The sequence below is a fragment of the Streptomyces sp. 5-10 genome, from assembly GCF_014712245.1.
Lineage (GTDB): Bacteria > Actinomycetota > Actinomycetes > Streptomycetales > Streptomycetaceae > Streptomyces > Streptomyces violaceusniger.
The window spans coordinates 1-111,958 of sequence record NZ_JACVYG010000026.1 but is presented as its reverse complement, the minus strand read 5'-3'; the positions used below and the strand labels follow the sequence as shown (position 1 = coordinate 111,958).

The 111,958-nt window shown below is 71.6% G+C and carries 105 protein-coding genes, 2 tRNA genes, 2 pseudogenes and 1 riboswitch (1 of these 110 cut by a window edge); of the genes and pseudogenes, 60 read left to right on the top strand and 49 right to left on the bottom strand.

The annotated features are described in order from the left end of the window. The 4 genes from IEJ02_RS26580 to nudC form a co-directional block, all read left to right on the top strand. Positions 1–226, top strand: partial view of an ATP-dependent helicase gene (locus IEJ02_RS26580; RefSeq protein WP_370467140.1) — the final stretch only. It extends 2,957 nt beyond the left edge of the window; 226 of the gene's 3,183 nt are visible here — the last part of the coding sequence; its start codon lies beyond the left edge, outside the window; the stop codon is at positions 224–226. Positions 227–354: 128 nt separating this feature from the next. Then, complete coding sequence (locus IEJ02_RS26575) at positions 355–4,053, top strand: ATP-dependent helicase (RefSeq protein WP_317985926.1); 3,699 nt, start codon at positions 355–357, stop codon at positions 4,051–4,053. A gap of 54 nt (positions 4,054–4,107) precedes the next feature. Next, positions 4,108–5,511, top strand: a complete 1,404-nt coding sequence (locus IEJ02_RS26570) for a dipeptidase (RefSeq protein ID WP_191067167.1) — start codon at positions 4,108–4,110, stop codon at positions 5,509–5,511. A gap of 51 nt (positions 5,512–5,562) precedes the next feature. Next, complete coding sequence (nudC, locus tag IEJ02_RS26565; protein ID WP_137979438.1) at positions 5,563–6,498, top strand: NAD(+) diphosphatase; 936 nt, start codon at positions 5,563–5,565, stop codon at positions 6,496–6,498. A 118-nt stretch (positions 6,499–6,616) separates the two neighbouring features. Here the strand turns inward: nudC and IEJ02_RS26560 are convergent, their stop codons facing one another. Beyond that, complete coding sequence (locus IEJ02_RS26560; protein WP_191067166.1) at positions 6,617–6,859, bottom strand: mycoredoxin; 243 nt, start codon at positions 6,857–6,859, stop codon at positions 6,617–6,619. Between the two features lie 147 nt (positions 6,860–7,006). Between IEJ02_RS26560 and IEJ02_RS26555 the strand changes: the two genes are divergently transcribed. The 4 genes from IEJ02_RS26555 to IEJ02_RS26540 all read left to right on the top strand — a co-directional run bounded on the left by IEJ02_RS26555 (position 7,007) and on the right by IEJ02_RS26540 (position 10,496). Further along, positions 7,007–9,301: an ATP-dependent DNA helicase UvrD2 gene (locus IEJ02_RS26555; protein ID WP_370467139.1), complete on the top strand. Its 2,295-nt coding sequence runs from the start codon at positions 7,007–7,009 to the stop codon at positions 9,299–9,301. Between the two features lie 142 nt (positions 9,302–9,443). Beyond that, a complete protein-coding gene (locus tag IEJ02_RS26550; RefSeq protein ID WP_137979440.1) occupies positions 9,444–9,710 on the top strand; it encodes a hypothetical protein in 267 nt (88 codons plus the stop codon). 115 nt (positions 9,711–9,825) lie between these two features. After that, positions 9,826–10,188, top strand: a complete 363-nt coding sequence (locus IEJ02_RS26545) for a WhiB family transcriptional regulator (protein WP_069864252.1) — start codon at positions 9,826–9,828, stop codon at positions 10,186–10,188. Then, positions 10,185–10,496, top strand: a complete 312-nt coding sequence (locus IEJ02_RS26540; RefSeq protein ID WP_137979441.1) for a putative WhiB-interacting protein — start codon at positions 10,185–10,187, stop codon at positions 10,494–10,496. The genes IEJ02_RS26545 and IEJ02_RS26540 overlap by 4 nt, the downstream gene beginning before the upstream one ends. A gap of 285 nt (positions 10,497–10,781) precedes the next feature. Here the strand turns inward: IEJ02_RS26540 and IEJ02_RS26535 are convergent, their stop codons facing one another. Together IEJ02_RS26535 and IEJ02_RS26530 are read right to left on the bottom strand one after the other, a co-directional pair. Beyond that, positions 10,782–12,236 carry an ABC1 kinase family protein gene (locus tag IEJ02_RS26535; RefSeq protein ID WP_191067165.1) on the bottom strand — a complete coding sequence of 485 codons (1,455 nt, stop codon included), beginning with the start codon at positions 12,234–12,236 and terminating at the stop codon, positions 10,782–10,784. A gap of 74 nt (positions 12,237–12,310) precedes the next feature. Then, positions 12,311–13,504 (bottom strand): ThiF family adenylyltransferase, encoded by a 1,194-nt coding sequence (locus IEJ02_RS26530; RefSeq protein ID WP_191067164.1) that lies wholly within the window; start codon positions 13,502–13,504, stop codon positions 12,311–12,313. 203 nt (positions 13,505–13,707) lie between these two features. Between IEJ02_RS26530 and IEJ02_RS26525 the strand changes: the two genes are divergently transcribed. From IEJ02_RS26525 to IEJ02_RS26510, 4 genes are all read left to right on the top strand, one after another. Next, positions 13,708–14,337: a M48 metallopeptidase family protein gene (locus IEJ02_RS26525; RefSeq protein ID WP_137979442.1), complete on the top strand. Its 630-nt coding sequence runs from the start codon at positions 13,708–13,710 to the stop codon at positions 14,335–14,337. 148 nt (positions 14,338–14,485) lie between these two features. Next, positions 14,486–16,219, top strand: coding sequence for a TerD family protein (locus tag IEJ02_RS26520; RefSeq protein WP_191067163.1), 1,734 nt, complete (start codon positions 14,486–14,488; stop codon positions 16,217–16,219). A gap of 11 nt (positions 16,220–16,230) precedes the next feature. Continuing rightward, complete coding sequence (locus tag IEJ02_RS26515) at positions 16,231–16,914, top strand: AIM24 family protein (RefSeq protein WP_137979443.1); 684 nt, start codon at positions 16,231–16,233, stop codon at positions 16,912–16,914. A 16-nt stretch (positions 16,915–16,930) separates the two neighbouring features. Then, positions 16,931–17,689 carry an AIM24 family protein gene (locus IEJ02_RS26510; protein WP_191067162.1) on the top strand — a complete coding sequence of 253 codons (759 nt, stop codon included), beginning with the start codon at positions 16,931–16,933 and terminating at the stop codon, positions 17,687–17,689. A 146-nt stretch (positions 17,690–17,835) separates the two neighbouring features. On the opposite strand, the gene IEJ02_RS26505 is transcribed toward IEJ02_RS26510, so the two are convergent. Beyond that, the gene (locus IEJ02_RS26505) at positions 17,836–18,363 is read right to left on the bottom strand and encodes an NUDIX hydrolase (RefSeq protein ID WP_191067161.1); all 528 of its coding nucleotides are present in this window, start codon (positions 18,361–18,363) and stop codon (positions 17,836–17,838) included. Then, positions 18,360–19,829, bottom strand: coding sequence for a zinc-dependent metalloprotease (locus tag IEJ02_RS26500; protein ID WP_191067160.1), 1,470 nt, complete (start codon positions 19,827–19,829; stop codon positions 18,360–18,362). Before IEJ02_RS26500 ends, IEJ02_RS26505 begins: the two co-directional genes overlap by 4 nt. A 191-nt stretch (positions 19,830–20,020) precedes the next feature. On the opposite strand from IEJ02_RS26500, the gene IEJ02_RS26495 reads away from it, so the two are divergent. From IEJ02_RS26495 to IEJ02_RS26480, 4 genes are all read left to right on the top strand, one after another. Next, entirely contained in the window at positions 20,021–21,130 is a 1,110-nt protein-coding gene (locus IEJ02_RS26495; RefSeq protein WP_191067159.1) for an NAD-dependent epimerase/dehydratase family protein, read from the top strand. A gap of 84 nt (positions 21,131–21,214) precedes the next feature. Further along, entirely contained in the window at positions 21,215–21,682 is a 468-nt protein-coding gene (locus IEJ02_RS26490) for a molybdenum cofactor biosynthesis protein MoaE (protein ID WP_137979447.1), read from the top strand. 152 nt (positions 21,683–21,834) lie between these two features. Further along, positions 21,835–22,017, top strand: a complete 183-nt coding sequence (locus IEJ02_RS26485) for a hypothetical protein (RefSeq protein WP_191067158.1) — start codon at positions 21,835–21,837, stop codon at positions 22,015–22,017. 80 nt (positions 22,018–22,097) lie between these two features. Further along, complete coding sequence (locus IEJ02_RS26480) at positions 22,098–23,192, top strand: YlbL family protein (protein ID WP_191067157.1); 1,095 nt, start codon at positions 22,098–22,100, stop codon at positions 23,190–23,192. Between the two features lie 47 nt (positions 23,193–23,239). Here IEJ02_RS26480 and IEJ02_RS26475 read toward each other — a convergent pair whose 3' ends face one another. Next, positions 23,240–23,803 (bottom strand): PPA1309 family protein, encoded by a 564-nt coding sequence (locus tag IEJ02_RS26475; RefSeq protein ID WP_191067156.1) that lies wholly within the window; start codon positions 23,801–23,803, stop codon positions 23,240–23,242. Between the two features lie 134 nt (positions 23,804–23,937). Here IEJ02_RS26475 and IEJ02_RS26470 point away from each other — a divergent pair, with 134 nt between their 5' ends. From IEJ02_RS26470 to IEJ02_RS26455, 4 genes are all read left to right on the top strand, one after another. Further along, on the top strand, positions 23,938–26,889 hold the full coding sequence (locus IEJ02_RS26470; RefSeq protein ID WP_191067189.1) for a UPF0182 family membrane protein: 2,952 nt from the start codon (positions 23,938–23,940) through the stop codon (positions 26,887–26,889). 69 nt (positions 26,890–26,958) lie between these two features. Then, positions 26,959–27,032: transfer RNA gene (locus tag IEJ02_RS26465), tRNA-Met, on the top strand. Positions 27,033–27,213: 181 nt separating this feature from the next. After that, positions 27,214–29,061: a tetratricopeptide repeat protein gene (locus IEJ02_RS26460; protein WP_191067155.1), complete on the top strand. Its 1,848-nt coding sequence runs from the start codon at positions 27,214–27,216 to the stop codon at positions 29,059–29,061. Positions 29,062–29,638: 577 nt separating this feature from the next. Further along, positions 29,639–29,715: transfer RNA gene (locus IEJ02_RS26455), tRNA-Met, on the top strand. A gap of 111 nt (positions 29,716–29,826) precedes the next feature. On the opposite strand, the gene IEJ02_RS26450 is transcribed toward IEJ02_RS26455, so the two are convergent. After that, complete coding sequence (locus IEJ02_RS26450; protein ID WP_191067154.1) at positions 29,827–30,240, bottom strand: Fur family transcriptional regulator; 414 nt, start codon at positions 30,238–30,240, stop codon at positions 29,827–29,829. 162 nt (positions 30,241–30,402) lie between these two features. Between IEJ02_RS26450 and IEJ02_RS26445 the strand changes: the two genes are divergently transcribed. Beyond that, a complete protein-coding gene (locus IEJ02_RS26445) occupies positions 30,403–31,869 on the top strand; it encodes a catalase (protein ID WP_191067188.1) in 1,467 nt (488 codons plus the stop codon). A 133-nt stretch (positions 31,870–32,002) separates the two neighbouring features. On the opposite strand, the gene IEJ02_RS26440 is transcribed toward IEJ02_RS26445, so the two are convergent. Together IEJ02_RS26440 and hisN are read right to left on the bottom strand one after the other, a co-directional pair. After that, on the bottom strand, positions 32,003–32,395 hold the full coding sequence (locus IEJ02_RS26440; RefSeq protein WP_137980926.1) for a CBS domain-containing protein: 393 nt from the start codon (positions 32,393–32,395) through the stop codon (positions 32,003–32,005). A gap of 187 nt (positions 32,396–32,582) precedes the next feature. Beyond that, positions 32,583–33,377, bottom strand: coding sequence for a histidinol-phosphatase (gene hisN, locus IEJ02_RS26435; protein ID WP_137979452.1), 795 nt, complete (start codon positions 33,375–33,377; stop codon positions 32,583–32,585). Between the two features lie 232 nt (positions 33,378–33,609). On the opposite strand from hisN, the gene IEJ02_RS26430 reads away from it, so the two are divergent. Continuing rightward, a complete protein-coding gene (locus IEJ02_RS26430) occupies positions 33,610–34,215 on the top strand; it encodes a TetR/AcrR family transcriptional regulator (protein ID WP_191067153.1) in 606 nt (201 codons plus the stop codon). Between the two features lie 26 nt (positions 34,216–34,241). Here the strand turns inward: IEJ02_RS26430 and IEJ02_RS26425 are convergent, their stop codons facing one another. The 4 genes from IEJ02_RS26425 to IEJ02_RS26410 all read right to left on the bottom strand — a co-directional run bounded on the left by IEJ02_RS26425 (position 34,242) and on the right by IEJ02_RS26410 (position 38,078). Next, positions 34,242–34,565, bottom strand: a complete 324-nt coding sequence (locus IEJ02_RS26425) for a DMT family transporter (protein WP_137979454.1) — start codon at positions 34,563–34,565, stop codon at positions 34,242–34,244. Between the two features lie 219 nt (positions 34,566–34,784). Continuing rightward, a complete protein-coding gene (gene rsgA, locus IEJ02_RS26420; protein ID WP_191067152.1) occupies positions 34,785–35,795 on the bottom strand; it encodes a ribosome small subunit-dependent GTPase A in 1,011 nt (336 codons plus the stop codon). Positions 35,796–35,807: 12 nt separating this feature from the next. Then, a complete protein-coding gene (gene aroA / locus IEJ02_RS26415) occupies positions 35,808–37,184 on the bottom strand; it encodes a 3-phosphoshikimate 1-carboxyvinyltransferase (protein WP_191067151.1) in 1,377 nt (458 codons plus the stop codon). A gap of 180 nt (positions 37,185–37,364) precedes the next feature. Then, positions 37,365–38,078, bottom strand: coding sequence for a M50 family metallopeptidase (locus IEJ02_RS26410; RefSeq protein WP_020868553.1), 714 nt, complete (start codon positions 38,076–38,078; stop codon positions 37,365–37,367). Positions 38,079–38,126: 48 nt separating this feature from the next. On the opposite strand from IEJ02_RS26410, the gene IEJ02_RS26405 reads away from it, so the two are divergent. From IEJ02_RS26405 to def, 8 genes are all read left to right on the top strand, one after another. Continuing rightward, positions 38,127–38,945, top strand: a complete 819-nt coding sequence (locus IEJ02_RS26405; protein ID WP_191067150.1) for an SOS response-associated peptidase — start codon at positions 38,127–38,129, stop codon at positions 38,943–38,945. A gap of 83 nt (positions 38,946–39,028) precedes the next feature. Continuing rightward, positions 39,029–39,655 (top strand): alpha/beta hydrolase family protein, encoded by a 627-nt coding sequence (locus IEJ02_RS26400; protein ID WP_191067187.1) that lies wholly within the window; start codon positions 39,029–39,031, stop codon positions 39,653–39,655. A 396-nt stretch (positions 39,656–40,051) separates the two neighbouring features. After that, a complete protein-coding gene (locus tag IEJ02_RS26395; protein WP_191067149.1) occupies positions 40,052–40,741 on the top strand; it encodes a sigma-70 family RNA polymerase sigma factor in 690 nt (229 codons plus the stop codon). Continuing rightward, positions 40,738–41,055: a mycothiol system anti-sigma-R factor gene (rsrA, locus tag IEJ02_RS26390; protein ID WP_137979458.1), complete on the top strand. Its 318-nt coding sequence runs from the start codon at positions 40,738–40,740 to the stop codon at positions 41,053–41,055. Before IEJ02_RS26395 ends, rsrA begins: the two co-directional genes overlap by 4 nt. A 271-nt stretch (positions 41,056–41,326) precedes the next feature. Further along, positions 41,327–42,838: an HD-GYP domain-containing protein gene (locus tag IEJ02_RS26385; RefSeq protein WP_191067148.1), complete on the top strand. Its 1,512-nt coding sequence runs from the start codon at positions 41,327–41,329 to the stop codon at positions 42,836–42,838. Positions 42,839–43,266: 428 nt separating this feature from the next. Further along, positions 43,267–44,532, top strand: a complete 1,266-nt coding sequence (locus IEJ02_RS26380; protein WP_191067147.1) for an HD-GYP domain-containing protein — start codon at positions 43,267–43,269, stop codon at positions 44,530–44,532. A gap of 291 nt (positions 44,533–44,823) precedes the next feature. Further along, the gene (locus IEJ02_RS26375; protein ID WP_137979460.1) at positions 44,824–45,810 is read left to right on the top strand and encodes a tetratricopeptide repeat protein; all 987 of its coding nucleotides are present in this window, start codon (positions 44,824–44,826) and stop codon (positions 45,808–45,810) included. A 940-nt stretch (positions 45,811–46,750) separates the two neighbouring features. Then, positions 46,751–47,380 (top strand): peptide deformylase, encoded by a 630-nt coding sequence (gene def, locus IEJ02_RS26370; protein ID WP_191067146.1) that lies wholly within the window; start codon positions 46,751–46,753, stop codon positions 47,378–47,380. A 59-nt stretch (positions 47,381–47,439) separates the two neighbouring features. Here the strand turns inward: def and IEJ02_RS26365 are convergent, their stop codons facing one another. From IEJ02_RS26365 to IEJ02_RS26345, 5 genes are all read right to left on the bottom strand, one after another. Beyond that, the gene (locus IEJ02_RS26365) at positions 47,440–48,471 is read right to left on the bottom strand and encodes a ribonucleotide-diphosphate reductase subunit beta (protein WP_223864439.1); all 1,032 of its coding nucleotides are present in this window, start codon (positions 48,469–48,471) and stop codon (positions 47,440–47,442) included. 17 nt (positions 48,472–48,488) lie between these two features. Beyond that, positions 48,489–50,891, bottom strand: coding sequence for a ribonucleoside-diphosphate reductase subunit alpha (locus IEJ02_RS26360; protein ID WP_191067144.1), 2,403 nt, complete (start codon positions 50,889–50,891; stop codon positions 48,489–48,491). Between the two features lie 136 nt (positions 50,892–51,027). Then, positions 51,028–51,181: riboswitch (cobalamin riboswitch) on the bottom strand. A 116-nt stretch (positions 51,182–51,297) separates the two neighbouring features. Beyond that, positions 51,298–51,804 carry a GNAT family N-acetyltransferase gene (locus IEJ02_RS26355; protein WP_191067143.1) on the bottom strand — a complete coding sequence of 169 codons (507 nt, stop codon included), beginning with the start codon at positions 51,802–51,804 and terminating at the stop codon, positions 51,298–51,300. A gap of 75 nt (positions 51,805–51,879) precedes the next feature. After that, on the bottom strand, positions 51,880–52,050 hold the full coding sequence (locus tag IEJ02_RS26350) for a DUF7196 family protein (protein ID WP_191067142.1): 171 nt from the start codon (positions 52,048–52,050) through the stop codon (positions 51,880–51,882). Between the two features lie 72 nt (positions 52,051–52,122). After that, the gene (locus tag IEJ02_RS26345; RefSeq protein WP_191067141.1) at positions 52,123–52,410 is read right to left on the bottom strand and encodes a hypothetical protein; all 288 of its coding nucleotides are present in this window, start codon (positions 52,408–52,410) and stop codon (positions 52,123–52,125) included. Positions 52,411–52,914: 504 nt separating this feature from the next. Here IEJ02_RS26345 and IEJ02_RS26340 point away from each other — a divergent pair. The 4 genes from IEJ02_RS26340 (at position 52,915) to IEJ02_RS26325 (ending at position 56,861) form a co-directional block, all read left to right on the top strand. Further along, positions 52,915–53,898: an IPT/TIG domain-containing protein gene (locus tag IEJ02_RS26340; RefSeq protein ID WP_191067140.1), complete on the top strand. Its 984-nt coding sequence runs from the start codon at positions 52,915–52,917 to the stop codon at positions 53,896–53,898. 169 nt (positions 53,899–54,067) lie between these two features. Next, positions 54,068–54,733 carry a nitroreductase gene (locus IEJ02_RS26335; RefSeq protein ID WP_191067139.1) on the top strand — a complete coding sequence of 222 codons (666 nt, stop codon included), beginning with the start codon at positions 54,068–54,070 and terminating at the stop codon, positions 54,731–54,733. Positions 54,734–54,818: 85 nt separating this feature from the next. Further along, positions 54,819–56,363: an FAD-dependent oxidoreductase gene (locus tag IEJ02_RS26330; RefSeq protein WP_223864438.1), complete on the top strand. Its 1,545-nt coding sequence runs from the start codon at positions 54,819–54,821 to the stop codon at positions 56,361–56,363. 9 nt (positions 56,364–56,372) lie between these two features. After that, on the top strand, positions 56,373–56,861 hold the full coding sequence (locus IEJ02_RS26325) for a MarR family winged helix-turn-helix transcriptional regulator (RefSeq protein WP_191067138.1): 489 nt from the start codon (positions 56,373–56,375) through the stop codon (positions 56,859–56,861). A gap of 2 nt (positions 56,862–56,863) precedes the next feature. Here IEJ02_RS26325 and IEJ02_RS26320 read toward each other — a convergent pair whose 3' ends face one another. Together IEJ02_RS26320 and IEJ02_RS26315 are read right to left on the bottom strand one after the other, a co-directional pair. Continuing rightward, complete coding sequence (locus IEJ02_RS26320) at positions 56,864–57,079, bottom strand: DUF397 domain-containing protein (RefSeq protein ID WP_191067137.1); 216 nt, start codon at positions 57,077–57,079, stop codon at positions 56,864–56,866. 1 nt (position 57,080) lies between these two features. Continuing rightward, positions 57,081–57,941: a helix-turn-helix domain-containing protein gene (locus IEJ02_RS26315; RefSeq protein ID WP_370467131.1), complete on the bottom strand. Its 861-nt coding sequence runs from the start codon at positions 57,939–57,941 to the stop codon at positions 57,081–57,083. 152 nt (positions 57,942–58,093) lie between these two features. Between IEJ02_RS26315 and IEJ02_RS26310 the strand changes: the two genes are divergently transcribed. Beyond that, entirely contained in the window at positions 58,094–58,597 is a 504-nt protein-coding gene (locus IEJ02_RS26310; RefSeq protein WP_191067136.1) for an ATP-binding protein, read from the top strand. Here IEJ02_RS26310 and IEJ02_RS26305 read toward each other — a convergent pair. The 5 genes from IEJ02_RS26305 to IEJ02_RS26285 form a co-directional block, all read right to left on the bottom strand. Then, on the bottom strand, positions 58,594–59,247 hold the full coding sequence (locus IEJ02_RS26305) for a hypothetical protein (RefSeq protein ID WP_191067135.1): 654 nt from the start codon (positions 59,245–59,247) through the stop codon (positions 58,594–58,596). The two genes, IEJ02_RS26310 and IEJ02_RS26305, sit on opposite strands and share 4 nt — an antisense overlap. A 101-nt stretch (positions 59,248–59,348) precedes the next feature. Further along, positions 59,349–59,603 carry a hypothetical protein gene (locus IEJ02_RS26300; protein ID WP_263407983.1) on the bottom strand — a complete coding sequence of 85 codons (255 nt, stop codon included), beginning with the start codon at positions 59,601–59,603 and terminating at the stop codon, positions 59,349–59,351. A 177-nt stretch (positions 59,604–59,780) separates the two neighbouring features. Further along, positions 59,781–61,394 carry a monocarboxylate uptake permease MctP gene (gene mctP, locus IEJ02_RS26295; RefSeq protein ID WP_191067134.1) on the bottom strand — a complete coding sequence of 538 codons (1,614 nt, stop codon included), beginning with the start codon at positions 61,392–61,394 and terminating at the stop codon, positions 59,781–59,783. After that, the gene (locus IEJ02_RS26290; RefSeq protein WP_191067133.1) at positions 61,391–61,651 is read right to left on the bottom strand and encodes a DUF3311 domain-containing protein; all 261 of its coding nucleotides are present in this window, start codon (positions 61,649–61,651) and stop codon (positions 61,391–61,393) included. The genes mctP and IEJ02_RS26290 overlap by 4 nt, the downstream gene beginning before the upstream one ends. Positions 61,652–61,936: 285 nt before the next feature. After that, the gene (locus IEJ02_RS26285) at positions 61,937–62,731 is read right to left on the bottom strand and encodes a GntR family transcriptional regulator (RefSeq protein WP_044570136.1); all 795 of its coding nucleotides are present in this window, start codon (positions 62,729–62,731) and stop codon (positions 61,937–61,939) included. Between the two features lie 274 nt (positions 62,732–63,005). Here IEJ02_RS26285 and IEJ02_RS26280 point away from each other — a divergent pair, with 274 nt between their 5' ends. From IEJ02_RS26280 to IEJ02_RS26255, 6 genes are all read left to right on the top strand, one after another. Further along, complete coding sequence (locus IEJ02_RS26280; RefSeq protein WP_191067132.1) at positions 63,006–64,277, top strand: extracellular solute-binding protein; 1,272 nt, start codon at positions 63,006–63,008, stop codon at positions 64,275–64,277. A gap of 5 nt (positions 64,278–64,282) precedes the next feature. After that, complete coding sequence (locus IEJ02_RS26275) at positions 64,283–65,284, top strand: carbohydrate ABC transporter permease (RefSeq protein WP_191067131.1); 1,002 nt, start codon at positions 64,283–64,285, stop codon at positions 65,282–65,284. Beyond that, on the top strand, positions 65,281–66,111 hold the full coding sequence (locus IEJ02_RS26270) for a carbohydrate ABC transporter permease (protein WP_191067130.1): 831 nt from the start codon (positions 65,281–65,283) through the stop codon (positions 66,109–66,111). The genes IEJ02_RS26275 and IEJ02_RS26270 overlap by 4 nt, the downstream gene beginning before the upstream one ends. A gap of 9 nt (positions 66,112–66,120) precedes the next feature. Then, on the top strand, positions 66,121–67,680 hold the full coding sequence (locus IEJ02_RS26265) for a glycoside hydrolase family 3 protein (RefSeq protein ID WP_191067129.1): 1,560 nt from the start codon (positions 66,121–66,123) through the stop codon (positions 67,678–67,680). Positions 67,681–67,733: 53 nt separating this feature from the next. Beyond that, positions 67,734–68,804, top strand: coding sequence for an SIS domain-containing protein (locus IEJ02_RS26260; protein ID WP_037962906.1), 1,071 nt, complete (start codon positions 67,734–67,736; stop codon positions 68,802–68,804). Positions 68,805–69,154: 350 nt separating this feature from the next. Then, positions 69,155–70,624 (top strand): sensor histidine kinase, encoded by a 1,470-nt coding sequence (locus tag IEJ02_RS26255; RefSeq protein ID WP_191067128.1) that lies wholly within the window; start codon positions 69,155–69,157, stop codon positions 70,622–70,624. Between the two features lie 181 nt (positions 70,625–70,805). Here IEJ02_RS26255 and IEJ02_RS26250 read toward each other — a convergent pair whose 3' ends face one another. Then, positions 70,806–71,063, bottom strand: coding sequence for a WhiB family transcriptional regulator (locus IEJ02_RS26250; RefSeq protein WP_014054815.1), 258 nt, complete (start codon positions 71,061–71,063; stop codon positions 70,806–70,808). A 319-nt stretch (positions 71,064–71,382) separates the two neighbouring features. Next, a complete protein-coding gene (locus IEJ02_RS26245; RefSeq protein ID WP_191067127.1) occupies positions 71,383–72,351 on the bottom strand; it encodes a diacylglycerol/lipid kinase family protein in 969 nt (322 codons plus the stop codon). Positions 72,352–72,674: 323 nt separating this feature from the next. On the opposite strand from IEJ02_RS26245, the gene IEJ02_RS48850 reads away from it, so the two are divergent. After that, positions 72,675–73,049 (top strand): hypothetical protein, encoded by a 375-nt coding sequence (locus tag IEJ02_RS48850; protein ID WP_223864448.1) that lies wholly within the window; start codon positions 72,675–72,677, stop codon positions 73,047–73,049. Positions 73,050–73,685: 636 nt separating this feature from the next. On the opposite strand, the gene IEJ02_RS26235 is transcribed toward IEJ02_RS48850, so the two are convergent. The 4 genes from IEJ02_RS26235 to IEJ02_RS26220 all read right to left on the bottom strand — a co-directional run bounded on the left by IEJ02_RS26235 (position 73,686) and on the right by IEJ02_RS26220 (position 76,229). Continuing rightward, positions 73,686–74,591, bottom strand: a complete 906-nt coding sequence (locus IEJ02_RS26235) for an RNA polymerase sigma factor SigF (protein ID WP_086886059.1) — start codon at positions 74,589–74,591, stop codon at positions 73,686–73,688. Positions 74,592–74,608: 17 nt separating this feature from the next. Next, positions 74,609–75,022 carry an ATP-binding protein gene (locus IEJ02_RS26230; RefSeq protein WP_014054819.1) on the bottom strand — a complete coding sequence of 138 codons (414 nt, stop codon included), beginning with the start codon at positions 75,020–75,022 and terminating at the stop codon, positions 74,609–74,611. A gap of 247 nt (positions 75,023–75,269) precedes the next feature. After that, the gene (locus tag IEJ02_RS26225) at positions 75,270–75,851 is read right to left on the bottom strand and encodes a GNAT family N-acetyltransferase (protein WP_191067125.1); all 582 of its coding nucleotides are present in this window, start codon (positions 75,849–75,851) and stop codon (positions 75,270–75,272) included. A 114-nt stretch (positions 75,852–75,965) separates the two neighbouring features. Then, positions 75,966–76,229 carry a UBP-type zinc finger domain-containing protein gene (locus IEJ02_RS26220; RefSeq protein WP_191067124.1) on the bottom strand — a complete coding sequence of 88 codons (264 nt, stop codon included), beginning with the start codon at positions 76,227–76,229 and terminating at the stop codon, positions 75,966–75,968. A gap of 75 nt (positions 76,230–76,304) precedes the next feature. Between IEJ02_RS26220 and IEJ02_RS26215 the strand changes: the two genes are divergently transcribed. Further along, positions 76,305–77,915 carry a Na+/H+ antiporter gene (locus IEJ02_RS26215; protein WP_191067123.1) on the top strand — a complete coding sequence of 537 codons (1,611 nt, stop codon included), beginning with the start codon at positions 76,305–76,307 and terminating at the stop codon, positions 77,913–77,915. Between the two features lie 293 nt (positions 77,916–78,208). Here the strand turns inward: IEJ02_RS26215 and IEJ02_RS26210 are convergent, their stop codons facing one another. After that, positions 78,209–78,799, bottom strand: a complete 591-nt coding sequence (locus tag IEJ02_RS26210; RefSeq protein WP_191067122.1) for an N-acetylmuramoyl-L-alanine amidase — start codon at positions 78,797–78,799, stop codon at positions 78,209–78,211. A gap of 171 nt (positions 78,800–78,970) precedes the next feature. Between IEJ02_RS26210 and IEJ02_RS26205 the strand changes: the two are divergent. From IEJ02_RS26205 to IEJ02_RS26195, 3 genes and pseudogenes are all read left to right on the top strand, one after another. Next, positions 78,971–79,906: pseudogene (locus IEJ02_RS26205) on the top strand (glutaminase); the annotation flags it as partial. Between the two features lie 218 nt (positions 79,907–80,124). Next, on the top strand, positions 80,125–80,349 hold the full coding sequence (locus tag IEJ02_RS26200) for a hypothetical protein (protein WP_020868512.1): 225 nt from the start codon (positions 80,125–80,127) through the stop codon (positions 80,347–80,349). Next, positions 80,346–81,077, top strand: a complete 732-nt coding sequence (locus IEJ02_RS26195) for a helix-turn-helix transcriptional regulator (RefSeq protein WP_191067121.1) — start codon at positions 80,346–80,348, stop codon at positions 81,075–81,077. The genes IEJ02_RS26200 and IEJ02_RS26195 overlap by 4 nt, the downstream gene beginning before the upstream one ends. On the opposite strand, the gene IEJ02_RS26190 is transcribed toward IEJ02_RS26195, so the two are convergent. The 3 genes from IEJ02_RS26190 to IEJ02_RS26180 all read right to left on the bottom strand — a co-directional run bounded on the left by IEJ02_RS26190 (position 81,066) and on the right by IEJ02_RS26180 (position 83,505). After that, positions 81,066–81,461, bottom strand: coding sequence for a VOC family protein (locus tag IEJ02_RS26190; protein WP_191067120.1), 396 nt, complete (start codon positions 81,459–81,461; stop codon positions 81,066–81,068). The genes IEJ02_RS26195 and IEJ02_RS26190 overlap by 12 nt on opposite strands. An 85-nt stretch (positions 81,462–81,546) precedes the next feature. Further along, entirely contained in the window at positions 81,547–82,485 is a 939-nt protein-coding gene (locus IEJ02_RS26185) for a beta-ketoacyl-ACP synthase III (RefSeq protein ID WP_191067119.1), read from the bottom strand. Between the two features lie 309 nt (positions 82,486–82,794). After that, a complete protein-coding gene (locus tag IEJ02_RS26180) occupies positions 82,795–83,505 on the bottom strand; it encodes an HAD family acid phosphatase (RefSeq protein WP_191067118.1) in 711 nt (236 codons plus the stop codon). A 205-nt stretch (positions 83,506–83,710) separates the two neighbouring features. Here IEJ02_RS26180 and IEJ02_RS26175 point away from each other — a divergent pair, with 205 nt between their 5' ends. Together IEJ02_RS26175 and IEJ02_RS26170 are read left to right on the top strand one after the other, a co-directional pair. Beyond that, positions 83,711–84,163: an STAS domain-containing protein gene (locus tag IEJ02_RS26175; protein ID WP_223864436.1), complete on the top strand. Its 453-nt coding sequence runs from the start codon at positions 83,711–83,713 to the stop codon at positions 84,161–84,163. Between the two features lie 228 nt (positions 84,164–84,391). Then, positions 84,392–85,042, top strand: coding sequence for an STAS domain-containing protein (locus tag IEJ02_RS26170; protein ID WP_191067117.1), 651 nt, complete (start codon positions 84,392–84,394; stop codon positions 85,040–85,042). 385 nt (positions 85,043–85,427) lie between these two features. Here the strand turns inward: IEJ02_RS26170 and IEJ02_RS26165 are convergent, their stop codons facing one another. Further along, positions 85,428–85,646, bottom strand: coding sequence for a hypothetical protein (locus IEJ02_RS26165; RefSeq protein ID WP_191067116.1), 219 nt, complete (start codon positions 85,644–85,646; stop codon positions 85,428–85,430). A 242-nt stretch (positions 85,647–85,888) separates the two neighbouring features. After that, positions 85,889–86,554, bottom strand: coding sequence for a snapalysin (gene snpA / locus IEJ02_RS26160; RefSeq protein WP_191067115.1), 666 nt, complete (start codon positions 86,552–86,554; stop codon positions 85,889–85,891). Positions 86,555–86,860: 306 nt separating this feature from the next. Between snpA and IEJ02_RS26155 the strand changes: the two genes are divergently transcribed. Both IEJ02_RS26155 and IEJ02_RS26150 read left to right on the top strand, forming a co-directional pair. Beyond that, positions 86,861–88,006, top strand: a complete 1,146-nt coding sequence (locus IEJ02_RS26155; protein ID WP_191067182.1) for a LysR family transcriptional regulator — start codon at positions 86,861–86,863, stop codon at positions 88,004–88,006. 94 nt (positions 88,007–88,100) lie between these two features. Further along, a complete protein-coding gene (locus tag IEJ02_RS26150; protein ID WP_191067114.1) occupies positions 88,101–88,610 on the top strand; it encodes a pyridoxamine 5'-phosphate oxidase family protein in 510 nt (169 codons plus the stop codon). Positions 88,611–88,746: 136 nt separating this feature from the next. Here IEJ02_RS26150 and IEJ02_RS26145 read toward each other — a convergent pair whose 3' ends face one another. The 3 genes from IEJ02_RS26145 to sodN all read right to left on the bottom strand — a co-directional run bounded on the left by IEJ02_RS26145 (position 88,747) and on the right by sodN (position 92,034). Further along, positions 88,747–91,203: a SpoIIE family protein phosphatase gene (locus IEJ02_RS26145; protein WP_191067113.1), complete on the bottom strand. Its 2,457-nt coding sequence runs from the start codon at positions 91,201–91,203 to the stop codon at positions 88,747–88,749. 125 nt (positions 91,204–91,328) lie between these two features. Next, positions 91,329–91,472 carry a hypothetical protein gene (locus IEJ02_RS26140; protein ID WP_191067112.1) on the bottom strand — a complete coding sequence of 48 codons (144 nt, stop codon included), beginning with the start codon at positions 91,470–91,472 and terminating at the stop codon, positions 91,329–91,331. Between the two features lie 166 nt (positions 91,473–91,638). Beyond that, positions 91,639–92,034, bottom strand: a complete 396-nt coding sequence (gene sodN / locus IEJ02_RS26135; protein WP_037965025.1) for a superoxide dismutase, Ni — start codon at positions 92,032–92,034, stop codon at positions 91,639–91,641. 160 nt (positions 92,035–92,194) lie between these two features. On the opposite strand from sodN, the pseudogene sodX reads away from it, so the two are divergent. Continuing rightward, positions 92,195–92,503: pseudogene (gene sodX / locus IEJ02_RS26130) on the top strand (nickel-type superoxide dismutase maturation protease); the annotation flags it as partial. 56 nt (positions 92,504–92,559) lie between these two features. Here sodX and IEJ02_RS26125 read toward each other — a convergent pair. Continuing rightward, the gene (locus tag IEJ02_RS26125; RefSeq protein ID WP_275557560.1) at positions 92,560–93,222 is read right to left on the bottom strand and encodes a CGNR zinc finger domain-containing protein; all 663 of its coding nucleotides are present in this window, start codon (positions 93,220–93,222) and stop codon (positions 92,560–92,562) included. Between the two features lie 117 nt (positions 93,223–93,339). Between IEJ02_RS26125 and IEJ02_RS26120 the strand changes: the two genes are divergently transcribed. After that, positions 93,340–94,128, top strand: a complete 789-nt coding sequence (locus tag IEJ02_RS26120; RefSeq protein ID WP_191067110.1) for a class I SAM-dependent methyltransferase — start codon at positions 93,340–93,342, stop codon at positions 94,126–94,128. Between the two features lie 204 nt (positions 94,129–94,332). On the opposite strand, the gene IEJ02_RS26115 is transcribed toward IEJ02_RS26120, so the two are convergent. Genes IEJ02_RS26115 through IEJ02_RS26105 form a run of 3 tightly spaced genes read right to left on the bottom strand, consistent with a single transcriptional unit; the run spans position 94,333 to position 97,026 of the window. Continuing rightward, complete coding sequence (locus IEJ02_RS26115) at positions 94,333–95,085, bottom strand: amino acid ABC transporter ATP-binding protein (protein WP_191067181.1); 753 nt, start codon at positions 95,083–95,085, stop codon at positions 94,333–94,335. Between the two features lie 5 nt (positions 95,086–95,090). Then, a complete protein-coding gene (locus IEJ02_RS26110) occupies positions 95,091–96,029 on the bottom strand; it encodes an amino acid ABC transporter permease (RefSeq protein WP_191067109.1) in 939 nt (312 codons plus the stop codon). Between the two features lie 43 nt (positions 96,030–96,072). Continuing rightward, positions 96,073–97,026, bottom strand: a complete 954-nt coding sequence (locus IEJ02_RS26105; RefSeq protein WP_191067108.1) for an ABC transporter substrate-binding protein — start codon at positions 97,024–97,026, stop codon at positions 96,073–96,075. A gap of 512 nt (positions 97,027–97,538) precedes the next feature. Here IEJ02_RS26105 and IEJ02_RS26100 point away from each other — a divergent pair. Together IEJ02_RS26100 and IEJ02_RS26095 are read left to right on the top strand one after the other, a co-directional pair. Continuing rightward, on the top strand, positions 97,539–98,771 hold the full coding sequence (locus IEJ02_RS26100; protein ID WP_191067107.1) for an NAD(P)-dependent malic enzyme: 1,233 nt from the start codon (positions 97,539–97,541) through the stop codon (positions 98,769–98,771). A 146-nt stretch (positions 98,772–98,917) separates the two neighbouring features. Continuing rightward, positions 98,918–99,880: a zinc-binding dehydrogenase gene (locus tag IEJ02_RS26095; protein ID WP_191067106.1), complete on the top strand. Its 963-nt coding sequence runs from the start codon at positions 98,918–98,920 to the stop codon at positions 99,878–99,880. A gap of 123 nt (positions 99,881–100,003) precedes the next feature. Here IEJ02_RS26095 and IEJ02_RS26090 read toward each other — a convergent pair whose 3' ends face one another. The 3 genes from IEJ02_RS26090 to IEJ02_RS26080 form a co-directional block, all read right to left on the bottom strand. After that, the gene (locus tag IEJ02_RS26090) at positions 100,004–100,759 is read right to left on the bottom strand and encodes an antibiotic biosynthesis monooxygenase (RefSeq protein ID WP_191067105.1); all 756 of its coding nucleotides are present in this window, start codon (positions 100,757–100,759) and stop codon (positions 100,004–100,006) included. A gap of 586 nt (positions 100,760–101,345) precedes the next feature. After that, on the bottom strand, positions 101,346–102,440 hold the full coding sequence (locus IEJ02_RS26085) for a PadR family transcriptional regulator (protein ID WP_191067104.1): 1,095 nt from the start codon (positions 102,438–102,440) through the stop codon (positions 101,346–101,348). After that, positions 102,440–103,297, bottom strand: coding sequence for a DUF4097 family beta strand repeat-containing protein (locus IEJ02_RS26080; protein ID WP_191067103.1), 858 nt, complete (start codon positions 103,295–103,297; stop codon positions 102,440–102,442). Before IEJ02_RS26080 ends, IEJ02_RS26085 begins: the two co-directional genes overlap by 1 nt. Before the next feature lie 470 nt (positions 103,298–103,767). On the opposite strand from IEJ02_RS26080, the gene IEJ02_RS26075 reads away from it, so the two are divergent. The 3 genes from IEJ02_RS26075 (at position 103,768) to IEJ02_RS26065 (ending at position 108,095) form a co-directional block, all read left to right on the top strand. After that, positions 103,768–106,617: a non-ribosomal peptide synthetase gene (locus tag IEJ02_RS26075; RefSeq protein WP_191067102.1), complete on the top strand. Its 2,850-nt coding sequence runs from the start codon at positions 103,768–103,770 to the stop codon at positions 106,615–106,617. A 118-nt stretch (positions 106,618–106,735) separates the two neighbouring features. Beyond that, positions 106,736–107,659, top strand: a complete 924-nt coding sequence (locus IEJ02_RS26070) for an NAD-dependent epimerase/dehydratase family protein (RefSeq protein WP_191067101.1) — start codon at positions 106,736–106,738, stop codon at positions 107,657–107,659. Between the two features lie 37 nt (positions 107,660–107,696). Continuing rightward, complete coding sequence (locus tag IEJ02_RS26065) at positions 107,697–108,095, top strand: nuclear transport factor 2 family protein (RefSeq protein WP_191067100.1); 399 nt, start codon at positions 107,697–107,699, stop codon at positions 108,093–108,095. A 76-nt stretch (positions 108,096–108,171) separates the two neighbouring features. Here IEJ02_RS26065 and IEJ02_RS26060 read toward each other — a convergent pair whose 3' ends face one another. After that, positions 108,172–108,792 carry a malonic semialdehyde reductase gene (locus tag IEJ02_RS26060; RefSeq protein ID WP_137979503.1) on the bottom strand — a complete coding sequence of 207 codons (621 nt, stop codon included), beginning with the start codon at positions 108,790–108,792 and terminating at the stop codon, positions 108,172–108,174. 147 nt (positions 108,793–108,939) lie between these two features. Between IEJ02_RS26060 and IEJ02_RS26055 the strand changes: the two genes are divergently transcribed. Both IEJ02_RS26055 and IEJ02_RS26050 read left to right on the top strand, forming a co-directional pair. Continuing rightward, entirely contained in the window at positions 108,940–109,623 is a 684-nt protein-coding gene (locus IEJ02_RS26055) for a TetR/AcrR family transcriptional regulator (RefSeq protein ID WP_191067099.1), read from the top strand. A gap of 22 nt (positions 109,624–109,645) precedes the next feature. Beyond that, positions 109,646–110,461 (top strand): AfsR/SARP family transcriptional regulator, encoded by an 816-nt coding sequence (locus IEJ02_RS26050; RefSeq protein WP_191067098.1) that lies wholly within the window; start codon positions 109,646–109,648, stop codon positions 110,459–110,461. Between the two features lie 215 nt (positions 110,462–110,676). Here IEJ02_RS26050 and IEJ02_RS26045 read toward each other — a convergent pair whose 3' ends face one another. Continuing rightward, positions 110,677–110,859 (bottom strand): DUF6104 family protein, encoded by a 183-nt coding sequence (locus tag IEJ02_RS26045; RefSeq protein WP_137979506.1) that lies wholly within the window; start codon positions 110,857–110,859, stop codon positions 110,677–110,679. 125 nt (positions 110,860–110,984) lie between these two features. On the opposite strand from IEJ02_RS26045, the gene IEJ02_RS26040 reads away from it, so the two are divergent. Then, positions 110,985–111,755: an SDR family NAD(P)-dependent oxidoreductase gene (locus IEJ02_RS26040; protein WP_191067097.1), complete on the top strand. Its 771-nt coding sequence runs from the start codon at positions 110,985–110,987 to the stop codon at positions 111,753–111,755. The last annotated feature ends 203 nt before the right edge of the window (positions 111,756–111,958 follow it).

The following is a 111,958-nucleotide window of genomic DNA, read 5'->3' as shown; positions in this document are numbered from 1 at the left end:
CGTCCAGCTGCGGCAGGGCGCTGCCAAGAAGGACGGCGGCGACGACGTCCCCAAGGTCCAGGCCCAGGAGCCGCCGGACGGGGAGTGGGTCGGACAGCTGCTCGCCACCGCGGCCGGGCGCGTCCTGGACGAGCGGTTCACCCCGAGCACGGGCGACCACTGCGAGCGCTGCGCCTTCCGGGGCGCGTGCAGCGCGCGGGCGGAGGGGCGCCATGTGGTCGAGTGACGCTGCCGCGTACGGGGCTGGGGCGGCGCGGCACCGGGCTGACGCCGTCGCCCGTCAAGCCGTGACCCCGGGGCGGCCGTCGACCGGCGCGGCGGGGCCTGTCGGTGGGCACCGATAGCCTCACTGGAGTGTCAGCCCGCATCACCGATCCCGAGGAGCTCAAGGAACTCCTCGGGATCCCGTTCACCCCGGAGCAGGTGGCGTGCATCACCGCACCGCCCGCCCCGCAGGTGATCGTCGCCGGGGCGGGCTCCGGAAAGACCACGGTGATGGCCGCCCGCGTCGTCTGGCTGGTCGGCACCGGCCGGGTCGCGCCCGACCGGGTGCTCGGCCTCACCTTCACCAACAAGGCCGCCGGGGAGCTGGCGGAGCGCGTCCGTAAGGCCCTCGTCACGGCGGGCATCGTGGACCCGGACCCGGATCCGGGCGCCACCGAGGAGGCCCCGGGCGAGCCCGTCATCTCCACGTACCACGCCTTCGCCGGACAGCTGCTGAAGGACCACGGACTGCGCGTCGGCCTCGAGCCGAGCGCCCGGCTGCTCGCCGACGCCACCCGCTTCCAGCTCGCCGCCCGCGTCCTGCGCTCCGCCCCCGGCCCGTACCCGGCGCTCACCCGCCCCTTCTCCGACCTGGTCACCGATCTGCTCGCGCTCGACGCCGAACTCGCCGAACACCTCGTCCCCACCGGGCGGCTGCGCGCGTACGACACCGAGCTGCTGCGGACCCTGGAGGGCACCCGGCTCACCAACGAGGCGCTGCGCAAGGTGCCCGAGGCCGCCCGCGCCCGCCAGGAGCTGCTGGGCCTGGTCGAGGCGTACCGCGAGGAGAAGCGCCGCCGCGATCTGCTCGACTTCGGCGACCAGATCGCCCATTCGGCCACCCTGGCCCTGGACCACCCGGAGGTCGGCCGGATCCTGCGCGAGCAGTTCGCGGTCGTGCTGCTCGACGAGTACCAGGACACCTCCGTCGCCCAGCGGCTGCTGCTGTCCGGACTCTTCGGCGGCGGCACCGGACACCCCGTCACCGCCGTCGGCGACCCCTGTCAGGCCATCTACGGCTGGCGCGGCGCCTCCGTGGCCAACCTGGACGACTTCCCCGAGCACTTCCCGCACGCCGACGGCCGCCCGGCGGAGCGCTTCGCGCTCAGCGAGAACCGGCGCAGCGGCGGCCGCCTCCTGGACCTCGCCAACGGGCTGGCCGCCCCGCTGCGCGCGATGCACGAGGGCGTCGAGGCGCTGCGCCCCGCGCCCGGCGCCGAGCGGGACGGAGCGGTGCGCTGCGCGCTGCTGCCCACCCACGCCGAGGAGCTGGCCTGGCTCGCCGACTCCATCGCCCACCTGGTGCGCACCGGCACCCCGCCCGGCGAGATCGCGGTGCTGTGCCGTACGGCGGGTGACTTCGCGCAGATCCAGGGCGCGTTGGTGGAGCGGGACATTCCGGTGGAGGTGGTGGGCCTGTCGGGGCTGCTGCATCTGCCGGAGGTCGCCGATCTGGTGGCCGTCTGTGAGGTCCTCCAGGACCCGGGGGCCAACGCCGCGCTGGTCCGTCTGCTCACCGGCCCGCGCTGGCGGATCGGCCCCCGCGACCTGGCGCTGCTCGGCCGCCGCGCCCGCGCGCTGGTCTCTTACGGCGGGCCGGACGGGGCGGCGGACGATCCCGACCGACGGCTCGCCGAGGCCGTCGAGGGCACCGATCCCTCCGAGGTGATCTCCCTGGCCGACGCCCTCGACACCTTCCTGGAGGCGGGCGGCGGCCCGGACGACGGGCTGCCCTTCTCGGCCGAGGCACGGGTCCGGTTCGCCCGACTCGCCGCCGAACTCCGCGAGCTGCGCCGCTCGCTCGCCGATCCGCTGATGGACGTCCTCCACCGGGTCCTGGCCACCACGGGCCTCGAGGTCGAGCTGTCCGCCTCACCGCACGCCCTGGCCGCGCGCCGCCGCGAGACGCTCGGCAACTTCCTGGACGTCGCGGCCGCCTTCGCGGGCCGGGAGGGCGGCGCGGCCGTGGACGGCGAGGCCACCCTCCAGGGCTTCCTCGGCTTCCTGCGCACCGCCGCGCAGTACGAGAAGGGTCTCGACAACGCCCTGCCCGGCGGCGAGAACACGGTCAAGGTGCTCACCGCCCACAAGGCCAAGGGGCTGGAGTGGGACGTGGTGGCGGTGCCGGGGCTGGTCGCCAAGCAGTTCCCGAGCGAACAGTCCCGCGAGTCCTGGACGGCGAACGCCAAGGTCCTGCCGCACGAGCTGCGTGGGGACGCGCGGACCCTCCCGGACGTCACCGCCTGGGACAGCAAGGGGATCGCCGCCTTCAAGGACGCCATGAAGGGGCACCAGCGGACCGAGGAGCTGCGGCTGGGCTATGTGACCTTCACCCGGCCGCGCTCGCTGCTGCTCGGCTCCGGGCACTGGTGGGGCCCCACCCAGAAGCGCCCGCGCGGCCCGTCGGCCTTCCTGGACGCGCTGCGCGAGCACTGCGAGGCCGGGTACGGCGAGATCGAGGCATGGGCCGAGCCGCCGGAGGAGGGCGCGGAGAACCCGGCCCTGCGGGAGTCGGCGGCCGACCGGGCCTGGCCGCTTCCGCTGGACCCGGCCGCGCTGCGCCACCGGCGCCGCGCCGCCGATGTGGTGCTCGCCCATCTGGCGCGCATCGAGACGGCGGGGGAGGAGCCGACCGCGCGGGACGAGGGGCACTCCCCGGCAGACGGGGACCTCTTTCCGGAGCGCCTGGAGGAGCTTGAGCCCCCGGAGGAGCTTGAGCCCCCGGAGGACCCGGAGTGGCCCGAGCCTCCGGAGGATCCTTACGGTTCGTACGAGGACAAGCCCTACGACGACGGGCCGCACGACGACGCGCCGCACGGCGAAGGGCAGCAGCCAGATCCTTACGGCGCGCCGGAACCTGGCGTACCGGAACCCGATGTGCCCGAAATCACGCCAGAACCGGCCGAGGGCGAGCTGGCGCCCGAGGAGGCCCGGCTGGTCGGCTCCTGGGACCGCGATCTGGACGCGCTCGCCGGGGAGCTGCGCCGGGCCCGCGAGACCGTCCACGAGGTGCCCCTGCCGGGCACGCTCACCGCGTCCCAGCTGCTGCGCCTCGCCGCCGACCCGGACGGCTTCGCACGGGAGCTGGCCCGCCCCATGCCCCGGCCGCCGCGCCCCGCCGCGCGGCGCGGCACCCGCTTCCACGCCTGGGTCGAATCGCGGTTCGAGGCGTTGCCGCTGCCCTTCCTCGGCCCGGACGAGCTGCCGGGCGGCGAGGACGACGAGGCGGAGATCGCCGATGAGCGGGATCTGGCCGCGCTCAAGGAGGCGTTCGCCCGCACGCCGTACGCCCGTCGCACCCCTTACCGCGTGGAGGTGCCGGTCCAGCTGACCCTGGCGGGTCGCACCGTTCGCGGCCGGATCGACGCGGTGTACCGCGAGTCGGGTACGGGCCCCGGCGACGGCCCGCGCTACGAGATCGTCGACTGGAAGACCGGCCGCACCCAGGACGCCGACCCGCTCCAGCTGGCCATCTACCGCGTCGCCTGGGCCGAACAGCACGGGCTGCCCCTGTCGGCGGTCACGGCGGCCTTCGTGTACGTACGCAGCGGTGAGGTGGTCCGCCCCGCCGGGCTGCCCGGCCGGGCCGGGCTCGAGCGCGTCCTGCTCGGAGAGCCGGGGGACGTGGAGGTCGGCGCGGACGGGGACGCGGACGTCGGCCGGTACGGGGACGCGGACGCGGACGTCGGCCGAGACGGGGACACGGGCATCGGCGGGGACGGAGGCAGGGACGCGACCGGAAACGACCGTATCGATGCCGGAACGGTCACCGAGAGCGAGCGCGCCTGAGCGGCCCGGAGGCCCCCGCCCTCGCCCGGCCGCGGGCCGGATAGGCTCACATGCATGAGCAACACCCCGGACACGGACAACGCCGTCCGCGCCTTTGTGGACGGCCATCGCGCCGCCTTCCTCGCCGAGCTCTCCGAGTGGCTGCGCATCCCGTCCGTATCCGCCGACCCCGCCCACGCCGACGACGTCCGGCGTGGCGCCCAGTGGCTCAGGGACCACCTGGCCGCCACGGGCTTCCCGGTGACTGAGATATGGGACACACCGGGCGCCCCGGCCGTGTTCGCCGAATGGCCGTCCGGTGATCCCGACGCCCTTACGGTGCTCGTCTACGGCCACCACGACGTCCAGCCCGCCGCCCGCGCGGACGGCTGGCGCACCGACCCCTTCGAGCCCGTCATCGAGGACGGCAGGCTCTACGCCCGCGGCGCCGCCGACGACAAGGGGCAGGTCCTCTTCCACACCCTGGGGATACGGGCGCACCTGGCCGCGACCGGCCGTGCCGCGCCCGCGGTGAACCTCAAGCTGCTGATCGAGGGCGAGGAGGAGTCCGGCTCCCCGCACTTCCCCGAGCTGGTCCGCGCGCACGCCGACCGGCTGACCTGCGACACCGTGATCGTCTCCGACACCGGGATGTGGGCCGAGGACACCCCGACCGTCTGCACCGGTATGCGGGGCCTCGTCGAGTGCCAGATCGACCTCCACGGCCCCGGCCAGGACATCCACTCCGGCTCCTTCGGCGGCGCGGTCCCCAACCCGGCCACCGAGGCCGCCCGGCTGGCCGCCGCGCTGCACGACGACGACCGTAAGGTGGCGATCCCCGGCTTCTACGACGGCGTCGTGGAGCTGACCGACCGTGAGCGCGAGCTCTTCGCCGAGCTGCCCTTCGACGAGGCGGGCTGGCTGCGGACCGCGCATTCACGGGCCGCGCTCGGCGAGGCCGGGTACTCCACCCTGGAGCGGATCTGGGCCCGTCCGACCGCCGAGGTCAATGGCATCGGCGGGGGCTACCAGGGGCCGGGGGGAAAGACCATCGTGCCCTCGGCCGCCCAGCTGAAGCTGTCCTTCCGGCTGGTGGCCGGCCAGGACGTGGAGAAGATCCAGTCGGCCGTGCGGGACTGGGTCGCCGCCCTGCTCCCGGCCGGGATCCGCCATGAGATCACCTATTGGGGCGCCACCCGCCCCTGTCTGACCCCGCTGGACCACCCCGCGCTCCAGTCGGTCGTCCGCGCCATGGGGCGCGTCTTCGGCCAGAAGGTCCGCTTCACCCGCGAGGGCGGCTCGGGCCCCGCCGCCGATCTCCAGGACATCCTCGGCGCTCCGGTGCTCTTCCTGGGCATCTCGGTGCCGTCCGACGGCTGGCACGCGCCCAACGAGAAGGTCGAGCTCGGCCTGCTCATGAAGGGCGCCGAGACGGCCGCCCACCTCTGGGCCGATCTCGCCGAGAATGGACGGGAATAGCTTGCTCATGTACGAGAACCACCCATTTCACTGGGGGAGTTGGAAGCAGCCGTGACCACCTCGACCGACCACGCCACCGACCGGCCGATCACGCTCAGCGCCCCGAGCGGCATCGACCGCTCCGCGCACCACCGCTTGGACGAGGCGTGGCTGGCCGCGGCGTGGAGCCACCCGACGACGCGCGTCTTCGTGGTCTCCGGCGGCCAGGCCCTGGTCGACGACGCCCAGGACGGCCGTACCGAACTCGTCATGACCCCGTCCTTCGAGGCCCCGCCCACCGAGAACCACCGCTACTTCCTGGGCACCGACCAGGAGGGCGTGCGCTACTTCGCGCTCCAGAAGGACTCCCTGCCGGGACGGATGGACCAGTCGGCGCGCCCGGCCGGGCTGCGCGAGGCGGGCGCGCTGCTGTCCGAGCGCGACGCGGGGCTGCTGGTGCACGCGGTCGCGCTGGAGAACTGGCAGCGGCTGCACCGCTTCTGCTCACGCTGCGGTCAGCGCACGGTGATCGCGGCGGCGGGCCACATCCGCCGCTGCCCGGCGTGCGGGGCCGAGCACTACCCGCGCACCGATCCCGCCGTGATCATGCTGGTGAAGGACGATCAGGACCGGGCGCTGCTGGGGCGCCAGGTGCACTGGCCGGAGGGGCGCTTCTCGACCCTGGCGGGCTTCGTGGAGCCGGGCGAGTCGATCGAGCAGGCCGTGGTGCGTGAGGTGGCGGAGGAGGCGGGTGTCACGGTCGGCGAGGTCGAGTACGTGGCCAGCCAGCCGTGGCCGTTCCCGTCCAGCCTGATGCTCGGCTTCATGGCCCGGGCCACGTCCTCCCGGATCCAGGTGGACGGGGAGGAGATCCACGAGGCGCGCTGGTTCTCCCGGGACGACCTGCGGGCCGCGATCGAGTCCGGGGAGGTCCTGCCTCCCTCCGGTATCTCCATCGCGGCCCGGCTGATCGAGCTCTGGTACGGCGAGCCGCTGCCGCGGGGCTGACTCAGAGACCGCGGGGTCCGATCAGAGGCCGCGGGACCGACTCAGAAACCGCGGGGTCGGATCAGAGGCCGCGGGGGCCGGGTCAGAGCCCGCGGGGCCCGGCGCGACGGCCGCCGGCTCAGAGCCCGACCTTGGCCTTGACCTGCGCCAGGGACGGGTTGGTCAGGGTCGACCCATCGGAGAAGAGAACGGTCGGCACGGTCTGGTTTCCACCGTTCGCCTTCTCGACGAAGGCCGCGGATTCCGGGTCCTGCTCGATGTTGATCTCGGTGTAGGCGATGCCCTCGCGGTCCATCTGCCCCTTCAGGCGTCGGCAGTAGCCGCACCAGGTGGTGCTGTACATCGTCACAGTGCCGGACATCGGTCTTCGCTCTCCTCGGGGTCGTGGTGGGTGGGCAGAAGGTGAACGCTCACCTTCCGTCGGTCATTCCCGGATTCATATGACTGGAAGGCCACGGCTGTGGACAACCGGCATCGGGCGTCTCAGGGGACCTGGCAGCATGGCGGGGTGACTGCAGCAACGTCCTCCACTCTGTTCCCGCAGGGCTCCACGCCGGGTGCCTACGCGGCCACGCCGCGTGACGCCGACGCGGTGCTCGACGGGCTCGACCCCGAGCAGCGCGAGGTGGCGACGTCCCTGCACGGCGCGGTGTGCGTGCTGGCCGGGGCCGGCACCGGCAAGACCCGCGCCATCACCCACCGGATCGCCTATGGAGTGCGCGCGGGGATCCTCCAGCCGGCCAGTGTGCTGGCCGTCACCTTCACCAATCGCGCGGCGGGGGAGATGCGCGGCCGGCTGCGGCAGCTCGGCGCGGGCGGGGTGCAGGCGCGCACCTTCCACTCGGCGGCCCTGCGCCAGCTGCAGTACTTCTGGCCCAAGGCGGTCGGCGGTGAGGTGCCGCGGCTGGTCGAGCGCAAGGTGCAGCTCGTGGCCGAGGCCGCCGCCCGGTGCCGGGTCCGGCTGGACCGCAATGAGCTGCGGGACGTGATCGGCGAGATCGAATGGTCGAAGGTCACCCAGACCGTGCCCGAGGACTATCCGGCCGTGGCCGCCAAGTCCGGCCGTGAGGCCCCTCGGGACGCCGCCGAGATCGGCCGGATCTACGCCACCTATGAGCAGTTGAAGCGCGACCGCGGCGTCATCGACTTCGAGGATGTGCTGCTCCTCACGGTCGGTGTGCTCCAGGAGCGGCCGGACATCGCCGACCAGGTGCGCCGCCAGTACCAGCACTTCGTGGTCGACGAGTACCAGGACGTCAGCCCGCTCCAGCAGCGGCTGCTGGATCTGTGGCTGGGCGAGCGGGACAGCCTGTGCGTGGTCGGCGACGCCAGCCAGACCATCTACTCCTTCACCGGCGCCACCCCCGACCATCTGCTGAACTTCCGCGCCCGCCACCCCCGGGCCACCGTGGTCAAGCTGATCCGGGACTACCGCTCGACCCCCCAGGTGGTCCACCTGGCCAACGGGCTGCTGTCCCAGGCCCGTGGCCGGGCCGCCGAGCACCGGTTGGAGCTGGTCTCCCAGCGGGAGGCGGGCCCCGACCCGGTCTACGCGGCCTATGCGGACGAGCCGGCCGAGGCCGAGGGCACCGCCCGCCGGATCCGGGAGCTGATCACCCCGGTCGAGCAGGGGGGCGGCGGGATCCCGGCGAGCCAGATCGCGGTCCTGTACCGGGTCAACGCCCAGTCGGAGCTCTATGAGCAGGCGCTGGCCGATGCCCAGGTGCCCTATCAGCTGCGCGGCGCCGAGCGGTTCTTCGAGCGGCCCGAGGTGCGGGAGGCGGGGCTGCTGCTGCGCGGCGCCGCCCGTGGCGGAAGCGCCGACCCGGCGCTGGCGGACGCCGACATCCCGTCCCAGGTGCGGGCCGTGCTGACCACCCGCGGCTGGACGCCCGAGCCCCCGGCGGGCTCTGGCGCGGTGCGTGACCGCTGGGAGTCCCTGGCCGCCCTGGTGCGGCTCGCCGAGGACTTCGCGGCGAGCCGTCCCGGGGCCACGCTCTCCGATCTGGTGGCGGAGCTCGATGAGCGCGCGGCGGCGCAGCACGCCCCGACGGTCGAGGGTGTGACCCTCGCCTCACTCCACGCGGCCAAGGGTCTCGAATGGGACGCCGTCTTCCTGGTCGGTCTCACCGAGGGAATGATGCCGATCACCTACGCCAAGACGGAGCAGCAGATCGAGGAGGAGCGTCGGCTGCTCTATGTGGGGGTCACCCGTGCCCGCCGCCATCTGACGCTGTCCTGGGCGCTCTCGCGGGCTCCGGGCGGCCGGGCCTCCCGCCGCCCCACCCGCTTTCTCAACGGGCTGCGGCCCGGCTCCCAGGCCATCGGCGCCCGCACCCCGGGCGGGGGCGGCGGGATCGAGCGCGGGGCGGCGGCCCCGGGCGGGGGCGGCGGGGTGCGCAGGCGGCGCGGCCCGGTCCACTGCCGGGTGTGCGGCCGGGCGCTGACCGACGCGGGCGAGATGAAGCTGATGCGCTGCGAGGGCTGTCCGTCGGAGCTGGACGAGGCGCTCTACGAGCGGCTGCGCGACTGGCGGGCGGAGCAGGCGGGGCTGCTGGGGCAGCCGGCGTACTGCGTGTTCACCGACAAGACACTGCTCGCGATCGCCGAGGCCGTTCCGGGAACCGAACCGGAGCTCGCGCGCATCTCCGGTGTCGGAAGGCGCAAGCTGGACCGGTTCGGGGCCGATGTTCTCGCGCTGTGCGCGGGCCGGGAACTGCCCTCCGCACTCGACGACGAGGGCGACGGCGATGCCGGGGGAAGCCATTCGGGTGACCCTTGGCAAAACTCGACGGAAAAATAGTTTGCGCGCGTGGAGGGCATACCCATAGCCTTCCGAGCACGGAAGACAACGGCCCTTCCAGGAGCCGAGGATTCCGTGTTGTACTGAACACCCGGACTGGTTTCGGACCGGTCCCTGAGACGCCGAGAGGAGGCGAAGACCAGTGATCAGCTTCATCAACACCATCAAAAAGGCCGATCGGTCGGTCGTCGCCACATGCCTGCTCGGCTCCGCGCTCCCTGGCACCGGTATGCCCGGCGCCAATGAGGCGCGTCTCAGCGAGCGACCGATCCAGGCACCTGCGGTAGCAGCAGCGGCACGGGCAATGGCCTATGCCTTTGCGGCCAATGGTGCCGAATCCCGGACGACGCAGCAGCACCACAAGACGTGGGCCTTCCGCAGGCTCGAACCCTGGAGTTATCCAGCCTGATCCAGGATCAGGTCGGCACCTTCCAGGGCCGCGGAACCCACACCGGGATCCGCGGCCCTTTTGATTTGCCAGAGCCCGGCCACCAGCCGGACCGAAGAGACGAGGAACACACACCGTGCAACTCAACGCACCCGCCCCGTCCGCATCGACCGACCTGAACCGCCCGCCTGACTCCTCGGAGGACTCCTTGACCCCGCTCACCGCCCTCACCGAACTCGATGAGGCCATCGAGAACCTGGGTGTAGCCGTTCCGTGCCGCTCGTACGACCCGGAGGTCTTCTTCGCCGAGTCCCCGGCCGACGTCGAGTACGCGAAGTCGCTGTGTCAGACCTGCCCGCTGCGGGAGGCATGCCTCGCCGGCGCCAAGGACCGCCGGGAGCCCTGGGGCGTCTGGGGCGGCGAGCTCTTCGTCCAGGGCGTGGTGGTGGCCCGCAAGCGGCCGCGTGGTCGTCCGCGTAAGAACCCGGTCGCGGCATGAGCACCATCGGCACCATCGATCGCCCAGCGACGCACGACCCCATGAAGCAGGTCCCGACGATGACCCCACCGGTCTCCGAAACCCCCGCACCCGATACCTCCGGTGCGCCCGAGGCGCGCCAGAACAGGAACCGAGAAATGCAACTCATGCAAGAAGCCCTGGCCCGTGCGCATATGCACGACCGGCTGCAGGAGGCCGAGTCCGAACGGCAGGCCGTTCGGCTCGCGGCCGCCCGCCGGATGCAGCGGCGTGCGGAGCGTGCCTCGCTCCGCGCCCGCCGCGCCCTGGCCATGGCGGTCATGCAGTGACCACCCTGTGCGGCACCGGCCAGAGGCGGGGCTGACACACAACACACGCCAACGGGTCCTACGCCGACCCACCGCGTGACCACGAAGGGCCGGTCCGATCGGACCGGCCCTTCGGCTACCCCGAGGCGTCCGCAGCTCCCCGAGCTCAGACCGAGGTCTCTGAGCTCAGACCGAGGTCTCTGAGCTCAGACCGAGGTCTCTGAGCTCAGACCGAGGTCTCTGAGCTCAGACCGAGGTCTCTGAGCTCAGACCGAGGTCTCTGAGCTCAGACCGAGGTCTCCGGGCTCAGGCCGAGGTCTCCGCGGCCTCGGGCTCCTCCTCGGCACCTTCCGCGGCCTCTGCTCCGGCGTCTGCTGCGAGGCCTTCTTCGGCGTCTTCTTCGGCGCGGTCCTCGGACTCCGGGTCCACGGCGAAGCCGGGGACCCATGCCTCGAGCTCATCCCGCATCCGCACCGTGGCACCCAGCTGGCACAGCACCCCTATGGTGCTCAGCGTCACCCGGTGAATCAGCAGATAGGCGGGCGGCAGATTCAGCTGATTGCCCAGCTCATAGACGGGGGAGTGCCGGTCGGCCATCCGCGCCGCCTGGCCGCGCAGCCACTGCCGGTCGAAGAGGAACGCGTCGACCTGGGCCGGTTCGAGCATCGGCAGCAGGAAGTCCAGCAGATCATCCGGGTCGAGCTCGATCGTCGGCTTGACGAACCCCTCCCCGCGCATCAGCTCATAGACCCCCGCGGCGTCGCCCTCGAGCGCCATGTGCAGCGCGATGCCGATGGGTTCCGGAAGCCCTCCCGGGAGCCGGTTCACCGAACCGAAGTCCAGGACCCCCAGCTTCCACCGCTCCGGCGGCCCGTCCGGGGCGTCACCGGTCAGCAGCCGGAAGTTCCCCGGATGGGGATCGGCGTGCAGCAGCCCGGTGCGGGACGCCCCCGAGAAGAGAAAACGGGCCAGCAGCTGCCCGGCGCGGTCCCGCTCCTCCTGTGTGCCGTCGGCGATCACCTCGGAGAGCGGCACCCCCTCCAGCCACTCGGTGATCAGTATCTGATCGCTCTGGTGCACCACCTCGGGCACCACGATCTCCGTGTCCTGTGCGTACTCCTCCGCATGGATCCGCTGGGACGCCGCCTCCAGTTCGTAGTCCAGCTCCTCGGCGACCCGCTCGCGCAACTCCGCGATCAGCGGCTTGACGTCCAGCCCCGGCACCAGCGGCCCCAGCACCCGGGCGAACCGGCTCAGTTGGTTGAGGTCGGACAGCAGCGCCTCGCCCGCCCCGGGGTACTGCACCTTGACCGCCACCGTGCGCCCGTCGTGCCAGACGGCCCGGTGCACCTGCCCGATGGAGGCGGCCGCCGCCGGCTTGTCCTCGAACTCCTGGAACAGCTCCGGCCAGTCCGGGCCCAGCCGCGCCTCCAGCGCCGCGTGGACCGTGCGGCTCGGCATGGGAGGGGCCGCTTCCTGGAGCTTGGTCAGGGCCGCCCGATAGGGCCTGGCTATCTCCTCGGGCAGCGCCGACTCGAAGACCGACATGGCCTGTCCGAGCTTCATGGCCCCGCCCTTGAGCTCGCCCAGGACCTTGAACATCTGCTCCGCGGTGCGCTGCTGCACCTCGCGTGCGACGATCTCCGCCGGCCGCCCCCCTATCCGCTTCCCGAGCCCCCATGTGGCGCGCCCCGCGAATCCCAAGGGCAGCGCCGCCAGTTTGGCGGTACGGGTGATCGCCTTGCGCGGCAGATCGGTCATGCGCCCCTCCAACTACAGCTGTGCCATCCCGGAAGGTGGCCCCCGGGCCCCCGTGCCCACTCCGCGGACGTGGGTCACCGGGACATTGTCGCGTGCGGTGCCTCTGCGGCCGAGGCATATACGGCATCCTCCTCCCCGGCCGCTCCGCAGCCGCATCCGGGATGTGCTTCGATCGGGCGCGCCTCCCAGACGAGGGAGGGGAGCGCCAGCTCCCACCGGACACCCGCGCCCCCGGAGGGGCGGCCGTCGAGGAAGGCCAGCGCCTGCACCGCGGTGAGCCCCGCCACCACCATCGCCAGCGCCGTGTCACAGGCCGGGGCGGTGCGCCGACGCCCGGACCGCCACTGTGCGAGCATCCTCGGCCAGACCGGCTCCCGCTCGGCACGGCCCGCCGCGGCGCAGCCCGCGCAGGGCGTGATCCCCGGCACCACGAGAGGGCCCACCACCCCCGTGGCCTCGATGACTCCCGCGTAGAGATGGGGTGTGCCGGAGGAGAGCAGCGGCCGGGTCTGCTCCGGATCCGGTGCGTACGCCGCGAGGCCATCACGCGGGGTGATCACCACCAGCGCCAGCCCGGGATCGGCCGAGGCGGTCCGCTCTCCCGAGGGAGTCCGTTCTCCTGAAGGGACCTTCTCTCGTGAAGGGGCCCGCACCGCCGCGGAGGTCCGCAGCCGCGCCGACCGGCGGGGGAGCGGGGCGGGCGCGGCCTGGCGCACCACGCGGCGCGCGGCCAGATCGCGGCGCTCCCCGATCTGCTCGGCCGACAGCCCGCCGGGAGCCACATCCCAGGGCTCGACACAGCCGCCGTCCACCACATCGACCCGGCCGACCCCCGAACCGGACAGCGCGGCCGCGACCGCCGCCCCGACCCGGCCCGCGCCCCGCACCTGAACCCGCATCGCCCGCCGTGCGGCGAGCAGCCGCGCCGCCGCTCCGGGCTCGGGATGCAGCACCGACAGCGCCCCCGCGTCGGGCCGCAGCCGGTCCAGGGCCGCGGCGGGCTCGCCGCCGTCCCTCGGTTCGTCCAGCAGACCGGCCGCCGCCAGCCGGTCCACCAGTGCGTCGGCCCGCCCCTCCGGCAGCCCGATGGCCCGGGCCTCCTGCCGCAGCAGCGGCAGACCGCGGGTGCCGTCCAGCAGCTCCAGAAAGCTGCCCGTGGCCGTGTCCACCGGCCCCATCACCACCGCATGCGCCCGGGCCACCCCGAACTGCACCGTGTCCCGGCTCCGCCAGCCGCGCCGCAGCGCGGGCTTGAGCATCGGATGCATCGCCGCCCCCCGTCTGATGTGCTGTCCGTTGAACCGCCTTCAGCATGCGACTCGGGTCCCGGACCCCGCTGCGCGTTATCCACAGGCAGTGGAAAAAGTCGTACGAACGCCGGTCGTACAAGCCGTGCACACCGTGGAGTGGTTCGGTCCGCAACCATCGGCGGGGCGGGACTTCCCGGGCTGCCAGCGGGTAACGTCGGGGCGTGTCCGCCGACCCGCCCCCTCGCACCGCGGGACAGAACGTCTCCCGCAGCGCCGCGAACGCACCGAGCACCGTCCCGAGCCCGCAGAGCCGAGGCTCCGACGCGAGCGCGGTCGAGGTCCGCCGCAGCACCCGGCGGCGCAGGACGGTCTCCGCCTATCGCGAGGGCGACCGCACCGTCGTCCTCATCCCCGCCCGGATGTCCGAGGCGGAGGAGCGGCGCTGGGTGAGCGTCATGCTGGACAAACTGGCGGCCCAGGAGAGCAAGCGGATGCTGGGCGACGCGGAGCTGGCCGCCCGCGCCGAGTGGCTCTCCGGCCAGTACCTGGGTGGGCGAGCCCGGCCCGTCTCCGTCCGCTGGGTCACCAACCAGAACACCCGCTGGGGGTCGTGCACCCCGGCCGAGGGCAGCATCCGGCTCTCGCACCGGCTCCAGGGCATGCCGGAGTACGTCGTGGACTATGTGCTCCTCCACGAGTTGGCCCATCTGCTGGTGCCGGGCCACGGCCGCCGCTTCTGGCAGCTCCTGGAGGCGTATCCGCGGACCGAGCGGGCGCGGGGCTATCTCGAAGGGGTGGTCGCCGCCGGACGGTTGCCGCACCTCTCCGGACCCCCGGACGACCAGCCGTAAAGACGACCGCGCCCGGGCGGTGAGGGATCAACCGCCGGGCCGTTCGGGAACCGCATCCTGGTTCCCGGCGTCGCTCATAGTCGGCGGCAGCGGCTAGCCTGGCGCGCAACGCACACACCGGTACGGCGATGGGGGACGGTCCTAACGTATGGCCAGGGAATTCCAGCGCGGCCACAAGGCCAGGATCAGTGATCTGACGGCCGGGAGGGATCTGTACGTCGGGGTGCAGATCGCCGGACCCGGCCTGACCTTCGACATCAGCTGCTTCGGTCTCGACGCCAACGAGCGGCTGTCGGACGACCGTTACTTCATCTTCTTCAACCAGCCGAAGTCCCCTGAAGAAGCGATACAGCAGCTCGGGCCGCAGGCCGGTGACACGGATTCGTTCCGCGTCACGCTCGACAGCATCCCGCCCGCCATCCAGAAGCTCTCCTTCACCGCGACCATCGACGGCGCCGGACAGATGTCGCAGGTCGGCCCCGGCTACCTCCGGATCGTCGCGGGCGGCGAGGAGGTGGCCCGGTACTCCTTCACCGGCTCGGAGTTCAGCACCGAACGCGCGGTGATGCTGGGCGACTTCTACCTCAAGGACGTCTGGCGGTTCGCCGCCGTCGGGCAGGGCTTCGACGGGGGACTGGAGGCGCTGCTCAAGAACTTCGGCGGTGAGGTGGCCGAGGAGGAGCCCGCCCCCGCGCCCGCCCAGGGCGCCACGCCCGGCTTCGCGCCGCCGGGCCAGGCCGCCCCCGCACCGGGCTTCGCACCCCCGGCCGGGGCCCCTGCCCCGGCGGCCCCTCCGGCCCCCGCCCCGCCCGCACCGCAGCCCGCCCCCGCCTTCGGCGCCCCCCAGGTCACGCCGCCCCAGGGCACGCAGCCCCACGGCACGCCGCCTCCGGGTACGCCCCAAGGCACACCGCCCCAGGGCACGCCCCCGCAGGGTGTTCAGCCGCCTGCCCCCGGCACCCCGCAGATGCACGGCGCCCCCACCATCGCCGCGCCCATCGCGCCTCCCGGCCAGGTACCGCCGCCCCCACCGCCGGGCCAGTTCCCGGGCCAGCAGCCCCCGTTCGGCCAGCAGCCGGGCCAGGCCCCGCCCGCCCCCGCGCCGTACGGCCAGCCGCCCGCCCAGCCCTACCCCGGCCAGCCCGGCCAGCCCGCCCCTTACGGTCAGCCGCAGCCCATGGGCGGCGTCCCCCAGGGCGGCGTCCCCCAGGGCGGTGGCGCGCCCGGGCTCCAGGCCGCGCTCTCCAAGTACCGCGAAGCGCCCACCGGCCAGCGCTGGACGCCGCAGAACCCCCGGCTGATGCGGGTCGACCTCGGCGTCGGCGGCCAGCCCGTGCTCGCCCGCCAGGGCACGATGGTGCTCTACCAGGGCAAGGTCGACTTCAGCTACAAGGGCGCCGGTTTCCGCGGCCGGATCGTCGGCAACGCCACCGGCCAGGAGATGCAGCTGATGCGCTGCACCGGCCAGGGCCAGGTCTTCCTCGCCGAGAACGCCGCCGAGCTCCACCCGATCGAGCTCCAGGGCGACGCCATCTGCGTCTCCGCCGAGAACGTGCTCGCCTTCGACGAGTCGCTGCACCACGAGGTGCGCCGGATCGAGGGCCACGGCATCCCCGGCGGCGCGCTGTTCACCATGCAGTTCCAGGGCACCGGCACCGTCGTGGTGAAGACCGAGGGCACGCCGGTCGTCCTCCCGGTCACCCCGACCACCTTCGCCGACAGCAACGCCATCGTGGCGTGGTCCGCCGGAGCCCAGGTGATCATCTCCAGCCAGGTGCGGCTGCGCCGCAGCGCCTACCCCGGCCACAGCGGGGAGACCGTGAACCTCCAGTTCCGTGGCGCGCCCGGCAACTTCATCGTCGTCCAGCCCTACGAGGTCTGAGGGAGCCCGATATGGACCAGCACATGATCTCGGGCTTCGCACCCGCCCCGGTCGCCGCCCGGATGGAGAACCACGGCGCCAGCATGCTCAAGGTCGCCATGCAGAGCGGCCAGGACCTCTTCGCCCGCACCGGCTCGATGGTGGCCTACGAGGGCTTCGTCCAGTACGAGCCCAACCCGCCCGCGGTACGGCAGATGGCCTCCCAGTGGCTGACCGGCGAGGGCGCCCCGCTGATGCGGTGCAGCGGCGACGGGCTGCTCTACCTCGCCGACTACGGAGCCAACGTCGTCTGCATCAACCTCAACGGCGACGCGCTGTCGGTCAACGGCACCAACCTCCTCGCCTTCGACGCGCACCTCCAGTGGGGCGTCGAACGGGTCAAGGGCATCGCCAAGTTCGCCGGGCAGGGCCTGTTCAACGTGGGCGTCTCCGGCACCGGCTGGGTCGCCCTGACCTCCCGCGGCACCCCCATCGTGGTCGACTGCGGCCGCGGTGAGGACGAGACCTATGTGGACCCGGACGCGCTCGTGGCCTGGTCCTCCGGGCTCAAGGTGAAGGGCAAGCGCAGCTTCAAGGCGTCATCCCTGATCGGCCGGGGCAGCGGCGAGGCGTATCAGCTCGGCTTCTCCGGGCAGGGCTTCGTCGTCGTACAGCCCAGTGAGGACAGCACCGACCGGCTCCGGGCCCGGGGCTGAGGGGGAGGGACACCAGATGCAGAGCCCGCTTTTCGCCTTCACCGAGGCCCAGACGCAGGACCGCTACGCGCTCCAGAACCCGCAGCTGCTGCGGGTCGCCCTGAGCGGCCATGAGGATGTGCTCGCCCGTAAGGGCAGCATGGTCGCCTATCAGGGGCTCATCGAGTTCGACGGCGAGTACCAGACGCCCGGGCAGCACAGGGCCCGGGCCCGCACCGGTGAGGGCCTGGACCTGATGCGCTGCTCCGGGCAGGGCACGGTCTACCTCGCCAACCTCGCCCAGCACATCCATGTGATGGACGTGGACCACGACGGGCTGACCGTCGACAGCTCCTATGTGCTCGCGCTGGACTCCACGCTGCACTGGGAGTCGATCGCGGTGGACAGCCAGTTCGGGATCTCCGGGTCCGGCAAGTACAACCTCAACATCTCCGGCCAGGGCAAGGTGGCGCTGATGACTTCGGGGCAGCCGCTGATGCTCCAGGTCACCCCGGACAAGTACGTCAACGCCGACGCGGACGCCATCGTCGCCTGGTCCAGCTCGCTGCGGGTCCAGATGCAGGCACAGACACACTCCTCGGGCGTCTGGCGGCGGCGCGGCAACACCGGCGAGGGCTGGGAGCTCAGCTTCCTCGGCCAGGGCTACGCCCTGGTGCAGCCCAGCGAGCTGCTCCCGCCGCAGAACGCGGTGGTCGGGGGCGGCGTGGCCGCGCAGTTCGGCATGGGCCAGCAGGGCGCCCGCGGTCAGAACCAGGGCAACATCTTCAGCAACTGACCGAGGTCACCGCTGTTGGAACGCGGAGCGGCCGCGGACTCCTCGGGGTCCGCAGCCGCCCCGCGTTCCCAAAGGCTCCTCAGCGCGGCCCGACGCGTTCCTCAGGGCAGCCCCGACGTGCTCCTCAGGGCGGCCCGACGCCCTCCTCAGAGCAGCGCGCGGGTGCGCGTCACCAGGTGGCGCACCGACTCGTCGGTCACGTCCGCCACCTCGTCGTAGCCGAACCAGCGCAGATCCAGCGACTCGTCGCTGATCGCCGCCACCGCGCCCCGGGGCGCCACCGCCGCGTACTGGACGTCCAGGTGCCAGGCGCAGGGCGTCTGGTGCCGGTCGAGCCGCACCGGGCCGCCCGGCAGCAGCGTCAGCCCCTCGATCCCGGACTCCTCGGTGGCCTCGCGCAGCGCCGCGCCCGCGAGCGTGGTGTCGTGCGGCTCGCAGTGGCCGCCCATCTGGAGCCACATCCGCAGCTTCCGGTGCAGGGTGAGCAGCACCTGCTTCCGGTCCGGGTCGATCACCAGCGCGCTCGCCGTGATGTGCCCGTCCCCGCACGCCTTCCACATGCCGTCCGGATACGCGGCCAGATGATCGCCGTACAGCCGTCGCAGCCGCTCCTGGGCGGCATCGGGCGCGGGCCACTCGGTGAGCACCCGCGCCGCGTCCTGGTGCAGACTCACTTCTCGCCGTCGCCCCGGTCGCCGCCCTCGCGGTCGTCCTCGCCGCCCTCGCGGCCCTTACGGAGGTCGGGACCGTCGGAGCCGCCCTTACGGTCCTCATCACCGCCCGCCGCCTCGCCGAGCATCTTGTCCAGCTCGGAGAAGTCCAGCTGCTCGCGGTGGACGAAACCGTCCGGGTCGTCGAGGTCCTGTGCTGTCGGCAGCATGTCCGGGTGCGCCCAAAGACCGTCGCGCCCCTCCAGGCCGCGGGCGTCGGTGAGGGAGGCCCACAGCCGGGAGGCGTCCCGCAGCCGGCGCGGCCGCAGCTCCAGGCCGATCAGCGTGGCGAAGGTCTGCTCGGCGGGGCCGCCGCTCGCCCGGCGCCGCCGCAGCGTCTCGCGCAGGGCGTCGGCGGACGGCAGATGCGGCTTGGCGGCGGCGTGGACCACCGCGTCCACCCAGCCCTCCACCAGTGCCAGAGCGGTCTCCAGACGCGCCAGCGCGGCCTTCTGCTCGGGGGTGTCCTCGGGCTGGAACATGCCCTGCTGGAGCGCTTCCTGCAGCTGCTCGGGGTGGGTCGGGTCGAGCTGGCCGACCGCGTCCTCCAGCTTGGCGGTGTCGACCTTGATGCCGCGGGCGTACCCCTCGACCGCGCCGAACAGGTGCGAGCGCAGCCACGGCACATGGGCGAACAGCCGCTGGTGGGCCGCCTCGCGCAGCGCCAGATACAGCCGGACCTCTTCCTTGGGCACGCCGAGGCCGGAGCCCAGCGCCGCGATGTTGACCGGCAGCAGGGCCGCCTTGCCCGCCGGGCCCAGCGGCAGCCCGATGTCGGTCGAGCCGACCACCTCGCCGGCCAGCACGCCCAGCGCCTGCCCGATCTGGGTGCCGAACATGGCGCCGCCCATCGAGCGCATCATCCCGAGCAGCGGGCCGGCCATGGCCTGCATCTCCTCGGGCAGCACATCGCCCATGGCGGCGCCGACGCGCTCGGCGACCGGGTCCACCAGGTCCTTCCACACCGGCAGGGTCGCCTCGACCCATTCGGCGCGGCTCCAGGCCACCGCGGTCCCCGAGCCCGAGGGCAGCGAGGTGACGCCGTCCAGCCACAGGTCCGCGAGCCGCACGGCCTCCTGGACCGCGGCGCGGTCGCCGGGGCCGACGCTCTCGTCCTTGCTGCCGTCGGCGGTGCCGCGCGCGACGGTCTGGCGGGCGATGTCCTTGGCCATGTCCCAGTTCACCGGGCCGCCCTCGTACGAGAGCATCTGCCCGAGCTGCTGGAAGGCGGCCCCCAGGTCGCCCGGATTCAGCGAACCGAACATCGCGGCGAACGGATTCTCCGCGCCGCCCGCTCCGCCGGTTCCGCCGCCGAACCCGAAGGGATTCGCGGGGCCCTGCTCGCCGCCCTGGCCGCCCTTCTTCTTGCCGTCGTCGCCGTCCTCCGGCTCCTCCGGCGGAAGGCCGAATCCGAATGGGGTGTCACTCACGGGTTTCCTCGGCTCGTTGGGCCACCGGCCCCGGGCCGGTGGCGGATGCCCGACATCACCACCCAGCCTAGACACCTCGCCGGTTTCCGGGCTCGGTGCTTCGCTGATCGCCGCCCTGCGGCAGGATGGACGTTACCTGGTACGTATGCGTGCATGCGCTCCGTACTGAAGACAACCGCTGGAGACGCCCGGTGAGTTCCCCAGACCGAGAAGTTCGCGCTGCGCGAAACGATACGGCCAGTGCCGCACGACGACCCGTCGTGGCGGTGACCGGTGCCGCCTCGGGCCCAGGTGCCCTGCTCACGCAGCGGCTCGCGGAGTCCGAAGAGGTCAAGCAGGTCCTGGCCATCGACGAGCGCCGAGGTGAGGTGACCGAGGCACAGTGGCATGTGCTGGACGTCCGCGATCCGGCCATCGCCGAGAAGCTGCGCGGCGCCGACGTGGTGGTCCACCTCGCCGTCGACCTGGATCTGGGCACCGATCCCGCCGCCCGCACCGCCTACAACGTGCGCGGCACCCAGACCGTCCTGACGGCCGCCGCCGCGGCCGGGGTGCGGCGGGTGGTGCTGTGCACCTCGGCGATGGTCTACGGGGCGCTCCCCGACAACGCCGTGCCGCTCGCCGAGGACGCGGAGCTGCGGGCGACCGCCGAGGCCACCGGCGTCGGCGACCTCCTGGAGATCGAGCGGCTCGGGGAGCGCGCGCCGCGGGCGCATCCGGGGCTGAATGTGACCGTGGTGCGCCCGGCGCTCCTGGTCGGCGGCACGGACACCGCGCTCACCCGCTACTTCGAGTCACCGCGGCTGCTGGTCGTCGCCGGATCCCGTCCCACCTGGCAGTTCTGCCATGTGGAGGACCTGGTCGGCGCGCTGGAGTACGCCGCCCTGGAGAAGGTCGAGGGCGAGCTGGCGGTGGGGTGCGAGGGCTGGCTGGAGCAGGAGGAGGTCGAGGAGCTGTCCGGGATCCGGCGCATGGAGCTGCCCTCGGCGGTCGCCCTGGGCGCCGCCTCCCGGCTGCACCGGCTCGGTCTGACGCCGTCCCCGGCGGGCGATCTCGCGTACACGATGCACCCCTGGGCGGTCAGCGGCAGCAGGCTGCACGCGGCGGGCTGGCGGCCGCGCTGGACCAACGAGGAGGTCCTGGCGGAGCTGCTGGAGGAGGTCGCCGGCCGCCATACGGTCGCGGGGCGGCGTCTCGGCCGTAAGGACGCCACGACGCTCGGCGCCGCGGGCGCGACCGTGGCCCTGGTGGGCACCGCGGCGATCGTGCGCCGCGCCCGTAAGGCACGCCGCCGGGCCTGAGACACAAGGCGCCGGAAGGTGTTTTCCGGGATCCGGTAGTCCGGTGGCTCCATTGATTCCCTGAGGGCGGGACGATACGGCACGATGGACGACATGGCACATTCGTACGATCACCCTGGCGAACTCGCGGCCGCCCACCCCATCCGGCTGCTCGCCGTCCGTGACACGCCCCTGTCCGTGGACGAGGTGTTCGGGGCGGTGGGCGACGCCGCGGCGGGCGGCACGGCACTGTTCGTGGGCACCGTGCGCAACCACGACGGAGGCGCGGAGGTCGGCGCCCTCGGCTACTCCGCGCACCCGACCGCCGAGGCCGAGCTGCGCCGGGTGGCCGAGAAGGTCGTGGCCGACTTCCCGGTGCGCGCGCTGGCCGCCGTGCACCGGGTGGGCGATCTGGCGATCGGCGATCTGGCCGTGGTGGTGGCCGTCTCCTGCCCGCACCGCGCGGAGGCGTTCGCGGCCTGCCGCAGGCTGATCGACGACCTCAAGAGCGAGGTCCCGATCTGGAAGCACCAGACCTTCGCGGACGGCACCGAAGAATGGGTGGGTGCATAGGGGGAATGCGCATGCGCATGGGGGCACGGAAGGGTGTACTCCGCTTGCGTAACCCCCACCCTGCCGTAAGCGTTGACCTGGCAGAGGATTAATCTGCTCATCTGTCAGTCGCGGTCCTGAACCGCGATTTTTCAAGGGGTCGGGAGGCTGCTGTGGCTGCGCTTCTCTGGTTGCTGATTCCGTTGTTCGCGGCGATAGGCGCGGCGATATACGCCGGCATAGCCGCCCGAGCCGGCAAACGGAAGACCGGGGGGGATGTGGCTGAGCTGGCCGGATACGCCCGCTTCCGCGAAGCGATGGAGCGCCGGCCCTCCGATTCGGACGCCGCGGCCTGAGGCCGCCGCCCCGTCCGCGCCGCCCCTCGTACGGACGGCCCCGACGGTGGACTGACGGACGCGTCCCGTACTGTCGTTCCATGCCACGCCGCACTGCGACGATGCTCGCCTCCCTTCTGATGCTGATCGCGCTGCTGTGCGCCGGAGTGCTGATCCCGGTGCCGTACGCGGAGATGTCGCCCGGGCCGACGTACAACACCCTGGGTGAGCACAACGGCGAGTGCGTGCTCCAGATCTCCGGCCGCAAGAACTGTGAGACCACCGGCGGGCATCTGAACATGACCACGGTCCGGGTCACCGGCTCCGAGTACCGGATGAACCTCGTGGAGGCCGTCTACGGCTGGCTGGCGCACGATGACGTGGTCGTGCCGCACAGCACCCTCTACCCGGACGACAAGACCCCGGACCAGGTGGACCAGCAGAACGCCGAGGAGTTCACCCAGTCCCAGGAGTCCGCCAAGGTCGCGGCGTTGCGGGCGCTGAAGAAGCCGGTCACCGCGCATGTCATCGTCGGCGCCGTCCAGAAGGGCGCCCCGGCCCAGGGCACGCTGCACGCGGGCGATGTGATCAAGTCGGTGGACGGCACGGCGGTGCGCGAGCCCGACGACGTGGCCAAGCTGGTCACCAAGCACAAGCCGGGCCAGAAGGTGGTCTTCTCGGTCATCCCGGCCAAGAACGTGGCGGCGGCGGAGAAGAGCGGCAAGCAGCCCACCGGCGAGGAGCGCGTCGCGATCACCACCACGAAGGCGGACAAGGGCCCGGCCCGCGCCATCGTGGGCATCCAGGCCGGGGTCGACTACACCTTCCCGTTCCGGATCGACATCAAGCTGGCGGACGTGGGCGGGCCCAGCGCGGGTCTGATGTTCGCGCTGGGGATCGTGGACCGGCTCTCGCCCGGCGATCTCACCGGCGGGAAGTTCATCGCGGGCACCGGCACGATCGACGACAAGGGCACGGTCGGCCCGATCGGCGGCATCGAGATGAAGACGATCGGCGCGCGCGAGGCGGGCGCCCGCTACTTCCTCACGCCCAAGGAGAACTGCGCGGCCGCCGCCAAGGACGTGCCGAGCGGGCTGCGGCTGGTCAAGGTGCACACGATCGACGACGCCCTTACGGCGCTCGAGAAGATCCGTAAGGGGGACACCGCCGGTCTGCCGAAGTGCACGACGGGCTGAGCGGCGCCCCCGTGGCGGGTCAGGTCGCGGGGGTCAGCTCGCGGCGGTCAGTCGGTGGCGAAGGTGGCGGCGAGCGCCTCGGCCAGGCCCGGCACCAGACCGGCCCCGGTGAGCACCTCGGTCGGGGAGTCCTTCTCCCGCAGCCGCAGGGCCGACTCGCGCGCGCCGTCCCGCAGCACGGCCACGGTCATCCGGACCTCCTGGCGGTCCGGGTGATCGGCGACCCACTTCGCCAGCGCGGCCTCGTCCAGGCCCTCGGGCACGGAGCTCTCGGCGGACGGCGGCAGCATCTGCCGCTCCACGGTCAGGGCGCAGCCGGTCACCGCGTCCGGCCAGGCGATGGTGGCGAGGAACTCGTCCAGCGGGGCGCCGGAGGGCAGCTCGTCCTGCTCGATGGGGGTCAGGGAGGCGATCTCCTCGCTGCCCTCGTCAAGGCCGAGCTGAGCGGCGAGGCCGGGCTCCTCGGTGCGCAGCCGGGCGGTGTCGACAAGGGCGAAGAGCCGGGCGGGCTGGTCCCAGCCGAGCCCCGAGGCGTACTCGTCGATTTCGAGTACGGCGCGGGTCAGGGGATTCGAGGCCAGCGGGCCGGTGCCGGGGGTTGCGTTGGACATGGTTCATATCGTGCCCTGTTCGGACCCGGAAACGGGAACTGAGTAAAGCCTGAGTAAGTTGCATCAGGTGGGCCCTGGAGTTCAGGGTTCCTCAATCGACAGCGAACTTCGAGGTGCGCACCTTGGCTTTCCAGATGCCGGACCGCGGCGGAGGCCCGACAGGGCCGCGGGTGAGAGTCGGCCGTCCGTCCCGGCGTGCCAGGACCCTGCTCATGACTCTGGGCGTGCTGGCCGTGTTGGCCATGCTCTTTGTCATGTTTGCCGGATTTTGGACGGATTGGCTCTGGTATCGCTCGCTTCATTACTCTTCCGTCTTCAGTACCACCCTGAAGACGAAGATCGGGCTGTTCTTCGTCTTCGGCGTGCTGATGGCCACGGCCGTCGGGATCAACATCTGGCTGGCCCACCGGCTGCGGCCGCCGCTCAGCGCGATGTCCATGGAGCAGCAGAGCCTGGACCGCTACCGGATGGGCATCGCCCCGTTCAAGAAGTGGGTGCTGCTCGCGGTCACCGCCCTGGTGGGGCTGATCGCGGGAGCCTCGGCGGCCGGCCAGTGGCGCATCTGGCTGCTGTGGGTCAACGGGGTGCCGTTCGGCCAGAAGGACCCGCAGTTCCACAAGGACGTGGCCTTCTACGCCTTCGATCTGCCCTGGTACCGCTTCCTGCTGAGCTTCGGCTTCGCGGCCACGGTGCTCTCGCTGATCGCCGCCGCCCTGGTGCACTACCTCTACGGGGGTCTGCGGGTCACCAGCCCCGGCGCCCGCGCGACCGCCGCGGCCACCGGCCATCTGTCGGTGCTGCTGGGCGTCTTCGTGGCGCTCAAGGCGGTGGCGTACTGGCTGGACCGCTACGGCCTCGCGGTGAAGTCCAGCGACTTCAAGGCGACGGGCAACTGGACGGGTCTGCGCTATGTGGACGCCAACGCGTATCTGCCCGCCAAGACGATCCTGTTCTGCATCGCGGCCATCTGCGCGGTGCTCTTCTTCGCCACGCTGTGGCGCCGCACCTGGCAGCTGCCGGTCATCGGCTTCGGGCTGATGGTGCTGTCGGCGATCCTGATCGGCGGGCTCTACCCGGCGATCGTGCAGAAGTTCCAGGTCCAGCCGAACGAGCAGGCCAAGGAGGCGCCGTACATCCAGAAGAACATCGAGGCCACGCGCAAGGCGTACGGCATCGATGACTCCAAGGTGGCGGACTACTCCGGCAAGAACGACAGCGACGGCGGCGGCGAGAAGCTCCGTAAGGACGCCAATACGACGGCCAGTTACCGGCTGATCGACCCCAGCGTCATCTCGCCGACCTTCCAGCAGCTCCAGCAGGAGCGCAAGTACTACCAGTTCCCCTCGACGCTCGACGTCGACCGCTACAAGGATGCCGACGGCAAGGACCAGGACACCGTCGTCGGTGTGCGCGAGCTGAACCTCAACGGCATCCCCAAGCGGAACTGGATCAACGACCACTTCACCTACACCCACGGCTACGGCATGGTGGCGGCGAAGGGCACCACGACCGACCCCAACGCGGACCCGGCGGGCTCGCCGGACTTCACCGAGTCCGGGCTGCCCACCAAGGGCTCCAGCGGCGGCGGTGTCGGCACCTACAAGCAACAGGTCTACTACGGCGAGAAGACCGACCAGTACTCGATAGTCGGCGGCCCCCAGAAGGAGCTCGACTACGAGAAGAACGGCGAGCGGACCACCAGCTACAAGGGCAAGAGCGGGGTCAGCCTCTCCAACCCGATCAACCGCGCCGCCTACGCGGTGGCGTTCGGCGAGCCCCAGATCCTCTACTCGGGCGCGATCGGGGACGGTTCGCGGATCCTGTACAACCGCACCCCCAAGGAGCGCGTCGAGAAGGTCGCCCCCTGGCTGACCATCGACGGTGACGCCTATCCGGCCGTGGTCCATGGCCGGATCAAGTGGATCGTGGACGCCTACACCACGACCAACGGCTATCCGTACGCCTCGCGGACGACCCTGGGCGACAGCACGGCCGACTCGCTGAGCAACGGGGACCGCTCGGTGGTCGCGCAGCAGAACAAGGTCAACTACATCCGCAACTCGGTCAAGGCGACCGTGGACGCCTATGACGGCACCGTCAAGCTCTACGAGTGGGACTCCAAGGACCCGGTCCTGAAGACCTGGGAGAAGGCGTTCCCGGGCACGGTCGAGCCCAAGGAGAAGATCAGCGGCGAGCTGATGGAGCATCTGCGGTATCCGCAGGACCTGTTCAAGGTCCAGCGCGAGCTGCTGACCCGCTACCACGTCACCGACCCCACGCAGTTCTACAGCGGCAGTGACGCCTGGCAGGTGCCCGAGGACCCGACCCACAAGGAGGGGAACGCGGTGCCGCCGTACTACCTGAGCATGAAGATGCCCGACCAGAAGGGGCAGACGTTCTCGCTGACGACGACCTTCACCCCCAACGGGCGTCCCAACCTGGGGGCGTTCATGTCGATCGACGCGGATGCCAACAGCAAGGACTACGGCACGATAAGACTGCTGAAGGTCACCTCCAACGTGCCCGGTCCACAACAGGTGCAGAGTGAGCTCAACGGTGATCCGGAGGTCGCCGAGTTCGTCCGTAACCTGAGGGGCACCGACTCCGACATCGAGTACGGCAATCTGCTCACCGTGCCACTGGACAACGGCTTCCTCTATATCGAGCCCGTCTACGCCCGCGGTGGCAGCGCCAACTACCCGCTGCTGAAGAAGGTCGGCGTCTCCTACGGCAAGGAGACCGTCTTCAAGGACACCCTGGGCGAGGCCCTGGACGCCGTCTTCGGCAAGTCGTCCGAACAACGGCCACCGGGAGACGGCGGGCAGGAAGAGCCGCCGTCGAACGCGAACCCGACGGTGAAGGAGGCCCTCAAGGACGCCTCGGACGCCTATCAGGACGCCCAGGACGCCCTCCAGAAGCAGCCACAGGACTGGGAGGCCTACGGCAAGGCCCAGGAGGACCTGAAGGACGCGCTGGACCGCGCCGCCAAGGCGGAGGAGAAGGCGGCCGGCGACAAGCAGGGGCAGCAGCAGAACCAGCCACGGAGCCAGAGCGCCGCCGGCGGTTCCGACAAGAAGGGCGGCTGACCCTTGACGACCTGCGAGAACGGCCGGGCGGCCGACCCCTCGCGCCGTGGTACGGTGGTTGCACCACGGCGCGGGGTGGAGCAGTTCGGTAGCTCGCTGGGCTCATAACCCAGAGGTCGCAGGTTCAAATCCTGTCCCCGCTACTGACAGACGAGGCCCGGATCCGCAAGGATCCGGGCCTCGTTGTGTGTTGTATGAGCGTCCACTCGGGGAATGCGGATACAAGCGTTTGGGTTGTCTCTCTGTGGGCATGTCGACAAAACGCTGAAGTGACCTCCTCGGCTGCGGTATACCAGGTGTACGCCGGATGCGGGTGATGCCACGATGGGATTTATGGGGGACAGGGTCAGTCTGTTGGAGACAGGGCGTTTTGCGCACGCGCACGACGATGCCGAGGAGGAGACCCGGCACCGTAGTGCCGCCGAGGCCGGTGACACCGCCGCGATGAGCGCACTCGGCGCGCTGCTGCTGCGCCGCGGCGACCTCGACGGCGCCGAACCGCATCTGCGGGGAGCCACCGCGGCGGGCGACCGCGCCGCCGCCAACAACCTCGGCGTTCTGCTGCACCAGCGCGGCTACGCCGACGAGGCGGCCGGCTGGTGGCGCATAGCCGCCGTCGCCGGATCCCCCGCGGCGGCCCACGCCCTGGGGCGCCATCACCGCGAGCGGGGCGACGAGCCCGCCGCCGAGTACTGGCTGCGCCAGTCCGCCGAGTCCGGCCACACCCTGGGCGCGTACGCGCTGGGCGACCTGCTGGAGCACCGCAGCGACATCGGGGCCGAGCGCTGGTTCCGTACGGCCGCCGAGCGCGGCCACCGCGAGGCCTCCTACCGCCTCGCCCGCATCCTCGACGACCGCGGGGACGAGGGGGACGAGCCGGCGGCCGAGCGCCGCCGCGGCGCCGACGGGAGCGTCCGGGAGGAGGCCGAGCAGTGGTACCGGCAGGCCGCCGCGCGCGGCCACCGGCGCGCCGCCCTCCACCTCGGCACGCTGCTGGAGAAGCGCGGTGAGGCCAAGGAGGCCGGGCGCTGGTACCTGATGTCCGCCAAGGACGGCGAGGCCCGGGCCGCCTGCGCGCTGGGCTTCCTGCTGCGTGACGCGGGTGACACCGACAGCGCCGCCGTCTGGTGGCACCGGGCCGCCCAGGACGGCGACGGCAACGCCGCCAACGCGCTGGGCGCGCTCCACGCCGACCGGGGCGAGACCCAGACCGCCGAGCGCTGGTACCGCGCCGCGCTCGACGCCGGGGACATCAACGGCGCCTACAACCTCGGGCTGCTCTGTGCCGAGCAGGGCCGCACCGCCCAGGCCGAGCAGTGGTACCGCCGCGCCGCCTACGCGGGCCACCGCGAGGCCGCCAACGCGGTCGCCGTGATGCTGCTGCAGCGCGGCGACGCGGCGGGCGCCGAGCCGTGGTTCTCCAAGGCGGCCGAGGCGGGCAGCGTCGACGCCGCGTTCAACCTGGGGATCCTGTACGCGGGCCGGGGCGAGGACCGGGCGGCCCGGCAGTGGTACGAGCGGGCCGCGGCCGCCGGGCACACCGAGGCCGCGCTGCAGGTCGGCCTCGCCCTCCAGCGGGAGGGCGACCTCCAGGGCGCCGAGCGCCATCTGCGCTGCGCCGCGGGCGGCGGCAGCGCCGAGGGCGCCTTCCGGCTGGCCGCGCTGCTGGACCGCTCCGCGGTCGGCGGCGACCCGGCGACCGGCACCGGCTTCGGCAGCTCGTCCGGGACGCGCTTCCCGACCCCGCCGCCGGACGACGGCTCCGGACCGCACGTCCCCGAGTACGAGGAGTGGTACGAGCGCGCCGCGCGCCAGGGCCACCGGCGGGCCCAGGTGCGGGTGGGCATGTTCGCGGCCGCGCGCGGCGACGTGGTCGAGGCCGCACGCTGGTACCGCACGGCCGCCGAGGCGGGCAGCAGCAACGGCGCGTTCAACCTGGGGCTGCTGCTGGCCCGGGAGGGCAGCGAGCCGGAGGCCGCCCTGTGGTGGACGCGTGCCGCCGAGGCGGGGCACGGGCGGGCAGCGCTGCGGCTGGCGCTGCTCGCGGCCCGGCGCGGGGCGCTCGCCGAGGGGCAGCGGTGGTGTGCGCGGGCGGTCGAGCTGGGGCCCGCGGAGGTCGCCGAGCGCGCGGCCCGACTGCGAGAGGCGCTCCAGCAGGAGCTCACGGCGTAGGCGGCGGCGCCGGGCTGGGCCCCCGGCCCCGGCGGCCCTCGGCCCTGACGGCCACCCGGCCCCGACTGCCCCCAGCCCTGACGAGGCGTTGATGCGAGGACGCCACGTCTTGACGCGACGCCAGCGCTGCCGGTGCCCCTCCCTGCCCCTCCCCGCAGCATCGATATGCGGCTCCGCCGCGTGGCAGGGGCTCCGCCCCTGGACCCCGGTCCTCAATCCCCCAGCTACCGCTGGGAGGTGCCCCCTGGACGGGCTGAGATCAGCCCGTCCGGCGTTTGAGGACACGCCCGAAGGGCGTCCGGGGTCCAGGGGGCGGAGCCTCATGGTTCGGGAAGGGGCGGGGAGGGGAAAGACGAGCCCACGGCGGAGCGCACCGAGCCGGATCCCCGGCCCGGACCCGGCCGACCCGCGGCTCGGGCGGCCTCCGCTGCGACGCGGGGCGCAGCGGGCCCTCCGGCCCTGCCCGGACCAGGCGCAGCCCCGTCCGAATCCGCACGCGGCGAGCCACCGGCGGGCAGCCCATCGGTAATCGGTTTGCTCCTGCTGTCCACCCCGGGTTAAGGTTGCTACACAACGACGCGGGGTGGAGCAGCTCGGTAGCTCGCTGGGCTCATAACCCAGAGGTCGCAGGTTCAAATCCTGTCCCCGCTACCACAGCGAAGGCCCGGATCCTCCAGGATCCGGGCCTTTCGCCTATCGCGGCCTTACGGTCGCCGTCGCGGCCTTACGGTCGCGATCCGCGCCGCTCGCACCGCCCCTCAGGCCTCAGCCCGCGCAGTCGGGGCACAGCCCCCGGTACGTCACCTCGACCGCGGAGATCGCGAAGCCGTAGCGCTCCTGCGTGGGCAGGTCGGCGAGCAGGTCGCCGGAGGGGTGGACATCGCGGATCGTGCCGCAGCGCGCGCACACCAGGTGCTGATGCGCGTGATGCGCGTTCGGGTCGTAGCGCTTGGCTCTGCCGTCCGTGCTGACCTCGATCACCTCGCCGAGCGTGACGAGCTCGCCGAGGGTGTTGTACACGGTCGCGCGGGAGATCTCGGGCAGTCGCTCGGCCGCCAGTGCGTGCACTTCGTCGGCGGTGTAGTGCACGTGGTCCCCGTCGAGGACCTCGGCGACGACACGCCGCTGCGCGGTCAGCCTCCAGCCGCGTCCCCTGAGCCGTTCCAGCAGGTCACTCATGCCATTCACCTATCAGTCAGATAAGGACAAGGGTAGCAGCGGACGAGTCCTTGACCAGATCGGGTACGAGTTTCAAAGGCTTCTTGACTTAGACAATGTCCAATGTAGGATCGATCCCAGCCCCAGACCGAGGGACAGAATGTGAGTACGCAGGAGGCGCACGTGACGGTCCAGGACGACATCACTGGTCCGCTGACCACGGAGTCCGGGGCTCCGGTGGCGGACAACCAGAACAGCGAAACGGCGGGCGCCGGCGGCCCGGTCCTCATCCAGGACCAGCACCTGATCGAGAAGCTCGCCCACTTCAACCGCGAGCGGATCCCGGAGCGGATCGTGCACGCGCGGGGCGCCGGTGCGTACGGCACCTTCACCGTGACCGCGGATGTGACGAAGTACACCCGCGCGGCGTTCCTCTCCGAGGTCGGCAAGCAGACCGAGACGTTCCTGCGCTTCTCGACGGTCGCCGGCAGCCTCGGCTCGGCGGACGCCGTGCGCGACCCGCGCGGTTTCGCGCTGAAGTTCTACACCGAGGACGGCAACTACGACCTGGTCGGGAACAACACCCCGGTGTTCTTCATCAAGGACGCCATCAAGTTCCCCGACTTCATCCACACCCAGAAGCGCGACCCGTACACCGGCTCCCAGGAGGCGGACAACGTCTGGGACTTCTGGGGGCTCTCGCCCGAGTCCACCCACCAGGTGACCTGGCTGTTCGGCGACCGCGGCATCCCGGCCTCGTACCGCCACATGAACGGCTACGGTTCGCACACCTACCAGTGGAACAACGCCGCGGGCGAGGTCTTCTGGGTGAAGTACCACTTCAAGACCGACCAGGGGATCAAGAACCTCACCGCCGCCGAGGCGGCCGAGACCGCCGGTCTGGACCCGGACAGCCACCAGCGCGATCTGCGCGAGGCCATCGAGCGCGGTGACTTCCCGACCTGGACCGTGCAGGTGCAGATCATGCCGGCGGCCGACGCGGCGAACTACCGCTTCAACCCGTTCGACCTGACCAAGGTCTGGCCGCACGAGGACTACCCGCCGATCGAGATCGGCAAGCTGGAGCTCAACCGCAACCCGCGGAACATCTTCGCCGAGGTCGAGCAGTCGATCTTCTCGCCCGCCCACTTCGTGCCGGGCATCGGCCCGTCCCCGGACAAGATGCTCCAGGGCCGCCTCTTCGCGTACGGCGACGCCCACCGCTACCGCGTCGGCATCAACGCCGACCACCTGCCGGTGAACCGTCCGCACGCGGCCGAGGCGCGCACGTACGGCCGGGACGGCTTCCTCTACGACGGCCGTCACGCGGGCGCCAAGAACTACGAGCCCAACAGCTTCGGCGGCCCGGCCGAGACCGGCCGGGCGCTGTGGCAGCCGTCCCCGGTGTCCGGCCGGACCGGGGACCACGAGGCTCCCTCGCACGCCGAGGACGACGACTTCGTCCAGGCGGGCAACCTCTACCGGCTGATGTCGGAGGACGAGAAGGAGCGCCTGATCGAGAATCTGGCGCAGTCCATCGCCGAGGTCTCCCGCGATGACATCGCACAGCGGGCGATCGAGAACTTCCGCAAGGCGGACGCCGACTACGGCAAGCGGCTGGAGGCCGCGGTCCAGGCCCTGCGCGGCTGACGGACGCTTGCCGTACCAACCGAAGAGGCCGGACGCCGTTGGGCTCCGGCCTCTTCGTGTGCCGGTTCGTGTGCCGGTTCGTGTGCCGGTTTCGTGTGCCGGTTTCGTGTGCCGGGCGCGGTGGGCCAGGTCCTTACGCCGGTACGGGCTGGGGCGCCGGGGCCCAGCAGCGGATGATGTCGCGTACGGACACCACCCCCACCGGGTCGCCCGCGTCGAGGACGACCAGATGGCGGAAGCCGCCCTGGGACATCGCGCGGGCCGCCTCGTCCAGCGTCCACCCGGGGGCGGCGAAGACGACATCGGCGGTGGTGTGGTCGTGTGCGGCCTCCTGGTCGGGGTCCTGGCCCGCCCCCAGCGAGTTGAGGATGTCGCGCTCGGTGAGGATCCCCAGTCCGCTGGTGTCGGGATCGAGCACGATGGCCGATCCCACCCGGCGCGCCGACATCAGCCGGGCGGCCTGGCGGAGCGTATGCGCGGGGCCGATGGTGAGGACCACCGAGCTCATGGCGTCACGGACGTGCATGGGCATGGATGGAGCCACCTCCTTGGTGAATCCGCATCCCATTAGAGAAAGGATTCACAAGTTCACAAGGTCTGGAATTCTCATGTTCACATGCCTCGGTGGGTCCAACAAGGGCGCGCGGAAGCCGATCTGCCGCTGAGTGCGCCCCGCGCTCCGGTTCATGCTCCGGCCGGCCCCGGAAGGCCCCTCAGGACCGCAGGTAGTCCAGCATCACCCCGTGCAGCAGCCCATTGGACGCCGCCGCGTCGCCGCTGTTCGGGCCCGGTACGCCGTCGAGTCCGGTGAAGCGGCCGCCCGCCTCCTGGACGATCACCGCGTTGGCCGCCATGTCCCACAGCGACAATTCCGGTTCGGCGCAGAGGTCCACCGAGCCCTCGGCCACCATCATGTACGGCCAGAAGTCGCCGTAACCCCGGGTGCGCCAGCAGGCGCGGGTCAGATCGAGGAAGCCGTCCAACTTGCCGCGCTCCTCCCAGCCGCTGAGCGAGGAGTACGCGAACGAGGCGTCGGAGAGGTTGCTCACCTTCGAGACCGCGAGCCGGCTCGCCGAGGACAGGCTGCGCCCGGTGTACGCCCCGAGCCCCTCGGCGGCCCACCAGCGCCGTCCCAGCGCCGGCGCGGAGACCACCCCGACCACCGGCCGGTCGCCGCCCTCGCCGCGTTCCATGAGGGCGATCAGGGTGGCCCAGACCGGGACCCCGCGGACGTAGTTCTTGGTGCCGTCGATCGGGTCGACCACCCAGCGCCGCGGACCGCTGCCCTCGCTGCCGAACTCCTCGCCGAGCACCGCGTCGCGCGGCCGGGCGCGCTGGAGCGAGGTGCGGATCAGCTCCTCGGCCGCCTTGTCCGCCTCGCTCACCGGCGTCATATCGGGTTTTGTCTCGACCTTGAGGTCGAGCGCCTTGAACCGCTCCATGGTGGTCGCGTCGGCGGTGTCGGCGAGAACGTGGGCGAGACGCAGGTCATCGTGGTAGTCGGGCATGGCCGAACAGTATCGACAGGGAAAGACGCGGAGCCACACGACTCCACAACGGCTGGGGGACTGCGGCTGGACGGACCACTCGCCGGGCCCCCGCCGGGCCACCCGCTAGGCCACCCGCCGGGCCACCTGCCAGGCCACTCGCGCGGGGCTCTTGACTTCATCTGGCGGCCCGTCAATTCTGTCGGGCACATGCCGGGCCGGGAGGCGACGATGCCCGCTCTGGGAGGCGACGATGCCCGCAGCGCGTGAATCCTTACTCGACGCGGCATTCGCCGCGCTCGCGCGCCGTCCGTGGCCGAGGGTGAAGATGTCCGAGGTCGCGGCGGCGGCCGGGGTCTCCCGGCAGACCCTCTACAACGAGTTCGGCAGCAAGGAGGGGCTCGCCCGCGCTCTGGTGCGGCGCGAGGCCGACGCGTATCTGTGCGGGGTCGAGCGGGCGCTGTCCGGGGCGTCCGGCGCGGCGGCCCCCCGGGAGCGGCTGGCCGCCGCGGCGGTGTGGACGGTCCGCTCGGCGGCCGAGAACCCGCTGGTGCGGGCGGTGCTCACGGGCTGCTGGAACGAGCGGTTGCCGACGTCCGTAAGGGCGGCACCACTGAGGTCGCCGGGGTCGCCGGGGTCGCCGGGGTTGCCGGAGTCGCCGGGGCCGTTGCCCGCGCCGGGCGAGCTGCTCGGCGAGGCGCGGGACCGGGCGGTGCGGCTGCTGGAGGGCGACTGGCCGTCCGGCGCGGTCGAGCTGCCGCTGGCCTGTGAGGCGGTCGCCAGGCTGGCCCTGTCGTACGTGGTGGCGCCCGCCCCGGCGGCGGACGTGGCCCGTATGGTGCGCACCGTGCTGGCCTGAGCCGGGGCTCGGTGTGCCGATGGGTCTCAGTGGGCCGAGCCGGAGAGCTGGAGCCCTATCACGCCGACGATCACCAGTGAGATGGAGACGATCTTGAGCGTGGAGACGAGGTCGCCGAGGAAGACCATGCCGTAGATCGCGGTCCCGGCGGCCCCGATCCCCGTCCACACCGCGTACGCGGGCCCCACGTCGAGCTTCTTCAGGGACAGCGTCAGCAGCCCGAAGCTGCCGAGTGCGAACGCGCAGAAGGCGATGGTCGGCCAGAGGCGGGTGAAGCCGTGCGAGAGCTTGAGACAGACGGCGAAGCCGGTTTCGAGTAGCCCGGCGACCACGACCAGCAGCCACGCCATAGAGATGCCCTCCCGCGCCGCCGTCGGCTGCCGTCGCCCGGGGCGTGCCCGGGTGCCTGGATTGCTTGATGCGATTATCCATTTACCGCCCGGATGGAGCGGCAAACACGCTTCCTGGGGGTGTCCGGCGGATCGTGACGCCTGCGGCGGGCTGTTCCCCTCCCCGCCCCTTCCCGAACCGGGGCTCCGCCCCAGGCCCCGAACCTGGGCGGACCGTCCCTAGTCGCCTTCCCGCCGCTCGCGGGTGGCCAGTAGTCGTCGCAGGGAGTAGAGCCGGGCCGGTTCGGCGTGGCCGTCGGTCACCCATTGGTCCAGCGCGCAGTCCGGCTCGTCGTGGCTGCAGGCGCGTGGGCAGCCCTCGGTGCCCGGCTCCAGGTCAGGGAAGGCGTGGATGACCCGCGCCGGGTCCACGTGGTGCAGTCCGAAGGACCGCACGCCCGGGGTGTCGATCACCCACCCCTTGGCGTCCGGCAGGGGCAGTGCGAGCGCGGAGGTGGTGGTGTGGCGGCCGCGGCCGGTGACCGCGTTCACCCGGCCGGTGGCCCGCTGGCGGTCCGGGACCAGCGCGTTCACCAGCGTCGTCTTGCCCACCCCGGAGTGGCCGACGAAGACGGTGATCCGGTCCGTCAGCCGCTCCCGCACCCGGTCGGCGGCGGCGTCGCCGTCGGCCAGTTCGTCGCGGCTGGTGACGACATAAGGGACGCCGAGCGGCTCATAGGTCTTCAGCATGTCGTCGGGGGGCGCCAGATCGGACTTGGTGAGGACGAGCAGCGGCTCCAGGCCCGCGTCGAACGCGGCCACCAGACACCGGTCGATCAGCCGCGGGCGCGGCTCCGGATCGGCCAGGGCGGTCACGATCGCGAGCTGGTCGGCGTTGGCGACCACCACACGCTCGTACGGATCGTCGTCGTCGGCGGTCCGGCGCAGGACGGAGGAGCGCTCCTCGACCCGGACGACCCGGGCGAGCGTGTCCTTGTCGCCGGAGAGATCCCCGACGACCGCGACCCGGTCGCCGACCACGACGCCCTTACGGCCGAGCTCGCGCGCCTTCATGGCGGTGATGGTGCGGTCCTCGACCAGGACCGTGAGCCGGCCGCGGTCGACCGTCAACACGAATCCCTCGGCGGCGTCCTCGTGTTTGGGGCGGATGTTGGTGCGCGGCCGGTTGCCCTTGCGGTTGGGGCGGATCCGAACGTCGTCCTCGTCGGTGTGCTTGCCGTAGCGGCGCATGAGTCCAGGCTCTCAGGATCTCCGCGCCGAGGTCGTCGTCGCGTCGAGCATCCCGGTCCACAGGCCGGGGAAGTCGGGGAGGGTCTTCGCGGTGGTCGCCACGTTCTCGACCAGCACGCCGTCGACGGTCAGGCCGAGGACGGCGGCGGCGGTGGCCAGCCGGTGGTCCTCGTAGGTGTGGAAGATCCCGCCGTGCAGCGGGCGCGGGCGGATCCGCAGGCCGTCCTCGGTCTCGGCGACGTCGCCGCCCAGCTCGTTGATCTCCTTGGCGAGGGCGGCGAGCCGGTCGGTCTCGTGGAGCCGCAGATGCGCGATGCCGCGCAGCACCGACTCGGAGTCGGCCAGTGCCGCGACCGCCGCGATCACCGGGGTGAGCTCGCCGACCTCGTGCAGATCGGCGTCGATCCCGGTGATCCGGCCCGTTCCGGTGAAGGTCAGGCCGGTGTCGGTGAGCTCACAGGAACCGCCCATCTCGGTGAAGATCCGGCGCAGTTCGTCCCCGGGCTGGGTGGTGCGCTCCGGCCAGTCCGGGATGGTCACCCGGCCGCCGGTGACCAGTGCGGCGGCCAGGAACGGCGCCGCGTTGGACAGATCGGGCTCGACGACCAGGTCGCGGCCGAGCAGCGCGCTCGGCGCCACCCGCCAGACGCCCCGCTCGCCGCCCGCCTCCGGGGTGTCCACCCGCGCGCCCGCCGCGCGGAGCATGTCCACGGTCATCCGGATGTGCGGCAGGGAGGGCAGGGCGGCGCCGATGTGACGCACCTCGACGCCCTGGTTGAAGCGCGGCGCTGACAGCAGCAGCGCGCTCACGAACTGGGAGGACGACGAGGCGTCGACGCGGACCGGACCGCCGTCCAGCGCCCCGCCGCCGTGCACGGTCATCGGCAGCGCGCCGCGGCCGTCGTCGTCGATGCGGGCGCCGAGGGCGCGCAGCGCGTCGATCACGCCGTGCAGCGGGCGCTCGTGGGAGCGGGGGTCGCCGTCGAAGTGGACGGGACCGTCGGCCAGGGCGGCGACCGGCGGCAGGAAGCGCATCACGGTGCCGGCGTTGCCGACGTCGATGGTGGCCGGGCCGTGCAGCCCCGCCGGGATGACCCGCCAGGCCTCTCCGCCGCCGGAGGGGCCGCTGGAGCCGAGGGTGCCGTCGGACACCGTCTCCTCGATGCCGACGCCCATGGCGCGCAGGGCGGCGGCCATCAGGAGGGTGTCGCGGGAGCGGAGCGGGCGGCGCAGCCAGCCGGGTTCGGCGGCGAGCGCGGCCAGGATCAGACCGCGGTTGGTAACCGACTTGGATCCGGGCACGGTGACGGTCGCGTCAACCGCTCCGTCGGCGATCGGAGCGGGCCAGAGGGCGGTGTGGTCGCCCGGGGAGGTCTCAATGCCGGTCATGGGTCTCACTTTAGTGGTTCGCCCGAAGTGCCAATCTTGATCGAAAGTGGCGAAACCCAGTCGAAACACGGCGCTGCTACGGGCACCGATGGAGGCGCGCCGGGCGCTCGTACGGGGTCACGGTCCCGGCGGCCAGGGTCACGGTCCCAACGGCCAGGGTCACAGCCCGAGCAGCCCGGGTCACAGCCCGAGCAGCCAGCGCCCTCCGGCGAGCAGCGAACACAGCGAAACCACGTGGAAGAGCAGCAGCCAGGCGCCGGCCGGAATGCCCGTCAGCCGGGCGAGCTGGTCGGGGTCGGAGTCGTACGCGCCGCCGTGACGGCGCTTGCGCTGGAGCTCGAAGGCCGGACGCACGCCCCCCAGGAGGAGGAACCACACCACGGCGTACGCGAACCCCGCCTGGACGTCCGGCCCGGTCAGCCAGGAGACGAGGAAGAAGGCGGCCCCGCTGATGACGACCGTAAGGACGCCATAGGCGTTGCGGATCATCACCAGCATCGCGACCAGCAGCGCCGTCGTCCCCCACAGCAGCAAGGTGATGTGGTTCGCCGCCAGCAGCCAGGCGCCGCCGAGGCCCAGCAGGGACGGGGCGGTGTAGCCGGACGCCGCGGTGAGGATCATGCCCAGGCCCGTGGGCTTGCCGCGGGAGACGGTCAGCCCCGAGGTGTCCGAGTGCAGCCGTATGCCGTCCAGCCGCCGCCCGCTGAGCAGGGCGACCACGGCGTGGCCGCCCTCGTGGGCGATGGTGATGGCGTTACGGGCTATCCGCCACGCGGTGCGGAAGACCACGACCGCGAACGCGATCACGCCGGTGGAGACGACCAGCCAGGTGGTGGGGTCGGGCTGGGCGCCGGTCACCCGGTCCCACAGATCGGCGGCGTTCGTTGCGTCCATGTGCGGGCGGCTCCTCACGTCGGTAGGGGTCGTGGCAGTGTGGCACCTATGTGCGGTCGATACGCAGCGAGCCGGAGGCCGGAGGATCTCGTCGGGCTCTTCGGAGTGGAGAAGTGGGAGCCGGAGGAGACTCTGGCGCCGGACTGGAACGTCGCGCCCACCAAGGACGTGTACGCGGTGCTCGAACGTCCCCTTAAGGACGCCGCCGAACCGCGCCCGGTTCGCCAGCTGAGGGCGCTGAAGTGGGGGCTGGTGCCGTCCTGGGCGAAGTCCCCCGAGGGCGGCGCCAAGATGATCAACGCACGGGCCGAGACCGTGCACGAGAAGCCGTCCTACCGGCGCCCGTTCGCCTCGCGGCGCTGCATCCTGCCCGCCGACGGCTACTACGAGTGGGTCACCGCGGCGGGGGAGCGGCAGCTGGAGGAGAAGGGCAAGCGCAAGCGGCCCCGCAAGCAGCCGTACTTCGTGACCCCGGTGGACGGCTCGGTGATGGCCATGGCCGGGCTGTACGAGTTCTGGCGGGACCGGACGCTGCCCGACGAGCACCCCCGGGCGTGGTGGGTCACCTGCACGGTGATCACCACCGAGGCGGACAAGGAGCCCTTCGGGGGCGCGGCCCGGGACGAGGGGCCGCGCTCGCTCGCCGAGATCCACCCGCGGATGCCGCTGGTCCTCACCGAGGACCGCTGGGCCTCCTGGCTGGACCCGGGCCGCACCGACCCCGACGACCTGCTGCCGCTGCTGGCGCCGCCGCCCTCCGGGCTGCTGCGGGCCTACCCGGTGACGACCGGGGTGAGTGATGTCCGTAACAACGGCCCCGAGCTGCTCGATGAACTCGAGGCCCCGGAGGAGGGCACGCTGTTCTGATGGCCGCGAAGAAGACGGACGAACCTCGGAAGAGGACGGACGAGCCTCAGAAGAGGACGGACGAGCCTCAGGTGACCACCGAGATGGTGGCGACCCCGGCCGGGGACGCGCGGATCACCTGGCACCACGCCCCCGGCGCCCATGCCCTGCTCGCCGCGAGCCATGGCGCCGGCGGGGGCATCGAGGCGCGGGACCTGCGTGCGCTGGCCGGGGCGCTCCCCGGGCTCGGGGTGAGCGTCGCGCTGGTCGAGCAGCCCTGGCGGGTGGCGGGCAAGAAGGTCGCGCCCGCACCCTCGACCCTGGACACCGGATGGCGTGCCGTATGGCCCGCGCTGGAGAAGGCCGGGCTGCCGATCGTGGCGGGCGGCCGCAGCGCCGGGGCGCGGGTGGCCTGCCGGACCGCGACGGAGCTGGGCGCGAAGGCCGTGCTGGCCCTGTCGTTCCCGCTGCACACGCCGGGCAAGCCGGAGCGGTCCCGGGCCGAGGAGCTGCTGGGCACGGGCGTGCCGACGCTGATCGTCCAGGGCGGCCGGGACCCGTTCGGGCGCCCGGAGGAGTTCCCGGAGCTGCCCGCGGCCATGGAGCTCGTGGAGGTGCCGTACGGCGATCATGTCTTCGGCCTGCCGAAGTCGGCGGACCTCGACGAGCCCGCGGCGCTCGCCCTGATCACCGGGGCCGTCGCCGATTGGCTGCCGCGTGCCCTGGGCTGATCGCTGACAATGGCCGCTGGCCGCTGGCCGCTGGCCGCCGTCGCTGATCGTCGACTTCTGACCGCTGGCCCGCCGGCCGCTGACCCGCCCTGGTCAAGGGCGCCGGGCGCCGGGCCGGGGGCAGGGGCGGGGGCGGGAATGCGACGCGGGGGATCCGTGTTGAACGGGCTGTCGGTACTCACCGTGTAAGAGGCACTGATACGCGGAATACGAGGAAGAGGAGTCCCCCGCATGGGTTCGCTTGCTTGCCCGGCCCGTCCACGCGCCGCTGACCTGGACTGGTCCCAGCTGCAGGCGGCGCAGGCCGTGAAGATCGGAGCGGCGGGCGCACCGGATCGTCGTCTATTCTCCGATTCGAGCGGGTCCGCATCCGGACCCGACACGAAGCTGGAGGAGGTGGGTCAGGTCACTGGGACCGACGCAGGGACCGACGGCGTTACCGAGGGAGAGCCGATCGAGCGGTCGCAGGAGTCGTCCTCGGAGCGCAATGCGCGCTTCGAGCGGGACGCCCTTGCCTTCCTGGACCAGATGTACTCGGCCGCGCTGCGGATGACGCGTAACCCGGCCGACGCGGAGGACCTCGTGCAGGAGACCTACGCGAAGGCGTACGGGTCCTTCCACCAGTTCCGCGAGGGCACCAACCTCAAGGCGTGGCTGTACCGCATCCTGACCAATACCTTCATCAACTCGTACCGCAAGAAGCAGCGGGAGCCGCAGCGCAGCGCGGCCGAGGAGATCGAGGACTGGCAGCTCGCGCGCGCCGAGTCGCACATGTCGACCGGTCTGCGCTCCGCCGAGTCGCAGGCCCTCGACCACCTGCCCGACTCCGATGTCAAGGAGGCCCTTCAGGCCATCCCCGAGGAGTTTCGCATCGCGGTCTATCTCGCGGATGTCGAGGGCTTTGCCTACAAGGAGATCGCGGACATCATGGGTACACCCATCGGTACGGTGATGTCCCGGCTGCACCGTGGGCGCCGCCAGCTGCGCGGTCTGCTGGAGGACTACGCCCGTGGGCGCGGGCTGGTCCCGGCGGGCGCGGGCGCCGCGGCGGACGAGTCGCACGATCGGAAAGGCGCGGACTCATGAGCTGCGGAGAGCCGCATGAGACGGACTGCTCCGAGGTTCTCGACCACCTCTACGAGTTCCTCGACCACGAGATGCCGGACGGCGACTGCGCCAAGTTCGAGGTGCACTTCGACGAGTGCTCCCCGTGCCTGGAGAAGTACGGCCTCGAGAAGGCCGTGAAGAAGCTCGTCAAGCGGTGCTGCGGCCATGACGACGTGCCCACCGACCTCCGGTCGAAGGTCATGGGGCGGATCGAGCTGATCCGCTCCGGGCAGGCGGTGCCGGAGCGCGAGATCACGACGGAGACGAAGGCGCCGAGCAGCGCCCAGGAGTGATCCCGGCGGGGCGCAGGGCCCAGGAGTGACCTCGGGGCGCAGCGCCCAGGAGTGACCCCGCGGCTCGGTCCCCAGTGGTACGCCGGTCGAACGTGAGTGGACTTGGCGCGTTCTCGCTCCCACCCTCGGTGATCAGATCATCACTCGAAGGGGTGTAATCGGACAGTCCCTCCGGTCCCATACGCCCCGTCTCGTCCTAAGCTCCCCAACCACCTGACCCGCCCCGCCCGAGAGGGGCGGCGCAATGGACATGGATGGGGAGGAGGACACCGTGCGGGCACTTCCCCACGGCGCGCGCGCCTATGTCCTGTGCGCCGTGCTCGCCGGGGCGTACTGCGCCGCCCCGGCCGTACGACCCGGAGCGGCCGTCCCCTGGGCCACGACCGCCCTGCTCGCCGCGGTCCACGCGGTCGGCTCCAGGGTCCGCGCCCGCTGGCCGGAATGGTGCAGCCCCGTCCTTCTGGCCGGGGCTTTTCTGCTGCCGCCCGCCGCCGCGGCGCTGGTCGCCGTGCCCGGTGCGCTGCTCGCCCGCGTCGAGCGGCCCCCGGCCGGGGCGCGGCGGGCCTGGCGCGCCGCACGGCTCTCGCTGGCCGTCTGGGCCGCCTCGTGCGCCTTCGCGGCCCTGGACGGCCCCGGGACCCTCAGCGCCCTCTGGGCCCTCGGCGACGGCGCCCAGGCCTCTGTTGGGCAGGCGTCCGCTGGGCAGGTCCCCGCTGGGGCCTCCGCTGGGCAGGCGTCCGCCGCGCTGGCGTCCGCTACGCAGGCGTCCGCTACGCCCGGCTTTCCGTACGCCCTGGCGGCCGCGGTGGCCGCCGCGCTCGTCCTGGGCCTGACCGCCACCGCACTGGAGGGCGGGGTGCTGGTCACCGCCGAGCGGCAGTCCCCGCGCGCCGCCTGGTGGGGGCGGCTGCCCGGCGCCCTCGCCCCGTACCTGGTGCACGGGCCCGCCGGGCTGGCCATGGCCGTGCTGTGGCGCAGCCCTTACGGACCGGCGGCGGCCCTGCTGGTGCTGCTGCCGATGTACGTCTGCGCCTGCGGCTTCGTGCTCTACCGCCGCGAGAGCGCCGCTCACCAGGCCACCATCCGGGCCCTGGTCCAGGCGGTCGACATCAAGGACCGCTACACCCGGGGCCACAGCGAGCGCGTCGGCCGCGCCTCCGCGATGATCGCCCGTGAGCTGGGCATGAGCGGCGACCGGCTGGAGGCGGTGCGGATCGCGGGCATCCTGCACGACGTCGGCAAGCTCGGCGTGCCCACCCGGCTGCTGCGCAAAAACGGTCCGCTGACGCCTGATGAGCGCCGGGTGATCGAGCTGCACCCCGAGTACGGCGACGAGATGGTGCGCGGCATCGGCTTCCTGGGCGAGGCGCGGGCCGCGATCCTCCACCACCATGAGCGGCTGGACGGCAGCGGCTATCCGTACGGGCTCGCCGGGGCGCAGATCCCGGAGTTCGCCCGGGTGGTCGCGGTGGCGGACGCCTTCGACGCGATGACCTCGACGCGTACGTACCGCAGGGCGCGGTCGGTGCCCACGGCCGTGGAGGAGCTGAAGCGGTGCGCGGGCTCGCAGTTCGACCCCCGCATGGTGCGGGCCCTCACCCGCGCCCTGGACCGCCACGGCTGGCACGCGACGGTCACGGCGGACGCCCCTGAGGAGCGCGGAAACGTCCCAGCAGACGCCCTCCCCGAGCCCGCCCCGCCCCTGGTGCGCGCGGCGGCCCCCGGCACGGCCACCCCCGGCGGACCCCGCCCCGGCACGGGCGGCCCCGGCGGTGGCCCATGAGCCCCGCCGAGAACCCCACCACACCCAGCACGAACGATTCCGCCCGGGCCCCCGGGCCCGCCCCCGGTCCGGCCGACGAGGGCCCCGGGGAAGCCCCGGACCGCCCTGACCCTGAGCGGGCCCCCGGACCAGCCAACGCTGGACCAGGGGGAACCCCGGGCGCTTCGGGCAAAGGCGAGCCCGGCGTCACGGGCCGCTGTGGTCCGCGGGGGCGGGATGAAAGCGCGGCTCAGTGGCCTGCCAGGGGGGCTCGTCCCGCCTCGGTAGTGGCCACTTCCCGGACCCCTAACGCCCTTGCGCGGATCGCCGAGCGGCACGCCCGGGCCTTTCATCGCGCCCGACGCCAACGAGCCGAGACCGTCGCCGCGCGCGAGGAGGGGCGGGAGCGGATATCCCGGGGGCGTTGTGGCGGCCTTACGGTCGTCGCCGTGTATGGCGCGGCGGGGGCGCTTGCCGTGGTGGCGCTGGTGTGGACCGAGTGGCATGGGGCGCGGCAGGCGGAGGCGGCGCTGGCCTTCGGGGCGCTCATCGCCGTGGGGGAGGCGATCCGGTGCGTCGAGGCGCCGCCCGCGCTGCCGGGCGGCGGCGGGGGAGTGCCCGATCCGCGCGGTGAGCCCGCGCCGCTCGCCGCCGCAGGCGCCCTCGGATACGCCCTGCTCGGGCGGCTCGGCGGGGAGCCCGCCACCCACGGCGTCCTCCAGGTGGTCACCGTCGTCGTGGCCGCGTCCCTCGCCGGGCTGGTGGCGCCGCTCGCGCTCGGCTGCCCGGTCGACCCCGGCCACACCGCCCGCCGGGTGCTGACCGCCGCGTTCGCTGCCGTCTGCTTCCAACCGCTGCACCGGACCGGCCGTTTGGCCGATTGGCTCGGCCACGGCCCGTCCATCGTCGGCTATTTGCTCGCCCTGCTGACCCTGACCGCCCTCTGCGACGCCGTCCTGGCCGCCGCGCTCGCCCGCGCCCGTACCGGCTGGCCTTACGGGCCGCTGCTCCGCGACGAGCTGCGGTCGCTGCCCGGCGTGGGGGCTGCGGTGTGCGCGACCGCGGCCGTGATGGCGCTCACCGTGGCCGTCGCCGGGCTGTGGCCGGTGCCGGTGCTGGCGGTGCCGCTGCTGCTGATCCAGTACTCCTACCGCCGCTACGCCGGGATACGGGCCACCTACCGCCAGACCATCGCCTCCCTGGCCCGGTCGACCGAGATAGCCGGGTACACCCCGACGGGCCACGCCCGCGAGGTGGCCGGGCTCAGCCGGGCCGTGGGGCGTGAGCTGGGCCTCTCCGAGCCCCGGCTGACCGTGCTGGAGTACGCGGCGCTGATGCACGACATCGGCCAGCTGTCGCTGGTGGACCCGGTGCCCGCCGGGGCCACCGAACCGCTGCCCGCCGCCGAGCAGCGCAAAATCGCGCTGCTCGGCGGCGCTGTGGTACGCCAGACCGGGGTACCCGCCGAGGTAGCGCTGGTCGTGGAGCGCCAGGCGGACCCGTACCGCGAGCAGCCGCTCGCCGCGCGTATCGTGCGCGCGGTGAACGCGTACACCGAGTTGGTGAGCGGGCCCGCGGCCGAGGGAGCGGCCGGGGCGGCCGCGCTGCGCGCCCTGGAGCGGCTGCGGCTGGCCACGGCGCGCGACTTCGACCCGGTCGTGGTCGAGGCGCTCGCCACGGTGCTGTCGCGCGGGGTGCACGGCCGGTCCCGGTGACCGGCCCGGTGACCGGCCCCGGTGACCGGCCCCGGCGACCGGCCCCGGTGAGAACTGAGAACTCGCCGGTAATGAGCGGGCCTCCCGAGGGGCATGGTTGGATGCGAGGAGAGGGGTGCCAGGCCAGATGGCCGGTGGCAAGGAGGTGTGGTGGGCGTCGCATCCCGGCCGCAGGGTGAGGGGTCGGGCTGAGATGTCCGCGAATGTGTGGCAGGTTGTCTTCAAGGGAGGGCGACGCCGTCCGCGAAGGCATCTGGTACGGGACGACTTCGATACCGGCAGGCGGGAATCGTGAAGATCTTCGGCAAGGTACGGCACCGGCCGTCCGCCTCATGGCGGCAGGCCACGGACCGTGCGTTCACGCTCATCGGCGACGGCCGGTACGAGGACGCGGGCGCGCTGCTGACCCGCGCCGCCGACCTGGAGCCGTGGCTGTCGGAGTCCTGGTTCAACCTGGCGCTGCTGCACAAGTTCCGGCACGACTGGGAGCAGGCGCGCGCCGCGGGGCTGCGGGCGGTCGCGCTGCTGGACCGCGAGACGGGCGCTCCGGACTGGTGGAACGTGGGCATCGCGGCCACCGCGCTCCAGGACTGGCCGCTGGCCCGCCGCGCCTGGCAGGCGTACGGGCTGAAGGTGCCCGGAGAGGCGTCCGCGTCCGGTGAGCCGCTCGGCATGGAGCTGGGCAGCGCGGCGGTGCGGCTGTCCCCTGAGGGCGAGGCCGAGGTCGTCTGGGGCCGCCGGCTGGACCCGGCCCGGATCGAGGTGCTGTCCATCCCGCTGCCGTCGTCAGGGCGGCGCTGGGGCGAGGTGGTGCTGCACGACGGTGTGCCGCACGGTGAGCGGGCGACCTCCGCGGGCCCCGTGTACCCGGTCTTCGACGAGATCGAGCTGTGGGCGCCGTCCCCGGTGCCGACCTGGGTGGTGCTGCTGGAGGCGGCCACCGAGGCCGACCGGGACGCCCTGGAGCGGCTCGCGGCGGACGCGGGCTTCGCGGCCGAGGACTGGTCGTCGTCGGTGCGGCTGCTGTGTCGTTCCTGCTCGGAGAGCCGGATGCCCAGCGACGAGGGCGAGGGCGAGCATCTGGACCCCCACGACCACAGCGAACCGGGCCACCCCGGGCCGCTGGGCCACCGTATGGCGGGCTCGGGCTCGCTGTGGGTTCCCGAGCGCGAATGCGGGATCGCGGCGCCTGGGGGGCTGGTGCGGGGGTTGCTGGACGGGTGGGTCGCGGACAGCCCGGATACGCGTGAGTGGCGGGACTTGGAAGAGGTCTGCTGAGCGGCTGGCGGCTGGCGGCTGCACTGGGTCTTAGGGGTGTCGGGCGGATCGCGGCGCCTGCGGCGGGCTTGTCCCCTCCCCGCCCCTTCCCGAATCTGGGGCTTCGCCCCAGGCCCCGGCGGGGCTCTGCCCCTGGCCCCGATCCGGGGCTTCGCCCCTGGCCCCGGGTGGGGCTTTGCCGCTGGTCCTGATCTGGGGCTTTGCCTCTGGCCCCGGTGGGGCTTTGCCTATGGTCCTGAACCGGGGCTTTGCCTCTGGCCCCGGTGGGGCTTTGCCTATGGTCCTGAACCGGGGCTTTGCCTCTGGCCCCGGTGGGGCTTTGCCGCTGGTCCTGATCTGGGGCTTTGCCTCTGGTCCTGAACCGGGGCTTTGCCTCTGGCCCCGGTGGGGCTTTGCCCCTGGCCCTGAACCGGGGCGTCGCCTCAGGCCCCGGACCGGGGCTCTGCCCCTGGCCCCGAACCGGGGCTTCGCCCCAGCTGGCGGTGGGGCTCTGCCCAGGTCCTGGGGCGGGGCTCTGCCCCAGACCCCGGCCGGGAGCCCCGGACGTGCGCGGGTCTCCGCTGCGCTGGTGTGCCGACCGCGATCAGGCCGCCGGTGCAGGCACTCGCGCCCTCACCGTCGGGCCCGCGGACGCCTTGGCCCCCTGGCCTCCTGGCCTCCTGGTCACCGGTCGGCTGCTCGATCACCGCGTCGCGGGTGGCGCGGTCGGTGTCCTGGTCGGTGAGCTGATCGCGGCTGCGGTCGGTTCGTCGGCCACGGGGGCCGGGGGCGGAGCCCCGGTAGCGGGGAGGGGCGGGGAGGGGAAAGCACCGATATGCGGCTCCGCTGCGTGGTCCGCCAGCAGCCCGGTCACAGTGCGTAAGCGCACCGCGCCCCGCCGCGCCGTGCCCGTACCCTGTAGGGCGACGCATCACGGTTGAAGGAAGGCATACGGCGGACGATGTCGCAGCAAGGGACGAAGCAGCGGGTGGACGACGAGTTCATCGTGGACACGGAGGACTGCGAGGAGCGCGAGCGGGCCTTCCGCGAGCGCGGCACCGCCCGCCCGATCACCGTGTACGGCAACCCGGTCCTGCACAAGGAGTGCCGGGACGTGACCGTGTTCGACGAGGAGCTCGCGCGGCTCGTCGACGACATGTTCGCCAGCCAGCGGGCGGCGGAGGGCGTGGGCCTGGCCGCCAACCAGATCGGTGTCGACCTTAAGGTCTTCGTCTACGACTGCATGGACGACGAGGGCGTTCGCCATGTGGGCGTGGTGTGCAACCCGGTGCTGGAGGAGCTGCCGGCCGACCGCCGGGTGCTGGACGACTCCAACGAGGGCTGCCTGTCGGTCCCCACGGCCTACGCGGAGCTGGCCCGCCCCGACTACGCGGTGGTGCGCGGCCAGGACCTCAACGGCGAGCCGATCGCGGTGCGCGGCACCGGCTACTTCGCGCGCTGTCTCCAGCACGAGACCGACCACCTTTACGGCTACCTCTACATCGACCGGCTCTCCAAGCGCGACCGTAAGGATGTGCTGAAGCAGATGGCCGAGGGCACCGCCCGCTATGAGACGGTGCCCAACGACTGAGTGTGTCCCACCGCACAGGGCGGGCCGGACCTCTCCGGGTCCGGCCCGCCCTGTAGACATCAGAAGTCGTCGTCGAAGGCGACCGACCCCTCGACCGCGACCTGGTACGCCGAAGCGCGCCGCTCGAAGAAGTTGGTCAGCTCCTGGACGTTCTGCAGCTCCATGAAGGAGAACGGGTTCTCCGAGCCGAAGACCGGCGCGAAGCCGAGCCGCCGCAGGCGCTGGTCGGCCACGCACTGCAGATACTCCTGCATCGACGCCGTGTTCATGCCCGGCAGCCCCTCGCCGCACAGATCGCGGGCGAACTGGAGCTCCGCCTCGACGGCCTCCTTCAGCATGTCGGTGACCTGCCGCTGAAGTTCGTCGTCGAAGAGTTCCGGCTCCTCCTCGCGGACGGTGTCCACGACCGAGAAGGCGAACTCCATGTGCATCGACTCGTCGCGGAACACCCAGTTGGTGCCCGTCGCCAGGCCGTGCAGCAGCCCGCGCGAGCGGAACCAGTACACGTACGCGAAGGCGCCGTAGAAGAACAGCCCCTCGATGCAGGCCGCGAAGCAGATCAGGTTGAGCAGGAAGCGGCGGCGGTCCTCCTTGGTCTCCAGCCGCTCGATCTTCTCCACCGAGTCCATCCAGCGGAAGCAGAACTCCGCCTTCTCCCGGATGGAGGGGATGTTCTCGACGGCGGCGAAGGCCGCGGCGCGGTCGTCCGGGTCGGGGAGGTAGGTGTCCAGCAGCGTCAGATAGAACTGGACGTGCACCGCCTCCTCGAAGAGCTGCCGCGACAGATACAGCCGCGCCTCGGGGGAGTTGATGTGCTTGTAGAGCGTCAGCACCAGGTTGTTGGCCACGATCGAGTCGCCGGTCGCGAAGAAGGCGACCAGACGGCCGATCAGGTGCTGCTCACCGGGGGAGAGCTTGGCGAGGTCGGCGACGTCGGAGTGGAGGTCGACCTCCTCCACGGTCCAGGTGTTCTTGATCGCGTCGCGGTAGCGGTCGTAGAACTGCGGGTACCGCATCGGCCGCAGGGTCAGCTCGAACCCGGGATCCAGCAGGTTCTTGGTGTGGCCCGGCGCGGTGTTCACGGTGGTCATCTCGGATGCGGTGGGCATTACTGGCAGGCCTCGCAGGACTCGGGGTTTTCCAGGGAGCAGGCGATCGCGTCGGCCTCGGCCGGGGCCTCCTGCACGGGGAGGGGCGCGGGGGTGGCGGCGGCGCCACCCCGGGCGCTCTGGGCGATCCGGGTGGCCGGACGCGAGCGCAGGTAGTACGTGGTCTTGATGCCGCGCTTCCAGGCGTACGCGTACATCGAGCTGAGCTTGCCGATGGTCGGCGAGGCCATGAAGAGGTTCAGCGACTGGCTCTGGTCGAGGTACGGGGTGCGGGCCGCCGCCATGTCGATCAGGGCGCGCTGCGGGATCTCCCACGCGGTGCGGTACAGCTCCCGTACGTCCGCGGGCACCCAGGAGAAGTCCTGGACCGAGCCGTTGGACTCGCGCAGCGCCTCGCGGGTCTGGGCGTCCCAGACGCCCAGCTTCTTGAGGTCGTCCACCAGATAGGAGTTGACCTGGAGGAACTCCCCGCTGAGCGTTTCGCGCTTGAAGAGGTTGGAGACCTGCGGCTCGATGCACTCGTAGACCCCCGCGATGGAGGCGATGGTCGCGGTCGGCGCGATCGCCAGCAGCAGTGAGTTCCGCATCCCGGACTTCGCCATCCGCGCGCGCAGCGCCTGCCAGCGCTCCGGCCAGGTGGCCACCGCGTCCGGGTAGTGGTCCGGGTGCAGCACACCGCGCGCGGTGCGGGTCTCGGCCCAGGCGGGGTGCGGGCCGTGGCGCTCGGCGAGCTCGCAGGACGCCTCGTACGCGGCGAGCATGATGCGCTCGGAGATCCGCGTGGACAGCGCCGTGGCCTCGGGCGAGTCGAACGGCAGCCGCAGCCGGAAGAAGACGTCCTGGAGGCCCATGAGGCCCAGACCCACCGGGCGCCAGCGGGAGTTGGAGGCCCCGGCCTCCTCCGTGGGGTAGAAGTTGATGTCCACCACGCGGTCGAGGAAGGTCACGGCGGTGTGGACGGTGGCGTCCAGGCGCTCCCAGTCCAGCTGCCCGTCCTCGCCCAGGTGCGCGGCGAGGTTGACCGATCCGAGGTTGCACACGGCGGTCTCGCCGTCGTTCGTGACCTCCAGGATCTCGGTGCAGAGGTTGGAGGAGTGGACGACCCTGCCGGGCTCGGCGGTCTGGTTGGCGGTGCGGTTGGCGGCGTCCTTGAACGTCATCCAGCCGTTGCCGGTCTGCGCGAGGGTGCGCATCATCCGGGCGTACAGCTGGCGGGCCGGGACCTGCTTGACGGCCTTCCCCTCGGCCTCGGCCCTGCGGTACGCGGCGTCGAACTCCTCGCCCCACAGGTCCACCAGATCGGGCGCGTCCACCGGGGAGAACAGCGACCAGTCGGCGTCCGCCTCGACCCGGCGCATGAACTCGTCCGGGATCCAGTGGGCGATGTTGAGGTTGTGGGTGCGGCGGGCGTCCTCGCCGGTGTTGTCCCGCAGCTCCAGGAACTCCTCGAGGTCCGCGTGCCAGGTCTCCAGGTAGACACAGGCCGCGCCCTTGCGCCGGCCGCCCTGGTTGACGGCGGCCACCGAGGCGTCGAGCGTGCGCAGGAACGGCACGATGCCGTTGGAGTGCCCGTTGGTGCCCCGGATCAGCGAACCGCGCGCCCGGATGCGGGAGTAGGACAGGCCGATGCCGCCCGCGTGCTTCGACAGCCGCGCCACCTGGTGGTAGCGGTTGTAGATCGAGTCCAGCTCGTCCAGCGGCGAGTCCAGCAGATAGCAGGACGACATCTGCGGATGCCGGGTGCCGGAGTTGAACAGCGTGGGGGAGCTGGGCAGGTACGACAGCGTGCTGGTCAGCCGGTAGAGCTCGGCCACGTCCTCCAGCGCCCGCTCCGAGTGGTCCTCGGCGAGCCCGCAGGCCACGCGCAGCAGGAAGTGCTGCGGGGTCTCGATCACCTGACGGGTGAGGGGGTGGCGCAGCAGATAGCGGCTGTAGAGGGTGCGCAGCCCGAAGTAGCCGAAGCGGTTGTCGGCGCCGTCGGCCAGGGCCCGCTCCACCAGCGCGTCCAGCCGCTCGGCGTGGGCGGCGGCGAACTCCGCGGTGGAGTCGGCGAGCAGGCCCTCGCGGTGGCCCACCCGGACGGAGGCCGAGAAGGAGACCGCGCCCTGCCCGGCCGCCTCCTGCGTGATGGTGAGCGCCAGCAGCCGCGCCGCGAGCCGCGAGTACTCCGGCTCCTCGGCGATCAGCCCGGCCGCCGCCTCGGTCGCGAGGGCCCGCAACTCCGCCTCGTCCGAGCCGGGATGACGGCCGCGCAGGGCGGCGGCCGCGACCTTGCCGGGATCGGTGGCGGGCAGGTCGGCGGTGAGTCCGGTAAGGGTCCGTAGCAGGGCGGTCCCGGGCGCGTCGTCCGCTGCCTGAGAAGCCGCCTGCGCTGAAACCGGATCGGCGGGCGCGATGGTCACTGAGGTGCTCTCCCTCGCTGGGCTGGGGCCACGAGGGGTGGTGCGATGGGCGCGTACGGGCATGCCGATGCCGCACTCCTCGTACGCCGGGCACACCACGCAGCGTCCATCGGCCCAACCCTCGAGGCCGGGGGACGTGTTCACAGGGCCGTCGGCAGGTGCTCGGACTCACGGGCACGCCGAATTGAGCGCACACGTACACCGTTGCGGGACAGTTCCGGATTCCCACCGGATTCCCCTGCGGCGACAGCGAGCACGAGCATACATCTTGTGTCGGCCGACGCACGCGCCCCCATATCTTGTGTCGGAGCTGCGGAGTTTCGCATGAATGTGCTCATGCGTTCCGGAGGTGGCCCGTGACCTGGGGCGCGCGTCAGGCCATCACTTGGGCGTGTGGCGGCGGGCGTCACAGCTCCACGGTGAAGGCCCAGAGGGTGATGTCCGTCCCCGGCAGGGGCGCCCAGTCGCGCTCCGGGGCACGGACGAAACCCAGCCGCTCGTACAGGCGGTGGGCGGCGGTCATCGACCGCTGGCTGCTGATCACTATGCGCCGCAGGCCCAGTGCGCGGGCCCGGTCCAGGCAGGCTCGTACGAGTGCTTCGGCGGCGCCGCGTCGGCGCGACTCGGGGCGGACGGCCAGCATCCGGAACTCGCCCTCGCCGGGGCGGGCCAGCTCCGCGTACGCCCCGCCGTGCACGGCGAACGCCACGGCGCCCAGGACCTCGTCGCTGGCCGCGTCCGCCGCGACCAGCAGCTCGGCCTCGGCGGCCCGGCGGCGGGCGTCGCGCAGGGTGGCGAGATAAGGATCACTGTCCTCGAAGTCCAGGAGCCCGTCCCCCAGGTACACCTGCGCGGTGAGCTCCCCGATTCCGTCCAGTTCCTCGTCCCGCGCGTGCCTGATCGTGATATCCATGCCCGCAGTCTGCCGCAGGCCACTGACAGCCGGGTCGCCGTGCGCCGGGGGTGGGCGCCGGGGTGGTCCCCGGCGTCACTGGGTGACGGCGGTGATCACTCCGGTGGAGCCCGCGCGCTGGTTGGCGGCGTCGGCCTCCTGGTAGGTGACGTAGCGCCGGACCGTGCCGTCCGGCAGCGTCAGCTCATAGACGACAACGGGTTGGGGCGGCCATTGGGGTGCGTTTCCGCCGCAGTTGCAGGCCATTGTTCCCTGCCTTTCCCTCGGGACGTTGTGGGGCGTTGTGGAGGGTGTGGGGGGGTGTGGGGGGTGTGGGTGTCAGTCCAGCCACCGCGAGGCGACACCGGCCAAGTAGGAGAGCGTCAGGGCGGTGGCCGGGAGGTCGAACCACGCGGTGGTGTGCAGCAAGGAGGCGTAGGCGGCGATGGCGGCGGCCACCCATGTGCTGGTGCACCAGCCGCAGTTGACCAGGTAGGAGGCGCGGGAGTCGTCGCCGAAACGGTCGGCGACCCAGATCCGGAACCCCGCCGCCAGGGTGTCCTTGGTGATGAAGCGGGTGATCCGGCAGGTGGTGCCGAGGGCGAGAAGGAACGCGGCGAGGCTCATCGGATCGTTTCCTCCCCGGGTGGTCATACGGGGGTCGGCACGGCCGATGTCACGGATGGGTCGGCACTGCCGATGTCACTCATTAGAGGCATGACGAGCGACGGCAAGCCATACCCCTCGGCATGCATTCGCCCGAATAGCCGAGCGCTTGTCATACAAGCTCGGCGCCACACGCGCCCTGATGCGCCAAACGAGTGATGGCCGCCGTGAGGGCCTTGAGCGACGCCGAGGGGCGTGGATAACTGGAAACGTGGCCGGCCGCCGAGGCTGCCCCATACCTCGTCGGCCGTCCCAGGAGCCGGGCGTCCGCCCCGTGGCTTCACCCTCATCCGCGCATCGCCCCGCGCGCCCTTGACCGGCTGCCCGGCAGCTCCCCGTTCCTCCGGTGGCGGCCTGTCCCAGAACCGCGCGGCGACGACGAGGCGTTGACCGGCGGTGTGTGCTCACGTCCGTCGGCACGCCGTCGGCGCACCTCACCCGAACCCTTCCCCGGGAGGACCGACCATGACTTCGACCGCACTCGCGACCGCCGCCGCCAACGCCGCCGCCGCCGCCAACGCCGCCAACACCGCCACCGCCGCCAACGCGGGCTACTGGCCGCCGGTGGGGCCGCCGACGCTGCTCGCCGTGGTGCCCGACTCGGGCCCCGCCGCCGGTGGCAACTACGTCCGGCTGTTCGGCCAGAACCTGCGCGGCGTCACCGGTGTGTCCTTCGGCGGCACGCCCGCCACCATCGTCTACCAGGACAACCCCGGAGGTGGCGGCGGTGGTGGCTGGGGTGGCGGCGGAGGCTGGGGCGGCGGTGGCTGGGGCGGTGGCGGAGGCGGCTGGCCCGGAGGCGGCGGCAACCCCGGCTACGACGGCATCGTGGTGATAGCCCCGCCGCACGCGCCCGGGACCGTCCAGGTCACCGTCACCACCGGCGCCGGGACCAGCAACGGCCTGCCGTACACCTACGTGGCACCGGCCCCGCCCATCGCCATCGCCATCACCCCGACCGTGGGCCCGACCAACGGCGGCACCCTGTACCTGATCACGGGCACCAATCTGACCGGCGTCACCAGCGTCACCTTCGGCGGTAACGCCTCGACCATCCTGGCCATCAACCCCGCCGGGACCACCCTGATCGGCATCACTCCGGCAGGCCCGCCCGCGGGCGGCAACGTCACCGTGACCCTCACCGGCCCCGGCGGCAGCACCAACGTGCCCGGTGGTTTCACCTACTTCGTCCCGCCGCCCGCACCGGTGCCCGTCGCCATCACGCCCGCCACCGGACCCGCCATCGGCGGCACCCCGTTCACCATCACCGGCACCAACCTCGGTGGTGTGCTGGGCGTGCTGTTCAACGGCGCTCCCGCCACCAGCGTGACCGCCACTCCCACGACGGTGGCCGGCGTCACCCCGCCCGGGGTGGTCGGCACCGCGACGGTCACCCTGGTGACGGCCTTCGGCACCGTCACCGTCCCCGGCGGCTTCACCTACGTCTGACNGGTGACGGCCTTCGGCACCGTCACCGTCCCCGGCGGCTTCACCTACGTCTGACCCGCACATCCGGCCGGACCGCGCCGGTCACCGGGCCCCCTTCCGCCGGGGGCCCGGTGACCGGCGATGATGTCTGACCGGTCACCTTTGCTCGGCCCCGGCCGTCAAGGACGACATGGATGTCTACGAAGCGGTCATGAGCCGACGGGCGGTGCGCGGGTTCACGGACGAGCCGGTTCCGAGGGAGGTGCTGGAGCGGGTGCTCTCCGCCGCCGCCCGCTCACCCTCCGGCGGGAACCTCCAGCCGTGGCGGACCTATGTGCTCTCCGGTCCGCCGCTGGCCGAGCTCAAGAAGCGCACCGCCGAGCGGGTGGCCGCGGGGGATCGCGGGGACGAGCGGGAGTACCCGATGTACCCGCCCGAGCTGAGCGGCCCGTACCGCGAGCGCCGCGCCGAGGCCGCCGAGCGGCGGTACGCCGCGCTCGGCATCCCACGGGGCGATCAGCGGGCCCGTCACAGGGCCGTCGCCGCCAACTGGGACTGTTTCGGCGCGCCCGCCGCCCTGTTCTGCTACCTCGACCGCCGTATGGGACCGCCCCAGTGGGTCGACGCCGGGATGTATCTCCAGACCGTCATGGTGCTGCTCCGCGCCGAGGGGCTGCACAGCTGCACCCAGATGGCGTGGTCGGTGTACCGCCGGACCGTCGCGGAGGTCGTGTCGCCCCCGGAGGGGCTGATTCTCTTCTGCGGCATGTCGATCGGCTACGAGGACGTCAGCGTGCCGTACGCCCGCTCGGATCGGGCGCCGCTGGCCGAGACGGTCACCTTTCTCGACGACTAGATCGCGTGTGTAACACACAGATTTACGTCGACTAGCTCGCGCGAGCGCTTGACTGTGCCTCTTCGTCGTGTGCATTCTGCACACGATGAACTTACTCCTGGAAGGCGGAGCCATGCCCCGTACCTCGGAACCCGACGTCCTCATCTGCGGTGCCGGTGCCGCCGGACTGACGCTCGCCATCGACCTCGCCCGCAGAAATGTCGGCTTCCTGCTGATCGACAAGGCGGCCGGGCCCTTCATGGGATCCCGTGGCAAGGGCATCCAGCCCCGCAGCCAGGAGGTGTTCGAGGACCTGGGCGTCATCGACCGCGTCGTGGCCTCCGGCGGGGAGTACCCCGTGCAGCGCTTCTACGCGGACGAGGGGCCGGTCGACCGGCCCGCCATCCGGATGTCCGACCCGACGCCGGAGGAGCCGTACCAGATCCCGCTGCTGGTCCCGCAGTTCCTCACCGAGCGCTGTCTGCGCGAGCGGCTGGCCGAGCTCGGGCACGCCCCGCTCTACGGCCACGAGCTCACCGGCATCGACCAGGACGACGACGGCGTGTCCGCGCGGATCGCCACCCCGACCGGGGAGCGGACCGTGCGCGCCGCCTACCTCGTGGGCGCCGACGGCGGATCGAGCTTCGTCCGCAAGTCCCTGGACATCGGCTTCCCGGGCCGGACGCTCGGCGTGCGGGCCGTCGTCGCCGACGTCCGCGCCGACGGCGTCTCGGCGGACGCCTGGCACCGCTGGGGCCAGGGCACGGACGCGCAGGTGTCGCTGTGCCCGCTGTGCGGCACGGACATGTTCCAGTACCAGGGGCCCGTCCCCTTCGACGTGGACATCGACCTGTCGGCGGCGGGCCTGACCGCCCTCCTCCACGAGCGCACGGGCCGCACCGACATCGTGATCCGCGAGGTGTCCTGGGCCTCCGTCTTCTCGATGAACGCCCGCCTGGCCGACACGTACCGGATCGGCCGGGTGTTCCTGACCGGTGACGCCGCCCACGTCCACCCGCCGACCGGCGGGCAGGGCCTCAACACCAGCGTGCAGGACGCGTACAACCTCGGGTGGAAGCTCGCCGCCGTCCTGGGCGGCGCCCCGGCCTCCCTCCTGGACAGCTACGAGCGGGAGCGCCGCCCGATCGCCGAGGCCGTCCTCGGCCTCTCCGAGCGGCTGCTGGAGGCCGCGAAGAGCCGCTTCGCCAGCCGGGGCCGCGAGGTGAGCCAGCTCGACCTCGGCTATGTGGACTCGCCCCTCACGGTCGCCACGCCGCATCGGGACAAGGGTCCGCTGGCCGGGGAACGCGCCCCCGACGCCCCCGTCACCGGCGCCGGAGGGCTCGACACCCGGCTGTTCGGCCTCTTCCAGGGCCCCCACTGGACCCTGCTGGGCTACGAGGCCGACCGCGCCGCCGCCCCGGCCGTGCGCGAGGGGCTGCGCATCCACACCACCGGCCCGCGTGGCGATCTGCACGACTCCGGGGGCCACGTGCGTGATGCGTACGGCCTGGCGGCCGGGCAGTGGGTGCTCATCCGCCCCGACGGATACATAGCGGCTATCGCCGACACCACGAATCTCCCCACCATCGAGGGCTACCTCGACACCGTCGGGTTGCGCACCGGGGGCGCCTCACCCGGGTGGCGGTAGTCTCTGGCCATGGCCACACGACGCCAGCGGCAGGTCACGCAGCGACGGCTGCATGAATCGATCATCGACCTCATCGCGATCATGAACCAGCCGCACCGGGACGAGATTCTGATCGCCGAAGCGGGCATCCAGCTCGACCGGGCGCTCTTCCCGCTGATCGTGGGCATCCACCGGTTCGCCCCGATCGGCGTGGTCGAGCTCGCCGACCGAGCGGGCCGCGACCACACCACGGTCAGCCGCCAGGTCGCGAAGCTCGCGGAGCTGGGTTTGGTGGAGCGTCGCCCCAGCGCGGAAGATCGCCGCGTGAAGGAAGCCCTCCTCACCGAGGAGGGGCGCCGCGTCATCGACGCGATCGACGCGGCGCGCGGGCGACTCAACCAGCCGGTGTTCGAGCAGTGGAGCGACCGGGACCTGGTGGAGCTGGAACGGCTCATGCGGCGCTACGTGGACGACCTGGTCGGCTGGTCCGCGGCCGAGAAGGCCGCGGACGACCGCTGACCTTACGCCGCTGTGCCGAACGCCGTGCCGAGGTGGTCGAGCTGCCCTGCTTTGGCGCTGCGTATGAGGGCGCCCAGGGCGTTGGGGGTGGTGGTGAGGATGGTGTCGGGTTCGTCGCTTTCGCGGAGCCGGATGGTGGCGTTGTCGGTTGCGGAGACGTACAGGCAGGCGTTGCCTTCCCCGCTGAACGAGGACTTTTGCCAATCGCGAGCGGACAACTCATTCACCTTTCAGGGTGCGGATGATGCTCTTGATGAGATCGCGTGATCGGCTCTCCGGGAGCGCGACCGTTTCCATACGGTCCAGCACGACGCGGTACTTCTCCAACTGGGCCGCTGCGTCAAGAAGTTCGGAGCCATGCTCCGTATCGAGCTGCACGGTGTCCAGTTGTGGGACCTGCCCGGCAGCGTAGAGGATCGACTGCCCCGAGCCAGGAAACGCTCCGGCCTCAAAGGGGATCACGACCACCTTGATGTGGCTGTGCTGGCTCATGTCCAGGATGTGCTGCAACTGCGCCCGTGCCATGTCCGGTCCTCCGAAGCGCATACGCAAAGCGGCCTCATGGACGATGGCCGTAAGCGGCGTGGGCTTGTCCCGGTACAGAATGCCTTGGCGTTTGATGCGATGCGAGACGCGGTGCTCCACCTCTGGTGGAGGCAGCGTCGGTACGACCTGCCGGAAGATCTCGCGGGCGTGCTCGGCCGTCTGAAGCAGGCCGGGGATGTGGGCGATGTACGCCGTACGCAGCGCCACAGCATGGTGTTCGAGCTCGGCCAGATCGAGTAACCCGGTGGGCAGGATTTCCCGGTACTCCTCCCACCAGCCGCGCTTGCGCTGCGCCGCCATGTCGATGAGCGCCGCGATCAAAGCTTCGTCCGCGCAGGAGTAGTTCCGTGCGAGCGCTCGTAACCGGTCCGCGCTCACGCCCAACCGGCTCGCCTCGATATTGCTGATCGTCGTCTGGTTGGTACCGAGCAAGCGCCCGGCCTCGGTCGACGACATCCCAGCGCGTTCACGGAGCCTACGAAGCTCGGTGCCGAGGCGGAGTTGGCGTGCAGTCGGGACGCTTCTCATGGGCATCTGCCGATTCTCTCTGCTCATGCGCAACAGGCGTGTCACTCACACGAGTGGTATATGCACCCCTTTTTCGCTCCGGGGTAAATACCTTAAGGCATGCCGACTACGGTGTGTGCCGGGACACAGCCCAACTCCTCGCACCATACGGAGACTTCATGCCCACCCCTGCGCCGGAAACGCCGGAAAACCCCTGGTCGTACTCGCTCCGCCTGCCCCACGACCCCCGCGCCGCGGCCATCGCCCGCATTACCCTCCGTGCGGTCCTCGCCCGGCACGGGCTGGGCGAACTCACCGACCCCGCGACCCTCGTGGCGAGCGAGATGGTCACCAACGCCTACCGCCACACCACCGGCCCGGCCGAAATGCGCGTCCGCGCCGTGGAGGAGGGGCGTCTGCGGATCAGCGTGTGGGACACCAACCCGGACATCCCGCCGCCCTTCGACAAGCCACCGGCCCTCTTCGACCGCTCGTCCGCCCTCGCGGAGGCCGCCGCGAACACCGAGGCCACCTACGGCCGTGGACTCCTCATCGTCCGGATCTGCGCCGACAACTGGGGCGGTTACGCCCTCGCCGACGAGCTCTTCGGGCGGAGCGGCAAGCTGCTCTGGTTCGAACTCGCGCCGCAGCACTCATGCGACGCCTTCGAGATCGCGGCCTAACGCCCGCCGGGCGTCATGGCCGGTGGGAAGGAGTTCAGCTCCGGCTCTCCGTAGGACTCGTAGGGTTCGTCCTTCTCCTGGCTCGTGTCCGGGTCCATCGCGCAGGGCCCGCCGCTGCCCCCGCTGAGCCGCCGGAACTCCGCCTCCCACGTGATCCCGGTGCTGAAGCCGCCGTCGCGCTCGGCCTTAACGCTCCACTCCTCGAGCTGCTGGTCCTTCCCGAACCGCGTGATGCGCCACCCCTCCGCCTTGAGGTGATCCCGCACCCTGCGCAGCGCGGGCAGCGCCTCCGCCCGGTCCACCTTGCCGATCGACCACCCGTGGATCAGCTGGTACGCGCCCTCCACGGGCGGGTCGGCGAAGCTGAACAGGCCATCTGGGTAGCAGAAGTTGGAGTCGTAGGTGTTGTGGTTGTCGACATCGACGTAGCCGCCTTCCACGGTGCGATCGATGCCGAGCGCGGCGTAGGCGTCCCGGGAGTACCCGGAGAGCTGGCGCGCCCGCTTCTCGGGGTCGACGTCGGGATAGGTGGAGTCGACGCTCGCGTACGCGAGCCCGGCGATTCCGGCCACGGCCAGGGCCAGCACGCTGGTGCACCCGACGCGCCACCCATCGCCGCCCTTTCTGGCGGGTGCCTCACTTTCGGTCATATACCGGACGGTAGGTCTCGGTCCCGGCGGTCCGGATCCGCGCGGCCGCTCAGGGCGGCCTAGGTACCGGTACTCAGGTCAGGGCGTCAGGGCGTCAGGACTCAGGACGTCAGGACGGCCGCGGAGAGGTCGCGCAGATCGTCGAAGGCTTGGAGGAGGTGCGCGTCCAGGCTCCGCGAGGGGTCGTCGAGCCAGGCCCCGGCGGCGTGGTGGAAGGTGGCCCAGCCGGTCTGGGCGGCCAGGTCGGCCAGCCGGTCGGCGACACCGCGCTGCCGCAGGGCCTCCGCCACCGCTTCGGTGAGAGACGCGGCCTTGGCCAGTTCGCGTTCGCGGAGCGTGGGCGTCGCCGGGAACACGGCGACTACCTGGCCGCACCGGCCTCGTGACGCCTGGCCCCGGGCCTCCGGACCCCTTTTTTCCCCCGGGCACCCCCTGGCGTCGGAGCCGTACGCACGGCGAACGGGCCGTCGGCTCCCCGAAGGAGCCGACGGCCCGTTCAGCCGTCATCGTTCGGTGCGGCCCGCCGCCAGGCGTCAGTGGGCGCCCGGGGCGCCCGCCGTGGCGGGCGGGAGGTCGACCTGGACGCCCGGGTCGCCCGCGTCCGCCTTGTAGTCGGCGGAAGACGTCTCGTCCACGCCGTCCGGGGCCTTGACCGCCCGCAGGATCAGTGTCAGGACGACCGTCACCACCACATTGAGCACGAAGGCGGTGAGACCGATGTAGCCGATCTCGCCGATACCGGGCACATCGGCGGTGTTGCCGAAGTGCTTCTGGGTGCCGCTCGGGGTGTCGTACGCCTTCCACGTTCCGTAGACCATGCCGACCGCCCAGCCCGCCAGCAGCGCCCAGCGGTGGAACCAGCGGGTGAACAGGCCGCCCACCAGGGCCGGGAAGGTCTGGAGGATCCAGATCCCGCCCAGCAGCTGGAAGTTGATCGCGACGGTCTTGTCCATGCCCAGCACGAAGATCAGCGCGCCGACCTTCACCAGCAGCGAGACCAGTTTGGAGACCTTGGTCTCCTCCTCGGCCGTGGCGTTCGGCCGCAGGAAGTCCTTGTAGATGTTGCGGGTGAAGAGGTTGGCCGCGGCGATCGACATGATGGCCGCCGGGACCAGCGCGCCGATGCCGATCGCGGCGAAGGCGACGCCCGTGAACCAGTCGGGGAACATGTTCTCGAAGAGCTGCGGGATGGCCAGCTGGCCGTTCTCGACCTTCACCCCGGCGGCGATGGCCATGAAGCCCAGCAGCGCCAGCAGCCCCAGCATCAGCGAGTACAGCGGCAGGATCGTGGTGTTGCGGCGGATCACCTCACGGCTGCGGCTGGAGAGCGTCGCCGTGATCGAGTGCGGATACATGAACAGCGCGAGCGCCGAGCCCAGGGCCAGGGTGCCGTACGCCCATTGCCCCTCCGCCGCGGGTGCGAGCCCGCCCGCGCCGGCCTTGGTGAACTTGTCGTTCGCCGCGCTGAAGATGTCGTCGAAGCCACCCAGTTTGATCGGGATGTAGATGATCGCCACCGCGATGACGATGTAGATCAGGGTGTCCTTGACGAACGCGATCAGCGCGGGGGCGCGCAGACCCGAGGAGTAGGTGTACGCCGCGAGCACGCCGAAGGCGATCAGCAGCGGCAGGTCCTTGATGAACCAGTTGGTGTTCTCCCCGCCGCCGACGCCCATCACGTCCAGCACCGCCTGGATGCCCACCAGCTGGAGGGCGATGTACGGCATGGTGGCGAGGATGCCGGTGATCGCGACGGCCAGCGAAAGACCCTTGGAGCCGAAGCGGCCGCGGACGAAGTCCGAGGTGGTGACGTACCCGTGCTTGTGGGACACCGACCAGAGCCGGGGCAGGAAGGTGAAGATCAGCGGGTAGACCAGGATGGTGTACGGCACCGCGAAGAACCCGGCCGCGCCGGTCGCGTAGATCGCGGCCGGGACGGCGACGAAGGTGTACGCGGTGTACAGGTCGCCGCCGAGCAGGAACCAGGTGATCCAGGTGCCGAAGCTGCGGCCGCCCAGTCCCCACTCGTCGAGGTTGTTGGCGTTCTCGGCGGCGCGCCAGCGCGCGGCCAGGAAGCCCATGACCGTGACGGCCACGAAGAAGAAGATGAAGACGGCGAGCGCGACGCCGTTCACTCCGTCGTTCATGCGGAGTCACCCCCCTTGCGCTCCCGCCGCTCCCGGCGGACCAGGACGTAGGCGACCGAGGTCAGCGCGGCCGAGACCGGCACCCAGAGCATCTGGTACCAGTAGAAGAACGGGATCCCGATGAAGGTCGGCTCGACCTTGCCGTACGAACCGACCCAGAGCATCCCGACGAACGGGGCGATCAGGCACAGAGCGGCCACGACGCGCGCGGGCGTCACGACCGGTCTCCTGCCGGGTGCAGCGGACGTGTCTGACATGTGGCGGGCTCCAGTCCCCTCGGCTCATCTCCTGCGGCACGGTCGATCACCTGGATCACAGCTGATCATTTGTGTAATGCGCAGGAAATCTAAGCCCGGGGCCCGGCGGTCGTCACTACCCGTCCGTATATCGGTATGAGAAAGATAGCCGGTCAGCCGTAGCACGGCCCGGCCGGTGGCGCGGTCCCGCCGTGGCGAGGCTCAGTCGCGGCGCGGCACCTGCCGTAGCGCGGATCGGCCGGTGGCCCGGCTCAGCCGGTAGCGCTTCTCAGCCGGTAGCGCTTCTCAGTCGTTCGGCCGCTGGAGCCGCGCCACGAACTTGTAGCGGTCCCCGCGGTAGACCGACCGCACCCACTCCACCGGCTCCCCGGACGCGTCCCGCGAGTGCCGCGAGAGCATCAGCATCGGCAGCCCCACGTCCGTGCCCAGCAGCCCCGCCTCGCGCGGGGTGGCCAGCGAGGTCTCGATGGTCTCCTCGGCCTCGGCCAGCCGGACGTCGTACACCTCGGCCAGTGCCGTGTACAGCGAGGTGTACTTCACCAGGCTGCGGCGCAGCGCGGGGAAGCGCTTGGCGGACAGGTGGGTGGTCTCGATGGCCATCGGCTCCCCGCTGGCCAGCCGCAGCCGCTCGATGCGCAGCACCCGCCCGCCGGCGGCGATGTCCAGCAGTCCGGAGAGCCGGTCGTCGGCGGTGACATAGCCGATGTCCAGCAGCTGGGAGGTGGGCTCCAGGCCCTGGGCCTTCATGTCCTCGGTGTACGAGGTGAGTTGCAGCGCCTGGGAGACCTTGGGCTTGGCCACGAACGTGCCCTTGCCCTGGATCCGCTCCAGGCGCCCCTCGACGACCAGTTCCTGGAGCGCCTGGCGCACGGTGGTGCGCGAGGTGTCGAACTCCGCGGCCAGGGTGCGCTCCGGTGGGACCGGGGTGCCCGGTGGCAGGGTCTCGGTCATCTCCAGCAAGTGGCGCTTGAGGCGGTAGTACTTCGGGACGCGCGCGGTGCGTGCCCCATTGGAGCCGTTGCCGTCGCTCTCGGCCGTCGTGGTGGCCGCCGCTGCCGCCGTTGCCCCCTCGGTGTCCATCGCGCGCCCTTCCGACTCCTGGTCCGCTGCCGTCACCGGCGTCCACCGCCGTCACCGGTCTCTTGAATTCCGGTCTCTTGAAATCCAGCGCCTCACATCGTGGCACGGTCCCGGCTCCGGGCGGCCGCTCGGTCCGGATGTCGGGAAGTGTCGGTCCGGTAACGGAGCCGCCGGTGACTCTTATACACCCTTGACACCCCAAAAGGTCTAGGCCAAGCTGCGGGCACTGGTCTGGACCATTAAACCCCTGATCCGGCCTTCTGAGGAGAGTGCTGTGAAGCGTGGGCTCATAGCGGCGACGGGTGTCGCGGCAATGCTGGTATCCGTCGCGGCCTGTGGGTCCGACGGCGATGACGACAAGGCCGGAGCGGACGGTTTCAAGGGGCAGACGCTCACCGTCTGGGCGATGGACGGCTCCACGCCGGACGGCTGGACGAAGGATGTCAAGGCCGCTTTCGAGAAGAAAACCGGCGCCAAGCTGAAGCTGGAGATCCAGCAGTGGAACGGCATTCAGCAGAAGGTGACCACCGCGCTCTCGGAGTCCGACCCGCCGGATGTGCTGGAGATCGGCAACACCCAGACCCCGTCCTACGCGCAGACCGGCGGACTGGCCGAACTCGGTGACCTGAAGAAGTCGATCGGCGCCGACTGGTCGGAGTCGATCAACAAGTCCGCGGTCTACGACGGCAAGCAGTACGCGGCGCCGTGGTACGCGGCCAACCGGGTCGTCCTCTACAACAAGAAGATCTGGGCCGAGGCGGGGATCAAGGACACCCCCAAGACCCGTACCGAGTTCTTCCGCGACCTCGACACCATCGAGAAGAAGACCGACGCCGAGCCGATCTACCTCCCGGGCCAGAACTGGTACTTCTTCGACGGGCTGACCATCGGCACCGGCGCCGACCTCGTAAGGAAGGACGGCGACAAGTGGGTCTCCAACCTCGCCGACCCCAAGGTCGGCAAGGCCATGGACATCTACAAGCAGTACCAGTCCTTCAGCAAGGCCCCCAAGGACAAGGACGAGGCCACCCCGCAGCAGGGCGAGATCTTCGCCAAGGGCAAGACCGGCGCCTTCATCGGCATGGGCTGGGAAGCCGGGATCGCCATCAAGGCCAACCCGAAGATCGAGAAGGACATCGGCTACTTCACCATCCCGGGCGAGACCGCGGGCAAGCCCGAGGGCGTCTTCCTCGGCGGCTCCAACCTCGCGATCGCCGCGGGCAGCGAAAAGCAGGAACTGGCCAAGGAGTTCCTGAAGATCGCGCTGAATGACACCTACGAGGGACAGCTCGCCGAGGAAGCCGGTGTCATCCCCAACAAGGAATCGCTCCAGGCGCGGCTCAAGGGCAACCCCGCCGCGCAGGCGGCCGCCCCGGCCGCCGCGACCGGCGGCACCACCCCGCTGATCCCCGAATGGGCCGCGGTGGAGAACGCCCCGAACCCCGTCAAGACCTACATGACCGCCGTGCTCACCGGTAAGTCGCCCGCCGAGGCGGCCAAGTCGGTCGAGGGCGAGCTGAACAAGCGCCTCAGCCAGGAGCGTTGAACCCGATGGCGGTAGCGACCGAACGCCAGGACCCCGGCCCGGCGGCGGCCGGGGCCCGCCGGGGCGGGGCACCGCCGGGCCCCCGCCGCCCGGCCCCGGGCCCCGCCGGGCGCGCACGGCTGACCGGCGCCGCCCCGTACCTCCTGCTGCTGCCCGCGCTGGCGGCGACCGCGCTGCTGCTGGGCTGGCCGCTGGTCAAGGACGGCCTGCTGTCGTTCCAGAACCTCAATATGCGGCAGCTGATCCAGCACCTCACCGAGTGGAACGGGGTCGACAACTACCGCGAGACGCTGACCAGCGAGGACTTCTGGCGGGTCACCCTGCGGTCGGTGATCTTCACCGCGGTCAACGTCGTGCTGATCATGCTGCTGGGCACCCTGGTCGGACTGCTGCTGGCCCGCCTCGGCAGCACGATGCGGCTGCTGCTCTCGGTCGGTCTGGTGCTGGCCTGGGCCATGCCGACCATCGCCGCCACCACCGTCTTCCAGTGGCTCTTCGCCACCCGCTTCGGGGTGGTCAACTGGGTGCTGGACGCCCTCGGCTGGCACTCCATGGCGCACTACAACTGGACCGGCGGCCAGTTCTCCACGTTCTTCGTCATCACCGTGCTGATCGTCTGGCAGTCGATCCCCTTCGTGGCGATCAACCTCTACGCCGCGACCACCACCATCCCCGGCGAGCTCTACGAGGCGGCCGCGCTCGACGGCGCCGGCGGCTGGAAGAGCTTCACCTCGGTGACCTTCCCCTTCCTCAAGCCGTTCCTGCTGGCCACGACGTTCCTCGAAGTCATCTGGGTCTTCAAGGCGTTCGCCCAGGTCTTCGCGATCAACGAGGGCGGCCCCGACCGGCTCACCGAAACCCTCCCCGTCTACGCCTTCATCGAGGGCGTCGGCAACCAGCACTACGGCATGGGCGCCGCGATCTCGCTGCTGACCATCGCGGTCCTGCTGGCGCTGACCTCCTATTACCTCCGGATCGTGCTCAGGCAAGAGGAGGACGAGCTGTGAAGCGCTCGCCGCTCGCCCGGCTGTGGCCCAACGCGACCGCCGTCGTGCTCTTTCTCGGCTTCGTGTTCCCCGTCTACTGGATGTTCACCACGGCCCTCAAGCCGACCTCGGACATCATCTCCGAGGACCCGGTGTGGTTCCCGACCGGAGCCACCCTCGAACACTTCCAGAAGGCCGTGGAGGCCGAGAACTTCTGGACCCTGGTCGGCAACTCGCTCACCGTCACCCTCTCGGCGGTCGGCCTCTCCCTGCTGATCGCGCTGCTCGCGTCGTTCGCCCTGGCCCGGATGCGGTTCAAGGGGCGCCGCGGCTTCCTGGTGACCTTCATGATCGCGCAGATGGCGCCCTGGGAGGTCCTGGTCATCGCCATCTACATGCTGGTGCGCGACGGCGACATGCTGAACAGCCTGCTCCCGCTCACCCTCTTCTACATGGTCATGGTGCTGCCCTTCACCATCCTCACGCTCCGCTCCTACGTGGCCGCGATCCCCAAGGAGCTGGAGGAGTCGGCGATGGTGGACGGCTGCACCCGTCCGCAGGCGTTCCTCCGGGTGATCTTCCCGCTGCTGGCCCCCGGCCTGATGGCCACCTCGCTCTTCGGCTTCATCACGGCCTGGAACGAATTCCCGCTCGTGCTCATCCTGAACAAGGACCCGGGCGCCCAGACGCTTCCGCTGTGGCTGTCCAGCTTCCAGACCGCCTTCGGCGACGACTGGGGTGCCACCATGGCGGCGGCGTCGCTGTTCGCCATCCCGATCCTGCTCCTGTTCCTGTTTCTGCAACGCAAGGCGGTCGGTGGGCTCACTTCCGGCGCTGTGAAGGGATGATCCCGGTTTATGACGACCCTCGCACACGACTCGGCCACCCTCACCCGCGACGCTCTCACCGTTCTCCAGCCCGGCTTCACCGGAACCACCGCCCCCGACTGGGTGCTGCGGCGGCTCGGCGAGGGGCTCGCCTCCGTCGGCCTGTTCGGCCGGAACATCGCCACGCCCGAGCAGCTGGGCGCCCTCACCGCCCAGCTGCGCGCCGAGCGTGACGACGTCCTGGTGGCGATCGACGAGGAGGGCGGCGACGTCACCCGGCTGGAGGTGCGCACCGGCTCCTCCTTCCCCGGCAACCTCGCGCTCGGCGCCGTCGACGACCCGGAGCTGACCCGCGCCGTCGCCCGCGAGTTGGGCCGCCGCCTCGCCGAATGCGGCGTCAACCTCAACTGGGCGCCCTCCGCCGACGTCAACTCCAACCCCGGCAACCCCGTCATCGGCGTGCGCTCCTTCGGCGCCGAGCCGGGGCTCGTGGCCCGGCACACCGCCGCGTACATCGAGGGCCTTCAGGGCGCCGGGGTGGCCGCCTGCACCAAGCACTTCCCCGGCCACGGCGACACCGCCGTCGACTCCCACCACTCCCTGCCGCGCATCGACGCCGGTCTGGACACCCTGACCGCCCGCGAACTGGTGCCCTTCCGCGCCGCCGTCGCCGCCGGGACCAAGGCCGTGATGAGCGCGCACATCCTGCTGCCCGCGCTCGACCCCGACCTGCCCGCCACCCTCAGCCCCGCCGCGCTGCACGGCCTGCTGCGCCGGCCCGTGGCCGACGGCGGACTCGGCTTCGACGGGATGATCGTCACCGACGGCATGGAGATGCGGGCCATCGCCGACGCGTACGGCATCGAGCGCGGCAGCGTCCTGGCGATCGCCGCGGGCGCCGACGCCATCTGCGTGGGCGGCGGACTCGCCGACGAGGGCACCGTGCTGCGGCTGCGCGACGCGCTGGTCAGCGCCGTCATCGAGGGGCGGCTGGCGGAGGAGCGGCTGGCCGAGGCGGCGGCGCGGGTGCGCGCCCTGGGGGAGTGGACGCGGCGCTCCGGAGGACCGCGCGCGGCGCACGGCATCGAGCCCGCCGCGGGGGTGGGGCTCGCCGCCGCGCGCCGCGCGCTCAGAGTCACCCCGGCCGGGACCTCGTACGAGCCCGTGACCGGACCCGCCTACGTGGCCACCTTCACCCCGGTGGCCAACATCGCCGTCGGCGAGGAGACCCCCTGGGGCGTCGGCGCCGAACTGGCCCGGCTGCGCCCCGGCACCGGGGCAGCCACCTACGGGCGGCAGGACGCCGAGGCCCGGGGCGTCCACGGCCTGATCGAAAATATGCTCGACACCGCGGGGGACCGTAGGATCGTCGCTGTGGTCCGCGATGTCCACCGCCACCCCTGGATGGCCGACGCGCTGGACGCCCTGCTCACCGCCCGGCCGGAGACGGTCGTCGTGGAGATGGGGGTGCCCCAGGCGCCGCCCGCCGGGGCGCCGCACATCGCGACCCACGGCGCCGCCCGGGTGTGTGGACGGGCGGCCGCGGAAGTGATCGTCGGCAACGGCGCCGGTGACCACCCCGGGGACTGACCCCTCAGCCCCCTCGGCCCAGCCCGGCAAAGAGCCACCTGGAGGCACCCAGCATGTCCGCCACGACGACGGCCCAGCGCAGCGACCAGCCGGGCCGGATCATGTCCGGCGAGATGGCCGAGCAGCCCGCCGTGCTGCGCCGCATCCTCGACCAGGGCGCCCCGAGGATCCGCGAGGTCGCGGAGCGGATCGCCGCCCGCAACCCGCGCTTCGTCCTGCTCACCGCCCGGGGCACCTCGGACAACGCGGCGCTGTACGCGAAGTACCTGCTCGAGGTGTTGCTCGGCAAGCCGTGCGGACTGACCTCCATGTCCACCACCACCGCGTACGGCGCCCAGCCGGACCTCACCGACGTCCTGGTGATCACCGTCAGCCAGTCCGGCGGCTCCCCCGACCTGGTGGCCTCCACCGAGGCCGCCCGCGCGGCCGGTGCGATCACCCTCGCGGTGACCAACAACGCCGACTCGCCGCTCGCGGCCGTCTCCGAATTCCACATCGACGTCCTGGCCGGGCCGGAGAAGGCGCTGCCCGCGACCAAGACCTACACCGCCGAACTGCTCGCCCTCTACCTCTTCGTGGAGGGGCTGCGCGGCGGCGACGGCGCGGCCGCCAAGGTGCTGCCCGACCTCGCCCAGCAGATCCTCGACCGCCAGGATGAGGTCCGGCAGCTCGCGGCGCGCTATCGCTTCGCCGAGCGGATGGTCCTCACCTCCCGGGGCTACGGCTACCCGACCGCCAAGGAAGCCGCCCTGAAGCTGATGGAGACCAGCTACATCCCGGCGCTCTCCTACTCGGGCGCCGATCTGCTGCACGGCCCGCTGGCCATGGTCGACAACATCTCGCCGGTGATCGCGATCGTCACCGAGGGCAAGGGCGGCCAGGCGCTGCAGCCGGTCCTGGAGCGGCTGCGCGGCCGGGGCGCGGACCTGGTGGTCATCGGCAGCGCGTCGGAGGTGGAGCGGGCCTCGGCGGGGTTCGCCCTGCCGACGGACGGGGTCGCCGAGGAGGTCCAGCCGATCCTGGAGATCCTGCCGCTGCAGATGCTGGCGTACGAGGTGACGATCGCGCGCGGGCAGGACCCGGACGCGCCGCGGGCGCTGGCGAAGGTGACGGAGACGCGCTGAGTCACGGAGAACCGCTGAGTCACGGCGATCCGCTGAGGCACACGGAAAAGGCTCCCGCGGCCTTCGGCGAGGCGCGGGAGCCCTTGTGTGACACCCGCGGGCCGCGGCGCCAGGGCGGGACCCTCAACCCGCCCGGCACCGCAGCCCGGAGTTGCGTCGGCCGAGCGGCCGACCTGAGGACTCCCGGGCGGTCAGGGCAGAGCGCTCCGGGTCCCTCGATCCGCCCTCCTGTGCGGGGAGAGCGGAAGATCGCAGTGCTCGATATTCTGGACTAGACCACTGCTGTCTGTCCATGCTTATGCGCGAATAGGCTAATCCACAGGTGAGGGTAGGCTCACAACGTGCCCTCCATGAACGACCTCGTCCGCCAGCACACCGCACTCGACGATTCCGACCTCGAGTGGCTCCACCTGCTGGTCTCGGAGTGGCAGCTGCTCTCCGACCTCTCGTTCGCCGATCTGGTGCTGTGGGTCCCCACCAGCGACGGCACCCGGTACGTCTCCGTGGCCCAGATGCGGCCGAACACCGGGCCCACCTCCTACCAGGACGACATGGTCGGCCATCTCGTCCCCCGCGGCCGCCGCCCCATGCTGGACGCCGCCCTGGACGAGGGCCGGATCGTCCGGGAGGGCGACCCCGAGTGGCGCGAGGAGGTGCCGGTCCGGGTGGAGTCCATCCCGGTCCGGCGGGAGAGCCGGGTCCTCGGCGTGATCGCGCGGAACACCAATCTGCTGACCGTACGGACCCCCAGCCGGCTGGAGCTCACCTACCTCCAGAGCGCGTCCGACCTCGCCCAGATGATCGCCGCGGGATCGTTTCCGTTCCCCAACCAGCAGGTCGACATGGACGCCTCACCGCGCGCGGGCGACGGGCTGATCCGGCTCGACGCGGACGGGGTGGTCCAGTACGCGAGTCCCAACGCGCTCTCCGCCTACCACCGGCTGGGCCTCGCCGCCGATCTCGTCGGCCACCACCTGGGCAAGACCACCGCCGAACTCGCGCCGGTGCGCGGCCCGGTGGACGAGGCGCTGGTCAAACTGGCCAGCGGCTGGGCGCCCCGGGAGTTCGAGGTCGAGGGCGGCGACGGGGTCATCCAGCTGCGGGCCATTCCGCTCAAGCCCAAGGGGCTGCACATCGGCTCGCTGGTGCTGCTGCGGGACGTCACCGAACTGCGACGCCGCGAGCGCGAGTTGATCACCAAGGACGCCACCATCCGGGAGATCCACCACCGGGTGAAGAACAACCTCCAGACGGTGGCGGCCCTGTTGCGGCTCCAGGCCCGCCGCATGGACTCGGCGCAGGGGCGGGAGGCGCTCAACGAGGCGGTGCGCAGGGTCGGCTCGATCGCCATCGTCCATGAGACCCTCTCGCAGAACCTCGACGAGCGGGTCGAGTTCGACGACATAGCCGACCGGGTGCTGGCGATGGTGGCCGAGATATCGCCCGGCAAGGTGACCGGCCGCCGTACCGGGCGGTTCGGCATCCTCGACGCCGAGGTGGCCACCCCGCTGTCCATGGTCCTCACCGAGGTGCTGCAGAACGCGCTGGAGCACGGCTTCGGTCCTGGGGAGCAGGGCACGGTCGAGGTCTCGGCGGTGCGCGGGGGCGGCGGTGAGGAGAGCCGGCTGGTGGTGGTCGTCCAGGACGACGGGCGCGGGCTGCCGGAGGGGTTCGCCCCTCAGCGGGACGGAAACCTGGGGCTTCAGATCGTCCGCACCCTGGTGGAGGGGGAGCTGGGCGGGACGTTCGACATGGTGCCCGCGCCGGAGCGCGGCACCCGGGTGATGCTGGACTTCCCGGTGGGTGCCGAGAAGCACTGATGTGCTGAACACATCCTTGTCGGGATTGTTATCGGGATTGTTATCGGGACCGTTGTCGGGATCGTTATGAGCCCGGAAAGCACTGAGCCCCGGACCCATCTGGTCCGGGGCTCAAAGCTCATGATGCTGTGCGCATGGGGGTTACTACGCGCTGCGGCTCGGGGGCCACGGGGTGCGGGCTTCAGGCGCTGGCGTTGCGTGCCCGGTTGCGAGCGGCACGGCGCTTCATGGCGCGGCGCTCGTCCTCGCTCATTCCACCCCAGACGCCGGAGTCCTGGCCGGACTCAAGCGCCCACTGCAGGCACTGCTCCATGACGGGGCAGCGGCGGCAGACGGCCTTGGCTTCCTCGATCTGCAGCAGCGCAGGACCGGTGTTGCCGATGGGGAAGAACAGCTCGGGGTCTTCCTCGCGGCAAACGGCGTTGTGACGCCAGTCCATGGCTGCTCCATCTCCTCGTATTGCGGGCTCGTTGCTTGTGAATGTGAACGCTTTCACGAATCCCCCCGCAAGGGTAGGGCCGCCGAACCAGTTGGGGCTGGTGCGGTCCTGTGGAATGAGGAGGGGGTTCGGGCTCTCAAGGGGGCCTTTCAGAAGGCCGTCCCGATCGCCAAGAAGAGACTCGCAAACCTCGGCGGCGGATACAACCCCTTCCGGAAAGTTTTTTTTGATTCCTTGGTGTCGGCTCGATCACAGCCGTACTTCCGGTGGGTGGAGTCCAGGCTAAACGTTCGACTGGAAGGACTTTTTGCGGTCTCACTCACACAATCACACGCAGTGCACGGCGTACGCCTGTGAACGTCACGCTCGTACGCAGTCCCAGGTGGTCACCGTCCATCTGGAACGGCAGTGGCGCCTGGGATTGCAAGGTGAAGTCCTCCAGATCGTGGAGGGCTACCACATGCTTGCCGCGGGGGCCGCGCTCGGGCGTCGACATCAGCAGCTGGGTCGCGTAGCGGGTCATCGCAGGGGCCGACAGCTTGGCGAGTCCCAGCACGTCGAGGGCGGTGTCGAAGGACGCCTGGGGCGCCGCGTAGACCGGGCGGTTGCCCAGAAAGGTCCACGGGGAGGTGTTGCAGACTATGGACAGCGCCAGCTCCTCGATCGGGTCCTCGCCCGGCCGCCCGATGGTGATGGTGCCCTGCCGCCGGTGCGGCTCCCCCATGAACTGCCGCACCATCTGCCGTATGTAGAGGGCGTGGGTGGACCGCTTGCCGCGCTCGCGCTGCTGCTCGACCCGGCCGATGACGCTCGCGTCGAAGCCGAGCCCGGCGCAGAAGGTGAACCAGCGGGCCGGGACCGACTCGTCCCGGGTGCCCGGGGTGCCGCCCGCGAGCCCGAGGCCCACGGTGCGCTCGGTGCCGTCTCTCAATGCGTCCAGCAGGGCGCCGGTCGCCTCGACGGCGTCATTGGGCAGCCCGAGCGCGCGGGCGAAGACATTGGTGGAGCCGCCGGGCACGACCGCGAGCCGGGGCAACTCCTGCGGGGCGGGGCCATGGTGCAGCAGTCCGTTGACGACCTCGTTGACGGTGCCGTCGCCGCCGAACGCCACGACCAGTTCATGAGTGCCGCCGTCGACCGCGCGCCGGGCCAGGTCGCGGGCGTGCCCCCGGTACTCCGTGGTCGCCACGTCCAGCTTCAGATCGCTGGCGAGCGCGTGGAACAGAACATCCCGGGTGCGGGCACTGGTGGTGGTTGCTGCCGGGTTGACCACGAGGAGTGCGCGCATGCGCGCCAGCCTACCCATCCGGGACAACCGGCCCCAGGGGGGTAGGGTACGGGCGCCTCGGGGGCGGCTAGGCTGCTGGGGTGAGCAGTAAGAAGTCCGCTACCGCGAAGTCCGCTACCGCGAAGAAGGCGCAGAGGGCCACGGCGCGGAAGGCTGCGGGTCGGCCGGACGCTGGGGCCGCCAAGGCGGCCGACGCTGCCGGTACCGCGAAGGCGACCGGTACCGCGAAGGCGACCGGTGCCGCCAAGGCGACCGGTGCCGCCAAGGCGACCGGTGCCGCTGGTGCCGCCGACGCCGCGCCCACCGGGCCCCGCCCCGCCCGGCTGACCGTCGCCGCGGTGCTGGCCGCCGCGGAGGGCGTGGTGCTGCTGGGCTTCGGCGTCTACGTACTGATCATGGGACTGACCGGGAATCCGGAGAGCCCGCAGCAGGCGGAGATGCTCGGGGTCACCGTGCTCGCGCTGGCCCTGCTGCCGCTGCTGGCGGCCCGTGGGCTGTGGCTGCGGCGCCGCTGGAGCCGCGGCCCCGCGATGATCACCCAGCTGATGGCGCTTCCGGTGGCCTGGACGCTGCTGCAGAACGGCGGCGCGCTGATCGCCGCCGGCGCGGCCACCGCCGTCGCGGCCCTGGCCGTCCTGGCGCTGCTGATCAACCCGACGGCGACCGAGGCTCTGGGCATCGGCCCCCGCGACGCATAGCCGGTCTCCGCCTGCGGCGGGCTGTTCCCCTCCCCGCCCCTTCCCACAACTGGGGCTCCGCCCCAGACCCCGGACGAGGCTGCCCCTGGCCCCGGGCGAGGGTCCTTGCGCCTGCCCCGGACCGGGGCATCCGCCCCTACCTGCAGCGTCGGTATGCGGCTCCGCCGCGTGGTGGGGCTCCGGCCCAGGCTCCGGACGGATTGCCCTTGGCCTCGGGCGGGGGTTCTGTGCCCGACCGGGACCGGGGCTCGCCCCCGTCCCCGGATCGAGGCATCCGCCCCTTCCTGCAGCGTTGGTATGCGGCTTCGCCGCGTGGTGGGGCTTCGCCCCAGACTTCGGACGGGGTTGCCCCTGGCGCCGGACGGGGTATCCGCCCGGTCCCGCGGTGTCGGTATGCGGCTCTGCCGCGTGGTGGGGCTTCGCCCCAGGTCCTGGACGGGGCTGCCCCTGGCCCCGGGTGGGGGCTTCGCCCCAGGCCCCGGACCGGGGCATCCGCCTCTTCCCCGCAGTGTCGGTATGCGGCTTCGCCGCGTGGTGGGGCTCCGCCCCGATCCCGGGGTCCAGGGGCGGAGCCCCTGGTATCGGGAAGGGGCGGGGAGGGGAACAGCCCGACGGGCGAGCAGTGGTGCTCGCTCGCTACTCCTCGACCAGCAACTTGTCGCGCAGCTGCGCGAGCGTGCGGGCCAGCAGGCGGGAGACATGCATCTGGGAGATGCCGACCTCCTGCGCGATCTGCGACTGCGTCATATTGCCGAAGAAGCGCAGCAGCAGGATCTTCTTCTCGCGCGGCGGCAGATCCTCCAGCAGCGGCTTCAGCGACTCGCGGTACTCGACGCCCTCGAGCGCCTCGTCCTCCGCGCCGAGGGTGTCGGCGACCGCCGGGGACTCGTCGTCCGTGTCCGGGACGTCCAGGGACAGGGTGCTGTAGGCATTGGCGGACTCCAGCCCCTCCAGCACCTCCTCCTCGGAGATGGACAGATGCTGGGCCAGCTCATGGACGGTCGGGGCGCGGCCATGGCGCTGGGAGAGCTCCGCGGTGGCCGTGGTCAGCGACAGCCGCAGCTCCTGAAGCCGGCGCGGCACCCGCACCGCCCAGCCCTTGTCGCGGAAGTGGCGCTTGATCTCGCCCACGACCGTGGGTGTCGCATAGGTGGAGAACTCCACACCGCGGTCCGGATCGAACCGGTCCACGGACTTGATCAGCCCGATGGTGGCGACCTGGGTGAGGTCGTCCAGCGGCTCACCGCGGTTGCGGAAGCGCCGGGCCAGGTGCTCCACCAGCGGCAGATGCATACGCACGAGGTTGTTGCGCAGCTCGGCCCGCTCGGCGGAGCCCTCCGGCAGCCGTCGCAGCTCGGCGAACATCGCCCGCGCGCCGCTCCGGTCCTGCGGATCGTGCTGCTGATGCACCTGCTCGTGCTGATCCATGTGGTCCGCCCGCTCTGGTCGGTCTCCTGCCGCCTCCGAGTCCGCGGGATGCGGCCGGGCCGGCGGGTGCGGGATGGCCGGGGTACCCACTCCCCGCGATGATGCAGTGCTCACGGAGCCCCCTTGTTCCGTCACGGCTGTCCGGGGCCGGCGCCGCGCTCCTTGTACAGACTGATGCTGACCGTTCGGTCCTCGGCCACCGTCGAGTCCACCTTGCCCGCCAGTGCGGAGAGCACCGTCCAGGCGAAGGTGTCGCGCTCGGGGGCGCGACCGTCGGTGGTGGGAGCCGAGACGGTCACCTGGAGTGCGTCGTCGATCAAGCGGAAGACGCAGCTCAGCACGGAGCCGGACACGGCTTGCTGCAGCAGGATCGCGCACGCCTCGTCAACGGCGATACGCAGATCCTCGATTTCGTCGAGGGTGAAGTCCAAGCGGGCTGCGAGGCCGGCGGTGGCCGTCCGCAGCACCGACAGATAGGCACCCGCAGCGGGCAGCCGGACTTCCACGAAGTCCTGGGTCCCGGGCTCGCCTGCGATCTGGGACACCCTCACCTCCAAGGTGACACAAGCTGATTGAGCTGAGCTGATTGGAGCGTCGGCCCCGAACCCTTATGGTGGAGGGTGGTACGGACCGGCGCTGTATGTACTTTGGCTGCGACGCTATCGCGATCTGCGGTTCGGTGTCGCCCGGACGAAGCACGGCCCCCATCACGGGTGAACCCCGGCCCAGAAGGCCGCGATATCACTCATAGTAAGCACATGAGTACGCAGCGTGGCTAGAGGGTTTGCGGTCTCAATTCGAAAGAGATGTCGCCTCACTCAGGAAATCGCTGGTCACGGCGGTGCCCATGGCCTGAGCGGCCAGCGCTCGCAGCGGCTCTCCGGAGAGCCTGCGCACCGTCCATTCGTCCATCGCCTCCGCGCCGAGCGCGGCGTAGAAGCCGATCGCGGGCTCGTTCCAGTCGAGCACCGACCATTCGAAACGGGCATAGCCCCGCTCCACGCAGATCCGCGCCAGCTCGGCGAGCAGCGCCTTGCCGTGGCCGCCCCCGCGGGCCCGCGGGGTGACGTACAGGTCCTCCAGATACACGCCATGGGTGCCTGTCCAGGTGGAGAAGTTACGGAACCACAGGGCGAACCCCACCGGACCGGCGGACACCCCGGAGTCACCGGACTCCCCGGCGCCACCGGACTCCCCGGCGCCACCGGCCTCCTCGGCGATCAGCGCGAACACCGCGGGATGCGCCCCGAAGAGCGCCTCGCGCAGCTGCTCCTCGGTGGCCTTCGCCTCCTGCGGAGCCCGCTCGTAGTCCGCCAGCTCGCGGATCATCGCATGGATCGCCGGAACGTCGGACGGCTTCGCTGATCGGATCATGTGGTGAAGGCTAGCGGGCCGCACCGACAAACGCGGCAGCCGATCTCCGACATTGCGCGGAAAACGCCAAGACCAGGGCGTTCGCACAGCCGGGACTCCCCACACGCCGGCATCTCACAGCACGATGAGCTGATCCACGAAGCACCAGCGCCAGTCCTCGCCCTCCTCGAAGCTGCGCATCACCGGATGGCCGGTCTCCTCGAAGTGGCGGGTGGTGTGCTGGTACGGCGAGGAGTCGCAGCAGCCCACGTGACCGCACACCAGACACTTCCGCAGTTGGACGGGATGGCTGCCGACCGCCAGGCATTCGGGGCAGGTGTCGGACAGCGCCTCCGGTTCGGGATGCGGCAGTGCGGGAACATGCGGGCACTCGTTCATGATTGCCAGACTAAAACGCCGCGTGAGCGGAGCATGGACGACCGTCGGGACGGCCGACGGAGACAGGGCCGGACGATGGACGTATTGCCGTTGTTGATGCTGGTCGCGGGCAGCGCGGTGGTCGCGGGCGCGGCGCGCCGGACCCCGGTGCCCGCGCCGCTGCTGCTGGTCGCGGTCGGGCTCGTCGTCTCGTACGTGCCGGGGGTGCCGGACTACACGCTGGACCCGCACATCGTGCTGCCCCTGGTGCTGCCGCCGCTGCTGCACAGCGCCGCGCTGGACAGCTCGTACCTCGACCTGCGGGCCAATCTGCGGCCGATCGCGCTGCTCTCCGTCGGGTATGTGCTCTTCGCGACGGTCGCGGTCGGCGTGGTCGCCCATCTGCTGATCCCGCAGCTGCCGCTGACCGCCGCCCTCGTGCTGGGCGCGGTGGTCGCGCCGCCGGACGCCGTGGCCGCCACCGCCATCGCCCGCCGGATCGGGCTGCCCTCCCGGCTCACCACGCTCCTCCAGGGCGAGTCCCTGTTCAACGACGCGACCGCGATCACCGCCTACCGGGTGGCGGTGGCCGCGGCGGTGGGGGAGGGCGTCAGCTGGGCCGAGGGCCTGCGGGAGTTCGCCTTCGCGGCCATCGGCGGCGTCGTGGTCGGTCTGATCCTGATGGTGCCGCTGCACTGGCTGCGCACCCGGCTGCGGGACCCCCTACTGCAGAACACCCTCTCGCTGCTCATCCCCTTCGTCGCCTACGCCGTCGCCGAGCAGGTCCAGGCGTCGGGCGTGCTGGCCGTCGTGGTGGTCGGCCTCTACCTCGGACACCACTCCTGGCAGGTCGACTTCGCCACCCGGCTCCAGGAGGCGGCGGTCTGGCGCATGATCGACTTCGTGCTGGAGTCGGCGGTGTTCGCGCTGATCGGGCTGCAACTGCGGGTCGTGGTGGGTGGCCTGGGGGCGTACGGGGCGGGCCAGGCCGCCTGGTACGCGGCCATCGTCTTCCTGGCCGTGGTGGTCGCCCGCTACGTCTGGGTCTTCCCGTCGACGTTCGTGCCGCGCATGCTCTTCCCCGGGATCCGTGAGCGCGAGCCCGGCACCAACTGGACGGCGCCGGTCGTCGTCGGCTGGGCCGGGATGCGCGGGGTGGTCTCGCTGGCCATCGCGTTCTCGATCCCGGAGACCGTGCACGGCGGGGCCCCCTTCCCGGCCCGCAATCTGATCCTCTTCCTGACCTTCACCACCGTCATCGGGACCCTGGTGGTCCATGGGCTCACCCTGCCGTCCCTGATCCGGCTGCTCGGGCTGCCCGGCCGCGACCCCCACGCCGAGACCCTCGCCGAGGCCCAGGCGCAGAACACGGCGTCGCTGGCCGCCGAGCGCCGACTGGCGGAGCTGCTCGCCGATGAGCGCAACGCCCTGCCGTCGCCGCTCGCCGACCGGCTGCGCACGGTGCTGGAGCAGCGCCGCAACGCCGTGTGGGAGCGGCTGGGCGCGGTCAACGAGGTGACCGGCGAATCGGCGGACGACACCTATCGGCGGCTGGCCCGGGAGATGATCGAGGCCGAGCGGGCGGTGTTCGTGGACCTGCGGGACGCCCGGCGGATCGACGAGGAGATGCTGCGGTCGCTGCTGCGGCGGCTGGACCTGGAGGAGGCGGCGCTCTACCGGGAGGGGGCCACGGAGGACGGAGCCTGAGTGCTGGCCCCTTCGCGGCCGCCTGCCGTGCCGGTGCCCCTGCCCCTGCCCCTGCCCGTACCTGTGCCCGGACCGGCGCTAGGGGGTGTCCGGCGGATCGTGCCGCCTGCGGTGGGATGTTCCCCGCCCCGCCCCTTCCCTCAACTGGGGCTCCGCCCCAGACCCCGCTCCTCAAGCTCCCCCAGCTACCACTCGAAGGTGCCCCCTGGAGCGGCTGGAAGGCCGGGCTCCGCCCCAGGCCCCGGGGTCTGGGGCGGAGCCGCCGTGTGGCGGGCACTCCGTAGGTGAGCGTGTTACTTGAGCTGCTCGCGGATCCGGTCGCGCATCCAGGCCATGGTGAAGCCGCGCGGATCCACCTTGCCCGGCTGCCATTCGAGGTGGCCGATCACCGAGCGCTCGGTCCAGCCGTGGTGGCGGCACACGGCCGCCGCGGCCCGCGCGATCGCGTCCAGCTGGGCCTCGGGCCACGGGTCCGCGCCGTCGCCCAGGTTCTCGCATTCGAAGCCGTAGAAGGCGCGGTTCCCGTCGGTGTTCGCCTCGTTGTCCGACGGGAGCGCCTTCTCGGCGATCACCGCCCGCAGGACGTCGTCGTCGCCCAGCCCGGCGTGGTTGGCCCGGCCGTAGCCGACCAGATGGACGCCGCCGTCCTTGGCGATCACGCCGTGGCACAGCGGGCCCGGCAGCCCCTCGAAGCCGTCCCGGCAGATCGCCACGGTCTCCTCGGTGCCGGAGGTGACGGTGTGGTGGATCATCACCCCGTGCACCGGGCCCCACGGGCCCTTGTGGTTCCGGTTGTGGTGCCGCCAGTCGCCGACCTGCGTCACCCGTAAGCCCTCGTTCGTCAGCGCCGCCAGGAAGTCCCCCGCGGACATGGGTGTGGCCATGCCCCGCCTCCGTTCTGGTCCTGTGGCGGGCCCCGGTCGCGGCCCGCCTCGTTCACCCGCTTGCTTACCCGCAGCACACCCATAAACACATGGGGTGATGAATGGTGGGGGGCGCGTTATCGTGCGGACCGGTTCATCCGTACGACCTCGCAACAGGAGACGCACCGCACCATGGACTACCAGGCAGTGCTGGAGGAGGTCGCGGCCCATGTGAGGCCGCAGATCGGCCGGGGCCGGGTGGCCCAGGACATCCCGGCGCTCGCCTCGGTGGACGCGGACCGCTTCGGGATCGCCCTCGCCGACGTCGACGGCCGGGTCACCGGGGTCGGCGACTGGGAGCGGCCCTTCTCCATGCAGTCCATCTCCAAGGCGTTCAGCCTCGCGCTGGTCCTCGCCGACGACGGCGAGAAGCTGTGGCGGCGGGTCGGCCGGGAGCCCTCGGGCAACCCCTTCAACTCCCTGGTGCAGCTGGAGTACGAGCACGGCATCCCGCGGAATCCGTTCATCAACGCCGGGGTGCTTGTGGTGACCGACCGGCTGCACACCCTTACCGGCGACGCCAGCACCACCATGCTGGACTTCCTGCGCGCCGAGAGCGGCAATCCGGACCTCGCCTTCGACCAGGAGGTCGCCGCCTCCGAGACCGCCCATGGCGACCGTAATGCCGCCCTCGCCCACTTCATGGCCGGATACGGCAACCTCGACAACCCCGTGCCGACCGTCCTGGAGCACTACTTCTGGCAGTGCTCGATCGAGATGATCCCCCAGCTACCGCTGGGAGGTTCCCTCTGACGCGACCTCGCCCTGGCCGGCGGCTTCCTCGCCCGCCACGGGCTGCGCGCGGACGGCTCGCGGCTGCTGTCGCGCAGCGAGGCGAAGCGGGTCAACGCGGTCATGCTCACCTGCGGTACCTACGACGCGGCGGGCGACTTCGCCTACCGCGTCGGGCTGCCCGGCAAGAGCGGGGTCGGCGGCGGCATCGTCGCGGTGGTGCCCGGCCGCTGCACGCTGTGCGTCTGGAGCCCGGGTCTGGACGCCCGCGGCGACTCGGTGGCCGGGGTGGCGGCGCTGGACCACTTCACCACGCTGACCGGCTGGTCCGTCTTCGGGGGTGCCCGGCGGTCGCGCCGCCTGCGGCGGGGAGGGGAAAGCCTCGATATGCGGCTGTCGCGTGATCCGCCGGACGCCCCGCGCCGCGGGCGCATGGCTCCGGCGCGGACGCGCGGGCGAGTGGGCGCGCGGACGGCGCGTCGGTGGGGGTGGCGTGCGGCCTGGCGCGGCGGGAGCATGGAAGGGTAGTGGTGGTGAGCAGGAGGTGTACCGCCATGCAGCACGAGATGCGCGCCGAATACGAGGAGGGCAGCTCCGGGCGGGTCGCGGGGGCGCCGGTCAAGATCTGGCACATGGTCCGCGGGAACGGCACGACCGCGATGTGCGGGCGCGAGCTGGACCCGGACGCCGAGACCCAGGCCGCCGACCTGTGGGCCACGGGCGACGCGGGGCCCTTCTGCCACTCCTGCGGCGCGATGTATCTGCGCGAGGTCCCTTGAGCGCCTCGAGCGAGTACCGGGAGCGGAGGGCGCTGATCGGCCACGGCGCCGTGGTGTGGACCCGTACGGCCGGCACCGGGCCGCAGCGGGTGCTCCCGGACGGCTGCACGGATCTGATCTGGAGCGAGGCGGGACCGGGCCCGGACGGCGAGTTGCTGGTCGCCGGGCCGGACACCCGCGCGCACCTCGCCCCCGGCCCGCCGGGCACCCGGGCCGTGGGGCTGCGGTTCGCGCCCGGTACCGGGCCCGCCGTGCTGGGCGTACCGGCGCATGAACTCCGCGATCTGCGGGTGCCCTTGGCCGCGCTCTGGCCGGACGCGGAGGTCCGGCGGCTGGCCGAGCGGATCGCCGCCGGGCCGACGGCCGCGGGGCGCCTTCTGGAGGAGGCTGCCTTCAGTCGGCTGCGGACGGCGAAACCACCCGATCCGGTGCTCGCCGCCATCGTCGCGGGGGTCTCGCACGGGACGGGAGTGGCCGGGATCGCCGCCGCCGTGGGCCTGGGGGAGCGGCAGCTGCACCGCCGCTCCCTCGCCGCGTTCGGCTACGGACCCAAGACGCTGGGCCGGGTGCTCCGGCTGAACCGGGCCCTGGACCTGGCGCGCACCGGCCTCCCCTTCGCGGAGGTCGCGGCCACGGCGGGCTACGCCGACCAGGCCCATCTCGCCCGCGATGTCAGGGCGCTGACGGGGGTGCCCCTGGGGCGTCTGCTGCGGGGGTCAGGCGGGTAGCGGGGCGAAGAGGTCGACGCCGTTGCCGTCGGGGTCGAGCACCGTGGCGTAGCGCTGGCCCCAGGGCGCGTCCCACGGCTCCAGCTTGCCGCGCACCCCCGCCTCCACGAGCTCCTGGTAGGTCTTGTCCACGTCGGCCGGGCTGTCGCAGGCGAAGGCCAGCCCCACCTGGTGGGAGCCGTTCGGGGGCGTCCACTCCGGGTCGAAGGAGCGCACCGTCGAGACGGTGTCCCACATCAGCCGCGCCCCGCCGGGCAGGGCGGCCTCGGCATGGGGCTGGGTGTCGGCGTCGGCGGGGATGTCGAGGCCGAGGCGGCGGTAGAAGGCGAGGGAGGCGGCCATGTCGGCGACGACCAGGCCGATGGCGTCGAATCGTGCTGTCATACGGGCAGCGTAGGGAGCGCCCGGGCGGCCGGTCTTGAACGAATCGGACCTCGAGGCGGGATGGCGAGGGTCGCCAGGGGCACCCTCACGGGCAGTGGATGACCTGGCCCGCGTACGACAGATTGCCGCCGAAGCCGAAGAGCAGCACCGGGGCCCCGGAGGGCACCTCGCCGCGCTCGACCAGCTTGGAGAGGGCGAGCGGAATGCTGGCCGCCGAGGTGTTGCCGGACTCCACCACATCGCGGGCGATCACCGCGTTGACCGCGCCCAGCTTGCGGGCGACCGGCTCGATGATCCGCAGATTGGCCTGGTGCAGTACGACACCGGCCAGGTCCTCCGGGGAGAGCCCGGCCCGTTCGCACACCTCACGCGCGATCGGCGGCAGATGGGTGGTGGCCCAGCGGTAGACCGTCTGGCCCTCCTGCGCGAACCGGGGTGGCGTGCCCTCGATGCGGACCGCGCCGCCCATCTCCGGGACCGAACCCCACACCACCGGGCCGATGCCCGGCCGCTCGGCGGCCACCACCACGGCCGCGCCCGCGCCGTCGCCGGTCAGGACGCAGGTGGAGCGGTCGGTCCAGTCGGTGGCCGCGCTGAACTTCTCCGCGCCGATCACCAGGGCGGCGGTGGCCGCCCCGGCCCGGATGGTGTGGTCGGCGGTGGCGAGGGCGTGGGTGAAGCCCGCGCACACCACATTGAGGTCCATGGTGGCGGGGCGGGCCAGCCCGAGCCGGGCGGCGACCCGGGCCGCCATATTGGGGCTGCGGTCGATCGCCGTGCAGGTGGCGACGAGCACGAGGTCGATGTCGGAGGGGGCGAGCCCGCTGTGGGCCAGCGCCTTGGCGGCGGCGGCCGAGGCCATCTCGTCGACCGTCTCGTCGGCGCGGGCCAGATGGCGGGTGCGGATGCCCACCCGGCTGCGGATCCACTCGTCGCTGGTGTCGACCATGGCCGCGAGGTCGTCGTTGCCGAGCACCTTCGCGGGCTGGTAGTGGCCGAGCGCCAGTACGTGCGAGCCGGTCATCGGTCATCCCCTTCGCGCCAGTGTCGACGTATCCGCGCAATTTTGCGGAGATCTCGACGGACAGTCTGCGGTGTGTCCAGTCTTGAGCGGAGCAGACGTGCCGTGCGCTCGGGTTACTCACCAATCTTGGGCGCCAAGATCTGGAGTTCCCGGCCTTTCCCCGGCGGGTGCCGGGGGTCGTGGCGGAGGGGGATGACCTCTGGCCGTGGCTCAGGAGAGCCGACTCAGCCGACACAGGAGAGCCGACTCGGGGCAGTCGGTCAGAGCCGACTCGGGGCGGTCGGTCAGAGCCGACTCAGGGCGGTCGGTTCAGGACAGCTGGCCGTCGTAGTCCGGGAGCTTGAAGGACTTCTCGGCGTGGCCACCGGTGAGGTCGGTGGGGCTGTTGCCGATGTTGGCGATGATTGTGTAGCCGTTCTTCTCGATCTCCGCCCGCTTGGCGGTCTTGTACTCCGCCACGTCCTGGAAGAGGTCCGGCAGATGGCGTACGTACAGACCGGCGACCGAGTAGCCGACCTTCTCCAGGTTGTACTCGGTCGGCAGGTAGATGATGCCGGGGCGCGCGGTGACGAAGAAGATGGCCACACCGCGGTCGTGGGCGTACTGGGCGAGCTTCAGGACCGGCTCGACGGCGGGCTGGGGGTAGCTGAAGCCGAAGTCCGTCTCCAGCGAGGTGTTGTCGATGTCCAGGACGATGGCCCGCTTCTCGCCCGAGGGGTCGGCGGTGCGCTCCTCGATGTACGGGCGGGCCTGCTCGTCGATGATGGCGCGAACGTCACGCTGCCAGGTCTCGTAGTCGACCTCCTCGGCGGCGGTGGCGCTCGACGGCGCGGCCGTGGCCGCCGTGGCGGCCGTGGCGGCCGTGGCCGCCGTGGTGGCGGTGGGGCCGGTGGTGCCGGGCGTGGCGGCGGTCGCCGTGGTGGCCGTTCCGCCGATGCCGATGGCGAGGGCGACGACCACTGTCGTCATGCCCGCCGTCGTCATGCCGAGCCGCCGTGATCGCACGCGTCCTGCTGTCATCGGTCACTTCCTTCGCGTCGAGGCGATTGCCGGGTGGCATGTTCACGGCTGACGGTGGACATGAGAAGGCCTCTGCTTTACCGGCGAGTAACGGTTCGCGGCCGAGGGGCCTTAATAGGCCAACGACACGTGCCGGGACCTTCGTTGACTGGTCAGCTGGTAGATGGGTATGTCATCTACTGAAGGGCCGGCCTGGACCCCGGCGATGACCGGCGTGGCCGCGGGCTCCGGTGTCGCGCGCCTCCACCAGGTCAAGGAGGCTTGCATGTTCGATGATCGGCCCGCCTTCGGCGTCCGAGTCCATGCGCTCGGCGGTGTCACCGTCGCCGAGATCGCGGGAGAGCTGGACATCTTCGCCGTGGGGCGGATCGTGGCTCGGCTCGATTCCCTCGTTCAGGCGCGGTGCCCGGATCTGATCCTGGACCTACGACCGGTCACATTCCTCGACTGCGCCGGATTGTCGTTACTGTGCCGGTTGCGCAATCGCGTGCTGGAGCGGGACGGGCGGCTTCGGCTCGTGATCAGCGATCCGCGCTTTCTGCGGCTGCTGCGCATGGTTCGGCTGGACGATGCCTTCGAGGTACTGGAAGATCTGACTCCGGCGATCGCGGGCGCGGCGGGTCCGGGGGCGGGAGGGGGCGGTGACGCCTTCGCTTAGGCTGCATCTGACCAAGTGTCAATAGTAAGAACCGAAATTCACTCGGACGAGCGGTCTTTACCGGCGGAATGCTGCGTCCCTCCCTCTGTAACCGGGGGTCACCCCCTTACGCTCGCGGGACGTCGCCTGAGGACCCGGCGGATTCCGCACCCGATGCCCGACCCTGCCCGCTTCCGGGACCTGACGAAGGTGAGAGGGGGCAGTGTGCCGTTCCGAGGGGATATCGCGATGACGCAGCAAGGCGCTCCCCGTGATGCGCCGGTGCCGCTGGATCGCGGTGCCCGGGGCGCCGCGGGGGAGCCCGCGGGCCCAGGTCCGGTCGACCGGATCCGGACCTCCGACGGGGATCCCGCTGCCACTCAGGACGGCGTCGGCGGGGAGGTGGCCGCCGGGGGCGCCTCCGCCGGGGATGTCGGCGTCGGGGGCGCCACCGTCCGGGATGCCGCCGCTGGGGACGCCATCGCTGGGGGCACCATCGCCGGGGACGCCATCGCCGGGGATGCCGCCGTCGGGGACACCACCGTCGTGGATGCCGCCGCTCCTCGGGTCCGCACGCACCGGGTCGGCGGGTACACCGTCGTGGAGCTCCACGGGGAGATCGACATCGCCGGGGTGGGCAGTGTGGGACCGGCGCTGGACGCGGCCACGGCCGGGGACGGGCCCGCGGTGATCGTGGACTTACGCCCGACCGCCTTCTTCGACTGCTCGGGGCTGGGGCTGCTGTGCCGGGCCCATCGGCGTGTGCGAGAGCGGGGCGGGCGGATGCGGCTGGTCTGCGACGACGCCTTGATCCTCCGCACTCTGCGGGCGGGGAGGATGCTGGATGTGCTCCGGCCGGTGGCCACGCTGGATGAGGCGCTGCGTGCGGAGGAGGACTAGGGGGGCGACGGGGCGTGGCGCCTGCGGCGGGCTTTTCCCCTCCCCGCCCCTTCCCGAAACCGGGGCTCCGCCCCGGGCCCCGGATCGGGGCTTCGCCCCAGCCCCCGGATCGGGGTTCTGCCCCGGGCGCCGGATGGGGGCTTTGCCCCGGGCGCCGGATGGGGGTTCTGTCTCGGGCGCCGGATCGGGGCTTTGCCCCAGCCCCCCGGATCGGGGCTCCGCCCCAGCCCCCGGATGGGGGTTCTGCCCCGGGCCCCGGATGGGGCTTCGCCTCAGACCCCGGGGTGGGGCTTCGCCCCTTCTCGGGGCATGGGTGTGGCTCAGCCGCGTGGTCCGCCGGACGCCCTGCGGGGGACGCTTGCGCGTGGCGGGGTTGCGGGTGGGCTCAGAGTCGGCGGTCTTGCGGTGGGGGAGGGGTCACTCGGTGGCCCCGGTGTTGCCGGCCGCGGCCCCAGGCGCGGTGGCGGGGCCGCCCGCCGCCCGGGAGGGTCTCGTGGCTCTCGGGGGACATGCGGTTGCCGTTCTGGACATTGGTCCGGTGGATCAGCAGGGCGCCCACGGCGATCAGCGCGAGGATGACGACCACGGTGATCAGGGTCTCCACGGTGCTCACTCCCTGGGGCCGGGGCCCACAGCTGGAGCGAATCCGGCCGGTTTGTGCGAAATGCTCCTGGTGTCTATACGGTACCTCCGGCCGGGGGCGGCGTCCCCGCCCGCATACGCCGATATCGCATCCGCGTCCGCACACGCCGAGCGCCCGCACCCGGCGTCGGGAACCGGGTGCGGGCGGTCAGGCCCTGATCCAGCGGATCAGTGGGTTCGGCGAGCTCCGTGGGCTCAGTGCGCTCAGTGGCTCTTGGTCAGCTGCTTCTCGAGCTTGGCCAGGCCATTGGCCCAGAGCTGGTTGACGCGGTTGATCTCGGCCTGGTTCGGCTGCGAGTTGGTGCAGGACGTGCCGGGGCCGCCGCCGGACATCAGCTCGCTGCACGGACCCGAGTAGTGGTCCGGAAGGCCCAGCACATGGCCGGTCTCGTGGGCCGTGACCCGGGTCGAGTCGTACTGCTGGTTCTGGGCGTAGTCCAGGAAGACATAGCCGCTGCCGTGGCCGTCCGTGCTCGCGTACGAGCCCCTGGCGTCGTTGCCCTCGCGGTAGGTGAAGTCGGGGTTGCTCCCCTCCTGCAGCTTCACGTTGCTCACCGCGGAGTTCCAGATCTGGGTGGAGCGGGCTATCTGCGTGCGGAAGGTCGGGGCTGAGCTCGCGCTGTACGTCACGGTGACGGCCGCCGTCGCGCTGCGCGACTTCGCCTGCTTCTCCAGCGCCGACTTCATGACGGCCTTGATGAAGGCGTCGGTGTCGGCCCGTTCCTCGCCGCTCGCCGTGTAGGCGGCGGCCGCGGCGCCGCGCTGGGCCGTGGAGTGGTCGGGCGTGGCCGCGGACGCGGGCATGGCGGACAGGGACACCGCCAGGCCGAGGCCGATGGTCGCGGACAGCGCCAGCTTGGGGAGTGACATGGTGGGGGGCTCCTCATCGTCCTCGGGCCCCGGTCGCCGTGTGGGGTGGCGGCCGGGGCCGTGGGATGAACTCTTGGCTGACGCAGAGTCTTGAGGAGAACCGGCCGTACGCGGAGATATCAACTGGTGATAGGACGAGGGCATATCCCCCACCCGGGCTCTCGGAAACCGTCCGGTGACCGGCGTTTGGCGCCCCGTTGACCGCTGTTTGACCACCGATTGATCGATTCCGGTACGGGTTGGCGTGGTTTCAGAGTCTGGTGTGACGGACAAGTGCGCAGTTATGCTCCCGCCGTGGAGCTCGAGGTGAGGCACCTCCGTGCACTGTGCGCCATAGCCGACACCGGCAGCCTACGGAAGGCTGCGCGTCAACTGGGCATGACCCAGCCGTCCTTGACGACCCAGCTCCGGCGGATCGAGAACACCATCGGCGGCCGGCTGTTCTCGCGCGAGGTCACCGGCAGTCGGCCGACCCCGCTGGGGCGGTCCGTGCTGTGCCGCGCCCGGCCGATCGTGGAGGAGATGAACGCCCTCGTCAGCGAGGTCCGGCTGGAGGCGGAGCAGGCCGCCGACGCCCGGCTGCGCATCGGCAGCACGGGCAGCCGGGCCGTGGTCGGCTGGCTGCGCAGGCTCCGGGCCCGCTACCCCGACGCGGACACCACCATCCACATCGACGTCTCCGCCAACGCGCTGCTGCAGATGGTCGCCGCCAACCAGCTGGACGTCGCCTTCGTCCACGAGGTCGAGGGCGCGCCGCTGCGGGTGCCCGAGGGCGTGGAGCGCCGGGTGCTCGTGGAGCGGGAGCCGCAGTTCGTGGCGCTGGCCGAAACCCATCCGGCCGCCGCCCGGCCCGTGGTGCGGCTCGCCGAACTCGCCGCCGACCAGTGGATGGTGGACCCCAGCGTGGACGGCGAGGGGCCCGGGCTGCGCCGGGTACTGGCCGCCGCGGGGCTCAATCCGAGGGTGGTCTACGGGGACTATCTGACCGCCGCCGACCTGGTCGCCTCGGGCGAGGTGGTCACCCCCTGCCAGCCCACCGCGCGGTCCCGCCAGGGCGTGGCCGTCCGCCCGCTGCACGGGGATCCGCTGACGGTCCGGCTGTTCCTGGCCTCACGGGCGCTCCCGGCGGCCCGTACCGGCGCCGACGCATCCGCCCCGGACGCGGCAGTCGGTCTCCCGGCGGCCCGTACCGACGTCCCCGAATCCGCCCCGGACGTGGCGGCCCGTACCGGCGCCGACCAACCCGCCCCCGACACGGCGGCCGGTGCGCTCCTCGACGTGGACGCCCTCTTCGGCGACCTGGCGGACGCGTACTTCGAGATCGCCTGGGGGAGCGCCGCGTACCGCCAGTGGCTGGTCCGCAACGAGAGCCCGCTGCTGCGCTTCCAGGAGCCCCCGACCCGCGAGGAGCTGGACATCCTGGGGCTCGCCGGGCCCGCCGAGGTCTCGTAACCCCGATGGCGGGCGAGCGATGACTTTCGCTCCGCCGGGCGGTCCGAGCACACGGGACCGCACCGGACCGCCACGCCATGCGAGGAGCGAGCAGATGATCACCGAGCACGAACCGCAGACCGCGCTGGACACCCGCTTCAGCAGCCCGGACGCCACCGCCACCGCCTGGCCGGAGGGGCGTGAGCGGCTGGCGGCCGCGGAGCTCTACTGGCTGTCCACGGTCCGCCGGGACGGCCGCCCCCATGTCACCCCGCTCATCGCCGTCTGGCTCGACGGCGCGCTCTGCTTCTGCACCGGCCCCACCGAGCAGAAGGCCCGGAATCTCGCGCACGATCCGCGCTGCGTCCTCACCACGGGTGCGGGCGTGCTGCGCGAGGGTCTCGACCTGGTGGTCGAGGGCACGGCCGAGCCGGTGCGGGACGACGCCACGCTGCGGCGGATCGCCGCGGCGTACGTGGAGAAGTACGGCGAGGAGTGGACCTTCCAGGTGCGCGACGGCGCCTTCCACCACGAGAGCCATGAGGCCCTGGTCTACCGGGTCGCCCCGGCCACGGCGTTCGGCTTCCGCAAGGGCGAGTACGGCCAGACGCGCTGGCGCTTCTGACGCCCACGGTGGCCCCGGGCCGTCCCTGTTCCCAGGCCGTTCACGGCCCCGGGGCGTTCACGGCCTCGGGCCGTTCAGAGCCTCGGGCCGCTCATGGCCCCGGCCGTTCTTGACGCCCACGGAGGCCCCCGGCCGTTCAGTCCACCGAGACCAGATCCGGCAGCCCGCCGGGCAGCCCCACCGGCAGCGTCTGCTCCGACCAGATCGTCTTGCCGTCGGCGGTCTGGCGGCTTCCCCAGCGCTGGCTGAGCCGCGCGACCAGCAGCAGCCCGCGGCCGCCCTCGTCGAAGGTGCGGGCGCGGCGCATGTGCGGGGCGGTGCTGGAGGAGTCGGTGACCTCGCAGATCAGCGAGTGGTCGTGGATCAGCCGCAGCTGGATGGGCGGGACAGCGTGGCGGATGGCGTTGGTGACCAGCTCGCTGACGACCAGCTCGGTGGTGAAGACGGCCTCGTCGAGCCCCCATTCGGTCAGCCGTTCCGTCACGTTCCGGCGGGACCGCGCCACCCACGCCGGGTCGGCGGGCACGTCCCAGGTGGCCACGTGCGCCGCGTCCAGGGTGCGGATGCGGGCGAGCAGCAGCGCGACGTCGTCCAGCACGCCCTCGCCGGGGAGGAGCGTCCGCAGTACGGCGTCGCAGGTGCCGCCCAGGGAGCCGCAGGGGTGGGCCAGCGCGTCGGCCAGCAGCAGACGCCCCTCGTCCACATCGCGCTCCCATTCGCCCATCAGCCCGTTGGTGTAGAGGGCGAGCACGGCGTCCTCGGGCAGCTCGGTCTCCATCGCCTCGAAGGGCAGCCCGCCGACTCCCAGCGGCGGTCCGGGCGGCACCGGCAGGAACTCCACGGAGCCGTCCGGCCTGGCCAGCGCCGGGGCCGGGTGCCCGGCCGCGGCCAGCGAGCAGCGGTGCGAGACCGGGTCGTAGACCGCGTACAGACAGGTGGCCCCCACATCGCCGGTGGCCTCCTCGGCCCCGGTCTCCGCGGCCAGGTGGATCACCAGGTCGTCGAGGTGGGTGAGCAGTTCGTCCGGCGGCAGATCGACGTCGGCGAGGGTACGGACCGCCGTCCGCAGCCGGCCCATGGTGGCCGACGCCTGGATGCCGTGGCCGACCACATCGCCCACGACCAGCGCGACCCGCGCCCCGGAGAGCGGGATGACGTCGAACCAGTCCCCGCCCGCCCCCGCGTACGGGCCCGCGGGCAGATAGCGGGAGGCGACCTCGACGGCCGGCGGCTGGGGGAGGGTCCGCGGCAGCAGGCTGCGCTGCAGGGCCAGGGCGGTGTTGCGCTCCCGGGTGAAGCGGCGGGCGTTGTCCACGCAGACGGCGGCCCGGGTGGTGATCTCCTCGGCCAGCACCACATCGTCCTGGGTGAACGCCTCGGGGGTGCGGTGGCGGGCGAACACGGCCACCCCGAGCGTCGTCCCCCGCGCCCGGATCGGCACCGACATGATCGAGTGGACGCCGAACCGCCGGATCGTCCGGGCGCGCTCGGGCTTCACCGCACCCCACTCGGCGATCGAGGGGTCGGTGGACGCGTGGATGATGGGACGTCCCGCCACCAGGCATTCGGCCATCGGCGAGGCCTTCGGGTAGGTGTCCACCCGTCCCACCGGCACCACGGACTCGGGGCAGCCCTCGTAGAGGGACTGCCGGGCGGCGCGGCGCAGCACGACCGGGTCGGTGAGCGGCCCGGACGGCAGCTCCTCCTCCTGGGTCAGCCGGTCCAGCAGGTCGATGCTGGTGTAGTCGGCCAGCCGCGGTACGCAGACGTCGGCGAGCTCCTGCGCGGTGTGGTCGATGTCGAGGGTGGAGCCGATCCGTTCGCTGGCCGCGCTCAGCAGCAGCAGCCGCTGGCGGGCCAGATACTGATCGGTGATGTCGTGCGCCGCCATGCAGACCGCGTACACCCGCCCGTCCCTCGCCCGCAGCGGGGCGAACCGGGCCGACCAGGCCTGCTCCTTGGCCTCGTCGCCTCCGGTGCGCAGATACGTCTCCACCTCGCGCGGCTCGCCGGTGGCCAGCACCTCGCGCATGGCCGCTTCGAGCTGTTCGCTCTGGAGCTTGCCCTTGATCTCCGACAGCCGCAGACCGCGGATCTCCGCCTCGGGGAGGCCGGTGACGCGGGCCATCTCGGCGTTCACCTTGCGCAGCCGCATATCGGCGTCGTAGATCGCCATCGGGCAGGGCGACTGGGCGTAGGCCCATCGCGTCAGCGCGTCGTTCCACGACTCCGGGGGCTGCTCCGCCCGGGGTGCCGCGGTCACCAGCAGCCAGTCGCCCTCCGGCCGTCTGCGGTGCGCCAGCAGCGGTACGGGCACCTCGCGGCCGTCCCGGTGGCGCAGCGCCACGGTCCCGTGCCACCGGGTCAGCCGGGTGCGGGCATCGCGGACCTCGGCGTCCGTCGCGCGGCGCGGATCGGCCAGCAGCTCGGCGGCGGGCCGCCCCACCACATCGGGGGACGGATGCCCGAGCAGTCGACGGGCGCCCTCGTTCCAGCTGGTCAGCGTCCCATCATCGCTGACGGTGGCACGTGCGGTATCCGTCTCGTCGAAGCCGCCCCACTCCCGCGCGGAGCCGCTGTCGTGGCGCTTCATCTCGCCATCCCTCCGGGGACGGCACCGGGTCCGTCCACCAGGGCTCCCTTCCAGCCTCGTCCACTCCGGTCCGGGCATCAACCACGGCCCGGAGCCCGGAGCTGGCGCCCCGGGGAGCGCGCGGGTCAGACCGCCGCCGGGGTCATCGACGGGGCGGTCACCTCGACGCCCGTGACCTCGGAGAACACCGCGGCGACCCGGGTCATGGCCATGTGGTCGCCCGCCAGCACCACCCCGACCCCGCCACCGAGGCCACCCGACTGCTGCACCTGACCGTGACGGGCATCAGCCCGCGGGGGTGAAGGACCGGGCGTCAACCCCGGAATCCGGCAGGGATGTTCAGGGCGAACTGCCAAGGTTCACGAAAAAGAAGACCGCACCCGGGCCACTCGGGGCGGCTCGGGTGCGGTCTGGTGGTGCTGGGGAAGAGCGGGGTCAGCCCTTCTTGGTCTCCCAGAAGATCTTGTCGATCTGGGCGATGTAGTCCAGGGCCTTCTGCCCCGTGGCCGGGTCGGTCGAGCCCTTGGCCGCGCTCAGGGCCTTGAGGGTGTCGTTGACCAGCTGGTGCAGCTCGGGGTACTTCTCGAAGTGCGGGGGCTTGAAGTAGTCGCTCCACAGCACCGAGACGTGGTGCTTGGCGAGCTCCGCGCGCTCCTCCTTGATGGTGGTGGCACGGGCGCGGAAGTGCGGGTCCTCGTTGGCCTGGTACTTCTCCTGGATGGCCTTGACGGACTCGGCTTCGATACGGGCCTGGGCCGGGTCGTACACACCACAGGGCAGGTCGCAGTGGGCACTGACCTGAACCTTGGGGGCGAACAGGCGGGAGAGCATAGAGCTGTCCTTCCATTCGTGATCGTCTTCTCAGGTGCGAGATTACTCCGTGCGGGAAGCCTTTTCTCGGGTGCCCCGGGGGGCTTAGGTCAAAAGTCCGGTGCGAGGCTGGGATGCCTGGGATCGTGAGGGGTGCAGGGTGAGGACCGGAGGTGCCGTGATGCGGGAGCAGCTGGGCGATCGCGGGCAGGAGTCGGACCGCGACCAGCGCGGACTGCTGCGGATCGGGCTCGCGGAGGTGTACAACCCGTCGATGCGGCCGACGCTGTACCCCGGCGACCAGTTGGTGGTGCGCTACGGTGCGCCCGTGCGGCCGGGGGACGTGGTGGTTCTGCGCCATCCGTTCCGGCAGGACCTGCTGATCGTCAAGCGCGCGGTGGAGCGGCGCGAGGGCGGCTGGTGGGTCAAGGGCGACAACCCGTTCGTGGAGAACGACAGCCGGGAGTTCGGCGTCGTGCCGGACGAGCTGGTGGTGGCCCGGGCCTGGGTGCGGCTGCGGCCGCTGCGGAGCGCCGGGCGCGGGGGTCAGCGGTCGATGGCCGGGCTGGTCTCCTGGGCGGTGTCCGCCGTACGGCCCGTGGGCTCGCGGTCCTGGCGGCGGCTGCGCTCGGGGCCGGCCGTCCGCTCGGCGTCCAGGCGTTTGCGGGCGCGGTAGGCGGCCACGTTGGCGCGGGTGGCGCAGCGGTCGGAGCAGTAGCGCCGGGATCGATTTGTCGATGTGTCGAGATAGGCGTTGCGGCAGGGTGACGCCTCACAGATGCCCAGCCGGTCGGCGCCCAGTTCGGTGAGGTGGAAGGCCAGCCCCATCGAGGCGGTCGCGGCGTAGCCCGCGCCCGCGTTGGCGGCGTAGTCCGCGATGTGCATGTGCCAGTTGGGGCGGCCGTCCTCGTCGCGGGTCTCGTGGCCGGAGATCTGCGGGCTCACCGGGAACTCGATGAGCAGCGCGTTCAGCAGGTCCACCGCCAGCACCTCGTCGCCGCCCGCCGCCGCCTCGAAGACCGCGCGCAGCCGGGCCCTGACCGACCTCAGCCGGGTGACATCGGCGTCGGTCGTCCGCCGGGTCGCCTGCTGGCTCTCCCCGAAGAGCGCCCGTACGGCCTCCACCGAGGTCAGGGTGTCGGTGCCGCGGTTCGGCTCCTCGCTGTTGACCAGGCGCACGGCGAGATCCGAGTAATAAGCCAGTTCCACTTGTGGTCCTTACGACGGCGGTCTAGGGTCACATCAGGTCAGGTAAGAGGCGTTCTGCCTACGAGGGTATTACGGGTGGCTGCGCCGAGACGATGACGCATGGCTTGGAGGGGCTCGATGACGGACACCGTCGCCGTGGCGGACTGGCAGGCGTGGCAGCGGAGCTGGGACCGGCAGCAGGAGTGGTACCTCCCCGATCGTGAGGAACGGTTCCGGGTGATGCTCGACGCGGTCGAGGCCGTCGTCGGCCCGGAGCCCCGGATCCTCGACCTGGCGTGTGGCACGGGCAGTATCTCGGACCGGGCGCTGCGCCGGTTCCCGGGCGCCACCAGCACCGGTGTCGACCTCGATCCCGCGCTGCTGACGATCGCCCGCGGCCACTTCGCGGCCGAGCCGCGCGCCGCGTTCGTGACCGCCGATCTGCGCGACCCCGGCTGGACCGAGCGGCTGCCGCACCGTACGTACGACGCCGTCCTGACCGCCACGGCGCTCCACTGGCTGGGCTCGGACGAGCTGCGGGCGCTGTACGGGCGGATCGCGGGCGTGGTGCGCGAGGGCGGGGTGTTCCTCAACGCCGACCACATGCCCGATCCGACCACGCCCCGGCTCAACGCGGCCGACCGCGCGTTCCAGGAGGCGCGGCGGGCGCGGGCCAAGGCCGAGGGCACCCAGGACTGGGTCGACTGGTGGCAGACCGCCGCGCGGGACGAGGCGCTGGCGGGGCCGGTCGCCGAGCGGTTCACGATCTTCGGCAATCCGGCCGACGGGCCGGACCACGCGAACGGTGTGGCCGAGGCGTTCCAGCCGGTCACCTGGCATGTGGACACGCTGCGCGCGGCGGGCTTCGGGGAGGCACGGGCCGTCTGGTGTTCGCCCTCGGACGCGATGGTGCTCGGGCTGAAGTGACCCGGGGCGGAGTGCGCGGGGGCGGTACGGCCGTCGGCCCGTACCGCCCCCGCGCATGTGCCGCGCCTCGGACCGGCGGAAGTCGGCTGCGGTTCGGTGGCGCCCCGGGGCTGTGTCGGTGTGCGGCTCCGCCGCGCGGGCGCGACTGGCCACGACGGTGTCGCGGACGACCGATGGCAGGTCAGGGCACTTCCAGCGGAGCGCCTACAGCACCTTGGACAGGAACGACTTCGTCCGCTCGTGCCGCGGATTGGTCAGCACCTCCCGCGGGTGTCCGGACTCCACCACCACGCCGTCGTCCATGAAGACGACCGAGTCCCCGACCTCGCGCGCGAAGCCCATCTCATGCGTCACGACGATCATCGTCATGCCGTCCTCCGCGAGCCCGCGCATCACATCGAGCACATCGCCGACCAGCTCCGGGTCGAGCGCCGAGGTGGGCTCGTCGAAGAGCATCAGCTTCGGCTCCATCGCCAGCGCCCGCGCGATCGCCACGCGCTGCTGCTGGCCGCCGGAGAGCTGGGAGGGGTAGTTGCCCGCCTTGTCGGCGAGGCCCACCCGGTCCAGCAGCTTCAGCGCGCGCTCCCGCGCCACCGCCTTGGCCTCCCGCTTGACCTGGACCGGCGCCTCGATCACGTTCTCCAGCGCGGTCATGTGCGGGAAGAGGTTGAAGCGCTGGAAGACCATGCCGATGTCGCGCCGCTTCTCGGCGACCTCGCGGTCCTTGAGCTCGTAGAGCTTGTCGCCCTTCTGGCGGTAGCCGACCAGATCGCCGTCCACGTACAGCCGCCCGGAATTGATCTTCTCCAGGTGGTTGATGCAGCGCAGGAAGGTGGACTTGCCGGAGCCGGACGGGCCGATCAGGCAGAACACCTCGCGCGGGGCGACCTCGAGGTCGATGCCCTTGAGGACCTGAACCGGGCCGAAGGACTTGTGGACGCCCTCGGCCTTCACCATGGCGGTCATGCGCCGACACCTCCGGAGCGGTTGCTGAAGGAGAGCAGATTGGCCCGGACCCGCTGCAGCGGGGTGGCCGGCAGGCTACGGCTCGAGCCGCGCGCGTAGTACCGCTCCAGGTAGTACTGGCCGACGCTGAGCACGGAGGTGAGGATCAGGTACCAGGCGGCCGCGAGGAAGAGCATCTCCGCCGTGGCGCCGGAGTTCTGCCCGACCTCGGAGGTGGCCTGGAGCAGGTCCCAGTACTGCACCGCGATCACCAGCGAGGTGGTCTTGAGCATGTTGATGAACTCATTGCCGGTCGGCGGCACGATCACCCGCATCGCCTGGGGCAGCACCACCCGGCGCAGCGTCTTGGCGTGGCTCATGCCGAGCGCCTGGGCGGCCTCGGACTGGCCCTCGTCGACCGACTGGATGCCGGCCCGGCAGATCTCGGCCATGTACGCGGCCTCGTTCAGGCCCAGGCCCAGCAGGGCGGCCAGGAACGGGGTCATGAAGTCCGACCACTCGTCCTTGTAGATCGGCATGATGTTGATGTAGTCGAACACCAGGCCGAGGTTGAACCAGACCAGCAGCTGCACATAGACCGGGGTGCCGCGGAAGAACCAGATGTAGCCCCAGGCGATGGAGGCGGTCACCGGGTTCTTCGACAGCCGCATCACCGCGAGGACGATGCCGAGGGCCACGCCGAGCACCATCGAGAGGATGGTGATCCAGACGGTGTTGCGAACGCCCCTGAGGACCTCGCCGTCGAAGAAGTAGTCCGGGATGGCGTTCCAGTTGACGTCACCGCGGGCGAAGGCGGAGATCAGCAGGGCGAGCAGGGCGATGGCGATGATCGCGGAAACCCAGCGGCCGTAGTGCCGCACTGGGATGGCCTTGATGCTCTCCGGCGCCGGCGGCGGGGCGTCGACCGGACCCGCCTTTTCGATCTTAGTAGTCACGGATGGTGCCTTTCAGCGCGAGCGCGGACGGGGGAGGGCCGGATCACTTGCCGCCGTTGATGATGGCCTTGGTGACCGCGCCGTCCTTGACGCCCCACTTCGCGATGATCTTGTCGTATTCGCCGTTCGCGATGATCAGGGCGAGCGCCTGCTTGATGGCATCGCGCAGCTGGGTGTTCTTCTTGGCGACGGCGATGCCGTACGGGGCCGCCTCCACCTGATCGCCGACGAGCTCGAAGTCCTTGCCGCCGCCGGAGGTCTTCACCGCGTACGCGGCGACCGGGAAGTCGCTGGAGCCGGCGACGGCGCCACCGCCGCGCAGCCGGGTCTGGGCCTCGGTGTCATTGCCGAACGCCTCGATCGAGATCTTGCCCTTCTTGTTCTTCAGGCAGGTCTTCGACTGGGACTTGGCCAGGTCGTGGGAGACGGTGCCGCGCTGTACGACGATCTTCTTGCCGCACAGGTCGTCCCAGGTCTTGATCCCCTTGGTGTCGCCCTTTCTGGTGTAGATCGAGACACCCGCGGTGAAGTAGTCGACGAAGTCGACGCCCTCGCCCGCCTTCTTGCCGGTGTCCGGATCGACGCCCTCCTGGCGGCCCTCGTTGTCGGTCATGGCCGACATGGCGATGTCGTAGCGCTTGGAGCGCAGACCCGAGAGCAGGGTGTCGAAGGTGCCGTTGTTGAACTCGAACTTCACCCCGAGCTGCTTGCCGAGGGCGTCGGCGATATCCGGGTCGATGCCCATGACCTGGCCGTTCTTCTTGAACTCGACCGGCGGGTAGTTGATGTCCGAGCCGACCTTGATCACCTTGGAGCTCTGGATCTCCTTGGGCAGCTGGTTGAACAGCGGGGCGGAGTTGCTGTTGGACCCGCCCGTGGCCTTGTCGGTCTGGTCGCCGCAGCCCGTCAGCAGCAGGGCACCTACCACCGCTATCGCGCCGACGGGGGCCATCCGGGACTTCAGGGTGGCCCCACGGGGCGTGAAGCTGGCGGTCATGCTGGTTCCTCCGGCAGGGTGAGGGGGCGAGATCTCGGGAACACGTTTGTGGGTGTCGCGATCTCGTGTGATTGGGGCATCTTGCCATCGGACGGGCCCGTGCGGGCCGCTGGCCATGTCAAAATCGGATAACGGGCGATCCCCGTGGTGCACAACCGGACAGCGGTACCGGCCGGACAGCGGCGGCCGGTGACGCGGGGCGGGCTCATGATCACGCGGGGAACAGCGCGTGACAGCGGCATGGACTTTCCCTAGAGCTTCGCCCGCCTTCAGGCGTAATGCCTGGTTTTCCGGTGTCATGGCACCAGAACTCGCTCGTCCCTCGGCGCGCGCTTCAGGTAGAACAGACGGCTACACCCCTCACCCGGGGCTCAGGGCGCGTGTGCGACGCGCCCGGCGTTCGTACCCACACCCATGCGGTGGTCATCCGCTGAATGGGACGACGCGGTGCCCGCCCGCTCCGAACCTGGGGCGGATACCCTCGACAGAAAAACGACAAAGGGGTCAAAACAGTGGCAGCGGAGATGGTCAATCCTCGCAGCGACAGCACAAGCGGCAGCGGCGAAGGAGTCGAAGGCGTGACCGACGGGGAGCCCTTCGATCCGGCGTTCGCCCTGCACCGCGGCGGCAAGATGGCCGTCCAGGCGACCGTGCCCGTGCGCAACCGGGACGATCTGTCCCTCGCGTACACACCGGGCGTCGCCAAGGTGTGCAGCGCGATCGCCGAGCAGCCCGAGCTCGTCCACGACTACACCTGGAAGTCCCAGGTCGTCGCCGTGGTGACGGACGGCAGCGCGGTGCTGGGGCTCGGCGACATCGGCCCGGAGGCGTCCCTTCCGGTGATGGAGGGCAAGGCGATCCTCTTCAAGCAGTTCGGCGGCGTGGACGCGGTGCCGATCGCGCTCGAGTGCCGGGACGTGGACGAGATCGTGGAGACCGTCGTCCGGTTCGCGCCCTCGTTCGGCGGCGTCAATCTGGAGGACATCTCCGCGCCCCGCTGCTTCGAGATCGAGCGCAAGCTCCAGGAGCGGGTCGACATCCCGATCTTCCACGACGACCAGCACGGCACGGCGGTGGTCACCCTCGCCGCGCTGCGCAACGCCGCCAAGCTGACGGACCGTGCGCTGGGTCAGCTGCGCGCCGTCATCTCGGGGGCGGGCGCCGCCGGTGTGGCCATCGCCCGGATCCTCACCGAGGCGGGCATCGGCGATGTCGCGGTGTGCGACCGCAAGGGCGTCGTCTCGCCGGACCGCGAGGACCTCACCGACGTCAAGCGCGAGCTGGCCGGCTTCACCAACAAGGGCGGGCTCACCGGGTCCCTGGAGGCCGCGCTGGACGGCGCCGACGTCTTCATCGGCGTCAGCGGCGGCACGGTGCCGGAGGGCGCGGTGGCCAAGATGGCGCCGGGCGCCTTCATCTTCGCGATGGCCAACCCCAACCCGGAGATCCACCCCGACGTCGCCCACCAGTACGCGTCCGTGGTCGCCACCGGGCGCAGCGACTTCCCGAACCAGATCAACAACGTCCTCGCGTTCCCCGGCATCTTCGCGGGCGCCCTCCAGGTCCGGGCCTCCCGGATCACCGAGGGCATGAAGCTCGCGGCCGCCGAGGCGCTGGCCGCCGTGGTGGCCGACGAGCTGAGCGCGGACAAGGTCATCCCCTCGCCGTTCGACGAGCGGGTCGCCCCCGCCGTGACCGCGGCCGTCGCCGCGGCCGCCCGCGCGGAGGGCGTCGCCCGCCGCTGACGCCCCGCCAGAGGCCCCGGTGGCGTTACGGGCCGGGCCGTCCCTCAGCCGGAGGGGCGGCCCGGCCCGTGTGCTGTCCGGTGGGCGAGCGGGGTCACACCGTGGTGCGGTTCCGTGGGGTGGCCCCGCGGCCTAAGGTCGGGATCATGTTCGCTGCCTATGCCGCACGTATCGACCGTGACCAGCCGCTGAGCGGCCTCGAACTGGGAGAGCGTCCCGAGCCGGAGGCGCGATCCGGCTGGACCACCGTGAACGTCAAGGCCGCCTCGCTCAACCACCACGACCTGTGGTCGCTGCGCGGGGTGGGCCTCGGCGAGGAGTCGCTTCCGATGATCCTCGGCTGTGACGCGGCCGGGGTCGACGAGGACGGCAACGAGGTCGTCATCCACTCCGTCATCGGCCAGAGCGGACACGGCGTCGGCCCGGAGGAGCCCCGCACCATCCTCACCGAGCGCTACCAGGGCACCTTCGCCGAAAAGGTGACGGTCCCCAGCTGGAACGTGCTGCCCAAGCCCAAGGAGCTCTCCTTCGAGGAGGCCGCCTGCTTGCCCACGGCCTGGCTGACCGCGTACCGCATGCTGTTCACCAACGCGGGGGTGCGCCCCGGCGACAGCGTCCTGGTCCAGGGCGCCGGCGGCGGCGTGGCCACCGCCGCGATCGTGCTGGGCGCGGCCGCCGGGCTGCGGGTGCTGGCCACCAGCCGCGACGAGGCCAAGCGGGCCCGCGCCGTCGAGCTGGGCGCCGAGGGCGCGTATGAGCCGGGGGAGCGGCTGCCGCGCCGGGTGGACGCCGTGATCGAGACGGTGGGCGCCGCCACCTGGTCGCATTCGGTGAAGTCCCTCAAGCCCGGCGGCACGCTGGTGATTTCGGGCGCCACCAGCGGCCCCAACCCGAAGGCCGCCGAACTCAACCGGATCTTCTTCCTGGAGCTGAAGGTCGTCGGCTCCACGATGGGCGGGAAGGACGAGTTGGAGGACCTGCTGAGCTTCTGCGCCGCGCGCGGGGTACGGCCGGTGATCGATTCGGTGCTGCCGCTGGACCGGGCCCGCGAGGGGTTCGAGAAGATGGCGGGCGGCGATCTCTTCGGCAAGGTCGTGCTGACGGTCTGAATATCGCGTCGGCATATTCCCAGCCGTTGTGCGGATCCCCGGCCGTTGTGCGGGCCGGGGATTCGCGGAGGAATACGCGGCGGCCCGCTGCCCCTCGCGCTCCGGTGAATTCCCGGAATTCCGTTATGAGGCCGAGGCCGAGGCCGAGGGTCGCACGAAGCTCCGCCGGAAGCGATAAGAGCGGGACGAGGCACCCACCCGAGCGGGGAAGTCGCGCACCCGGTCCCAGGCGGACGAGCCGCCGTCGCGGGGCCCGCCGGCCGCCAGCGCCGCCTCGTACGCCTCCACGTCGGTCCAGCGGGCGTAGTTGAGCACCCGGGCGCGGTCGGTGGACAGATGGCGCTCGCCGTTGGCGATCAGATGGAAGTCGGCGGAGAGCAGGCCCGGGTCGGGCTCGCTCTCCAGAGCCTCGATGACCAGGTCCACCCAGGACCGGCGGACCTGGGGATCGGGGTCGTCGAAGTCGATCTCGACCACGACGAACAGCCCGGGGTCCGTCGTATCGCCCTGGGCGGCGGCCGGCGCCTGGAAGCCGCGGTAGTGGCGGTAGTACGCGAGGCCGAGCCGCTTGATGTCCGGGACCGCGCTGTCGATCGCGTCGTTGCGCTGCTGCCGCTGGTCCCGGAAGAAGGCGTGGTACGCGGCCTCGTCGGCCCACTGGGAGTGGTGCATCAGCGTATCGCCGTCCGTGCCCGCGTAGAGGTTGTAGGAGAGCAGCTCGGGCGCCGGCCAGGGGCGGCTGTCCCAGGCGGCGGCGATGGCGTCGACCGTGGCCCGCTGCCGTTCCGGCGTGCCCACGCTCCAGGTGCTGAACAGCGCGGCGCCCACATCGGGCCGGGTGAGATCGGGCAGCGGTCCGGGGCTGGTCGGGGCGGACATGGCGGTCTCCTCGCGGTTGGGGACGTCGGAAAGCCGGGTGAGCCGGGTGAGCCGGGTGAGCCGGGTGAGCCGGGTGAGCCGGGTGAGCCGGGTGAGCCGGGTGAGCCGGGTGAGCCGGGGGAGAGGGCATCGGGGCCGGAGGGGCGCTCCCCCGTGGTGCGCCCCTCCGACCCCGATCCTGAAACTTCAACCGCGGTTCAGGTCAAGCGGCAGCCGCACCTTCCCGCCCGGCCCCTCCAGGGGGCACCTCCCAGCGGTAGCTAGGGGAGGTTGAGGAGCGGGGTCTGGGGCAGGGCCCCGTCTCCCAGCCCCTCCGGCGATTGAGGAGCGGGGTCTGGGGCGGAGCCCCAGTTTCGGGAAGGGGCGGGGAGGGGCCGCATCGATATGCGGCTCCGCCGCGTGGCCCGCCGCAGGCGTCAACCCACCCGGACAGCCCTCAGCAGGTCGGAGGAAGTCCGCCATGGTTCGGCAGCGCCCCGAAGGGGCGCGGGGCTGTGTCGATGTGCGGCTCCGCCGCGCGGGCGCGACCGGCCACGACGGCGCCGCGGACGGCCGACGACGCATCGCGGCACTTCCAGCGGAGCGCTTAGGCCCGCTCCCCCCGCAGCAGCGCCGTGATCCGCGCCGCGGCCGCCCCCAGACGATGACGGGCCTCGGCCAGCTGGTCGTCCGTCACCCCGTGGTCGCGCGCCGCGTCGCGGACGTCGTCGCGGAACCGGTCGAGCAGCCGCTCCAGATCGCGGGCGGGGGCGCCGGAGGGGGTGAAGTCCCTGGCCCACTCGGGCTCCCGCACCCCGGCCGTGCCGCCGCCGGTCTCGCTGCCACCGTCCCCGGGGGCCGGCCGCTCCTCCGCGTCGCCGCCCTCCGGCTTCGTCGTGTCCGCCCGCTCGACCGTGACATCCGGCCCGGACGTCTCGTCGTCCCAGCCCCAGCCCCAGTCCGAGCGCGAGGCGCCCGGCCGGGAGATCCGGCCCATACCGCGCGACACCTCGGCCAGCCCCTCGCGCACCGCCCGCTGCCAGTCGCCCGCCCGGATGTGCTCCTGCGTCTGCTCCTGGACCCGCCGGGCGATCCGCTGGACCTCCTCGCGCGCGAAGTCCTGCGCGTCCCTGGCCTGCTTGCGGGCGCGCTGGGCGTCCTGCCGGGCCCGTCGGCTCTCCTCCTTGGCCCGGCGCGCCTGCTCCTTCCACTCCTCCTTCGCGCGCCGCATCTCCTCCTTCGCCTGCCGCCAGGTCTCCTTGTCGCCCCATGCCCCCTCCCACGGGGCCTGCTTGTCCCGGGCGCCGCCGGAGGAGCGGGCCTGCTGGGCGGCCTCCCGCATCTCCCGGCGCAGATCGCTCGCCGAGCCGCGGACGTCCTCCCGGATCTCGGCGGCGAGTTCGGCGACCGACTCGCGGATCTCCAGCTCCAGATCGGCCAGCTCACCGCTGCGGTCGGCCAGTTCGGCGCGCCCGGCGTCGGTGATGGAGTAGACCTTGCGGCCGCCCTCGGTGGTGTGGGTGACCAGGCCCTCGGCCTCCAGCTTGGCCAGCCGCGGATAGACGGTGCCGGCCGAGGGCGCGTACAGCCCCTGGAACCGCTCCTCCAGCAGTCGGATGACCTCATAGCCGTGGCGCGGCGCCTCGTCGAGCAGCTTGAGCAGATACAGGCGCAGTCGGCCGTGGGCGAATACGGGGGGCATCAGAGGACCTTTCCCTGGGTGCCGTCGGTGGTGTCCGTGTCGACCTCGGACGGCGGACGGCGCAGCAGCGCGATGGCGCCCGAGACGGTGGTGGCCTTGAGACTGCCATTGCCCGCGCCGAGCCGGCCGGTGATCCTCTTGGCGCCCCACTGGCCGGTGACCCGCAGATCGTCGAAGCCGTTGGAGACCGAGCCGCTGGCCGTGTTGGCCTCCACCTCCGCGTCGGTGGGGTGCGGCAGCCGGATGGCGATCTCACCGGAGACGGTGGTGAGGCAGATGTCGGAGCACGTGGGGGCGGGGGCCAGGTCGAGCACCATGTCGCCACTGACCGACTCGGCCCGTACCGAGGGACCGGAGCCCTCGATCACGGTGAGGTCGCCGGAGACGGAGTGGAACCGCAGAGCGCCGGTGACGGCCTGGGCCTCGACCCGGCCGGATACGGTGTCGGCCTGGACCGGGCCGGTCAGCCCGAGCAGGGTGAAGTCGCCGGAGACACCGCGCAGCTCGGCATGGCCGGACAGCCCGGAGACCACGGCGGAGCCCCCGATCACGCCGACCGTGGCGCTGGTGCCGACGGGCACGGTGAGGGTGACATGGGCGGTGCGGGTGTAATGCCCGAGCCACTTGCGGAAGCCCTTCCGGGAGAGGTCGTCATAGCCGACGCTCAGGGTGCCGTCGATGTGGGTGACCTTCAGCGGCGGGCCGTCGATCTCGGAGACCTCGAGGCGGGCGGGGCCGGGGGCGGCGCCGACCACATTGACCGTGCCGCCCGCGATCTGGACGTCGAGCGTGGACACCGGGTCGTCGAGGGTGAGCTTCTGTGGCGCGTTGATCGACCACTGTGATCGGGCTGACATCCCTGGCCTCCCCTGGCTGGACGTGCGATGCGCCCTCTGGACGCAACATATCGTGTCTCCTGCACAACACGATATATCGCGGCCACGCGGAGTCAAGCCTGTCCAGCCCGGCCAGCCTGTCCAGCCTGTCCAGCCTGTCCAGCCCGGCCAGCCCGGCCCGTCCGGTGCGGCCCCGGATCCGGTACGGCCCCGGATCTGGGGTCGGGGGTGGTGACGGGCCTGGGGCCGGGGTGGCGATGGACCGCCTCCGGTACCCCGCGCGCCCGTGCACAATCGCACGAGGTGGTGGAAGATGCATGGCGCAGCCATCGTTTTCTGTGGGGCGAAGCGCACTTTTTGAAGAAACTCCTCCGGCCTGGGAATTTGCGCTTGAGCTTCGCTAGAGTCCTGGTAGAGCGTCATGGAGACATATGTTCGGGACTGTTACCTTCGTGGCCTCAGAATCGGGAAGGAAGAGGGGCCGTGGGGGAATGACGTCACCACCCTTGAATACCTCGGTACCACAGGAAGACGCGGAGCCGAACTCGGTTGCCCGGCTGTTGTTGCGGGCGGCGCGCGACCATGCCCATTCGGGGGTGCGCTATCTGGTCGGGCCCACCGCGAGTGAATCCGTGCGGCAGTCCTATCCGGAACTTCTGGAATCGGCGCTCGGACTCCTCTCCGCACTCCGTGACCGGGGATTGCGACCGCGGGACAAGGTGGCCCTGCTGCTGGACCGCCAGCCGGAATTCCTGACGGTTTTCTGGGCCTGTCTGCTGGGCGGCTTCGTGCCCTGCCCGATGGTTCCGGTCTCCGGCGACCCGGCCCGCTGGGCGGCCCAACTCACCCACGTCAACGAGCTGTTGGACGGACCGCTGCTGGTGACCACCGAGGCGACGCGGGCCGAGCTGCCCGAGGTGCCCGGGCTCGCGGTGGCCGTCGTGGAGGAGCTGCGGGCGGCCGAGGGCGCCTCCGGCGCCGAGCCCGGGCAGCCGCCCGCCGTGCACTCCGCGGCCCCGGACGACCTCGCCCTGCTGGTGCTGACCTCCGGTTCCACCGGGAATTCCAAAGCGGTCATGCTGACCCATGGAAATATCCTGGCGTCGATGGCCGGAAAGGCGGAGAAGCAGCGGCTCACCGCCGCCGACACCACCTTCAACTGGATTTCCTACGACCATGTGGCCGCGCTCCTCGAAGCGCATATGCTGCCGCTTTACGTGGGCGCCCAGCAATTGCATGCGGAAGCCGCGGTCATTCTCGAGGAGCCGCTGCGGTTCCTCCGGATCATATCCCGCCACAAGGTCACGATGACCTTTACGCCGAACTTCCTCCTCGGTCCGCTCAATTCCTCCGTCCATGAGATAGCGGAGGAGATATCGGCGGGCGGCGAAGGGCTCGATCTGAGCGCGCTGCGCCATATCGTCAGCGGCGGTGAGGCGAATGTCGTCGCGACCGGCGAGGCATTCCTGGCGCATTACGCCCCGTACGGTCTGCGGGAGTCCGCGCTCTGGCCCGCCTTCGGCATGACGGAGACCTGCGCGGGCAGCATCTACAACCGCGCGTTCCCGGCTACCGACGCGGGCCAGGAGTTCGCCAACCTCGGCACCCCCGTCGAGGGGCTGCGGATCCGGGTCGCCGACGACGACCACCAGGCGCTGCCCGCGGGCGAAATCGGCGAGCTCCAGCTCAGCGGCCCGATGATCACCCCCGGCTACTACAACAACGACGCGGCCACCGAGGAAGCCTTCACCCCCGACGGCTGGTTCCGCAGCGGCGACCTGGGCCGGATCGACGAGGGCCGGCTGACCCTCGTCGGCCGCAGCAAGGACAGCGTCATCGTCAATGGCGTCAACTACTTCAGCCATGAGATAGAGGCCGCCCTGGAACAGCTCGACGATGTCGCCGGCGGCTATGTCGCGGCGTTCCCGACCCGCCGCCCCGGCAGCGACACCGAACAGCTGGTCATCGCCGTCAGCCCCGAGCCGGCGGACCACGACGAGGCCGGGCTGCACCGCATGATCACCGCGGTGCGCTCCACCGTCGTGATCCACTGGGGCTTCCGGCCCTCCCTCATCCTGCCGCTGCCCAAGGACGCCTTCCCCAAGACCAGCCTCGGCAAGACGCTGCGCCGCCGGATGCGCCAGCGCCTGGAGTCCGGCGGATACGACGACGTCATCGAGCGGGTCGCGGAGCTGACCACCCGCCGGCTCGGCGGCCACACCCCGCCCGAGGGCGAGACCGAGCGGATCCTGGCCGAGATCTACGCCGAGATGTTCGACACCACCGCCGACCGGATCAGCGCCACCGCCGGCTTCTTCGACCTCGGCGGCACCTCGCTGGACATCCTGCGGCTGCGGCGCCAGGTCCACCGGCGCCTGGGGGTCGCGGATCTGCCGGTCATCACGGTGCTCACGGCGCCGTCGGTACGGCAGCTCGCCGCCCGGCTCGACGGCGGCGGCGCGCCCGGCCGCTCGGGGGTGTACGACCCGGTCGTACCGCTCCAGACCGGCGGCGAGAAGACCCCGCTCTTCTGCGTCCACCCCGGCGTCGGCGAGGTCCTGGTCTTCGTCAACCTCGCCAAGTACTTCGTCGGCGACCGGCCGTTCTACGCGCTGCGCGCCCGGGGCTTCAACGAGGGCGAGAAGCCCTTCACCAGCTTCGAGGAGATGGTGGAGTGCTATGTGGAGGCCATCCGCGCCCGCCAGCCGCACGGCCCCTACGCCGTGGCCGGATACTCCTACGGCGGCGCCGTGGCCTTCGAGATCGCCAAGGCGCTCGAGGCCCAGGGCGAGCGGGTCGACTTCGTCGGCAGCTTCAACCTTCCACCGCACATCAAGTACCGCATGGACGAACTCGACTTCATCGAGACCGCGACCAACCTCGCCTTCTTCCTCGATCTGATCAACAAGAAGCAGTCGCTCGACCTCCCCGCCGAACTGCGCCCGCTGTCCCAGGAGGAGCAGCTCGCGCATCTGCTGCGGATCGCCCCGCCGGCCCGGCTGGACGAACTCGACCTGGACCTGGACACGTTCACCGCCTGGGCGGAGCTGGCCCATGGCCTCACCACCCTGGGGCGCGACTACCACCCCAGCGGCACCACCCGGTCCATGACGGTCTTCTACGCGATCCCGCTGCGCGGCACCAAGGAGGACTGGCTGGCCAACGAGCTGCGCCGGTGGGACGACTACACCACCGAGCCCAACCGGTATCTGGAGGTACCCGGTGAGCACTACACACTGATGGGCCCGCGGCATGTCGCGGCCTTCCAGGCGGTACTGCGCAGGGAACTCGACCGCGCGCTGGAGGACGCCGACCGGGCCCGGACCACGGGCCGGTCCTAGCCCCGTAAGGTCCGGCACAAGGACCCGACCGGGCCAGGTACGGGCCCGACAGGGCCAGGTACGGGCCGACAGGGCCAGGCACGGGCCCGACAGGGCCAGGCACAAGGAGAAGAGCAGGGTGGAAGGCAAGAAGATCCTGGTCACCGGCGGCACCGGGCAGGTCGCCCGGCCGGTGGCCGAGGCGCTGGCCGAGCGCAACGAGGTGTGGTGTCTGGGCCGGTTCGGCACCCCCGGTGTCGAGAAGGAGCTGAACGACCAGGGGATCACCACGTTCCGCTGGGACATGAACGACCCGCGCGAGGCGGCGTACGAGGGGCTGCCCGACGACTTCACCCATGTCTTCCACTCGGCGGTGCGCCGCGGTGAGGACGGCGACGTCAACGCGGCCATCGAGGTCAACTCGGTGGCCACCGGGCGGCTGATGTCCCACTGCCGGACGGCGGAGGCGTTCCTCTTCGTCTCCACCGGGGCGCTCTACAAGCGGCAGACCCTCGACCACGCGTACACCGAGGACGACCCGGTGGACGGAGTGGCCGACTGGCTGCCCGCCTACCCGGTGGGCAAGATCGCCGCGGAGGGCGCGGTACGGGCGTTCGCCCAGGTGCTGAACCTGCCGACGACCATCGCCCGGCTCAACATCGCCTACGGCCCCGGCGGCTACGGCGGGGTGCCGATGCTCTACTTCAAGCGGATGCTCGCGGGCGAGCCGATACCGGTGCCCATGGAGGGCCAGAACTGGTGCTCACTCCTCCACACCGACGATCTCATCGCCCACGTCCCCCCTCTGTGGCGGGCGGCGTCGACCCCGGCCACGCTGGTCAACTGGGGCGGGGACGAGGCGGTCGGGATGACCGACTGCGTGCGCCACCTGGAGGAGCTCACCGGGGTCACCGCCCGGCTCGTCCCGAGCGAGGTCACCCGGGAGACGTACCACTTCGACCCCACGCGGCGGCGGGAGATCACCGGTCCCTGCCGGGTGCCGTGGCGCGAGGGCGTACGGCGCACGCTCCAGGCGCTCCACCCCGATCACCTTCCGTCCTGAGCCGCGGCACACCGCCGTCCGAGGAGTGGCTACCACCATGGCATCACCAAACATCGAGGCCATCCGCGCCTCCTACGCGGGTTTCCGCGACCGCGACATCGAGGGGATCCTCTCGGGCATGCACCCCGATGTGGAGTGGGTGCATCCGGAGGGGATGGCCAAGTACGGGCTCGGCGGCACCAAGCTGGGCCATGCGGGCATCAAGGAGTTCCTCGCCCATGTGCCGAACGTGCTGGGCGGGATGAAGCTCGAGCCGAAGGAATTCATCGAACAGGGCGACCGGGTCGTGGTCTTCGGCACCCGTGAGGTGACCTCGCTGAGCGGGAGGACCGTGACGCTGGACTTCGTCCACTCGTGGACGATGCGGGACGGCAGGGCGACGAGGATGGAGGACATCTTCGACACCGTGGCGTTCCACGAACTGATCGAGAGCTGACCGGAATCGCACGGCGGCCGTCCGCTTTCGCGCCGAGAAGGCACGGGAGCGGACGGCTGTTCTTCCGGAAGCGGTATCAGACCGTACGGAAGACCTCTTCGTACTCCAGGCGCGGCAGCCGCCCCATCCAGGCGTCCGGACCCGGCTTGCCGATGTTCACCACACAGACCGCCGCGTGCCGCCCGTCCTCGAAGAACTCCTTGGAGACGGCCGCGTGGTCGAAGCCGATCATGGGTCCGGCGGCCAGCCCCGCGGCGCGCACGCCCAGGATGAAATAGCCCACCTGGAGCGCGGTGTTGAACCGCGCCGACCCCTCCCGGACCTCCGGGTCGGCGAAGATCGCTTGCGGGTTCTCCATGAACGGCACCAGCCGCGGCAGCTCCTCGTGGAAGTCCAGGTCCGCGGCGAGCACCGCCACCAGCGGGGCCTTGGCCGTCTTCTCCTGGTTCCGCCCCGTCATGAGCGACACCAGCCGGGCGCGCGCCTCCTCCGAGCGCACCAGCACCACCCGCAGCGGCTGCTGGTTCATCGAGGTGGGGGCGTACTTGACCAGTTCGTGGATCGCGCGGACCTGCTCGTCCGTCACCGGCTCGTCGGTGAAGGTGTTGGCCGTACGGGCCTCCAGGAACAGCTGCCGCTGTGCCTCCGGCGCCAGGGTGAGAGGGCTCAGGGCCTCGCTGCTCTCCGGTGCGCTCATGGAGCTCTCCTTGTGAAGCGGTGGTGGAACGACGTGATTCGCCGATGAATTAATTGGACTAGACGGGCTAGTCCACTGCGGTGAACGAAGGCTAGACTCACAAGTCCATCGAGGGCAAGACCGGCTTGGAGCGAGGAGGTTGGGCGGTTGCGGACGGACAGCGGTCCCCGGCGCGGCGCGGCGGGACGGCCCGTGGGCCCCCAGCCCGCCAAGCGGCAGGCGATATTGGAGGCGGCGGTGGCCGTCTTCCTGCGCGAGGGGTACGACCGGGCGAGCGTGGACGTCATCGCGGACGAGGCCCGCGTGTCCAAGCAGACCGTCTACAACCACTTCGGCGACAAGGAACGGCTGTTCATCGCCGCCGTCGAGGAGGAGCGGGAGCGGGTGGCGGCCGGATTCGCCGCCGGTTCCCCGTACGCCCTCGGGCCCGACGGCGCCGGGACCCCCGAGGCGTACGACCGCGGCGACGCCCGCAGCGCGCTGCTCGCCTTCGGCCACCGGGTGCTCGCCGTCCTGCTCGACGCGCGGGCCTCCGCGCTGCGCCGCCTGGTCATCGCCGAGGTCGCCCGCCACCCCTCGCTGCGCCCCGCGTGCGCGGAGGGAGAGCCCCAGCAGCTGGTGACGTACCTCGCCGGGATGCTCGGCCGGCGCACCGGCAACGGTGAGCTGAGTGTGCCGGATCCGGCCACCGCCGCCCGCCAGTTCGTGGCCCTGATCATCCAACAGGGGCTCTACCAGTCGATGTACGGCACCCGCCCGCTCGCCGAGGACGAGGCCACGGCCGTCTGCGAGAGCGCTGCCGACCTGCTCGTCCGTGCGTACCGCCCATGAAGCCCGAAGAGAGGTGCCACCCATGCGGGTGAGCGTGCTCGGACCGCTGACACTCGGCCTCGGCGCCCGGTCCGGAGTGCCCAGCGCGATGAAGCCGCGCAAGGTGCTGTCCCTGCTGCTGCTCAACGCCGGCCGGATGGTTCCGGTGCAGTCGCTGATGGCCGAGCTGTGGGGCGATCAGCCGCCGCGCACCGGGCTGACCACGCTCCAGACGTACATCCTGCATCTGCGCAAGCTGCTCGCCGAGGGGCTGGGGATGTCGTCGGCCGCCGTCACCCGGGATGTGCTGCAGACCCGGCCCGGGGGCTACGCCATGGTGGTGAGCCCGGGCGAGCTCGACGTCCATGAGTACCGCGACCTCGTCGCCGAGGGCGAGGGCGCGCTGGAGGCCGGCGACGAGCGGACGGCGGACACCTCCTTCCGGCGGGCGCTGGCCCTCTGGCAGGGCCCGGCCCTGGTCGACGTCACCCCGCACGGGCGGCCGCTGCAGGCGGAGGTCGCCCGGCTGGAGCAGTCCCGGCTCACGGTGACCGAGCGCGGCATCGAGACCCGGCTGCGGCTCGGCGGCCACCTGGAGGTGCTGAGCGACCTCGCCTCGCTGGTCGTGGAGCACCGCTTCCACGAGGGCCTGCACGGTCAGTACATGCTCGCCCTCCACCGCTCCGGCCAGCGCACCCGCGCCCTGACGGTCTACCAGCGGCTGCGGACGGCGATGACGGAGGAGCTGGGGCTCGAGCCCTCGGCGAAGCTCCAGCGGCTCCAGCAGGCGGTGCTGGTGTCCGACCCCCGGCTGGACCAGGAGGCGGGGGCGCCGGGGCGGGGTCCGGTGGTGGCGTGAGGGGCGGCCGGTAGGGCGGCGCGGCCCTGCGGAACGCGCGGCCCTCGGGGCGTTGTGGCCTCGGACGTAGGTGGCGGCGCTCAGACGTGGCGGCGCTCAGACGTGGTGGCCCTCAGACGTGGTGGCCCTCAGGCGTGGTGGCGCTCAGACGTGGTGGTGCTCAGACGTACGTGGTGGCCTCAGACATGGTGGCCCTCAGGCGTACGCCGTGGCCCTCAGACGTCGTCGTCTTCCTCGTCGAGCCGGGCCAGCCAGGTCGCCAGCCGCTCCACCGGGACCTCGAAGTCCGGGTTCAGGTCGACGAACGTCCGCAGCTGCTCGGCGAGCCACTCGAAGGTGACCTCCTCATCGCCGCGCCGCTGCTCCAGCTCCTCGATACCGCGATCGGTGAAGTACAAGGGTCGCTCCGGAAGGGTGGTGTGGATCTACCCGCCCAGGATATGCGGCCCCGCACCCCGAGGAGCGACCCGAGGGCCGCCGGGGTTGACGTTGACGCAGGCGTCAATGTTTACGGTGCGTCGACATGACCGACATGACAGCAGCGCACTTTTCCGGCAGAGCAGTGATCGTCACCGGCGGGGGCACGGGGATCGGGCGGGCCACCGCGCGGACCTTCGCCGAGCAGGGCGCCCAGGTCCTGGTGGTCGGCCGCACGGCGGCCCGGCTCGCCGAGACGGCCGCCGACGCCCCGGGCATCCGGCCGCTGGCGGCCGACATCGCGGCCCCCGGCGCCGCCGAGTTGATCGTGAACACCGCGATGGAGGCGTTCGGCCGCGTCGATGTGCTGGTCAACAACGCCGCCGTGGTCCGGCAGACGCCGCTCGGGGACATCCGGCGGGAGGCCGTCGAGGAGATGCTGGCCGTCAATCTGCTCGCCCCGATGTACCTCACCCAGGCCGCGCTCCCGCGGCTGAGCGAGAGCGCGGGCGTTGTGATCAACGTCAGTACGGCCATCGGCCAGCGCGGCTGGCCGATGGCCGGCACGGAGCTGTACGCCGCGCTGAAGGCCGCTCTGGACACGCTGACGCGCAGCTGGGCCGTCCAACTCGCCCCGAGCGGGGTGCGCGTGGCCGCCGTGGCCCCCGGCCCCATCGCCACCGGGATCGGGCATCACCAGGGGCTCGACGCCGAGCAGGTCGACGCCCTGCGGACGACCCTGATCGAGCATGTGCCGCTGGGGCGGCTCGGCCGGGCGGAGGAGGTCGCCTTCTGGATCACCCAGCTTGCCCGGCCCGAGGCGGGCTACACCACGGGGGTCGTCCTGCCGGTGGACGGCGGGGCGCTGGTCGGCTAGGCGCGGACCGGCGGTTCTTTCCCCTCCCCGCCCCTTCCCGATACCAGGGGCTCCGCCCCCGGGCCCCCGGCCCCCGGCCTCCGGGCTCTGGGCTCCGGCCTCCGGGCGCTGGGCTCCGCCCCCGGCCCCCGGCCCCCGGCCTCCGGGCTCTGGGCTCCGGCCTCCGGGCGCTGGGCTCCGCCCCCGGCCCCCGGCCCCCGGCC

What these genes read in the sequence shown, in the direction of transcription:
- IEJ02_RS26570 (WP_191067167.1), top strand. Translation starts at nt 4,108, where the DNA reads ATGAGCAACACCCCGGACACGGACAACGCCGTCCGCGCCTTTGTGGAC.
- IEJ02_RS26560 (WP_191067166.1), bottom strand. Translation starts at nt 6,859, where the DNA reads ATGTCCGGCACTGTGACGATGTACAGCACCACCTGGTGCGGCTACTGC.
- IEJ02_RS26540 (WP_137979441.1), top strand. Translation starts at nt 10,185, where the DNA reads ATGAGCACCATCGGCACCATCGATCGCCCAGCGACGCACGACCCCATG.
- IEJ02_RS26535 (WP_191067165.1), bottom strand. Translation starts at nt 12,236, where the DNA reads ATGACCGATCTGCCGCGCAAGGCGATCACCCGTACCGCCAAACTGGCG.
- IEJ02_RS26530 (WP_191067164.1), bottom strand. Translation starts at nt 13,504, where the DNA reads ATGCATCCGATGCTCAAGCCCGCGCTGCGGCGCGGCTGGCGGAGCCGG.
- IEJ02_RS26520 (WP_191067163.1), top strand. Translation starts at nt 14,486, where the DNA reads ATGGCCAGGGAATTCCAGCGCGGCCACAAGGCCAGGATCAGTGATCTG.
- IEJ02_RS26515 (WP_137979443.1), top strand. Translation starts at nt 16,231, where the DNA reads ATGGACCAGCACATGATCTCGGGCTTCGCACCCGCCCCGGTCGCCGCC.
- IEJ02_RS26510 (WP_191067162.1), top strand. Translation starts at nt 16,931, where the DNA reads ATGCAGAGCCCGCTTTTCGCCTTCACCGAGGCCCAGACGCAGGACCGC.
- IEJ02_RS26490 (WP_137979447.1), top strand. Translation starts at nt 21,215, where the DNA reads ATGGACGACATGGCACATTCGTACGATCACCCTGGCGAACTCGCGGCC.
- IEJ02_RS26480 (WP_191067157.1), top strand. Translation starts at nt 22,098, where the DNA reads ATGCCACGCCGCACTGCGACGATGCTCGCCTCCCTTCTGATGCTGATC.
- IEJ02_RS26475 (WP_191067156.1), bottom strand. Translation starts at nt 23,803, where the DNA reads ATGTCCAACGCAACCCCCGGCACCGGCCCGCTGGCCTCGAATCCCCTG.
- IEJ02_RS26470 (WP_191067189.1), top strand. Translation starts at nt 23,938, where the DNA reads ATGCCGGACCGCGGCGGAGGCCCGACAGGGCCGCGGGTGAGAGTCGGC.
- IEJ02_RS26460 (WP_191067155.1), top strand. Translation starts at nt 27,214, where the DNA reads ATGGGATTTATGGGGGACAGGGTCAGTCTGTTGGAGACAGGGCGTTTT.
- IEJ02_RS26450 (WP_191067154.1), bottom strand. Translation starts at nt 30,240, where the DNA reads ATGAGTGACCTGCTGGAACGGCTCAGGGGACGCGGCTGGAGGCTGACC.
- IEJ02_RS26440 (WP_137980926.1), bottom strand. Translation starts at nt 32,395, where the DNA reads ATGCACGTCCGTGACGCCATGAGCTCGGTGGTCCTCACCATCGGCCCC.
- hisN (WP_137979452.1), bottom strand. Translation starts at nt 33,377, where the DNA reads ATGCCCGACTACCACGATGACCTGCGTCTCGCCCACGTTCTCGCCGAC.
- IEJ02_RS26430 (WP_191067153.1), top strand. Translation starts at nt 33,610, where the DNA reads ATGCCCGCAGCGCGTGAATCCTTACTCGACGCGGCATTCGCCGCGCTC.
- IEJ02_RS26425 (WP_137979454.1), bottom strand. Translation starts at nt 34,565, where the DNA reads ATGGCGTGGCTGCTGGTCGTGGTCGCCGGGCTACTCGAAACCGGCTTC.
- rsgA (WP_191067152.1), bottom strand. Translation starts at nt 35,795, where the DNA reads ATGCGCCGCTACGGCAAGCACACCGACGAGGACGACGTTCGGATCCGC.
- aroA (WP_191067151.1), bottom strand. Translation starts at nt 37,184, where the DNA reads ATGACCGGCATTGAGACCTCCCCGGGCGACCACACCGCCCTCTGGCCC.
- IEJ02_RS26410 (WP_020868553.1), bottom strand. Translation starts at nt 38,078, where the DNA reads ATGGACGCAACGAACGCCGCCGATCTGTGGGACCGGGTGACCGGCGCC.
- IEJ02_RS26405 (WP_191067150.1), top strand. Translation starts at nt 38,127, where the DNA reads ATGTGCGGTCGATACGCAGCGAGCCGGAGGCCGGAGGATCTCGTCGGG.
- IEJ02_RS26400 (WP_191067187.1), top strand. Translation starts at nt 39,029, where the DNA reads ATGGTGGCGACCCCGGCCGGGGACGCGCGGATCACCTGGCACCACGCC.
- rsrA (WP_137979458.1), top strand. Translation starts at nt 40,738, where the DNA reads ATGAGCTGCGGAGAGCCGCATGAGACGGACTGCTCCGAGGTTCTCGAC.
- def (WP_191067146.1), top strand. Translation starts at nt 46,751, where the DNA reads ATGTCGCAGCAAGGGACGAAGCAGCGGGTGGACGACGAGTTCATCGTG.
- IEJ02_RS26365 (WP_223864439.1), bottom strand. Translation starts at nt 48,471, where the DNA reads ATGACCACCGTGAACACCGCGCCGGGCCACACCAAGAACCTGCTGGAT.
- IEJ02_RS26355 (WP_191067143.1), bottom strand. Translation starts at nt 51,804, where the DNA reads ATGGATATCACGATCAGGCACGCGCGGGACGAGGAACTGGACGGAATC.
- IEJ02_RS26350 (WP_191067142.1), bottom strand. Translation starts at nt 52,050, where the DNA reads ATGGCCTGCAACTGCGGCGGAAACGCACCCCAATGGCCGCCCCAACCC.
- IEJ02_RS26345 (WP_191067141.1), bottom strand. Translation starts at nt 52,410, where the DNA reads ATGAGCCTCGCCGCGTTCCTTCTCGCCCTCGGCACCACCTGCCGGATC.
- IEJ02_RS26340 (WP_191067140.1), top strand. Translation starts at nt 52,915, where the DNA reads ATGACTTCGACCGCACTCGCGACCGCCGCCGCCAACGCCGCCGCCGCC.
- IEJ02_RS26335 (WP_191067139.1), top strand. Translation starts at nt 54,068, where the DNA reads ATGGATGTCTACGAAGCGGTCATGAGCCGACGGGCGGTGCGCGGGTTC.
- IEJ02_RS26330 (WP_223864438.1), top strand. Translation starts at nt 54,819, where the DNA reads ATGAACTTACTCCTGGAAGGCGGAGCCATGCCCCGTACCTCGGAACCC.
- IEJ02_RS26325 (WP_191067138.1), top strand. Translation starts at nt 56,373, where the DNA reads ATGGCCACACGACGCCAGCGGCAGGTCACGCAGCGACGGCTGCATGAA.
- IEJ02_RS26315 (WP_370467131.1), bottom strand. Translation starts at nt 57,941, where the DNA reads ATGCCCATGAGAAGCGTCCCGACTGCACGCCAACTCCGCCTCGGCACC.
- IEJ02_RS26310 (WP_191067136.1), top strand. Translation starts at nt 58,094, where the DNA reads ATGCCCACCCCTGCGCCGGAAACGCCGGAAAACCCCTGGTCGTACTCG.
- IEJ02_RS26305 (WP_191067135.1), bottom strand. Translation starts at nt 59,247, where the DNA reads ATGACCGAAAGTGAGGCACCCGCCAGAAAGGGCGGCGATGGGTGGCGC.
- mctP (WP_191067134.1), bottom strand. Translation starts at nt 61,394, where the DNA reads ATGAACGACGGAGTGAACGGCGTCGCGCTCGCCGTCTTCATCTTCTTC.
- IEJ02_RS26290 (WP_191067133.1), bottom strand. Translation starts at nt 61,651, where the DNA reads ATGTCAGACACGTCCGCTGCACCCGGCAGGAGACCGGTCGTGACGCCC.
- IEJ02_RS26285 (WP_044570136.1), bottom strand. Translation starts at nt 62,731, where the DNA reads ATGGACACCGAGGGGGCAACGGCGGCAGCGGCGGCCACCACGACGGCC.
- IEJ02_RS26275 (WP_191067131.1), top strand. Translation starts at nt 64,283, where the DNA reads ATGGCGGTAGCGACCGAACGCCAGGACCCCGGCCCGGCGGCGGCCGGG.
- IEJ02_RS26265 (WP_191067129.1), top strand. Translation starts at nt 66,121, where the DNA reads ATGACGACCCTCGCACACGACTCGGCCACCCTCACCCGCGACGCTCTC.
- IEJ02_RS26260 (WP_037962906.1), top strand. Translation starts at nt 67,734, where the DNA reads ATGTCCGCCACGACGACGGCCCAGCGCAGCGACCAGCCGGGCCGGATC.
- IEJ02_RS26255 (WP_191067128.1), top strand. Translation starts at nt 69,155, where the DNA reads ATGAACGACCTCGTCCGCCAGCACACCGCACTCGACGATTCCGACCTC.
- IEJ02_RS26250 (WP_014054815.1), bottom strand. Translation starts at nt 71,063, where the DNA reads ATGGACTGGCGTCACAACGCCGTTTGCCGCGAGGAAGACCCCGAGCTG.
- IEJ02_RS26245 (WP_191067127.1), bottom strand. Translation starts at nt 72,351, where the DNA reads ATGCGCGCACTCCTCGTGGTCAACCCGGCAGCAACCACCACCAGTGCC.
- IEJ02_RS26225 (WP_191067125.1), bottom strand. Translation starts at nt 75,851, where the DNA reads ATGATCCGATCAGCGAAGCCGTCCGACGTTCCGGCGATCCATGCGATG.
- IEJ02_RS26220 (WP_191067124.1), bottom strand. Translation starts at nt 76,229, where the DNA reads ATGAACGAGTGCCCGCATGTTCCCGCACTGCCGCATCCCGAACCGGAG.
- IEJ02_RS26215 (WP_191067123.1), top strand. Translation starts at nt 76,305, where the DNA reads ATGGACGTATTGCCGTTGTTGATGCTGGTCGCGGGCAGCGCGGTGGTC.
- IEJ02_RS26210 (WP_191067122.1), bottom strand. Translation starts at nt 78,799, where the DNA reads ATGGCCACACCCATGTCCGCGGGGGACTTCCTGGCGGCGCTGACGAAC.
- IEJ02_RS26200 (WP_020868512.1), top strand. Translation starts at nt 80,125, where the DNA reads ATGCAGCACGAGATGCGCGCCGAATACGAGGAGGGCAGCTCCGGGCGG.
- IEJ02_RS26190 (WP_191067120.1), bottom strand. Translation starts at nt 81,461, where the DNA reads ATGACAGCACGATTCGACGCCATCGGCCTGGTCGTCGCCGACATGGCC.
- IEJ02_RS26185 (WP_191067119.1), bottom strand. Translation starts at nt 82,485, where the DNA reads ATGACCGGCTCGCACGTACTGGCGCTCGGCCACTACCAGCCCGCGAAG.
- IEJ02_RS26180 (WP_191067118.1), bottom strand. Translation starts at nt 83,505, where the DNA reads ATGACAGCAGGACGCGTGCGATCACGGCGGCTCGGCATGACGACGGCG.
- IEJ02_RS26175 (WP_223864436.1), top strand. Translation starts at nt 83,711, where the DNA reads ATGACCGGCGTGGCCGCGGGCTCCGGTGTCGCGCGCCTCCACCAGGTC.
- IEJ02_RS26170 (WP_191067117.1), top strand. Translation starts at nt 84,392, where the DNA reads ATGACGCAGCAAGGCGCTCCCCGTGATGCGCCGGTGCCGCTGGATCGC.
- snpA (WP_191067115.1), bottom strand. Translation starts at nt 86,554, where the DNA reads ATGTCACTCCCCAAGCTGGCGCTGTCCGCGACCATCGGCCTCGGCCTG.
- IEJ02_RS26150 (WP_191067114.1), top strand. Translation starts at nt 88,101, where the DNA reads ATGATCACCGAGCACGAACCGCAGACCGCGCTGGACACCCGCTTCAGC.
- IEJ02_RS26145 (WP_191067113.1), bottom strand. Translation starts at nt 91,203, where the DNA reads ATGAAGCGCCACGACAGCGGCTCCGCGCGGGAGTGGGGCGGCTTCGAC.
- sodN (WP_037965025.1), bottom strand. Translation starts at nt 92,034, where the DNA reads ATGCTCTCCCGCCTGTTCGCCCCCAAGGTTCAGGTCAGTGCCCACTGC.
- IEJ02_RS26120 (WP_191067110.1), top strand. Translation starts at nt 93,340, where the DNA reads ATGACGGACACCGTCGCCGTGGCGGACTGGCAGGCGTGGCAGCGGAGC.
- IEJ02_RS26115 (WP_191067181.1), bottom strand. Translation starts at nt 95,085, where the DNA reads ATGGTGAAGGCCGAGGGCGTCCACAAGTCCTTCGGCCCGGTTCAGGTC.
- IEJ02_RS26105 (WP_191067108.1), bottom strand. Translation starts at nt 97,026, where the DNA reads ATGACCGCCAGCTTCACGCCCCGTGGGGCCACCCTGAAGTCCCGGATG.
- IEJ02_RS26095 (WP_191067106.1), top strand. Translation starts at nt 98,918, where the DNA reads ATGTTCGCTGCCTATGCCGCACGTATCGACCGTGACCAGCCGCTGAGC.
- IEJ02_RS26090 (WP_191067105.1), bottom strand. Translation starts at nt 100,759, where the DNA reads ATGTCCGCCCCGACCAGCCCCGGACCGCTGCCCGATCTCACCCGGCCC.
- IEJ02_RS26085 (WP_191067104.1), bottom strand. Translation starts at nt 102,440, where the DNA reads ATGCCCCCCGTATTCGCCCACGGCCGACTGCGCCTGTATCTGCTCAAG.
- IEJ02_RS26080 (WP_191067103.1), bottom strand. Translation starts at nt 103,297, where the DNA reads ATGTCAGCCCGATCACAGTGGTCGATCAACGCGCCACAGAAGCTCACC.
- IEJ02_RS26075 (WP_191067102.1), top strand. Translation starts at nt 103,768, where the DNA reads ATGACGTCACCACCCTTGAATACCTCGGTACCACAGGAAGACGCGGAG.
- IEJ02_RS26065 (WP_191067100.1), top strand. Translation starts at nt 107,697, where the DNA reads ATGGCATCACCAAACATCGAGGCCATCCGCGCCTCCTACGCGGGTTTC.
- IEJ02_RS26060 (WP_137979503.1), bottom strand. Translation starts at nt 108,792, where the DNA reads ATGAGCGCACCGGAGAGCAGCGAGGCCCTGAGCCCTCTCACCCTGGCG.
- IEJ02_RS26050 (WP_191067098.1), top strand. Translation starts at nt 109,646, where the DNA reads ATGCGGGTGAGCGTGCTCGGACCGCTGACACTCGGCCTCGGCGCCCGG.
- IEJ02_RS26040 (WP_191067097.1), top strand. Translation starts at nt 110,985, where the DNA reads ATGACCGACATGACAGCAGCGCACTTTTCCGGCAGAGCAGTGATCGTC.